An 86,590-nucleotide genomic window follows, 5' to 3' on the forward strand; every position below is an offset into this window, starting at 1 on the left:
GATAATATAGATTATGATGGTGAGTTTTTCTTTAAAAAAAAAATTATTAAGATAATAGCTAAAAACTTATGGAAGAAGAAAAAAATTTTAAAATAAAAAAAATTTTTAAAAATATGAATATAATTTTGGACATTGGTTAAATTAATACCAACAACAAGATTTTTAAAAAACTTGTTGAGACATCTTATAACTTTAAGGAGGAAATTTACTATGTCAACTAAAAAAGCCGTTCCAGAAGCTAAAGCAGCATTAAATCAAATGAAGCTAGAAATAGCTAATGAGTTAGGTTTATCTAACTATGAATCAGTAGATAAAGGAAACTTAACTGCTAGACAAAACGGATATGTAGGTGGATACATGACTAAAAAGCTAGTAGAGATGGCAGAAAGACAAATGTCTGGGAAATAAGTAGTAAATTAGACACCTAGGATTCATGAGAAGGCTACCTTACAAGGTAGCCTTTTTACATAGATAAATAAATTTTTTATATAAGTGCATATATTTAAATATTAAATTCTACTTTTATTTTTATTTGTTTTAGTTTAATATAGTAGTTATATAGAAACATTATACGGAGGATGATATTATGTTTGAAAACTCATCTGAAGAATTAGCTTACCATAAGTTATTGATCTTATATGTTTTAGAAAAAGCTAATATGGATTTAACAAATTCTCAAATAACACAAGTTATTCTTGAGACTGAAGTAATGAATTATTTCTCATTACAGCAATTTCTTTCACAACTTATGGATGCTAAATTCTTAAAAATATATGAAGATTCAAATAGAGAGTATTACACTTTAACACAAAAAGGTATTGAGACTCTAAACTACTTCTTATCTAGAATTCCTTCTCAAATTACAGAGAAGCTAGATGAGTATATAAAATTAAATAAAGAAAACTTATTAGCAGATACTCAAGTAAAGTCAAGCTTTGTAAAGCAAAGCGATAATGAATATATAGTAAATCTACGAGTTATTGAAAATCAATCAAATTTAATAGATTTAAATTTAAACGTATCTTCCGAAAAACAAGCAAAATTAATATGCGACAATTGGAAAAAGAATGCATCGTATATGTATGCTGAAATAATAGAACTACTTATTACAAACAAAAAATAGCCTACACAAAAACTATAGTGGTAGGCTCTTTTCCTACCTTAATTTCATCTATAATCTCATTTTTATCCGTCCCGTAAATTTTAACGCTATTATTAAAAGTATCAGTTAAAAACAAAAATTCACTATCATTTGATAGTTCTAACCCTTGAGGATTTCCATTTACCTTTATACATCCAATTTCTTTATGTGTTTTATAATCTAATATTTTTATAGCTTTATATCCCAAATCTGCTATATATATATATTCTTTTTTATAGTTTACACATATTTCAACTGGAATTAAAAAGTTACCTATTGTATCTATTATATTTAAATTTTTTTTATCTAAAATAATTATCTTACCATCTAGTGTAGATGTGTATATAATATCCTTGTATTTATCTATTTTTATATGCCAGGCTTTATAATCTAAATCAACTTTTCTCTCAACTACTTTCTTTTCGATATCTATGCATAAAATAGAATCTATACAAGGCACATACAGTTTATTATTTACTTTATCATATGCAAATCCATGAGGCATGTTATCAACGCTAATAACACCTATTGGTTCCAGATTATCTTTATTCAATACATAAATACTATTAGAATCTTCATTAGCTATAAAAAGTTCATTTTTACAAAGTGAAACTTGACTTAAATTTCCACCTATAGATACAGAATCTATTATTTTCTCTTTTCCAATATCTAAAACATAAAGAACTCCATCAAACGAACTTGGTATATACATTATGTTTTTATCTTTTTCTATGCAAAATGATGAGGATATATGTCTGGCCCTAAATTTATTTCTTTTTCCAATTTAAGAGTTTGATAGTCTATTATACTTAAACTTTGTGATAAGTAATTAGATGTATATAGTTTCAAAACAAAACCTCCTCGCAATAAAATGTACTATCATAGTATATTGTTTAAAATGCTCGTCTTATTACTTTTTTTATTAACTAGGAAATTATGATTATTAAAAAGTTGTTGATATTCATCTATATTATTTGATATTATTTACTTATCATGTTTTTGGAGGTATTTACAATGAAAGTATCATTTAAACCATCAGGGGTTTGTTGTAAGGAAATGGTGTTTGATATCGATGAAAATAATATAGTTACAAGTGTAGACTTCGTTGGAGGATGTCCTGGTAACTTATTAGGTCTTAAACATCTTGTAGAGGGAACTCGTGCTGATGAAGTTGCAGACAAATTAGCTGGTATAACTTGTGGAGGAAAATCTACTTCTTGCCCTGATCAATTATCAAAAGCTTTACGTGATCAATTATCAAAATAAATAAAAAAGAGTTTGTAATTTAAGTATTTTAACTCAAATTACAAACTCTTTTTTTATTTATTTACTATTATGGACCTTACATTTCCTATCATATATAAAGACCCTGCACTTATTATTACGTCATCTTTATTTGATATTTTTAATGCATAGTCAACGGCTTCTTTTATATTTGGTTTGCAAGTTACTTCTATATTATATCTTTCTATTTTTTCTTTAAGTTTATTAGCATCTATAGCTCTTGGATTATCAGGAGTAGTAGTTATAACATTATTGAATTTCGGTATTAATAAATCTAGTACAGATTCTATATCCTTGTCTTCAAGCATTCCTATAACTAGAATTTTATTTTTATTTTCAAAATATTTATCAATAGAATTTGCAAGTGATTTAGCACCTTCTTCATTATGTGCTCCATCTATTATAAACATTGGATTTTCACTTATTTTTTCTATTCTTCCTGGCCACTTAGTTTCTAATAGACCTTTTCTAATATTTTCTTCAGATATATTTGTAATTTTAATATCATTTAAATACTCAATAACATTTAAAGCTACAATAGAATTTTTTATCTGATGATCTCCTATTAATTTAATTTCTAAATCTCTTAATTCTTTTCCATTTATATTACAATTATATATTTGTGAATTAATATTTGATGATTTTATTTCTATATTTTTAAAATCACATTCTATATATTTAGATTTCTTTTCATCACATATATTTTTTATAACTTCACTTGCTTCTTCTTGCTGTGGATACACTATAGTAGGGCAATCTTCTTTTATAATTCCGCCTTTTTCAAAAGCTATTTTTCCTAATGTATCTCCAAGTATACTTGTATGATCTAAACTTATTGAAGTTATCGCACTTACTACAGGTTTATCGATAACATTAGTTGCATCGTATCTACCTCCAAGACCAACTTCTAGAGCAACAAAGTCAACTTTTTCTTGGTTGTAATAATAAAATGCCATAGCTGTAACTATTTCAAATTCAGTAGGATAAGAATATCCTTCACTAACCATCATTTCTATTTTTTCTTTTATTAAAGATACTATTTTCCCAACTTCTTCTTCACGTATATTTTCTCCATTTACTCTTATTCTTTCTGTAAATGTCTCTAAAAATGGAGAAGTATATAATCCTACTTTATATCCACTTTCTTTTAAAATAGATGATATGAAAGAACATGTCGATCCTTTACCATTAGTACCTGCAACGTGTATTATTTTTAAATTATTTTGCGGGTTCCCTAATAGTTCTAATAATTTTTTTATATTATCTAATCCTAGTCTCATACCAAACTTATGACTTTCGTGTATAAACTGTAAAGCCTCATTATAATTCATATTGTTCCTCCATTGTATACTTAAGTGTAAATTATTTCTAATGTTATTTAATTTCGGCAAAATACTCAATTAATCCTCTTGTTAATAACTTAAAAATTCTATGTAAATTTCCAGTCTGAAAATTTTCAAAAGCAAAATTACCAACTTATATTTTAACTTATATTTAGGTAAGTTATCTATATACTCTTTCATATTTCCATACATAAATTCAAAAGAGTCCATGTACAAGTTTTAGTGACATTTCAAAGCATCTTTACCGCTTTGTGGAGCAAAACTTATACATGGACTCTACTATTATATATATTGGTTTAATTATTTATATATTTTTCAAATACTTCAGTAAAATCTTTATTGCTATAATTTAATCTTAGCGATTCCATCCAATCTAAGTTAAAGTTAGTTAACTCTTTTACAACATTTACTGCATTTCCATCTAACTTACATCTTGAAATTGCATTATTTGCCATATCAAGCCCTTTTGTTCCATCTTGTATAGCAACTTGATTTTTACCTTGTTGTATTCCAACTTCAACTAAAGCTTTATATAAATCTTTTAATTGCTCTAATTGTTTTTTATCTACATCTATACTAAATGCTTCTTCTCCAAAACTAAATTTTATCTCTATATCTAAATCTACAGTTCCCGCAGTTTCTAGCGTTACTGAATGTACTCTTTCATAATAAAATTCATGTCTTTTGACAGTTCTTTTTTTACTAATTGCATTAGCTCCGTCTACATGTAAAAGTCCTCTATTTGTAAACACATACTCATCCGATTTTGATTTTATAACAAAGAATATTTTTTCTCCATCTTCATGCATTATATAATCATCACCATCTACTTTATCAAAATCTCTTGGCGATATTATTTTACCTATATCAGATAAACCTAAAGTATCAGCTGCCATTCTTCCAAATAAATTTCCTGCCATAAATACCCCTCCTTAAATTTTATTATTTACTATTATACCCTATAATCCTAATTCTTCACATAACTCTTTACCGCTTTGTGGAACAAAGTTCATCCTTACCTTCCTCTGCACAAAATAGATATCTAAATTAAGTATAAGCATAGTAAAGAGACCCTATATAAGTTTTAGCGACATTTCAAAGCAATCTTTTCCGCTTTGTGGAGCAAAATTTATATAGGGTCTCTACATCTATACTATTTATATAGCTATTTTTACTACTTCATTTTAGCTTCTATATTTTCTATTCTTTCAATAACTGATTTCATCATTTCTTCAAATTTTTCTTTTTTAGCTTTCTCTTCATTAACTAAGCTTTCTGGAGCTTTAGCCAAGAATCCTTGATTAGAAAGTTTTCCGTTTACTCTCTTTATTTCACCTTCTAATTTAGCTTTTTCCTTGTTTAATCTATCTAGTTCTTTAGTGAAGTCAACTAATTCATCAAGAGGTATAAATATTTTCACACCATCTATAACAACACTTACAGCGTCTTCTGGTATATTAGTTTCATCTTCAACTATTTCAACTGTAGATGCAGATGCTAATGTTACAAAGTAATCAAGTCCAGCTTCCATAGCTTCTTTCTTATCAGCTGTTGGAACTATTATTACTTTAGCTTTCTTTGATGGTGGTACGTTCATTTCAGCTCTTACATTTCTTATGTTTCTTATACCATCCATTGTTAAGTTCATCATTTCTTCTTCTTTAGCCATATTGTCAGCTTCATCGTAATGAGGGAACTGAGCTACAACTATACTTCCTTCTACAGTTGGAAGGTGAGTATATATTTCTTCAGTTATAAATGGCATGTATGGGTGAAGAAGTTTTAATATTTTTTCTAATACATATGTTAATGTATATAATGCTGTTTGCTTAGCTTCTTTATCATCTGAGTATAATCTCGGCTTAACTATTTCTATATACCAGTCACAGTACTCTGACCAAGCAAAGTCATATATCTTTTGAGCTGCTATTCCTAAGTCAAACTTATCCATGTTATCAGTAACTTCTTTAACAACATTATTAGCTCTTGATATTATCCATTTATCAGCTAAAGTCATATTTTTTTCTACTGATTCTCTAGTAACACCATTCATTATTTCTTCATCTATGTTCATAAATACGAATCTAGATGCATTCCATAACTTATTAGCAAAGTTTCTAGATGCTTCAACTCTTTCCATATAGAATCTCATATCATTTCCTGGAGAGTTTCCTGTAGCTAACATGAATCTTAAAGCATCAGCTCCGTACATGTCTATTACTTCTAATGGATCTATTCCATTTCCTAGAGATTTACTCATTTTTCTACCTTCTGAGTCTCTTACAAGTCCATGTATTAATACATGTTCAAATGGAGTTTCTCCCATGCAGAACATTCCTGCAAATGCCATTCTTACAACCCAGAAGAATATTATATCGTATCCAGTTACAAGTACACTTGTTGGATAGTAGTAGTTTAACTCTTCTGTTTTGTTAGGCCATCCTAATGTTGAGAAAGGCCATAATGCAGATGAGAACCATGTATCTAATACATCTTCATCTTGCTTGAAGTGAGTATGTCCACATTTACATTGTTTTGGCATTTCTTTAGCAACTACTACCTCACCACATTCTTGACAGTAGTATGCTGGTATTTGGTGTCCCCACCATAGCTGTCTTGATATACACCAGTCTCTTATATTTTCTAACCATTGTAAGTAAGTTTTATCAAATTTGTCTGGAACAAATTCTAAATCTTTTTTCTTTAATATATCTATAGCAGGTTTTGCTAATTCATCCATTTTAACGAACCATTGATCTGATAATCTTGGCTCAACTACAGTTTTACATCTGTAACAAGATCCTACATTGTGATTATGATCTTTTATAGCTATTAAGTATCCAGCTTCTTCTAAGTCAGCTATAAGTTGCTTTCTGCACTCATATCTGTCCATACCTTCGTACTTACCAGCTAATTTATTCATAGTTCCATCTTCGTTCATTACATTTATTTTTTCAAGATTATGTCTTTGCCCTACTTCAAAGTCATTAGGGTCATGCGCTGGAGTCATTTTAACTGCACCTGTACCAAAATCTAAATCAACGTAATCATCTGCAACTATAATAAGTTCTCTTCCTACTAGTGGAAGTATAGCATGCTTTCCTACTAAATGAGCGTATCTTTCATCTTCTGGGTTTACAGCTATACCACTATCTCCAAGCATTGTTTCTGGTCTAGTTGTAGCTATTTCTAAAAATTCATCACTACCTGCTATTGGGTATTTTATATGATAGAACTTTCCATCATGTTCTTCATGCTCAACTTCTGCATCAGATAATGTAGTTTTACAATCTGGACACCAGTTGATTATTCTGTTTCCTTTGTAAATTTGACCTTTTTCATATAACTTCACAAAGAATTCTGTAACTGCTTCATTACAACCTTGGTCCATTGTAAATCTTTCTCTTTCCCAATCACATGAATCTCCTAATTGTTTCATTTGGTCTACTATTTTTCTACCAAATTCATTTCTCCAGTCCATAGCTCTTTTTAAGAACTCTTCTCTTCCTATTTCGTACTTAGTCTTTCCTTCTTGTTCTTTTATTCTTTCAACAACTTTAACTTCTGTTGCTATAGATGCATGGTCTGTTCCTGGTTGCCATAAAGCTTCATAACCGTCCATTCTCTTCCATCTTATAAGTATATCTTGTAATGTATGGTCAAGAGCATGCCCCATGTGTAATTGCCCCGTTATATTTGGTGGGGGAAGCATTATAGTAAATGGCTTTTTATTTGGGTTTGGCTTAGATTTAAATAAACCTTCTTCTACCCACTTTGAATATAATCTTGATTCAAAGTCTTTTGGATTATACGTTTTTGGTAAGTTTGTATTTTCCATGTAAATTCCTCCTATTTTTTATTTTTATACATAAAAAAGAGCCCTTCATCCTATTTAAGGACGAAAAGCTCGCGTTACCACCTTAATTTTATATAAAGTTTTTAATCAAACTCTACATAACACTTAATAAATTTAACGATTCTCACCGTCTAAGCTTACTGTTATTTTCAGCTTAGAAACTCCAAAGCTACCTTCTGCAATTCATTTCTTAGAAAGTCTTTCAGCCGGTGAACTTTCCTCTCTGTAAGTTGAGTTTGCATACTCCTCTTTTTCTCAGTTTTTAAATATTCTGTTTATCTTTTAATTATATATAATCATCATTATTATTGTCAATATTTATAAATATTATATTCAGTTACGTAAATTTTGTTCCCAAAAGTTTTTTGGCATATCACTTTCTTCTATTGGCATTATTGTATATCCTTTTTCTTTTAATTGATTTATTATTCCTTGAAGAGCCTTAACACTTTGTTCCTTTTCATGCATTAAAAGTACAACTTCACTATGTTGACTTAAATATTTATTTACATTATTTACTATAGCTTGCGGAGTTGCCTTCCAATCTTCTGTGTCCAAGTTCCAATCCCAAATTTTAAACCCATCATCAACTAATGCATTGTATGATTCTTCTGGTGCATAAGGTTTACTCCCATAAGGCAGTCTTATTAAGTTTGAGTTTACTTTAGCAACTTTATTTAATGTGTCTTGGCACTTATTAAATTCATTAACAGTATTTTCAGGAGTTTTATATAGTACAGATATGTCGTGACTTACACTGTGAAATCCCATAGAGTGGCCCTCTTGAGCGATTCTTTTTAATTGCTCTGGATGTTGTTTCATATTACCTTCTATCATAAAGAACGTAGCTTTAACATTGTTGCTATCTAGTATAGATAATATTCCATCAGTATATTTAGATGGTCCATCATCAATTGTTATATAAGCAACCTTCTCAGGTTTTGGCTTCGGTCCTCTATTATTTACACTACTTGCTTTCATCATGAGGTCAGTTAATGTCATCGTATCACTTTCTAGCAATTTTATATCTATATTATTTTGTTCATTTGATGTAGCAATTATTTTATCAAACGTGACAAATAATAAAAACAAAAGTAATACAACTGCAGATACACTTAAAAAATAGGTTTTATTTTTCTTTTCATCCCCACTTCCCCTTTGTTTTTTATATTTTAATAAATACTATTAGTTATTATTGACAATTATTTCAATCAATATAGCTAAATTTTATAATTAAACACTGTACTTTAATAGATATGTTTGTACTCAATAAAATATTAGCACAAAAAAAATAAAACTACATTCATGTAGTTTTATCCTATTTCAATCATATCGCCTCTTAATGCATATATAATCTTTTCACATATATTGGTAATATGGTCTCCAATTCTTTCTAAGTATCTAGCAACAAATAGCATCGTTACTCCTTGATCTATATTTACTTCTTTTTCATGCATAACTTTAAGAGTGTGTTCATATATAACATCATATAACTTATCTACTAAGTCATCTTTTAAAGCTGTATTGTATGCAAGCTCTTCATCTCTTTGCTCTAAAGCTCTCTTTGCATCTTTTATCATATCAATACATATGTCTTTCATTTTAGGTATATCTATTAATTCTTTTATATATTCTTCTTTTCCTATTTTTATGACTTCAACTGATATATTTACAGAATAATCTCCTATACGCTCTAACTCTAAACATATACTTTCTAATGCATATATAAATCTTAAATCTTTTGCCATAGGTTGTTTTAATGCCATAAGCTCAATACTTCTATCCCTTATATAATCTCTTAAAGTATCTATTTCATCATCTTTTTCTGAAATTCCTTTTGCTTTTTTAACATCTTTTGTTATCATGCTGTTTACTGAATCTTCTAGGATTTCTTGACTTTTATCAAACATTTTTAGCGTGTAATTTATAAGGGTATTTATATTTAACTCTAAGTTATTGTTGACCATTTTAAGACTCCTTTTTATTGATTATTTTATATTTATTTTATCCAAATCTTCCTGTTATATAGTCTTCTGTACGTTTATCTCTTGGACTAGTAAATATAGTTTTTGTTTCGTCAAACTCTACAACTTCTCCTGATAGGAAAAATGCAGTTTCATCCGATACACGGGCTGCTTGTTGCATATTATGAGTTACTATCACTATAGTATATTTATCTTTTAACTCGTCTATTAATTCTTCCACTTTAGATGTTGATATGGGATCTAGAGCTGAAGTTGGCTCATCCATTAATATTACTTCTGGCTTCATAGCTATTGTTCTAGCTATACAGATACGTTGTTGCTGTCCTCCTGATAATCCTAAAGCTGATTTATTTAATCTATCCTTAACTTCATCCCAAATAGCAGCTCCTCTTAAACTCTCCTCAACAATCTTGTCTAATGTAGCTTTATCTTTTATTCCATGTATTCTAGGCCCATAAGCAACATTATCATATATACTCATTGGAAATGGATTAGGCTTTTGAAATACCATCCCTACTTTCGTACGTAGCTTTATAACATCGTCAGATTTATATATATCTTCTCCGTCTACAGATATTTCTCCTTTTATTTTAACATTTTCAATTAAGTCATTCATTCTATTTAAAGTTCTTAAAAAAGTTGATTTCCCGCATCCTGAAGGCCCTATCAATGCAGTTACTTTATTTTCTTTTATCTGCATGTCTATTCCTTTTAAAGCTTTGTTATCTCCATAAAAAAGTTCTAAGTTTTTTACATTTATTTTTATATTTTCCATCTTAATAGCTCTCCTTACTAAACTTTTTAACTATAAATTTAGCTAAAGTATTTAAACATAATACAATAATTATTAAAACTAAACCTACGCTAGCTGCTTGTTGTATATTCCCAGTTTCTTTGGCAACTAAATAAGATTGAACTGTAAGTGTTCTAGCACTGTCAAATATACTAGTTGGCATTTGTGCTACTGTCCCAGCTGTTAATAATATAGCCGCTGACTCCCCAACTACACGCCCTATCGATAGTATTATTCCTGATAAAATTCCTGGTAATGCACTTGGTACTATTACTTTGTATAGTGTTTGAAATTTTGTAGCTCCCATAGCTAAAGATGCTTCTCTATATCCTTGCGGAACTGTCTTTAATGCTTCTTCTGTTGTACGTATTATTACAGGTAAAATTATTATAGATACTGTTAATGAACCTGCAATAATTGAATATCCCATTTTAAGTGTTATAACAAAGAATATACCTCCAAATAGTCCATAAACTATAGATGGTATACCTGCTAAACTCTCTGTTGCAAATCTTACAATATTAACTATTGTTCCTTTTTTAGCATATTCTTGCAGATATACCGCTGCTAAAACACCTATTGGTGTAGCAACTATTATGGCCAAAAATACTGTATATAAAGTTGTGACGATCATTGGCAGTATTCCACCATCACCACTTGCTGAATAATCACTAGTTAAAAAGTTTAGGTTTATTCCCCCAATACCTTTTATAAATATAAACCCAACTATTACCAACAGCATTCCTATTGTAAATATAGCTGATAACCAAACTGCTGCTTTTAAAAATTTTTCTCTTAATTTTCTCATATTAATTGCCTGCCTTATTAGAAAGTTTACTTAATACTAAGTTTAGTACTAATATAAATATAAATAGTACAACTCCTGTCGCAAATAACATCTCTTGATGTGTCCCAAATGCATATCCCATTTCTAATGCAATATTAGTTGTCAATGGCCTAACACTGTCCATAAGTGAGTTAGGTAAAACCGGTGAGTTACCTGCAACTAGTATTACTGCCATAGTTTCACCTAAAGCTCTTCCAGTCCCTAATACTACAGCCGCTAAAATGCCTGATTTTGCAGCTGGTAAAACTACTTTAAATATTGTTTCAATTTTTGATGCTCCTAAAGCTAAAGAACCTTCTCTGTAAGCATTTGGTACAGCTTTTATAGCAGTTTTCGAAACAGCTATTATTGTAGGTAACATCATTATAGAAAGAACTATTATTACAGCAAATAAACTTTGTCCCTTTGGTAAATTAAATACATCTTGAATAGTCGGAACAATAACTGCTAATCCAAACAATCCATAAAGTACAGATGGTATTCCTGCTAATAAGTCAACTCCAGAACTTATTATGTTTGCTATTTTTTAGGAGCTACTTCTGCGATAAATACTGCCGTAAGAATTCCAATCGGAGCTCCTATTAAAAGCGCACCTATTGTTGATAAAATTGATGCTACTATCATAGGTAAAATTCCATATTGATCTGCGCTTGGAACCCATGAAGTACCTGTTAAAAAGTCTATAAATGAGTATCCCTTTGATATAAATGGTGTAAGTCCTTTATAAAAAACAAAACCTATGATAAGTAATAAGCTAATTACTGCAATTAAAGCACTTATCATAAATACATTTTGCTATTTTTTCTATTGTATACTTTGTGTTGTTGTTTTTAGTTTTAATCAGTTGCTCATTAGCTAACATAAATACCTCCATTTTTTATAACTATTATGATTTCTAATTTATAATTTTAGTTTGTCAACTTTACTATGCTTTGTTCTTTTTAAGTTTTTCTCTACAATTCAATAATAAAGTTTAAATGTTAAGTTTAAATTAGAGTTTTGTTAACTGAAAGTAAAGTATGTTAACTAATCGTAAAAATGACACTTTCAAAACTAAATTAAGTATTTTACAAAAAAAAGAGAATGTTTATTAACATTCTCTCTCTAATTCATTTACTAAATTTTTAAATACATTTAAAGCATTCTCTATAGATTCTTTTTTCTCCATGTCTACTCCCGCAGATTTAAGTTGGTTAAGTGGATATTCTGATCCTCCACTTTTTAAGAATTCTATATACTTTTTAACAGCTACATCGCCTTCTTTTAAGATTTTTTCACTTAAAGCACTAGCTGCTGAAAATCCTGTTGCATATTTGTATACATAGAAATTCGAATAAAAATGAGGTATTCTAGCCCACTCTAATCCTATCGGTTCATCTACTATACAAGATTTTCCATAATATTTTTTGTTTAAATCATAATATATTTCTGTAAATTCTTTAGCAGTTAAAGGTTCTTTATTTTCTACTTTTTCATGAGTTATCTTTTCAAATTCAGCAAACATAGTTTGTCTATATACCGTAGTTCTGAATTGTTCTAAATAATAATTTAAAAGATAAATTCTTTCCTCTTTTGATTTTGAATTTTCTAATAAATAATTTACAAGTAATAATTCATTTAAAGTTGATGCAACTTCTGCTACAAATATTTTATATGATGAATATAAATATTCTTGATTACTTCTTGAGTAATAACTATGCATAGAATGTCCAAGTTCATGAATCAATGTAAACAATGAGTTTAAATCATCTTTATAGCTCATTAATATGTATGGAGATGAATCATAGCTTCCCCACGAATAAGCTCCACCTTGTTTACCTTCATTTTCATAAACGTCTATCCATCTTTCATCAAAAGCTTTTTTAACAACACTTAAATACTCTTCACCTAGTGGTTTTAATGCTTTTAATATTATTTCTTGTGCTTCTTCATAAGTTACCTTCATATCAAAGTTTGATGTTATAGGAACATATAAATCATACATATGCATGTCGTCTATACCTAAATATTTTTTTCTTAAATCTACATATTTATTTAATGTATCTAAACTCTCATCAACTGCATCAATTAAGTTATTGTATACATCTACACTTATATCATCTTGGAATAATGACCCTTCTATCGCAGATTTAAAGTTTCTCATTTTTGCATAGAAAATTTCACTTTTTATTCCACCATATAAAGTTGATGCAAATGTATTTTTATATTCATCGTAAGTTGAATATACTGCATCAAATGCATCCTTTCTAACTCTTTTATCTTTACTCTTTAAAAATGCAGAGTAATTTCCATGAGTAATTTGTACAGTTTCTCCCTTTTCATCTTTTATTTCAGGGAATTTTAAATCTGCAAAAGAAAACATTTCATATACATTTTCAGCTATTCCACTTAGATCTGAAGCTGCTGCTAGTATTTCTTCTTCTTTTTCTGTAAGTGTATGAGGTTTATCTCTTAATATCTCATCTACATGTTTTTTGTAAAAACTTAATTTTTCATCACTTAAATATTCTTGTAATTTTGATTCATCCATTGCTATTATCTCCGGAACCATATATGATGTTGCCATTGATAATTCGGTAGATAACATCTCAGTTTTAGTAGCTTTAGCCTGATTTTCATTTTTTCTAGTGTCTTCATGTTGTTTCATATGAGTATATACATATAAATTTTGAAGTATTCTGGATGCTTTTTCTGAGTCAGTTAATACTTTATAAAGGTTTTCTTTACTGTCAGCAAGTTTTCCTTTATAAGTTTTAAGCTCCCCTATAATTTCATCTACTTTTTTTATATCTTGGTCTATAGCTTCTTGACTTTTATACATAGTGTCTATATCCCATTTAAACTTTTTTCTATAGAAGCTCTATCTAATCCCATAATTTCACTCCTTTGTTTATAATATTTTACAGAACAGCTATTAATATCGCTCCTTCTGATGTGTAAGTTCCCATAACAGGACCTATACTTGATATTATTATGTCCTTATGTTCATAATTTTCTTCTATATGTTTAGCTATTTTTTCAGCTTTTTCTTTACAGTTTGAATGTCCTATAACTAAAGTTTTGTTTTTTATATCATGAACATTATTTTTTACCTTCTCAAATAGCTTTTTCATGCTATTACCTTCGCCTCTTGCTTTATCTATAGGTTTAACTAATCCTTCTGATATTTCTATTATAACTTTAAAGTTAAGCGCATTTATTAATTTTCCAGCAATAGGATTTACTCTTCCACCTTTTATAGCGTTTTCAAGCGTATCTAACGCACCATAAAAAGCTATATCTCCTTTTATATCCTCTAAGTATTCAACTACTTCTTTTAAACATTTTCCCTCTTCTATTAATTTGTTAGCTTTATAAACCATTAATCCAACTCCTATAGATCCACTTAATGAATCTACAACAGCTATCCTTTTTTCACTATCAGGATTATGTTCTAAGTATATATTTTTAGCTAATACAGCACTACTATAAGTACTAGATAATTTAGAAGTAAGTGTAATAATTAATATTTCCTCTTCTTCACAGTCAAACATTTCTATGAATCTCTCAGGAGATGGACTTGATGTCTTAGGTAATTCTTTACACCCCTTCATTTTCTCATAAAACGTTTCTTCAGTAATTTCTTCTCCGCCTATATAGTTTTCCTCTCCAAATGCTATATTGATTCCTACAACTTTTACTCCCATTTCATCTAGTAGTTCTTTAGGGAAATCAGTTGACCCTTCAATTATTACTCTTATGTTTGTCTTCAATTCATACACCTCGATTTTAATTATAGCTATATCTTATTTTATATATTTTAATGTAAATAATCTACACTTATTATATTTTTTAAGTCATTTAATTCTAATATTATCTTTTCTACCATAATTCGTCTATCATAAACAATGAAAAAGTTTATTATATAATCATTTTCTCCACTAATTACATCAATATTACTAACATTTATTTGAGACTTTTCAAGTTTATTATATATTGTGGAAATAATATTTACATTATCTACCTTTATAGTTAATATGTTTTGTTTTTTTCTAAAAACTACCTTATCTATATTTTTAATATATATAGTGTAACCATTACAAATAGCCATGCTGATATTCCTAATATATATTGCCCATACCCTATAGCAATTCCTATACATGCTGTTGCCCATATTCCTGCTGCCGTAGTAAGACCTCTTATTCCGCTTGAATTTTTAAGTATAGCTCCCGTTCCTAAAAAACCTATACCTGATAATACTTGAGCTGTTAATCTTGATGGATCTAAATTTGTTTTTGAACTATATTCCATAAATAATATTACAGATGTTATAGATGTTATACATGATCCTATTGAAACCAAAATATGAGTTCTAAACCCTGCAAATTGATATGACTTTTCTCTCTCAAGTCCAGTTAGTCCTCCTATAATAAGCGCTATTAATAATCTAGTTAAAATTTCAGTAGGTGATATTTTCCTCCCCCTCCTTTATAGTTAGGTATTTTTATATTTATATTTGTAGAGGTTAGTCCATTATTACGACTATATTTTAACCTAAAATAAAAAGGACTATTTAAATAGTCCTTAATCTTAATCACACATATTTTGCTTTACTATATTTATATGAGTAGGGTAAGCTATATTTATTCCATTATTTCTAAATGTTATGAGTATCTGCAACTTTGTGTCTTTAAGTACTGTAAAGTACTTATGAGATTGAACAATTCCAGTTATAGTGTACTTAGCTCCTACAGACTTTTCCTCAATATCTGTAACTCCATATACACTAAATGACCCAGCATTTTCCTTACCCTTTTTTGTATGTAAAATTCTTTATGTCTTTCATTTAATATATCACATACCTCTTCTAAAGACTTAATAACTTCCAAAGGATCTTCTTGATATGGAACTCTAACACTTACAACTACTCGCATATTTTTTCTGCTATAATTTCTAATACTAATAATATTTCCATTTGGGATGGTTACTCTTCTTAAATCCCAATCTCTTAAGCTAGTGCTCCTAAGCCCTATTTCTTCTATAGTTCCTCTGAATTTTTCATTTATATAAACAAAGTCACCAACTTGTATTTGCTTCTCAAATATTATAAAAAAACCATTAAATATATCTTTAAGTATACTTTGAGATGCAACCCCAGCTATCAATCCCACTATACTCGCTCCTGTAACCAAAGTACCAAATTTAGTTACATCAACTATATTAAATTCTTTTAACAATAATATTATTGTCAAAATAAATATAATATAATATGACATTGAGCATAAAAGACTGTTTAAAGTATTTTCATACCTTACGTCAAATCTAGTAAATTCAAATAGTTTTTTTAAAAAGTATTGTATTAATTTTAATAAAACGTAAGCACAAACAATTATAATAACTGAGTTTATTAATTTTGCCAAAATCATGATTAATACCTTTCTTTTAACAATTTCTATATCTCAATTATTAATTATTAACTCTATATTTAAATCATATACCTAATCAAACCAGTTTATATATCAATTTTTCCACGCGCAAAAAAGCCTTCTCTTTATTTAGAAGACTCTTTGCTAAGCTGTATATACTTATTTATCGCTTGATCAATTTTATTACTCGTACTAACCAACTCGTCTTTAAATATATCCGGGTATTCTATATAAGTGTTTATTTCTTCCCTTAAAGCTTCTATTTCTTTCTTTAGTAAAACCAGTTCATTTTTAGTCATATTATCACCATAGTTACAAATTTGTATATATTCATTTATATTTTAACAAGGTTTTCCCTAGTGTGTCAATAAACGTTTTTATCAATATTAGATAACTTTCCTACTGTAAATTTCGAAGCAATTCCAACAAACAAGCCAGTTATTACAGATGCAAATAACATATATGGTAAATATCCAAATATCATACCATTTTTTATTATCATTCCAGCCACCGCTAACTGCCCTATATTATGACCAATAGCTCCTATAACACTTACCCCTATTAATGAAAATTTATTAATTTTTAAAGCTAGGTACATAAATATCAAACTTAGATATGACCCTGCTATACTAAACAGTAAGTACGATATAGGTCCTGCAAATATAGATGACATAATCACCCTTACAGATAAAATTATAAATGTATCTTTTATCCCAAATAAAACTAAAGAAGTTAATGTAACTATGTTTGCGATCCCTAACTTAGCGCCTGGAAATATAGCAATTAGCGGATTCGGCATGTAGCTTTCTATTATATACAATATTAAGCTGTATCCAACCATCAATGACATATGAGCCAATTTTTTAGTCTTCATATATTTTGCTCCCCCCTTAGTTGAAATTTTCTATTACCTATATATTACCATAGTCTTAAAGTAAGTTTTTTAATTATTTTTTTTAATCTTTTCACTATTTATTGACTTTTTGAATATTAATGGTATATTTATATTATAATTAATTGAGAATGAAACTCATTAGGAGGTGCTAATGATGACTGTTTACGATTTAAAAGTCGGCGAAAAAGGTATCATTAATAATATATATGGAAACGAAAAATTAGCTAAAAGATTATTAGCTCTTGGATGTATAAATGAAACTGAAATAGAAGTAAGAAAAATCGCTCCATTAGGAGATCCTATATTAGTTCGTTTTAGAGGGTTTGATTTAGCGATAAGAAAGAGTGACGCAAAAAACATTAGCTTAAAATAGGAGGTATCATCGTGATTAATGTTGCATTATTCGGTAATCCTAACGTTGGTAAAACTACAGTGTTTAATATTCTTACTGGATCTAAACAATATGTAGGTAACTGGCCTGGAGTTACTATAGAAAAAAAAGAAGGATTTATAAATGAAGATATTAAGGTTGTAGATCTTCCTGGTATATACGCTATGGATACATTCTCTAACGAAGAAAAAGTATCTAAAAGATTTTTAGAAAGTGGAGATGTAGACTTAATATTAAATATAGTAGATGCATCTAGCTTAGATAGAAACTTATATTTAACTACTCAGCTTATGCAATACAATAAGCCAATTATATTATTACTTAATATGATAGATGTTGCAGAAGCTAAGGGTGTACACATAGACCCAGCAAAGCTTGAAAAAGAATTAGGGGTTAAAGTAATACCTATAGTTGCTAAGAAAAAAGAAGGTCTTGAAAATATATCTAATGAAATAAAATCATGTTTAAATACAACTTTTAATTATAGAAAAGATTTTGGAAACGAAATAAATACCTATAAGGAAATCGAAAAAATATTAAGTAAATCTATGAAGTCTAATTCTAAAAAGAAGGAAAGTATTAGTAGTAAATTAGATAATATAATATTAAATCCTATATTAGCTTATCCTATATTTGTTTTAGCACTATTAACACTTTTTAAATTTACATTTGAATGGGTCGGTGGTCCTCTTCAAACATTAACAGAAACTTTAATAGATACTTATATAGCTACACCTGTAGATGCTCTATTAGCAAATTCTAGTCCTTGGTTCCATTCACTAATAGTAGATGGATTAATAGGTGGATTAGGTGGAGCTCTACCATTCTTCCCATTAATATTTGTATTATTCTTAGGAATGTCATTCTTTGAGGATAGCGGATATATGGCTAGAACAGCATTCTTAATGGATAACATAATGAAAAAAGTTGGTTTATCTGGTAAAGCATTTATACCTATGATAATGGGATTCGGTTGTGCTTCTCCAGCAATAATGGCTACTAGAACTTTAGAAAGTGAAAAAGATAGAAAAGTTACAGCACTTATTGCTCCGCTTATGACTTGTGGTGCTAAAGTACCTGTTTACGCATTATTTGTTTCTGTATTTTTCCCTAAAAATGCAGCTGTTGTAACTACATCTTTATATCTATTAGGTATCGTAATTGCAATAATAATAGCTTTAATATTAAATAAAACAGTATATAAGGCCGATATAGAACCTTTTGTTCTAGAGTTGCCAGAATACAAACTTCCAACTCTAAATGCTTTATTTAAAAATACATGGAATAAAGCTAAAGGTTTCTTAATAAAAGTTTGTACAATAATGTTTGCTATGTCTGTTGTTATATGGGCTTTATCATCGTTTAACTTCAGCGGATTTACTAGTGATATAAATAGTAGTTTCTTAGCTTTACTAGGAGGTTTAATAGCTCCTATATTTGCTCCTTTAGGGTTCGGAGATTGGAGAGCAGGAGTTTCTATATTGACAGGTATAAGTGCAAAAGAAGTTGTTATAAGTACAATGGAAATTGTGTATGGAGATTTAAAGACAGTTTTACCAACAGTGTTTACAAGTGTTTCAGCATATGGATTCTTAGTATTCTCTGCTTTATATACTCCATGTATAGCAGCTTTATCTACAATGAGAAAAGAATATGGGAATAAGATGATGATTATATCGGCAACTTATCAATTCGCTGTAGCTTGGATTGCAGCGTTCATAGTTAAAGTTATAGGTTCTTTATTAGTTGAAGGAGCTTCAATATCTTCTATAATAGAGTTCTCAGTTGGAGGTATAATATTATTAGCAGCAGTATTTATCCTTTATAAAAATATGAAAGCAAAAAGTAATGGATGTTCTGGTTGCTCTGGTTGCGGAGGTAGCAATTCTTGCCCTAGCAGCAAAAATAAAATGACAAGTTAATAAATTTAATATATAAATAAAAAAGATGGGATTTGATCCCATCTTTTTTATTTATATATTAGAACTTAACATCTATAGTTATGTTTTTTCCACCTCTATTTACTTCTACCTTAGCTTTATCTCCAACTGAGAATTTATATAATGCTTTATTTAAATCACTCATTGATGTTATTTTTGTATCTCCAACCTTTGTTATTACATCTCCTGCTTGTATTCCTGATTTTTGTGCTGGAGTATTAGCTACTACTTCTGCTATATAAACCCCTTCATCAGCAGCTAAGTCAGTTCCTGTTGTTGTTTCGAATGTTTTTACATCTATACCTTTTATACCTAATGTTACTTTTTCAAATTTCCCATCCTTGATTATTTGCTCTACTATAGGTTTTGCTGTATTTATAGGTATTGCAAATCCTAATCCTTCTGCTCCAGATGCTTTAGCTGTGTTTATACCTATAACTTCTCCTTTATCATTTAATAAAGGTCCTCCGCTGTTCCCTGGGTTTATACTTGCATCCGTTTGTATAAGCCCTGTCATATTAGATTGCTCTGTTTGTATACTTCTATCTAATCCACTTATTATTCCTTGTGTAACACTTTTTTGGAATTCTAATCCTAGTGGATTTCCTATTGCTACTGCTAAATCTCCAGTTCTTACAGAATCACTATTTCCTAAGTCTGCTACAGGAAGTCCTGTCTTATCAACTTTTACAATAGCTAAATCTATAGTTGGGTCATTCCATAAAACTTTTCCCTTTGAAGTTGATCCATCATTAAATAAAACATTTACATCAGATGCTTTTCCATCAGATACAACATGTGAATTTGTTAATATGTATCCTTTAGAATCTACAATAAATCCTGTTCCAACACCTTGTGATTGCTGTGGTATTGCAAATATATTATTAGTATCTATTGTAGTAGTTGTTATACCTACTACAGAAGGCATTGCCTTATCAGTTACCGCATGATATATATTTTCACTTTTAGTTCCTTCATTTACAACGATATTTTGTTTATTTCCATCAGATTTAGATGATAGCTTATCCCCAAGTATAAAAGCTGTTATAAAACTTCCAACCATAGCACTTATTATACTAACTATTATAATAAGAGTTATACTAGTCTTCTTTCCACTACTCATATATTTATCCCTCCTATTTAATTTTTATATTATTTTACTTTTGTATTATTATTATTTTTTAATGCTTTTATATTCTTAAATATAAAAAACACTATACAGTTAATTTCTGTATAGTGTTTATTATATAACTGTATCCTTAATTAAACCTTAATTGTTTAATCTTTTTTCTAATTCAGCTCTTTCTTTTTCAAAACCAGGCTTTCCTAATAAAGCAAACATATTTTTCTTATATGCTTCTACTCCTGGTTGATTAAATGGATTTACCCCTAATAAATATCCACTTATTGCACATGCTTTTTCAAAGAAGTAAACTAAGTATCCAAAGTTATACTCATCTAATTGAGGTATATTTACTATTAAGTTTGGAACATTTCCATCTGTATGTGCTAATAAAGTTCCTTGGAAAGCTTTTTTATTTACAAAATCAACAGTCTTGTTAGATAAGTAATTTAGGCCATCTAAATCTATTTTTTCTTCATTTATAGTTATTTCTCTTCTAGTTTTTTCAACATTTAAAACTGTTTCAAATATTATTCTTTTACCCTCTTGTATATATTGTCCCATAGAGTGTAAATCTGTTGAGAAATCTACTGAAGCTGGATATATACCTTTATTATCTTTTCCTTCACTTTCTCCGTAAAGTTGTTTCCACCACTCTCCAACATAATGTAAGCTTGGCTCATAATTTACCATTAACTCTACATCTTTACCTTTTCTATGAAGAATATTTCTAGCTACAGCATATTGATAACTGTAGTTTGATTCTAAATCAGGATTAGAAAAATCATCCATTGCATCTTTTGCACCTTGCATCATAGCATCTATATTTATATCACAAACTGCTATTGGTAATAATCCAACAGGAGTTAATACAGAGAATCTTCCACCAACATCATCAGGTATTACAAAACACTCATATCCTTCTTCATTTGCTAGGGATTTTAATGCACCTTTCTTAGAATCAGTTGTAGCATATATTCTTTTACTAGCTTCTTCTTTTCCATACTTTTTCTCTAAGAAATCTTTGAATACTCTAAATGCGATAGCTGGTTCTGTTGTAGTCCCAGATTTAGATATAATATTTATAGATACATCTTTATCTTTGATTATATCCAGTAAATCTAACATGTATGTAGAACTTATATTTTGACCTACAAAATAAACTTCTGGAGATTTTCTTTCTTCTTTAGTTAAGTTATTTCTAAATGAGTGTCCTAATGTTTCTATTGCAGCTCTTGCTCCTAAGTAAGATCCACCTATTCCTATAACTAAAAGTACATCTGAATCTTCCTTTATTTTTTGTGCAGCTTTTTTTATTCTATCAAACTCTTCTTTGTCATAATCACTAGGTAAGTTTACCCAACCTAAGAAATCGTTCCCCTCACCAGTTTTATTATGTATCATTTCATGAGCAACTTTTACATACTCACTCATACAATCGATTTCTTTTTGGTTAAAAAAACCTATTGAATTACTATAATCAAAACTTAATTTTTCATAGCCCATTACCTTCCTTATCTCGTTAAAAATTTATTATATAGAAAATTATATCAAACAATATGTATTTTTCCAAATTAATTATAATATTTATTTATAATTTAATTATAATATTTTCAATTATTCATTTATATATACAAAACTCCTGTATATTTTTTATACAGGAGTTTGTCGATAATTATATTATTGTTTTTCTAATTTATTTGCTATAACTTGTTGAGCTATATTAACCGCATGGTCTGATATTCTTTCAAGGTTAGATATTAAATCTAAGAATATAATTCCGCTGTCTATACTACATAAACTATTATTTAATCTATGTATATGATTTGCTCTACATGATTTTTCCATTATATCAACTTGTTCTTCCATCTTTATAACTTTACAAGCTAAGTCTACATCATAAGTTTTCATAGCTTGTAATGCATAATCATAAGTTGTTATAACTTTATTGTATAATTCTCTTACTTCTTCAGTTCCTTGCTTAGATAATTTTAAATCTGAATCAATTATATCTTGAGCTAACTCAGCTATATTTTCAGCATGGTCCCCTATTCTTTCTATATCATTTACTGTATTAAATAAAGAATCTACTATATCTCTAGCATCTTCATCTAAATGAGCTTTTGATAATTTAAGTAAATAGTTTAGAATTCCCTTTTGTAATTCATTTACTATTTTTTCATTTTTAAATGATTTATCTATATTCTCTTGAGATTGTTCTAAAAATCCATCTAGTGCATAATTTACACTTTCTTTAGCTTTTTTACCCATTCTTAAAGTTTCTTTAACTACACTTGCTACAGCTATTGACGGTGTCTCAACTATTCTATCATCTAGATACTTTATAGCTTTGCTTTCATCTTCTTCTCCATCTTTATCTGGAACAAGTTTTATAGCAAGATTTATGATAAACTTCGTAAATGGAAGTAATATAATAACTGATATTATATTGAATAATGTATGAGTATTAGCTATTTGTCTAGCTACATCACCAGGATTCATATTAGTTACAAAGCTTACTACTGGTTTGTTTAGTACTATTAAGAATACTCCCGTACCTAAAACATTGAATATTAAGTGCATAACCGCTGCTCTTTTAGCATTTCTAGAAGCTCCAACACTTGATATTAACGATGTAACGCATGTCCCTATATTTTGTCCGTATAATATAGGTAATGCTGCATTTAAAGGTATTAATCCTTGTGATGCTAATGCTATAAGCATTCCCATAGAAGCACTTGAACTTTGAACTATCGCTGTTATACCAAATCCTAATAATAAACCTAGTATCGGATGATCTCCAAACCCTATTAATAAGTCTGTAAATCCTTTGTATTCAGCCAATGGTTCAACTGCATTCTTCATAAAGTCCATACCAGTAAATAATATACCAAATCCAATTAATATTTCTGCTATGTTTTTAACTTTTGGCTTAGATGCAAATAAATATAAAATAATACCGATCCCTAATGCTATAGGTGCCATTCCATTTAAGTCAAACGATACAAGCTGAGCAGTTACAGTAGTTCCTATGTTAGCTCCCATTATAACACCTATTGCTTGTGTTAAGCTCATTATACCTGCATTTACAAATCCAACTACCATAACAGTTGTTGCACTACTACTTTGTATAACTGCAGTAACAAATGCACCTACAAGAACTCCCATAAATAAATTACTAGTAAGAAGTTCAACTATTCTTTTAAGTTTAGATCCTGCTGATTTTTCAAGACCTTCTGCCATTAAATTCATTCCATATAAGAATAAACCTAACCCTCCCATAAGGCTAATTACTATATCCAATTTCAGTTCCTCCTCGAAATATTATACTATTAGTCTACAAATATAGCGCCTTATACATTTTATCAAACACCTTGTTTAGTTTTGTTAAATCTATGTTAAATATTAAAAATATATTAAATATTTATTAAATTACCGTTAAATTTTCATTTCAGAATATTTAGAAATAATTTTTTCAGCACACTTTATTCCATCTACAGCTGCGGTTACTATTCCACCTGCATATCCAGCTCCTTCTCCACTAGGGTATAGATCTTTAACATTTACAGATTCCAATGTTTGCTCGTCCCTAACTATTCTTATAGGTGCAGAAGATCTAGTTTCTACCCCTGTTAGAACTGCATCGTTCATAGCAAATCCATTTAACTTTTTATCTAGTAAAAGTAATCCTTCTTTCATTGTGTCACATACAAATTCCGGTAAACAGCCTCTTAAATCTATAAATTCATATCCTGGTTTATATGACGGTCTTACAGATCCTAATTCAGTACTTACTCTATCATTTAAAAAATCTCCTACCAATTGAATTGGAGCTTTATAGTTTTTACCACCTAGTTCAAATGCTAATCTTTCATATTTTTCTTGGAAGTAAACTCCCGCTAACGGATGATCACTTTCAAAGTCCTCTGTAGTAACATTTACTAAAACTGCACTATTTGCGTTCTCTTGATCTCTAGCATGTTCACTCATCCCATTAGTAACAACTTGTCCTTCTTCAGATGCTGAGGCTATTACAGTCCCTCCTGGGCACATACAGAAAGTATATATACTTCTTCCATTTGATGTATGCTCAACTAATCTGTAATCCGCTGCACCTAATCTAGGATGATCATGAAACTCTTTATATTGAGATTTATTTATTAATGTTTGAGGATGCTCTATTCTTGCTCCTACAGCAAAAGGTTTTTGAGTTATTTTTACACCTTGTTCATATAACATCTTATACGTATCTCTAGCACTATGACCTATTGCAAGTATTACAGCCTCTGTTTCTAAAGTTTCTTTATCATTTATAATTACAGATTTTATTTCGTTATTTTCTATATCTATCTTTGTAACTTTAGAATCAAATTTAACTTCTCCGCCTAGTCTTATAATTTCTTCTCTTATATTTTTAACTACTTCTTTTAATATATCCGTTCCAACATGTGGCTTATATGAATACAATATCTCTTCTGGAGCTCCAAAGTTAACAAGTTCTTCTAGGACCTTTCTACATCTTATATCCTTTATTCTAGTAGTTAATTTCCCATCTGAAAATGTTCCTGCTCCACCTTCACCAAATTGAACATTAGATTTTGAATTAAACTTTCCATCTTCCCAAAACTTTTTAATATCTTCTGTTCTTGTATCTACATCTAGTCCTCTTTCAAGTAGTATTGGATTATATCCTCTTTGAGCTAAAACTAGTGCTGCAAATAATCCAGCTGGTCCACTGCCTATTACTACAGGTCTATTTTTTAACTTTTCAGTACCACTTTTCACATTTGCATATGATTTTTCTTTAACCTCTACAACATCTTTAATCTTCGATTTTTTCAATATGTTATTTTCATGCTTAAGTTCTACATCAACAGTGTAAACAAAATCTATTTTGCCTTTTCTTCTAGCATCTATAGATTCTTTATATATATTATAATTAAGTAATTCTTTTCACTAATTTTTAATTTTTTTAATAACATAGGTTTTATATTATCTAAGCTTTCATTTATATCTAATTTAATATTAGAAACTCTTAACATGTCCTACCTACCTTTCTTTAGTAAAAATAAAAGCTAGGCTTCGTAGGGCCTAGCTTTTATGGTAAATTCTAATTATATTGTTACTTAATCTCTTTGAGTTATTAACCCTCTTATAACTTTCATGTTGTTAAATACTTTTTCTAAGAAATTCTCTGCCTCTTCATTATCTAGTAATGCTATTTGAGTTTGCTCATCATCGTTTATACCGTTTTGTTCACAGTATTGTTTTGCTATACTTACTAATTCATTTTTATCGCTATCACATAATTCAAATTCTTTATAATCTATAATTATGTATTGCATCGCCTTTTCTAAACTGCTTTCGTTGTACCCTATTTCTATATGGTATATTACTGCATATAAATTCTCAGGAGTTTCATTTCCCTTATATACTGGTACCGCTGGATTAGATTTTATATAACTTGTTGATACAGCAATTGCTTTTCCTAAATTAAGACTCATCTATATACCTCTTTCTGTATATTTTAAATTAAGTTTTTACTACATTTTTAAGTCTTTATGTCTCTTACCTAAAGTACTTGGACTTATGTCATATTTTTTAGAGATTTGTGATTGAGTTACTGTTTGTCCATTTTCTTTCTTAATGTGATATTCTACTGCTGCTGCCCATCCATTTTCAGAACCTTTTATTTCGCTATTTTTAGCTTTATATTCGTTCCAAAACTCTAAACAGTTTTCTAGTATATCACTTTCAACTTGAGCTTTAAGTAAAGCTGAAACTGAACATTCATTTTCATCAATCATTTCTTTAACTTCTTCTTGTTTTTTAGCTTTAACGTCTTTTTGATCTTTAAGATATTCAGCTATGTTAGGATCTAGTAATTGTTGAATGTACTTGTAAAGTATATGAGTATGATATATTAAGAAAGTTTTTATATCTTTATATAAATCTTCATATTGGCTAAAGAAATGATTTATATCATTTACTATTACATCTTTAACAGCATCTGATATACTTACTGTAACGTCTAATAACAGATGAGATTCTCCTACTTCAACTATTCTAGCTATTATACAGTCACCTTGATTAAATCCATTTAATAGATTTATATCTTCAGTGTATATTTCGTCTCCTGTTATAGCATCTTTTAATAAGATTCTATCTTCTAACTTTTCTTTTATAACATACACACTTACATAAGATTCAAACAAGCTTTTTAGTATATCTACTTCTGGCTTAGTTAAACTATTTTTATTTTCTTCAAAAAAGTCTACAGTTATAACTTTTTTATTTTCCATTATATGGTCTTGTATAAAGTATGTATTAAAGAAGCTTTCAAACTTACCATTACATTTTCATCATCTAATATATAAAACATTTCTTGTGCTTTTTTATACTCTTCTTTAAACTTTGGCTGTCTTGAATATTCATATAGTTTTGAGTACAGTTGTGAATATTGTTTTTGTGAAAGTACAATTTTTCTACTAGCTCTCTCCGACACAACATCTTTATTTAAACAGCATTTTTTATATTTTTTCCCGCTTCCGCATGGGCATAACTCGTTTCTCCCTAACACTGTTACTTTCACTCCTTCATTTCTAAATTTAAATACAATTTATAATTATATCATCTTTCCCTCAATGATTCTACACTATAAAGGTATTTTATTGATTTTAGGCGATTTTTTATTGATTTTCTGTATAATTCCATCTAAAATTGCCTCATTATATTTGTTTTTCGCATCATCTATCATAATTTCATTTACTGAGTTAATTATCTTTTCTACATTTTCTTTTAAATTTAACTCCCTTATTCTTTCCTCCATACTATTTATGTAAAATTTTTTTATATTTTCAACTAATTTATTTTCATCATTAATATATATATCTTTTAACTTTATATCGTGCTGAAATTTTTTTATTTCAAGGTATTCATCATCTTCAGATTTTGATAAGAGTTCAGCAAAATCTGCTTCATTAATACCCTTATTTATATTTTTAAATTCTTTTATCAACATGTAATTGTTGTATCCCAACAAATGCCCTTTTAAATATGAATACAATATAACTTTTTTCCTATCGGTCTTTATTAAATCATAAACATCTTTAGATATTTTCTCTATGTTATCTATGTCTTTACACTTTTCATTAATTATTTGACTAAATTCATCCATTATATTTAATGTCCAAATATATATGCTTATCTTTTCTATATCTACACCATAAAACTTTTTACATATGTAAGTATACTTTGTGTTTCCATTTTTAAGAAAATCATATTCGATATCATTTATATAATCGTTTAAAAAAAGTATATTATTATCCATTGGAGTCCTCCTTAAGAATTCGTAGAATATTCTTATATATTAAGTTATTCTACATAAAACATAGGAAAACCTTTCATATCACTTTTACTTTAAATTTGCAATCTATAATATTTTCATCTATTTTTGTTATATTTATACTATCTATGGTTATTTTTTTCTTTGAATTATTTATATTTCAATACTCTGATATATTAATTTCCTATCTCCATTTATTTCTCCTTCAAGCTCTATTTCATTATCACTATTTAAATCTGTCTTGATATATTTTATAGTTGCAATGTCTTTAAATTGTTTTTGAATACTTATAACTATATCTTCTCTATATACATCTTTTAACCTTTGTTCTTTTTCATCTTGTAGCTTTTTTATAACTTTAATTTGATTATCTAACAACTTTTCTTTTTTATCCAGCTTCAAATATATAAAACTAAAATTTAAAACTAAAATAATACTAAAAAAATATTTATGTTTATTTTATTTTTCTTTGTCTTCATTTTTAACTCCTAAAAAAACTACTTATTTCAAATTCATATATATTTTCATTGTTATTTATAAAATCTATATTAGCTTCCTTTGTGTTTTCTATTTCATCAACTATATCTAAGTAATTTTTTATTTTTTCAAAATCATTGGTTTCGCCTTTAAATCTTAATTTTTTATTTTTCATTTCTACACTTTTTAATTCGCTAGCATCCATTAAATTCAGTATACTAGATAGTTTTGATGTGGTTTGTTTTATATTTGAAGTTTCTTTATTTTGTTCAATACAATTTAAAACAGATTTTCTTTCTGTCACGTTTTTCTTCTAACTTTTGAATTTTATAAAATTTATTTAAATTAATACAATTGTAATACTATAATGCTAATTAGTATTAATTTTCTTTATCTATTTCCTTATTATAAAATTTCTCATCTTCGTAAAAAAGTTTAATATTTTTTCATTTTTCATAACTATATCAATCCTATATTATTAATAAAATTATTTAATTCATCTTGTTTTGCATCTTTTAAAAAAGTTTATTTAGCTTAAATTTTGTATTTAAATTTTTTATAAGTTCACAGTTTTGAAAACCGTAGTAATATATTTTCCCATAATTATTTTCAATTTCATTATTCAAAAACTCATATACATTCATATTATTTAATGTGTATGAGTTTATAATAAGTTTATTTTTTATTAAATTTACATTGGTGTATTGTCTTCCTATATCTAAAATTAAATTATTTTCTCCTTCTATTTCAATATCTTCGTTATATATAAGTTTATTTAATATATCAAAATTAACACTTAAGCTTATAGGTTTAAATTTCAATGATTTAGCTAGTTCTCTATAATTTTTCATAAGGGATATTGGCATAAGTATAGCCTGTACATCTAGGTAATCTTCTTCTTTTTTTAATATATTGTACTTTAATATATAATCTTTAATATTTATAGGTAGATATTCACTTAACTCATATGCTATAAGCCCCTTTATATCGCCCTTGTATCCAGTGTTTATTACTTTAACATTCCTATTTATTATACTTTCATTTTGAACTGCAAAAGATATTCTTCTACATGGTATTTTGAAATTATTTAATTCATTTTTTATTATTTTACTTAACTTGTTAATATCTAAAATCAATCCATTTTGGTCTATTTGGTTAAACTCAAAAGTTTTCATATTTATAAATTTAACATAGCCAAAATACTTTTCTATAACAAGCATTTTAATTGTATTTTCTTTTACCTCTAAAGTTAATGTTTTTATTTTCATCACCTCTATACTTTATTCTTGTTCGTTTTTAGGATAAAAAGTTTGTCCATCTACTTTCACTTTTATATCTCCATTTTCTTTACATACTTCAAAGTTTTTATCTTTTTGACTTTGAACTTTAGGCTTGCCTTCTAAATAATTATTTTCAACTAAATAATCTATACTAATTTCATCTTCAGATACATCACTATTTATTGCTAATTTTGCAGCTGTAGCTATATTGTTAGCAGTAACGTAATCTGCATTTATCTTGCTATTTTTTCAACATCACCAAACTTGACTAATGCAATGCTTGATAGTACTCCAAGTATTGCAACTACAATTACAAGTTCTATTAATGTGAACCCTCTTCTTTTTTTCATAATTATCTTCTTATCTATTTTCATTTTACTTCTCCTTTTATTTATTTTTATTCAAATGAAGTTACTGCATCAAATACAGGCGTCATTATAAAAACTAGTAAAGTTCCTATAACTAATCCTAAAACTAAAACAATAATAGGCTCTATTAGTTTAATTATTTTACTAGTCAAATTATCTAAATTATTTTCATAATTTGTATTTATATTTCGTAAGCAATGTTCCATTTTACCTGTTTCTTCACCTACTTCTATCATAGATATCACTATTTTAGGAAATACTTGTGACTTATCTAATGAGAATGCTATGCTGTTACCTTTTTGAATTAAGCTTTTTGATATATTTAATTTCTGTGCCATATATTTGTTACTTATTACATCACAAGATATATCTAGGGCCTTTGTAATTTGCACTCCACTACTTATCAATATGTATATACACCTTATAAATTTATTCACTTCTATAGTTTGAATAATATTTCTAGTTAATTTAAATTCAAATAATTTCTTATCAAAATACATCCTAACTTTATATTCTTTTTTAAACATGTAAATTAGAAGCCCTATAATAGCACCTACTATTAAAAAAATTATTTTATAATGATTTCTTAAGTTCATAGAAAAATTTATTAAAATCTTAGTAGTTAGAGGCAAGTTACTTTCACTTCCAATAAATGATTGTTGAAATTTGGGGACAGTATATATTAATGTAAATAAAATTACACATATACATGTAAGAATTAATGCTATAGGATATACCATAGCCAAGATTAGTTTTCTTTTGAATTCATATTCTTTTTTATAATAATCAGATAAATTCATTAAGATTTCATCTAATTTACCACTTACTTCACCTGCTTTAACCATATTTATGAAAAACTTGGAAAACTTAGCTGAATTTTTAAATGATAATGATATAGGATTTCCTTTTTGAAGATTATAATTTATACTTTTTAGAATTGGTTTTAATTTTTTACTGCAATTTAATTGAATTGTATTTAGAGAGTGCGTAATTTCACATCCAGATGAAATCAACATCCCTAATTGATTACATAAAACAGATAGGTCTTTGTCTCTTAAATTTTTGTTATTTTTATTTTTTATCAATTTTATATTTGCTATTTTTAAATTTTTTTCTATTGCATATACTTTTAATTCTTTTTCTGAATCAAAACTTAATTTTTTCCTTGATCTGTTTCCATTCTTATCATATACTATACACTCATATAGAGACATTTGCTTCACCTCTATTTAATATAGCTCTAGCACTTATAATTTCTTCTATTGTTGTTATGTTTTCATTAATTAAATATGAGCAACTATCTAAAAATGTAATCATATTATTTAATCTAGCAGTATTATAAATATCTTCTATGTTCTCTTGACTCATTATAGCATTTCTAATATCTTTATCCACTTCTACTATTTCATACAGTGCTACTCTTCCTTTATATCCAGTATTATTGCAATCCCTACAGCCCTTAGCCTTTTTAACTTTTAGATCCTTATGTACTTTTAGATATTTAGATATATTTGTTTCTATAGTTTCTTCATAACTACAATTTTTACATACACGCCTGATTAATTTTTGAGATATTATCCCGTTTAATGTTGATGCAATTAAATACCTCGGTATACCCATATCAAGCAATCTATTTATTGACTCAATAGCATTATTAGTATGCATGGTACTTATTACCAAGTGGCCTGTAGAAGCAGCTCTAATGGCTATTTGAGCAGTTTCTTTATCTCTTATCTCTCCTACCATTATTACATCTGGATCTTGTCTTAATATCGACCTTAATCCTTTTGAAAAAGTTAATCCTATTTTTGTATTTACCTGAGTCTGATTTATACCTTCTATCTTGTATTCAACTGGATCTTCTATTGTTACTATATTTTTATCCATAAATTTAAAATCATTTAATATTGAATATAAAGTTGTTGTTTTGCCACTTCCAGTAGGCCCTGTTATAAGCAATATACCACTCATCTTATTAACTATATTTCTAATCTTATTTACAGCAATATTTGAAAATCCAATTTCTGATTTATTCTTTAGAAATTTATTTCTATTTAATATTCGAATCACCACTTTTTCCCCATGAACAGTAGGTATAGTAGATAATCTAAGGTCTAATATATTTCCATTAATTTTTTTATCTATTCTTCCATCTTGAGGCAATCTCTTTTCAGCTATATCTAATCCTGCAAGTAATTTTATAACTGTAACTAATTGCATATGCATATCTTTGGAGTAGTTATAAATCTCTTTTAAGTTCCCATCTACTCTCATTCTAATTTTTAGATTATCCTCAAATGGTTCTATATGTATGTCACTTGAGTTAAAATTTAATGCTTTACATAACATCTCATTTAATACACTTTGGTAGTAGTCATCATTATTTATATCACAATCTGAATAATATATTTTTATAGCTTCTTTTATTTTCAATTCATCTTCTAATTTAAAGACTATATTTCTTCTAGTTGCTAATCTAAAATCTTGTAATGCATAAATATTTTCTTTGTTTATAGCTACTACTAAATCATTTTCTCTTATTTCAATTGGTATCGCATTATACTTTATAGCTAAATTTTTTCTTATTGTAGATGGAGCTTTTTTATCTAATACTAAAATTTATCTCATTCTCCTTTCACTTGTTTATATTATTTTAAAGTTAGTATATAGACTATTGCATATTTCAATAGTCTATATACTAACTTTACCTACAATTATTAACATATAGTATTTATTCATACATTTAAATACTTCTATTTATATGAATAAAATTATATAAATAATTAACTTAAGTAACTAATTCTTCGAATTACTTTATATAACGTTGAATAAAAAAGAGCCTAATAAGGCTCTCTTTTTATTTTATTTATATTCTAAAATTCTATCTATTATTATGTCTTTTAATTTATTTACTTCTGAGAAATTCATATTAGGAACATAGTACTCTTCTAATAAGTCATGTTGTTGTTTTGCTTTTTTAATATTTAACAATCCATATTCAACCAAGTCATTTAAAGCTTTGTTACTATAACTTAGCTCATCTTCATACTTGTCATGTTTTTTAGTATCCATATAACTATTTAAATCGAAAGTTTCTAAGTTTTTATCTTTAAATAATTTGCTAGTTGTTATAGCTAAGTCTAAATCTTTAATTAAAATAGTTTCTATTTTTTCTGGTAATAGTGGAGCATGGAATATTTCTACCTCTAAACCATTTTCTGTAGCTTTATTTGCAACTTTATTTAGTAAAGTTGATTTCCCCGTACCTAAATCTCCTTCTAGGTAGTAAATTTTATTTACATCTTTCAGAATCGTATCTGTATATTCTACATGACCTAAAGGAGATAATGCACTTCCAAATAAATGTATTTGTTCTTTATACTCACCATTAGGAATTACATTTTCAAATATTGATTGAAGTAAATTTGAAGTTAACAAGTTTACTTTTCCAAAGTCCATACAATCTACATTTTTAGATTGTATTTCATAAGCTATAGGAGCCGCTGCCTCAAAATATTTAAATCCAACTTGGAAGAATCTACTTACCTCTTTATTGCACTCAATCGAGTCTTTTTTATTCAATTCAATAGCTTTTCTATCCCAATATCTTCCTAAATCTAAAATTTCATCTATAGCTCCTGGATTTTTAGGATCTACAATATGAGGAGCTGTTGCATCTAGCATAACAACACCTAATTTTTTTATAACTATAACATCTAATGAATCTGGATCAGAAGAACATGGGTATAAGTCTACATCGTATCCTTTAGAAATCATATCTTGTGCAACTTTTTTCATTAATGATGATTTCCCTACTCCAGGTCCTCCCTTCATACAAAAGATTCTGTTTACATCTTTGGGAATTGCATAATCAAAAAATGATTTAAATCCTTTTGATGTATTTCCACCTGGAAACATTTTTCTTACTTTACCATCCATTGTAAACTTCCCTCCAAATAAAAATTTATTGCCTTTATTAAATTATTAAACTTCTATATTATTTGTGTTTGTCCAAAAATTTATTAACATAAAAATACATTCCATTTAAATGTCTGTATGTAGCAGTCATCATGCTTAGCCAGAACTTAGTAAAATACTAAATATTAAATTTTAATAAAATAAGCAACTAAACTCAATGAGTTTAGTTGCTTTAAATTAATCAACTCTTATTTCATAGCCTTTTTGTGTATATTGCTTTATAACCTCTTCCCATAAATCTTCAACACCAGTTTTCTTAAGTGCAGATATAGGGAAGATTTTATCTTCTTTTGATAGCTCTAATTTTTTTCTAATTATATTAAAATGTTTTTGATATTGTCCTCTAGATATTTTATCTGCTTTAGTTGCAACTATTACACAATCATATCCAAAGTGTTTTATCCAATCATACATCATCTTATCTTCATTTGAAGGTTCATGTCTTATATCTACAAGTAGGCAAATAGCACATAGCTCTTCTCTTTCTTGTAAATATCTTTCCATTATAACTCCCCATTTTTCTTTTTCAGATTTAGATAGCTTTGCATATCCGTATCCTGGTAAGTCTACAAAGTAAAACTCTTCATTTATTAGGTAGAAATTTATAGTTCTAGTCTTTCCTGGTGTTTGACTTGTTCTTGCAAAATTTCTTCTATTTAATAAAGTATTTACTGTTGATGATTTTCCAACATTAGATCTTCCAACTAATGCAATTTCTGGTATACCTTCTGCTGGATATTGACTTTTGTTAACTGCGCTCATTGTAATTTCAGCACTTCTAATTTTCATTTTTTTCACCGTTCCTTAATAATGCATGTTCTAATACTTCGTCCATATGGCTTACTAAAACAAATTCCATTTCATCTTTTACCTTTTGAGGTATTTCATCTAAGTCTGCTTCACATTCTTGCGGTAATAAAACTTTAGTTATACCTGCTCTATGTGCTGCAAGAAGTTTTTCTTTAACTCCTCCAACAGCTAGGACTCTACCTCTTAAAGTTATCTCTCCTGTCATAGCAACATTATTTCTAACTGGTATGTTAGTTAATGCTGATATAACGCCTAGAGCCATAGTTATACCTGCAGACGGTCCATCCTTAGGTACCGCTCCTTCTGGTAAATGTATGTGTATATCATTTTCTTTATAGAAGTTTGGATTTATATCAAATCTGTCTGCTATAGATCTTATATAAGATATACCAGTTTGAGCAGATTCCTTCATTACATCTCCTAGTTTTCCTGTTAAAACTATTTGACCTTTTCCTTTTAACACATTTACTTCTGTTGTTAGAGTTTCTCCTCCAACAGCTGTCCATGCTAGTCCTGTAACAACTCCAACCTCTGGCTCTTTACCTGCAACTTGATGTCTTACTTTTTGTTTTCCTAAGTAGTCTTCTAAATTATCTTTGTTTACTACTATCTCTTCTATAGATTCATCTTCTACATATTTTCTAGCAGCTTTTCTACATATCGTTCCAAGAGTTCTCTCTAAACCTCTAACTCCTGCTTCTCTTGTATAGCTACTTATTATTTCAAGCATAGTTTCATCATCTATTTTTATAAACTCTTCTTTTAAAGCATGTTCTTTTATTTGTTTTGGTAATAAATATTTTTTAGCTATATTTAATTTTTCTTCTTCAATATAACCTGATATTTCTATTATTTCCATTCTATCAAGTAATGGTCTTGGTATAGTACTTAATGTATTTGCAGTTGTAACAAATAGTATTTTAGATAAATCAAAAGGAACTTCTAAGTAGTGATCCACAAAATCTTTGTTTTGCTCTGGATCTAAAACCTCTAGCATAGCTGCTGCTGGATCTCCTTTAAAGTCTGATGACATCTTGTCTATTTCATCTAATAAGAATACAGGATTTTTAGTTTTTGCTTCTTTTAATCCATTAACTATTCTTCCTGGAAGAGCTCCTACATAAGTTCTTCTATGTCCTCTTATTTCGGCTTCATCCCTAACTCCACCTAAAGAAATCCTAACAAATTTTCTATCTAGTGAATTCGCTATAGATTTAGCTATAGATGTTTTCCCAACACCTGGAGGTCCAACTAAACATAGTATAGGCCCTTTTAGACTCTTTGATAATTGTCTAATTGCTAAATATTCTATTATTCTTTCTTTTACTTTATCTAAACCATAGTGTTCTTCATTTAATATTTCTTCAGCTCTTTTTATATCTAACTTATCTTTAGTTTCTTTATTCCAAGGTAATGAGAATATAGTATCTAAGTAAGTTCTACTTACAGCTAAATCAGGAGCCATAGGAGAAATTTTAGAGAACTTATCTATTTCTTTTGATATCTTTTCTTTAGTTTCTTTAGAAGCTTTCATCTTATGAAGTTTTTTTCTATATTCATCTGTTTCAGAATCTATATCTTCATCTTCTCCTAATTCTTTTTGTATAGCTTTTAACTGTTCTCTAAGATAATATTCTTTTTGAACTTTGTTCATACTTTTCTTTACTTTTAAAGCTATTTTCTTCTCTATTTTTAATAACTCAATTTCTTCTAATAATGTTCTTAGAATTAATTCTAGTCTAGCTTGAATATCAAATTCATCTAATATTTCTTGTTTTTGATCTGGCTTTAAGAACATATTTGCAGCTATCGTATCTACGAATCTATTCTCATTATCCATTTCAGCTAGATTTATAAGAATTTCTGGTGATACTCTATTACTTATATTTATATACTCCTCAAAAGCATCAAATACATTTCTAACAGTTGCTTGTACCTCTTTGTCTTCATTTATGCTTTCAACGTCATAAACAGCCTCTTCTACAGCAACTTTTATATATGGCTCGTCTTGCACAAATTCTTTTATAATTCCTCTAGATATACCTTCAACTAGTACTCTAACCCCTTCTCCTGGTAATTTTACCAGTTGCTTTATTTTACATATAGTCCCAGTATGATAATAGTCATCTTCTGTAGGCATATCTATCGATGAGTCTTTTTGAGCTGTTAAGAATATCATTTCATCATCAGCCATTGCCTCATCTAATGCCTTTAAAGAAATTTCTCTCCCTACATCAAAGCTTAGTATCATATATGGGAATATAGCCAATCCTCTTAGGGGGATTAACGGTAATTCACGTTCTATTATAGTATAATTTTTATCCATGCTAACATCACTCCTTCCAAATGCTAGATTGCGTCACTTTATTTATTATATATTTACATAATTGAATTTTCAACAACATTAGCTATTTCTTAATCATTTCGATCCATTTATTACTATTATGTTATAATAATATTACTTATATACCAATTTTAATGCGGAGGATTTTATGTTTAAACTTTTCTTAACATTTTTAAAAATAGGTGCATTTACCTTTGGTGGTGGTTATGCTATGGTTCCTTTGATAGAAGATGAGCTTGTCACAAAGCAAAATCTATTAACTCAACAAGAGTTTATTGACTATCTATCTATCGCCCAAAGCTATCCAGGTGTACTAGGCGCAAACATCTCTATTTTATTGGGTTATAGTCTTTATAAAATTCCAGGTGTATTAGTTTGTACATTAGGTTCAATACTTCCATCATTTTGTATAGTATCAGTATTATCATATTTTTATTTCAACAACCAAAGCTCAGATATTTTAAATGGGTTCTTTTCTGGAGTAAATCCAGTCGTTATAGCTTTAATACTTTACTCATTTGTAAATATGTTTAATAAATTACCCAAATCTAAGAAAAATATATCATTTTTAATTATATCATTCTTTTGTGTAGGTGTATTTAATATAAGCCCAATATATTTAATAATATTAGGAGGTGTTTACGCTCTATGTCAAAAGTCTTAATGTTATTCCTAATATTCTTTAAAATAGGTAGTTTTAGTTTTGGTGGAGGCTATGCTATGCTTCCATTTATTCAACAAGAATTTATAGATAAATACCACTTTATTACAAACAAAGAATTTTTAGATTTATTGGCATTATCCCAATCTACTCCAGGTCCTATCGCTATAAATAGTGCTACCTTTATAGGATTTAAAGTAGGTGGTTTTTGGGGATCTTTAGCTTCAAGTATTGGTGTTGTATTATTTTCAGTAATAGGCCTTACAATAATTGCAAGCCTATTTGATAAATTTAAAGATAATGAAAAAGTTGAAAAAATTCTTTCTGTTTTACGTCCAATAACCTTAGGTTTTATATTATCGGCAGTATTCTCGTCTGCTACAGGAATAACTTGGGGTCTTTATGATATTATAGCTTTTATATCAGCATTTTACTTATTATACACAAAAAAAGTTGGCTCAATAGCCATCGTGTTTATATATGGATGCATAGGTATTTTACTATCTTTTTTTTAAAATAAAAAGGAGCTTAATTAGCTCCTTTTTTTATGCACTTTCTTCTTCATCTTTCAAAACAATAACTGGATTAGAATCTTGTTTAACAGACTCTTCTGTCAGTATTATTTTCTTTATATCATCTCTAGATGGTATTTCATACATTATATCCATCATTATATTTTCAACAATACTTCTTAGACCTCTTGCACCCGTATTTCTTTCAATAGCTTTTTTAGCTATTGCTCTAAGTGCAGCATCTTCAAATTCAAGATCAACTCCATCTAATTCAAATAGTTTTTGGAATTGTTTTACTAAAGAGTTCTTAGGCTCTTTTAGTATACTTACTAGTGCATCTTCATCTAATAATTCTAAAGTTGCAACTACAGGAATTCTACCTATAAATTCTGGTATTATACCAAATTTAAGTAAGTCTTCTGTTTGAACTTGTGCATAAATTTTTCCAAGGTCCATATCTTTTTTACTTTCTATCTTAGCTCCAAATCCTAGTGTTTTTTCGCCGCCTCTTTTTTGAATTATTCTTTCTATTCCATCAAAGGCTCCTCCTAATATAAATAGTATATTAGTAGTATCTAGCTTTAAGAACTCTTGGTGTGGATGCTTTCTTCCACCTTGTGGTGGAACATTAGCTACAGTTCCTTCTAAGATTTTTAGTAGGGCCTGTTGAACACCTTCTCCACTAACATCTCTAGTTATAGATGGATTTTCTGATTTTCTAGCTATCTTATCTATCTCATCTATATATATTATACCTCTTTCAGCTTTCTCTATATCAAAGTCTGCTGCTTGTATAAGCTTTAATAATATATTTTCAACATCTTCTCCAACATATCCAGCTTCAGTTAGTGATGTTGCATCTGCCATTGCAAATGGAACATTTAAAGTTTTAGCTAGTGTTTGAGCAAGAAGCGTTTTTCCTGATCCAGTAGGCCCTAATAAAAGTATGTTACTTTTTTGTATCTCAACATCTTTATTAGTTCCTTTGTTTTTCCATAGATTCTTTTATAATGATTGTAAACAGCTACCGATAAAGCTTTTTTAGCTTTTTCTTGTCCTATTACATAATCATTAAGAGTGTTCATCATTTCTTTTGGTTTCGGTAAATTTACAGTTTCCTCTTCTGTTGTTTCCTCAACTTCTTCTTGAATTATTTCATCACATAATTCAACACATTCATCGCATATATAAACATTTGGACCTGCAATAAGTCTTCTCACTTGTTCTTGGTTTTTACCGCAGAATGAACATTTTAATTGTCTCTTATCTTCATATTTTGACATATTAACACCTCTCTTATCTACGGTCTTTTAGTAATTACTTCATCTATTAAGCCGTATTGTTTAGCTTCTTCAGCACTCATGAAGTTATCACGTTCAGTATCCATTTTTAATTTTTCTATAGGCTGACCTGTTCTTTCAGCTAATATAGAATTTAACTTTTCTTTCATTTTTACTATTCTATTTGCGTGTATTTCTATGTCTGTAGCTTGCCCTCTTGTTCCTCCTAGTGGTTGGTGTATCATTATTTCACTATTTGGAAGTGCATATCTTTTTCCTTTTTCTCCTGCTGCTAATAAGAATGCTCCCATAGATGCAGCCATTCCTATACATATAGTTGATACATCTGGTTTTATATATTGCATAGTATCATATATTGCCATACCAGCAGTTATACTTCCTCCTGGAGAGTTTATATATAAATGTATATCTTTATCTGGGTCTTCTGCCTCTAGGAATAATAACTGAGCTACTACAAGGCCTGCTGTAGCATCATTTACTTCATCACCCAAAAATATTATTCTATCTTTTAGAAGTTTTGAATATATATCGTAAGATCTTTCTCCTCTTCCTGTTTGTTCTACTACTACAGGTACTAATGCCATGGATTATACCCCCTATCATAATTATCTATATATACAATATACAGTAGCTGTAACAGCTACTGTATGAAATATACCTATAATGATTAAACTAATTTAGCACTATCAACTAATAAATCTATTGTTTTTCTTATTTTTAATTGACCTTTTATATCTTCTAAGTCAGTTGGTCTCATTACTGATTTTATTTTTTCAACTTCCATGTTGTACATTTTAGCCATTTTTTCTACTTCAGCATCAACATCAGCTTCAGAAACTTCTACATTTTCAGCTTTAGCTATAGCTTCTAATATTAAAGATGATTTAACTAACTTTGTAGCTTCTTCTCTTTTTTCATTTCTTAAATCTTCTATTGATCTTCCTGTCATTTGTAATAATTGCTCTAATTGTAATCCTTGGTATTGTAATTGGTAGTTAAGTTCCATTAACATGTTATCTATTTGAGTTTCAACCATTGCATTTGGAACTTCTACTTCTGTACCTTCAGATATTTTTTCAACTAAAGAATTTCTCATTTCAGCATCTGCTCTATTTTTAGCTTCTTCTTCTACTTTAGATTTTAAATCACTCTTTAATTCTTCTAATGTATTGAATTCTGTTGTATCAGCTGCGAATTCATCATTTAACTCTGGTAATTCTTTGCTTTGTACATTCTTTACAACAACTTTGAAAGTAGCTGGCTTTCCTGCTAAGTTTTCAGCATGGTACTCAGCTGGGAACTCAACATTTACTTCAACTTCTTCACCTTTGTTTTTACCTATTAATTGCTCTTCGAATCCTGGTATGAATGTGTTTGATCCTATAACTAAGCTATAGTCTTCTCCTTTTCCACCTTCAAAAGCAACACCATCTACGAATCCTTCGAAGTCTATAACAGTATTATCTCCATTTTCTATAGCTCTACCTTCAACATCTACTAATCTTGAAGCTTTGTTTCTCATTTCATCTAATCTTAAAGTTACTTCATCTTCATTTACAGTATAGTCAGGTTTTGCTATTTCTATACCTTTATATGATCCAAGTTCAAACTCTGGCTTAACTTCTACATTAACAACCATTACTAATCCGTTGTCTTTGCTTATTTCTTCTATGTCTAAGTCAGGTCTATCTATTGGATCTATGTTTAACTCATCTAAAGCTGATGGATATATTTCTGGGAATAACATATCTATAGCATCGTTGTAGAATACTCCTTTTCCATATTGAGATTCTATTATTTGCTTAGGTGCTTTACCTTTTCTGAATCCTGGTATGTTAAATTTCCCTTTGTTTTTGTTGTAAGCTTTTGTTACTGCACCTTCAAATTTATCATTATCAACTGTTAGTTTAAAAGTAACTTTGTTACCTTCTTTCTTAAGTAATTCTGCTTTCATTATTATTAATCCTCCTATTGATTATGTATTCTTTTATATATAGTATAATAGATTTCGTTACTATAATTTTACTATTTTATTATAACACATTCTTTTTTTATTTACAAGTACCGCATTGATATGAACTGACTTTGAAAAGCGCCTTATTTCATCGCATTTCGACCAAAATATCCACCTCTGACGTTCTTGATTTCAGATACCGCTACAAATGCCCTAGAATCATAACTATTTATAGTATTTTGGAAATTATGAAGGTGCTTTCTATCTAAAACAACTTGTAGTATGTACTTTACGCCTTCTCTTCCTCTACCTTCTATGACAGTAACTCCAAAACCATGCTGTCTTAAGTACTCTGCAAATTGATCTACATCTTCACCAGTGAAAACTTGAGCTGTTATTAATCCTATTGCAAGCTTTTCCTCAAGTGTGATTCCAACTACGTTACCTGTTGCAAATCCAAGCGCATATGATATTACTTTTACTATATCACCCATGTCACCTAACACTTTATCCATAGCAAATAGGTATATCAATATTTCAAGAAACCCAATGCAAAACGCAAGTTTCTTTTTACCTTTTACTACAAATATAGTTCTGATTGTCGCTAATGTTACATCTGAACATTTAGCCAAAAATATGAGTAAATACCCCAAAACAAATTCCATTTACTAATCCCCCTAAATTATTTTATAACCTTATCTCCTCAATACTCACATTATCACTAGATATTTCTAATATAACAAAACTTCTATAATTTACTCCTCTTGGTAATGATATGCTACCTGGATTTATATATAGTATGTTATTTTTTCTTTTATTACTGGTGTATGCGTATGCCCAAATATAACAATATCTGCACATATATTTTTAGCTTTTTCATGTAATTGTTCAAGTCCATATTTAACGCCATACTTATCCCCATGACAAACAAATATATTTTTATTTTCTATCTCAAACTCTAATTCATCTTCTGTATTTTCAAAATCGCAGTTCCCTCTAACTGCCATCATTGAAACTCCAGTCATATTATGAATGTACTTTGAATCTACAAAATTATCTCCTGCGTGTATAATTAAGTCACATTCTTTTAAATATGGAAGAGTTTTATCTATAAATCTATTCATTCTATGAGTGTCACTTATTACCCCAATTTTCATTACTTAACTATCCTTTTATTAAATTCATCTTTCATAAGTTTTAAAGAGTTTGCTCTATGACTTATTGAATTTTTTATTGAACTAGGTAATTCTCCAAATGTCTTATTATATTGATTTACTATAAATAATGGATCATATCCAAATCCATTTTCACCTTTTTCTTCAAATGCTATAGTTCCTTCACAAGTTCCTCTTACGACAAACTCTTTTCCACTTGGGAATACTACAGCTATAGCTGATACAAATCTTCCTGTTCTTTGACTTATAGGTACATTTTTCATAGCTTTTACAAGCTTTTCTCTATTTTGCTCATCAGTTGCATTTTCTCCTGCATATCTAGCTGAGTAGACACCTGGTTTTTTACCTAAAGCATCAACTTCAAGCCCAGAATCATCTGCTACTGCTACCATATTTGTGGCTTTAGCTATAGTTCTAGCTTTTATAAGAGCATTATGCTCAAATGTATGACCATCTTCTACTATTTCTATTCCTGCTAAATCTACATCTTTAAGAGAATATATTTTGCAATCAAAGTCATTTAATATAGATGAAATTTCTTCTAATTTATGTGCATTATTCGTAGCTATAACAATCTCATCTGGAACTTCTTCTCCAAGAACTTCACTTGCTATTTTACCTAATGCTTTTCTTTGAACTTTAATAAGTTCTTTGTTTCCTTTTTCTCCTAATTCAAGTAATGAATTTAAATCTTTTCTAGTAAATGGAGATTCTTCTCCTGTTCCTTGAACCTCTACAAATTCACCTTTATCTGTCATTATAACATTCATATCAACATGCGCATTTGAATCTTCTTCATAACATAGATCTAAAACATGTTCTCCATTAACTATACCTACACTTATAGCTGATACAAAGTTTCTTATAGGTAAAGTTTTTATTTGTTTATTTTCATATAAAGAATATAAAGCATCTGCTACTGCTACAAAAGCTCCTGTTATAGATGCTGTTCTAGTTCCTCCATCAGCTTGAATCACATCACAATCTACCCATATAGTTCTCTCTCCTATTTTAGATAAATCAATAACTGATCTTATAGCCCTTCCTATTAATCTTTGTATTTCTTGAGTTCTTCCATCAACTTTACCTCTTGATGACTCTCTTATTTTTCTTTGGTGTGTAGATCTTGGTAACATAGAATACTCTGCATTTATCCATCCAGTTCCTGAATTTCTTAAGAAAGGAGGTACTTTATCTTCTATAGAAGCTGTACAGATAACTTTAGTTTCTCCCATTTCAATTAATACAGATCCCTCTGCATATCTAGTAAAGTTTCTAGTTATTTTAACTGGTCTTATTTCATCATTTTTTCTACCATCAATTCTCGTCATTTATATTACCTCTTTCAAACATTTTTTAATACCTAGGAAATTGCATTCAGCCTTGAACTATTATAAAAGTAATTTCCAACTTATAAACTTGAGCAACGGACCTGTTTTTTAAGGTCGTTGGCGACATGAAGTGATTCGCAGACGTAGTCGCTCAAGCAAAGCGAATTTTTTTATAGCAAATTCAGACTAATTAACTTACCCGAACTCTAACTCAAATATTGTATATACTATAATATATTAGCATTATTTAACTCTAAATAGTAGTTATTTATTAATATAATTTCCCCAATATTTTTACTTAATAACTTCTTGAACTTCTTCTTTTGAGCTTAAGTTTAATATATCTAAAAACTTAGCTTCATCAATAACTTTGACTCCTAATTCATTAGCCTTTGTAAGTTTTGATCCAGCCTCTTCTCCAGCTAAAACAAATGTTGTAGATTTACTTACACTAGAAGTTGCTTTGCCTCCTCTTTCCTCAATCATTTCTTTTGCATCATTTCTTTTCAAAGTAGGTAAAGTACCTGTTAATACAATCTTCATTCCTTCAAAAATATTAACTATAGACTCATCTTTATTTTTTATAGATTCTGTATTAACTCCAACCTCTTTTAATTTATTTATGACTGTTATATTTTTTTCTTCTTTGAAGAACTCAACAACACTGTTTGCCATTATATCTCCAAATTCTTCAAGATTAGTTAATTTAACTGCATCTGCATTTATTATTTCATCTAAACTATCAAAGTTTTTAGCTAAAACTTTTGCGCCTTTAACTCCTATATATTTAATACCTAGTCCATTTATTAATCTATATAGTTCATTTTGTTTAGACTTTTCTATTGCCTTAATTAAATTTTCAGCTGATTTTTCACCCATTCTTTCTAGATTTATTACATCTTCTTTCTTTATGTAATAAAGGTCAGATATATCTTTAATTATATTGTTATCAAGTAACAATCCAACTATAGATTCTCCTAACCCTTCTATGTTCATTGCATCTCTTGAAGCAAAGTGTATTATTCCTCTTCTAATTTGAGCTGGACAACTAATATTTATACACTTTACTGCAGCTTCTCCCTCTAATCTAACAGCAGGTTCTGAGCATACAGGACATTTATCAGGGAATTTAAATTCTATTTCATTTCCATCCCTATCATCTTTAACAACTTGAACTACTTGCGGTATTATATCTCCAGCTTTTTGAACTAAAACTGTATCTCCAATTTTTATGTCTTTTTCGTTTATGTAATCTTCATTGTGTAAAGTTGCACGAGAAACTGTTGTTCCAGCTAATCTAACTGGTTCAAGTATAGCTGTAGGCGTTATAGTTCCTGTTCTACCAACTTCAACTATAATATCTATAAGCTTCGTTTTCTTTTGCTCTGCGGGGAATTTATATGCAATTGCCCATCTTGGGCTTTTAGCTGTATAACCCATAATCTCTCTTTGTTGTAGATCATTAACTTTAATAACCATTCCATCTATTTCAAATGGTAGTTTCGATCTATTTTCTGTCCAATATTCAATATGTTCTATAACGCCATCTATATTTGAACAAACTTTGTAATCTGTGCTAACCTTGAATCCTAAGTTTTTAAGGTATTCTAATGATTCACTATGACTTTTTAAATTTGTATTTTCAATATACTCTAGGTTAAATATAAATATATCTAAAGGTCTTTTAGCTGTTAACTTAGAATCTAACTGTCTTAAAGTTCCTGCTGCTAAATTTCTAGGGTTAGCAAATAATTGAAGGCCTTGTTCTTCTTGTAATTCATTTATTTTTTCGAAATTTTGCTTAGATATATATACTTCCCCTCTTACTACAACTTCTTCTGTGTCATTAATTTTTAAAGGTATAGTCTTTACTGTTCTTAAGTTTTCTGTTATATCTTCTCCAACTACTCCATTGCCTCTTGTTGCTCCCTTTTCAAAAACTCCATTTTTATATGTTAATCCAACTGATAATCCATCTATTTTGAATTCAACTACGTATTCAACACTATCATCAGCTAATTCTCTTACTCTTTTATCAAAATCTTTTAAATCCTTATCTGAGTAAGCATTTGATAAACTAAGCATAGGTATTTTATGTGTTATTTGTGTAAATTTATCTAAAGGCTTACCTCCTACCCTACTACTTGGTGAATCAGCTCTTTTTATTTTAGGATTTTCTTCTTCAATTTTTATAAGTTCTTTCATTAAATTATCATATTCATAATCTGATATCTCAGGAGCATCATCATTATAATATTTATTGCTATGATAGTTTATTTGATCTATCAATTCATCCATTCTAGTTTTTATGTCCATATAAATCACCTCTTTTAAAATCTATGTAAATCGTACTAATTTCAATGCAATACTATCTTAGTATAACATAATTTTCTTTTTAAAATTACAACTAAACTATTAATATCCTTTTTGAATATTTACCACGTTTTTAAGCTCTTTATTATTGATGTAATTCTCTAAATTTTCATATATGGTATTAAATGTTCTACTTCTATTCTTATCAGATATCCATGAATTATGAGGGGTTATAGTTACATTTTCAAATTCCCAAAGTTTGTTTTCTTTATTTAACGGTTCACTTTCAAATACATCTAAACAAACACCTTTAAACTTACTTATATTATTAATTAAATCATTTTCATTTATTATGTTTCCTCTACCAACATTTATAATCACTGATCCATTTTTCATATTTTTTAACTTTTCATCATTAATCATTCCTATAGTTTCTTTTGTTGATGGTAAAGTAATAACTACTACATCACATTTTTTTAACCCTTCGTTTATATTTCCTATAGGTATACATTCATCAAATCCTACAACGTCTCTACCATCTGTATTAACTCCATAAACATATACTCCAAATGCTTTTAGCCTATCAGCAGCATTTTTTGCAATTGTACCAGTCCCTATAAACATTACTTTTTTATCAGTTAGTTCTTCTAATTTTATATCTAATTTCCACTTCTTTTGTGCTTGATTTTTATACATTTGTTTGTGTTTTTATATACATTTAAAATATACATAACTATATATTCCGCCATGGGAATACTATAATTTCCTTTGTTATTACATACCGTAATATTCTTTTTTATAATTTCATCTTTTGGTATTTGATCTATTCCAACACTACTTAATTGAATTAGTTTCAAATTTTCTAGCTTCGATATATCAAGTGTGTTAAATGGATTATAACCTACTAGCACTTCAATATCTTTATTTTCATTATTTACTTCAGCCTTGGATTCCTTCATATACACTACTTTATATCCTAAATTTACTAATTTGCTTATTTCATTATCCTCATATTTATTTGTAATTAATAATTTCATAAAACATCTCCTCCCATATCTACTAGTTAATTATATTTTATCTTAAAAATAAAAGTCCTTTAATTATTTAATAATTAAAGGACTTAATCTATTTTATATAAATACACTATATATTAGAATGCCATCACTGAGGTGTTTTGTGTATTTATTTAATAATATATTGTCCAGTTTTTAATTTTTAATTCTTAAGAAATCACAAGCTTTTAATGTATATAATTTCCAAATTATAAATTTGAATAACGGACCTATTTTTTATTTATATATTTTAGTTTATATTTTCAAATATAAGTTAATACTTTTAATATGATAATATTTTTTAAGGGGTGATTTTATGCTTAAACTTCATCATGACGATAGTTTAAGATATTATATTGAAAATTATAAAATAAATAATATGTTTGATGTAAATTTGAACTCACATATGGAACTTCATTGTTTTAATACAAACGAACTTATAGTTCTTAAAAATACAACTCCAAATTACTTATATTTTCTTGTAGAGGGAACTGCTATTAAATTAGAAAATTCTTTTGATACTAATAATATACTTAAACCTTCTATAAATAATTTAAATATTATTGGCTCATTAGAAATGTTTACACAAAATAAATTTGAATATAGTTTAAGAGCTTTAGATGAATGTATTTTCATAGGAATACCTATATCAATTATAAAGGATGTAGCATTTAAAGACCCTACTTTCCTATCATATTTTTGTAAGAGTTTTGCAAACTTTATTTACAATAATAATTTAGAAATAAGTTTTTTAAAAAGAAAAAGATGCTATATAGCATCTTATAAAGGGAATAGATAGTGTTAAAGTCTATCTATTTATTATAGAGTTGTTTTTTTGTACTAATAAAACAAAAAAAACCATGAAAGTTTTAAAACCTTCATGGCCTCTTTGAGTCATATGTACTTATACCATAATGATAGCAGAATCATTTATGCTTCGCAACTACTATAATTATTTTTTACGCTTTAAAAATTATGCTTATTAAAAATCAGTTTATATTCTATATAAATTAGTATATAAACATATTATATTTTGAGCGTAAAAAGTTTTTAAGCAACGGACGAAGTCGTTTGAGTAACGGGACGCGAACTTGCCGAGTGTCCGTTGACGACATGAAATTTGAGCGACATGAAGTGGTTCGCAGACGTGGTCGCTCAAGCAAAGCGAATTTTATAGCTTTAAATATCCACTTTTTATTTTTCTATGTATAGTAGAAGAATCTATCCCTATTTGTTTTGATGCTTGTGTAATAGAACCATACTTATCTATAGCTCTAGGTATAATTATCTGATCTACTATTTTGTATGCTTCATTTAAGTTTACAATACCATTTACAACTATCGGAGATTTCAAGTCATTTTCCTTAGATAAATCATCTAAATTTATTAGCATATTAAACTCATCTTCTCCTATCGTATTTTTAACTGATAAAACAACAAATCTTTCAATAATATTTTTCAGTTCTCTTATGTTTCCAGGCCATGAATGATTATTTAACAATTCCATAACCTTAGGAGAAATCCTTATTTCTCTATTATATTTAGTGTTGTATAAATCTAAGAAATATTCAACCAAAGGCATTATGTCTTCTTTTCTTTCCCTTAATGGAGGTATTTTTATAGGGATAACACTAAGTCTATAATATAAATCCTGTCTAAACTTCAAATTATCATGTAAATCCTCATTTGAAATATTAGTAGCACTTACATACCTTACATCAATTTTTATCGGTTTAGTCCCTCCAACTCTAGTAATCGTATTTTCTTGTATAACTCTAAGTAATTTTTTTTGCATTTGAAGTGGCAATTCGCCTATTTCATCTAAAAATATAGTACCTCCATTTGCTTGCTCAAAAAGACCTTTTTTCCCAGACTTTTTAGCTCCAGTAAAAGAACCTTCTTCATATCCGAAAAACTCTGATTCTAGGAGCTCATTAGGAATTGCACCACAGTTAATTGCTATAAATGGTTTATCCCTTCTATGACTATACTTACATATTTTCCTAGCTATAATTTCTTTTCCTACACCAGACTCTCCAGTTATAAAAATGGAAGAATCAGATGCTGCTGCTCTCTTTACTACATTTTTTATATTATCCATAACTTCACTTTTGCTTATATATTCCGAATTAGTGGATGTTGTACAATCTTTCGCATGAGGAGAATCTAAGTTTATAACTCTAGAAATATCTCTACCAGTTAACACTCCCCCTTTTACTTCTCCCTTGTTATCCCATATAGGAACTGCTGTGTATGCTATAACTTTCCCTCCAGGATAAACTATATTTTTATAAGTTTTTTTCTTAACTTCTAGCATATTTAGTATTATCGGTTCTTCTACTAATCCCATATAAACTAGTTTGTCAATTTTTCTCCCAAGAACTTCTTTTCTTTTAAATGGTAATATTTCATCACATAAGCTGTTCATCTTTTCAATAACACCATCTTTATTAAATATAACTACAACTTCATCTATATGTTCAATTATATCCTCTACAACCTTATCTGTTATCATAGATTTTTCAAATAAATAAATATACTGTAATTCATTTTTATAATCTCTAATCGAATAAACGTCTACAAACATATTTAAATCTCTAAGCTGTATTTTTTTTCTATTGTTTGAAAAATAGTCATTTTCATTAAATGTACTATCCAAAACAGATATATTTAATGGCTTGTCCACATCAACAAAATTAAAAATCTTTTTCATTTGTGCATTAAAATCTAGTATTTCCCCAGTTTCGCTGCATAAAATTGCTGGATTTTCTAAGTGATTAATAAAGCCCCTAAAATCATTATACACTCTTTTCAGCCCTTCCTTATTTAGTAAATTACACCCCTATTAAATATAAAAAACCATTTTCCTACCTAAGAACATTATATCATCTACAATCCATTAATTATAAAATTATTGTTATTTTTATATTAAATTTGTCATTTTGTCTAATTTAATATAATTTTATATTTTTTATGTAATTGGTACTAATTAAATTTAGCCCTAATTATATACTTAGACGCTAAATTAAATAATCCTTGTATATAATATTAAATCACATTATACACAAGGATTATTTTGATTAGGTTTACTATAATATATAAGTTTTTACGACTAGATTAATTTTATAAAATCTATGCATTAACTAGTTCGATTAAATCATCTACACTATCAAGTTTTTCTGTAAGTAATGGAACTATATCTTTAACATCTCCTACTATACCATAATCTGCTATATCAAGTATTGGAGCTGTTTCATTTTTATTTATAGCTATAATAAAATCAGAGTTTTGCATACCTGCTAAATGTTGTATAGCCCCAGATATACCACAAGCTATATAAAGGTTAGGTTTAACAGTAGTTCCTGTTTGCCCAACTTGATGAGAGTGGTCTATCCATCCAGCATCGACAGCTGCACGTGATGCTCCTACTACTCCACCTAATTTATCAGCTAATTGTTTTAACATTTCAAATCCTTCAGGACCTCCCATTCCAAGTCCTCCAGATACTATTATATTTGCATCTGTTAAAGATACTAAATCTTTTTTAGTTTTAACAGTTTTTATAACTTCTACTCTTATATCATCTTTACTTAAGTTAAATGATATAGGAACTATTTTTCCATCCCTAGAATCATTTTTCTCTGCTTTTTCCATAACTCCAGGTCTAACTGTAGACATTTGAGGTCTAGTGTTAGGGCATATAATTGTAGCCATTATATTACCACCAAACGCTGGACGAGTTTGTTTTAACTTTTTATCATCTGGATCTATTTCAAGTTTTGTACAATCTGCAGTAAGACCAGTACTTACTCTTGAAGCTATTCTTGGAGCTAAGTCTCTTCCTATATGAGTAGCACCATAAAGTACTATTTCTGGTTTAAATTCATTTATTGCATCAGTTATAACTTTTGTATAAGCATCAGTTGTGAATTTTTCTAACAATTCATTATCTGCAGTATAAACTGTATCTGCTCCATAAGCAACTAATTCTTTAGCCATAGAATCTACATTTTTACCTAATAATATTGCACATAGGTTAACACCTATTTCATCAGCTAATTTTCTACCTTCTCCAAGTAATTCTATTACAACTGGTGTTATTACACCCTCTCTTTGTTCTGCAAACACCCAAACATTTTTGTATGAGCTAAAATCTTTTATATTTGTATTTATATTTGTATTCATCTTAACCTCCAACTTATATAATGTGCTTTTGTTTTAGTCCTACTAGTACCGTATTCACAATATCTTCTGGATTACCTTTAAGTATTTCCCCTTTACCTCTTGGATCTGGTGTAAATGATTTAAATACTTTTGTTGGTGATGCTTTAAGTCCTACTTCTTCTCTATTTACATCTAAATCGTCTATAGTCCAAACTTTTACTTCTGTTTTAAATGCTTTTACTATTTTATCAACAGACATATGTCTTGGTTCATTAAGTTCTTTAACAGCTGTTAAAAGAACAGGTTTTTTTACTTTAATTACTTCGTATCCATCCTCTAATTGTCTTTGTACAGTCACTGTATCCCCATCTATAGAGAAATCTTGCACATATGTAACTTGAGGTATATCAAGTTTTTCAGCAATTTGTGGTCCAACTTGAGCTGTATCTCCATCTATAGCCTGTCTTCCAGCAAATACTATATCATAATCTCCTATCTTTTTGATTCCTGCTGCTATTGTATTTGAAGTTGCCCAAGTATCAGCTCCTCCAAATGCTCTATCACTAAGAAGGATTGCTTCGTCAGCACCCATAGCCAAACACTCTCTAAGCATAAAGTCTGCTTGAGGAGGTCCCATAGTTATTACTGTTACTTTTGATCCTTCATGTTCATCTTTTAATCTTAGTGCCTGCTCTAATGCATTTGCATCATCAGGGTTTAATATACTTGGAACACCATCTCTTATAAGAGTTCCTGTCTCTTTATTTATTCTAACTTCATTAGTATCTGGAACTTGTTTAACGCAAACTAATATTTTCAAAGTCTTTACCTCCATTTAACTAGTATAAAATATTTTTAAAGGTTTAATTTATTTTAAAATGCTCGAAGATATTACCATTTTTTGAACTTCTGATGTACCTTCATATATAGACATTATTCTAGCATCTCTATATATTCTTTCGATTGGATAATCTTTTATAAATCCATATCCACCATGTAATTGTAATGCTTTATAAGCAACTTCATTTGCTATTTCAGCTGCATAGTATTTAGCCATAGCAGATTCTTTAGTCATATTTACTCCTGCATCCTTCTTCTCAGCTGCATCATAAACTAACCATCTAGCTGCATTTACTTTTGTTTCCATATCAGCTAAAGTAAATTGAGTATTTTGGAATTTAGAAATCGGTTTTCCGAATTGAACTCTTTCTTTTGTATATTTTATAGCTTCATCAAGTGCCCCTTGAGCAACACCTAATGCTTGAGCTGCAACACCTATTCTACCCGCATCAAGAGTTTGCATAGCTATCTTAAATCCTATACCTTCTTTTCCTAATAAATTTTCCTTCGGTACTTTAACATTTTCAAATATTAAGTCTGAAGTTTGAGTTCCTCTAATACCCATTTTATCTTCATGAGCTCCAACAGAGAATCCTTCCCATTTACTTTCTACTATAAATGCAGATGTACCTTTTAAACCTTTTGATCTATCTGTAACTGCTATTACTATAGCAAAGTCACATATAGGTCCATTAGTTATAAAAGTTTTTCTTCCATTTAATATATAATGATCTCCATCAAGTTCTGCTGTTGTTTGTTGTGCCGAAGCATCAGATCCTGCTCCTGGTTCTGTAAGACCAAATGCCCCTATCATTTCACCTGATGCTAGACCTCTTAAATATTTTTGTTTTTGTTCTTCTGTTCCATTACTAAGTATTGGAAGTGATGCTAAAGATGCTGATGCAGTTGCATAAGTACCAGTAGATGCACATCTTCTACTAAGCTCTTCCATTATTATCGCATATGATACATAATCAGCACCTGCTCCCCCATATTGTTCAGGTATTGCGACACTTGTATATTTTGCCTTAGCCATTTTGTCTAATAATTCTCTTGGCATTTCCCCAGTTTTATCAATTTCTTCTGGTAAAGTTGCCAATTCTCTACTTACGAAGTCTCTTACTGCTTTTCTTAAAAGTTCTTTCTCTTTATTAAATAACATATTCTCCTCCATTTTATATTCTAAAATTTTTGATATGAGATATTATTAAAAACAAAATCTTTAGAAATAATTCCTATAATCAATGCATCTGTTTAGTTTATTAGATATAAAGATTTCGCTTGTTACAAATATAATTTAGGCGAAGCTAAGCATCTCAGAGAAGGCTTGCACACGAGTTCTTACTTGCTCATTATTTGATGTCTGTTGATCAACTTCAATATATAATGTAGGAATATTACTTGATTCTATATCCTTTTTAACTACAGGATAATCATATTCCTCTGGATCACAGAATTTCATCATACAGAATACTACACCATCTGCTCCATTAGCTTTTACTTCATCTACTATCATAGATCCACGTTTTTTATCTGGATCATAAGCTAATGAACATCCTTCTACATTTGACCATTGTCTTGCTAATCTTTCTAAAGCATCTTTTCCATCTGGAACTAAAGTTCTAAATTGTCTAGATTCTTGAGCTAAATCATCTGCAATAACTGTTATATTATTTTCTTCTAATATCTCTAAGATATCTTTTGAGTCCAGTGATATACCAGTAAGTACAACTTTCCTTCCTGTACATTCTTCAACTTGCATTTTATTTAGTTTAGATATAAGGTTTTTAACTAAATCAGTATGTTCCTCTTTTCTCATAAAGAATCCACTTTTTATAACTAAATTTCTTACTGAAGGTTTTATTGTTTTTGAATATTTAGGAGCTAATGCTACAAACTCTTGCATTACTCTTCTATGTTCATTGTAAACTTCTATACTTTCATGTAATTTTTCTTCTGTTATTTCATGCCCACATATTTTTCTAATTCTTTTTTACATGTTTAAATTCATTAACTAAGTATGTTACCCCTGAGTCTAGCTTTCTATTTTGCGGATAAACTAAAGCTATATAAGGTACTTGTGGAACTGCTACCTTCCAGTTTTGACCTAGGCAAATTAATGTATCACACATTCCAGGTATTATAACAGCTGAAAGTTCATTGTAAGCTCCTTTAAGCCCATATTCTAGAGATGATTGCATTATTGAACATGCAAATGCTGGAAAATACTGTTTTGCTAGATCTAATTCAGTATGTCCGCCCCATATACCTACAGGAAACATTCCTGCTGCATGGATTATTTCTTCTGGACAGTAAACTGGGAAACATCCTATAGCCTTATTTCCAGTATCTTTCTTAAATTTTTTGATAACCTCATTTGGATTATCAATTACTTCTTGCATTCTTGCTAAAATAGCTTCCATTATATTTCACCTCTGTTAAGATTTTTTCTCTCATCCATAACTTCAACTAGACCTTGTATTCTAGTTTCAAATTGAGCCTTAGTAAATCCTCTAGGATCTGCTTGGTCTCCATCAAAACCAGCTGATGGTATTCCTGTAATTTCTTCAGTTTTTCTTTGCATTTCATACTGAATTAAACTCATAAGCTTACAGCTTCTATTCATATGATAGAAAGCTCCATCACATTTACCATCTCTTAATGAGTTAACTCTAAACTCTGTCATTTGATCTAAGTTAACATTATTGAACATTCCACTGTAAGCTCTTGCCATTCCATCTAAATCATTAACTTCATATTGAAGAGCCCATGCATGTGGGTAAACACTACCTGTCATATTAACTCCATATTTAGCTAGTGTTTTCATTTTATATCCTATATAAGGCCAACAAGGAATTCCTTCCATCATTATTCTATATTTTTCTTCTCCTCTAAATGTAGAGACTTTATTTTTCTTATTTTCTTCTAATTCATCTATTAAAAGTTTAAATGCTTCTGTAGTTTCCTTTTTACCTCTTGCACAAACTATTACTGCCATATAAGTGAATAAATCAAATCCATTCATTGGAGATGGATCTGAACCTTCAGGTAAACTCATTGAGTATTTCCAAAGTCTACCATTTCAGCAGATGTCTTCATTACATCTTCAAACTTTTTAGGATCAAATTTTTTGCCTGATATTTTTTCAAGTTGTGTTATAGCTTCTTGGAATTGAGCTTTTATATATTCAACCCTTTCATCTGTAACATGATCTTCATCATTGAAAGGTAAATCTATCATTATCATAGGTATATTTAATTCTTTTGATATATTTTCATACCATTTTATTACTTGGTTACATATATTGTTGCAACATAGTAAAAAGTCTGGCTTTGGCATATCTAAAGTATCACTTTTTCCTTTTTCTAAAAACCCAAAATTTGTTCTAGCGTAAGCACATAAATCTATAGAATATCCTTGAGCTTCTGATCTTTCGCATAAATCTAATGACTCTTTCTTTGCAGCTACTCCTGCTGCTTGGTTTTCTGGGTAACATAAATTCAAATCAAATACCTCTGCTAATTCTTGAGGAAATACTGAAGTTGACCAACCAACAGGTCTACCTTCTTCTTTAGCTTTAAAAGCATTTGCATACTGTTGAGCTAAGAGCTCATTTATCACTGTTCTAGCATCTTTTTTCAGACATTTTCATCCCTCTTTACTATTATTTTTTGTTTCATTGTAGGCATATATAGCTGCTCCTAAGGCCCCTGTAAGTTGAGGTATCTCAGGAACTATTATATTAGTCCCTAACTCTCTTTCCATAGCTTTAACGACGCCTGAATTTTTAGCAACTCCACCAACCATAACTACATCCTCTTTGACTCCAAGTCGCTTTACCAAACTGGCAACCCTTTTAGCAACTGAAGTATGTATTCCTGCAACTATGTCCTCTATAGCTATATCATTTGATAAATGTGATATAACTTCTGATTCTGCAAAAACTGTGCATGTATTACTTATGGATACTTCATTTTGAGATCTCATTGATATATCTCCAAGATCAGATACATCCACTTCAACGATTTTTGCCATAACATCTAAAAATCTACCAGTACCTGCTGCACATTTATCGTTCATTAGGAAGTTTAACATAACCCCATTATTATCTAACTTAAGTGCTTTAGCATCTTGACCTCCGATATCTATTACTGTTCTAGCTGTAGGTACTAAAAATTTTACACCCTTAGTATGACAACTTAATTCACTTATTTGTTTATGAGTTTCAGCGTATTTCATACGCCCATAACCAGTTACTACAGTATTTTGAATATCAGAACCTTTTATATTAAGCTTTTTGTACAAATCTTCAAGAACTCTAGCAGGCCCGCTAGTTCCAGTTCCTGAAGATATTGTAGAGTAAGCTACTATTTCTTTTCCATCTTTTAAAATAAGTCCTTTAGATGCAGTTGACCCTATATCTAATCCCATTGTGTACATTTTGAGCGCCCCTTTTTATCTCTAAACTAGCTCTTTTGAATCATCTAACTTAACAGCTTGAGAGTTAACCATATTTAATATTTCTTCTTCTGTATAACCTAACTCTTTAAGAATTTCTTCTGTATGTTCTCCTACTCTTGGAGCTGGTGTATATTCTTTTATTCCCATAGTTTTAAACTTAACTGGTCCGTTTACTAACACACCTTCATTTCCATTTGCATATTTAGTTTTAAATAGAAAATCGTTTGCCCAAGCTTGCTCATCTTTAAGTATATCTTCACAACTTTGAACTTTTTCAAATGGAAGGTCTGCTTCTTCTAATAATGCTGACCATTCATCTAATGTTTTTTCAAGCATTGCTTCTGCAACTATTTCAACCATTTCATCAACATGTAATGGCATTACTTTTATATCATTGAATCTTTCATCTTCCATTATTTCTGGTCTATTTATAACGTTACAGAATTTTGGAAGCCATTTATTATATTGAATTAATGCAAGTTGTATCCATTTACCATCTTTACATTTATAAGTGGTCATAAGTGGACTATTTGGCTTAGCTCTTGATATAGGCATTGTATTTCCATATTGAGCTGTAGTAATCATCATTCCCATTCCATAAAGTGCTGTATGGTATAAACTTACTGTTACTCTATCCCCTTCACCTGTCATTTGTTTTTTATAAAGAGCTGCTAATATACCTGCTGTTAATGAAACTCCTGCATAGTGATCTCCAAATGCTGCTGCTGTATTACATGGAGAAGTTCCTTTCTCCATAAGAGATTGACTCACTCCACCTCTTGCAAAATATGCTGTATAGTCAAATCCCGGTTTATCTTTTAATGGTCCATTTTCTCCATATCCAAGTATATGAGCATGTATAAGAGCAGGGAATTCATCTTTTAATTGCTCATAAGTAAGACCTATTTTTGAAAGAGCTTGTTCTCTAACATTAGTAATAAATATATCAGCTTTAGCTAAAAGCTTATGAATTATTTCTACTCCCTCTTTTGTTTTTACATTTACGCTTATACCTTTTTTATTTCCATTTTCTAATTCAAACATTGGATTTTCTTCATCTGTACATGGAGATTTGAAAGTTCCACCCATAACTCTTATTCCATCTCCACCAAGTGGCTCTATCTTAATTACTTCTGCGCCCCAATCTCCAAGTAGTTTGGCGCAGCAAGGAGCTGCTACGAAACTTGATAATTCAACAACCCTAACACCTTTTAGTAATGCTTTATTATCCATAACTCAACCTCCTATAATTATAAACATCATATAATATTTAATTTAATTTGATAATTAATAATTCTAAAATAAGTTTTAAAAACTTTGAGATAAAATTTTATTTTGCTATTTATTTTGTTAAGCATTTATCGTGCCAAGATTTGTATTTTTAATGAAATAGTTAATTTTTACACATTTTCTTATGTTTTATATTTTTATAATTTAATTAATAAATTTAATTTCTATTGCAAAACACCTCTATATCGTTGCAAAATGCAAGACTTTTTATTTTCATCATTTTTCAAATATATATTTCATTTAAATTTAATTGAAAATTTATCCATTTACATTGTTGTAAAATTAACTAACTGTATGTTATGATTTAATCATAATAGCATATTGTTAGTTAATTATTTAATTTTCATATGCTATTTATAGTTATGTGCTTTTTTATATTTTGACTATAATTTGTCATTATATAAATAATTATTATAATAGACGAGCTACTCATATAAATATATTGTTATAATGTTTATTTATATTACTTTTTTAATTGTATAATAGCTTGTCTATTTAAAAATAAGGGGGCTTTAATATGAAAATATTAATGTTTAGTACACGTGAACATGAATTACCTGCAATAGCAAAATGGATTGAGGAGAATGGGAACAATGTTCAAGTCGATACAATTGAAGAAGGCTTATCATCAGTGACTGTTGACAAAGCTAAAGGGTATGACGGAATTTCTATTCAACAAACTAATCCAATCGATGATGCTATAATTTATGAAAAATTAAAAGAATTTGGAATAAAACAAATAGCTTCTAGAGCAGCTGGTTTTGATATGATTGATTTAGACCAAGCTACTAAAAATGATTTAGTTATAACTAATGTACCTGCTTATTCACCAAACTCAGTAGCAGAACTTGCGGTAACTCAGACAATGAATCTCCTGAGAAACATGCACCTTATTAATAGAAATGTTAATACTGGAGACTTTAGATGGTCAGCTAATTTAATTGCAAGAGAAATTAGATCTACTACAGTGGGAGTAGTCGGTACAGGTAAGATAGGTTCAACTGCAGCTAAGTTATTCAAAGGACTAGGTGCAAATGTTATAGCCTATGATGCTTATCCTAACGAAGATCTAAAAGAAATTTTAACTTACAAAGATTCTTTAGATGATCTTATGAAAGAAGCTGACGTTGTGTCTTTACACACACCTCTTAATGAAAATACAAAACACATGATAAATAAAGATAACCTAAAATTAATGAAAAAAGATGCTTTTTTAGTTAATACTGGTAGAGGTGGAGTTGTTTGTACAGACGATTTAATTGAGGCTTTAGAAAACAAAGATCTATGTGCTGCTGCTTTAGACACATTTGAAACTGAAGGTACTTTCTTAAACAAAGTAATACCTCATCACGACCTTACTGATCCTCAAGTAAAGAAATTATTAAATATGGAAAATGTCCTGTTTACTCATCATATAGGATATTTTACTACTACCGCAGTTGATAATTTAGTAAGTACTGCATTAAATTGCGTAAAAGAAGTGTTAGCTACTGGTGATAGCGTTAATAATGTATTAAAACTTGTAAATGCTTAATAGCTTCTAGCTATATTTAAATAAATTTATAAATTTAAAAGGCTATGTTAAATCACATAAAGTGACTTAACATAGCCTTTTATTATATATATCTCAATTTTTATTAATTCAAATTTCTAATCACGGTATAATAATGCTACAGATTCAACGTGCATAGTATGTGGGAACATATCTACCGGTTGAATTTCTTTGCATTTATACCCTCTTTCGTCTAAATATGCTAAATCTCTGGCTAGAGTTGATGGGTTGCACGATACATATACAACTTTATCTGGTTCCATAGATACTATAGTATCTAATACCGATTCTTCACATCCCTTTCTAGGTGGGTCTACAACTACTACATTAGCTGTTTTTCCTTCTTTGTATAATTTAGGAACTACTTCCTCTGCCTTACCTACGAAGAATTCTGTATTCTCTAGTTTATTTAGTTTAGCATTTATTTTAGCATCTTTTATAGCATCTCCAACGATTTCAACACCATAAACCTTTTTTGCTTTTTGAGCTAAAAATAAAGATATTGTTCCTATACCACAGTAAATATCAAATACTGTATCATTTTCTTTTAGATCAGCATATTCTAATGCCTTATTATATAAAACTTCCGTCTGTGATGGATTAACTTGGAAAATGATAATGGAGATATTTCAAAAACTAGATCTCCTATATAATCATTTATCTTCCCATCACCATATATAACTTTATTTTCTTTTCCTAAAATTACATTAGTTTTTTCTCTGTTTGTATTTAAAACAAGAGTCTTAAATCCTGGTACATTCTCTTTTAGTACTGAGGCTAATTCATTTAAATATGGAAGTTTCTTTCCGTTCGCTACTAAAACAACCATTACCTCTTTAGTCTTAAATCCAACTTTAGTTACTAAATGTCTTAATACTCCTGTATGAGTCTTTTCATCGTATATACTAACATTATAAGCTTTTATATAAGTTTTTATTATTTTAATTATTTTATCATTTACGTCATGTTGAATTATACACTTATCTGTAGGAATTACATCATGACTTTTCTTTTTATAAAAACCTATAACTGTTTTACCATTATTTTTTGTATTGGAAATTGAGCTTTATTTCTATATCTAAATGGATTTTCCATTCCTAATGTTGGGTGAACTAGTGTATCATGTAATTTACCGATTCTATTAATAGTCTGCTTTACTTCATTAGTCTTTATATCTAATTGCTTTTGGTAATCTAACTCTTGTATTTGACAACCTCCACAATTAGATAATTTATCTGAGCATACTCTATCAACTCTAAATGGAGATTTTTCTACTATCCCTACTATTTCTCCAACTGCATAGTTTTTTTTAGATTTAGTTATTTTTACTTTTAGCTTGTCACTTATCAATCCGCCATCTACAAAAACCGTAAACCCGTCATGCTTACCAATTCCAACGCCACCTTGACCTATATCAACAACGTCAACTTCATACTCTCTGTCTTTTAATAGCATAGACTTTTCCTCCGAACATAATAATTAAACTACAAAAACTAATTTTACCAAAAAAATAGGAGCTTATAAAGCCCCTATATTAAATATAGCACAAATTTTTTGAATTTATAGTTTTATAATACTCTACTTGCACCTCTATATATAACACCTCTAGCAGTATCAACTGTTATTACTTCACCATCATTTACTAAGTCTATTATATTTTTAGCTGAAACAACGACTGCTTTATCTAAGCTTATACCTACTATAGCAGCATGAGATGTCATTCCACCATCTTCAGTTATTATAGCTCCACATTTTTCTATATATGGATTCATATGTGCATCTGTCATATGAGTTACTATTATATCTCCTTCTTCAAAATCTAAAACTTCATTTTTATTATCAAATATTCTTACTCTACCTTCTACAGTTTTAGTTCCTACACCTATACCATTAGTTATTTCTTCACTTACTACATGAACTTTTATTAAGTTAGTAGTTCCACTAACTCCAACTGGAACTCCTGCAGTTATAACAACTAATTCTCCATTTTGTAAGTAAGAAGCTTCTTTAGCTGCATTTATAGAATTTTCTATAACTTCATCTGTATTTGTAGCTTCACTTGCCATTATAGGATATACACCCCAAGTTAAAGCTAATCTTCTCATAACTTTTTCATCGTTTGTAGCAGCTATTATAGGGCATTCTGGTCTGAACTTAGATACCATTCTAGCTGTGTGACCTGAAGATGTTGAAGTTATTATAGCTGAAGCCTTTAAATCTACTGACGTTGTACAAGTTGCATGACTTATAGCATCAGTAACATTTACTCCGTTAAGTTTCTTATTTTTTAATAATTCATTATAATTTAATGTTTCTTCTGTTCTCTTAGCTATAGTAGCCATTGTTTTTACAGCTTCTACAGGATATTTACCAGCTGCAGTCTCTCCTGATAACATTATTGCATCTGTTCCATCATATATAGCGTTTGCAACGTCTGTCACTTCTGCTCTTGTAGGTCTAGGATTTCTTATCATAGAATCTAACATTTGTGTTGCAGTTATTACTGGTTTACCTAATTCATTACATTTTCTTATCATCATTTTTTGAGCTATAGGTATTTCTTCTGTAGGTATTTCAACACCTAAGTCTCCTCTAGCAACCATTATACCATCAGAAACTTTTAATATTTCCTCTATATTATCTACACCTTCTTGGTTCTCTATTTTAGATATTATTTGTATATCTGTAGCATTATTATTTTCTAATACTTCTCTTATAGCTAAAACATCTGATGCCTTTCTTACGAAAGATGCAGCTATGTAATCTATACCTTGTTGTATACCAAACTCTATATCACTTATGTCTTTTTCTGTTATAGCAGGTAAATTTATTTTTACTCTTGGTACGTTAACACCCTTATGATTTTTAACTATCCCTGAGTTTTCAACTACACAGTGTATTTCTTCCCCTTTTACTTCCTCTACTCTAAGACCAACTAGTCCGTCATCTATAAGTATAGTATCACCAGTAGTAACATCTTCTGCAAGACCTTTGTAACTTACTGTACACATCTCTTTAGTTCCAACAACATCTTTCATTGTTATTGTGAACTTTTGCCCTTCTTCTAATAAAACCTCTGGATCTTGGAAGTTTCCTGTTCTTATTTCTGGACCTTTAGTATCTAATAATATAGCTACTGGTTTATTTAATTTTTTCTAACCTTCTTAGCCATATCGAATCTTTCTTTGTGCTCTTCATGAGAACCATGAGAGAAGTTGAATCTGCATACGTTTAATCCATTTTCTACAAGTTGAGTTAAAATTTCCTCGCTTTGTGATGCTGGTCCTAGTGTACAAACTATTTTAGTCTTTTTTATCCCTTTTAACATTTTAGATCCTCCTAATTTATATAGATAATATTTTTACCATTTCATAAGTTTCATCATCAAATTTTCTTTCCATAGCTAAAGCTTCATATATATCTAAATCTATAATCTTATTATCTTTTATACCAACTACTCTAGCTGATTTGCCATCTAATAATAATTCTACAGCACGTACACCCATTCTACTTGCAAGTATCCTGTCAAATGCACTTGGACTTCCACCTCTTTGAACATGTCCTAACACTGTTATCCTTAAATCAGCGCCTGTTCTAGCAACTATTTCTTTTCCTAGCTCACTTGCGTTTCCAACCCCTTCAGCTAGAACAATTATACTATGTCTCTTTCCTCTTTTTTGAGTAGTTTTTAACCTTTTACAAACATCATCAATTTTGAAATCTATTTCTGGAACTATAACTGTTTCCGCTCCACCAGCAAGGCCTGCATATAAAGCTAAATCTCCACAATGTCTCCCCATTACCTCAACAATATTAACCCTTTCATGAGATGATGATGTATCTCTTATTTTTCCTATTGCATCTATTATAGTGTTCATTGTTGTATCAAAACCTATAGTATAATCTGTATATGGTAAATCGTTATCTATAGTTCCTGGTATTCCTATTGCTGGGAATCCTAAATCACTTAGTTTTTGAGCTCCATTAAATGATCCATCTCCACCTATAACAACAAGACAATCTACTTTATATTTTTTAAGTATCTTTACTGCTACAGCTCTTCCTTCTTCTGTTTTAAATTCTTCACATCTAGATGATTTTAATATAGTTCCACCTCTATGTATTATATCTCCAACTGAAGATAAATTCATTTCTTGTATGTCTTCTTCTATTAATCCTTTGTACCCTCTATTTATTCCATAAACCTTACACCCATAGTATATAGCAGATCTAACAACAGCCCTTATAGCTGCATTCATACCTGGCGCATCTCCTCCACTAGTTAATATACCTATAGTTTTCATTAACATTACCTCCTAGTTGATTAATATATTTCATTTTTTAAGGGACATTTTTAGTCCCTATATTATATTTTCATCCCAGTGTAATTAAAAAATTCAGATAGTAGCGAAACTATCTATTTTTTGTCTATTATATCATAATTTCGCTACTTTTTTATATAATAAAATTTTAAATACCCTTAAAATTTTACTTTTATATTTGTTTTTGGCAATATATGTTCCAATTCATTAATTAAATTTTCGTTTATATTAACCTTTATATGGTTCCATTTATATACCTGTTTTATATTTTCTGCGTATATATATATATCATTTTCTCCCGGGTATTTAGTTACTACCGATATTAAATCATTTACTAACTCTTTATTTTCTATAGAATTAATTTTCAAGTATAAAGTAGGCTTATCTTTATTCCCACTATCATTCATATCTCTTATTTCTCTAGCTATAAGTTTTGCATTTTCGTCTTCTTTTATACTCAATCTTCCATCTATATAAATAATTTTATCTTCTTGGATAACTGTATTATATTTTTGAAGAACTTGAGGAAAAACTATAACTTCTATAACTCCAAATAAGTCTTCTAATTCAATTATGGCCATTAAATCATTTCGTTTTGTTGTTCTTATAGTTTTATTTATTACTATACCACCCATCGTCACTTCTCTTTCATTTAAATTTAGATAAGTAATATAGTCGTCTTTTATTTCATTTAGTTCAGCATTGTTTATTGTAGTATTTCTTTTTATTTCATCTTTATATTGAGATAATGGATGCCCACTTACATACATTCCTAACACTTCTTTTTCTAAATAAAGTCTTTCTTTTTCTTCTAACTCTTTTACATGTGGTAATGTATACATACTTTGTATATCATTATTTATAGATTCATCCATCTCAAATCCATCAAATAATGAAACTTGTCCTGCTAAATTTTTCTTTCTATCCATAGATATACTTTCAAGAAGTTTTTCATATCCAAGAAGCAAACTAGCTCTATTGTCTCCCATTTCATCAAAAGCGCCACATTTTATAAGACTTTCAATTATACGTTTATTTAAATCTTTTGAATCTAATCTTTTGCAAAACTCATTAAAATCTTTAAATTCTCCGCTACTTTCTCTTTCTTTTATTATATTATTTAATACATTTACACCTACATTTTTTACTGCTGCAAGCCCAAATCTTATACTTTTGTCTTCAACTGAAAATTTAGTAAAACTTTTATTTATATCTGGTTTTAAAACATCTATTTTTAGGCTATTACACTCTCTTATATATTCAACAACTTTATCTGTATTACCCATGACACTAGTTATTAAGGCTGCCATAAATTCTACAGGATAATGAGCTTTTAAATATGCTGTTTCATATGCTAATACTCCATATGCAGCGGCATGACTTTTATTGAATGCATACTTTGCAAAGTCAATCATATCATCGAAAATTTTGTTACCTATATCTTCAGGTACTCCATTTCTAACACATCCAGCTATTTCAAGTTCTCCATTTTCATCTGTCTTACCATGGATGAAATATTCTCTTTCTTTTTCCATTACATCCATTTTCTTTTTACCCATAGCTCTTCTAACCAAGTCACTACGTCCGTAACTATATCCACCCAAGTCTCTGACAACTTGCATTACCTGCTCTTGATAAACTAAACACCCATATGTAACTTCCATTATAGGTTTTAGTTTTTTATGAAGATATTCTACGTTTTCAGGGTTATTTTTATTATTTATATAAACTGGAATAGAATCCATAGGTCCTGGTCTGTATAAAGATATTCCGGCTACTATATCCTCAAAATTATCCGGTTTAAGCTGTTTCATAAAGCTTCTCATACCAGCACTCTCTAACTGGAATACCCCTAGAGTGTTTCCAGATGAAAGTAATTCATAAACTTTAGGATCATCATATTCCATTTTAGAAAAGTTTATTTTTAAATTATGATTTTTTTCTATTAAATCAAGTGCATCTCTTATTACTGTTAAAGTTCTTAGTCCTAAGAAGTCCATTTTTAATAGGCCTAATTCCTCTAAAGTTGTCATTGTAAACTGAGTAGTTATAGCATCTTGATGCTTATATAAAGGGACATACTCATCTATTGGCTTTTTAGATATAACAACTCCTGCAGCATGTGTTGATGCATGTCTTAACATTCCTTCTATTTTTCTTGAAACATCTATTATTTCTTTTGTCTCTGAATCTTCTTCATATAATTTTTTAAGATTAGGATTTGTATCTAATGCTTTGTCTATTGTCATTCCTAGTGCAAAAGGAATTTCTTTTGCTATATTATCAACTTTGTTATAACTAACGTCTAATACCCTCCCAACGTCTCTTATGGCAGCTTTTGCTCCCATTGTTCCAAATGTTATGATCTGAGCAACATGATCTTCACCATATTTCCTTTTTACATAATCTATAACTTCTTCTCTACGCTCATAACAAAAATCTATATCTATATCGGGCATAGATACACGTTCTGGATTTAAGAATCTCTCAAATAATAGAGAGTATTTTATAGGGTCTATATCAGTAATGTATAAAGTGTATGAAACTATAGATCCAGCAGCACTACCTCTACCTGGACCTACCATAATATTATTTTCTCTTGCAAAATTTATAAAGTCCCAAGTTATCAAGAAGTACTCTACGTAACCCATCTTCTCAATTACACCTAATTCATACTCTAATCTATCTAAAATCTCTTGTGAGGGCTTTTTATATCTTTCTTTAAGTCCCTTAAAGCATAACATCCTTAAATACTCTTGAGGTGTATATCCACCAGGAACATCGTATTGAGGTAAATGTATAGTATTGAAATCAAATTCAACATTACACATTTGTGCAATTTTAGAAGTGTTATCTAAAGCTTCTTGAACTTCAGGAAAAATTTCTTCCATTTCTTCTCTAGATTTAAGATAGAATTCATCACTCCCAAATCTCATTCTAGCTGGGTCATTTACAGTTTTACCCATTTGTATACACATTAATATATCATGTATCTTTGAATCTTCTTTTCTTACATAATGGACGTCATTAGTTGCTACTAATCCAACTCCAATTTCTTTAGAAAGTCTTATTAACTCTCTGTTAACTTCTTTTTGCTCAGGTAAATTATGATCTTGAATTTCTAAATAATAATTTTCTTCGCCAAAAATTTCTTTATACTTCAAAGCTATATTTTTAGCTTTATCATAATTTCTATTCATCAATGCTTGTGATACATCTCCTGCTAAACAAGCAGAAAGTGCAATGATACCTTCACTATGTTTTTTTATTTCATCTATATCAACTCTTGGTTTATAATAAAATCCTTGTACATATGCTGCTGATACTAACTTAATTAGATTTTGATATCCTGTAGTATCTTTAGCTAGAAGTATTAAATGTCCCTGAGATTTATCAAAATTAGGGTCTTTATCTTTCATTCCTCTAGGTGCTGTATAAACCTCACATCCTATAATAGGCTTTATTCCTTCTTTTTTTGCTACTTTAAAAAAGTCTATGGCCCCAAACATACATCCATGGTCAGTTATTGCAACTGCACTCATATTTAATTCTTTAGCCCTGTTTACTAAATTTTTTATTCTTGAAAAACCATCTAGCAAACTATATTCTGTATGAACATGTAAATGTACAAAATCTTTGCTCAAAGACCTCACCTCCTGCTTGTAAAAAAACCTTCTATTTTAATTTTCAATGATTACTTTTTTGAAATACATATACGAAAATTATATTAACTCATAATTATAAAAGGAGTATAATTTCCTATGTATTATAAAAGTAATTTTACCACAATATATACCTCTTAATCAAAAAAAGAGGCATAATGCCTCTTATTCTAATTTCAATCTTAAATTATCTGCTATTTGTTCTATTTTCCTTAACCTATGGTTAACTGCTGATTTACTTAATTGAGGACTAGCCATTTCTCCAAGTTCTTTTAATGTTAAATCTTCATACTCTATTCTTAAAACTGCTATTTCTCTTAAATTTGGCGGAATGTGATCTAATCCTACTTTTTGTTGTATATATTTTATATTTTCTATTTGCCTTACAGCTGCATTAACAGTTTTTGATAAATTAGCTGTTTCACAATTAACAATTCTATTTACGTTGTTTCTCATTTCTTTTACTATCTTTGTACTTTCAAGACTTAATAAAGCTTGGTGAGCTCCTATTATGTTTAATAAATCTGATATTTGTTCACTTTCCTTTAAATATACTACGTAGTTATTTTTCCTAGATACAGTTTTTGAATTAAATCCTAAGGAATTTATAAGATCCTTTAATGATTCTGCAAATTCTTCATTATTTGTTACAAATTCTAAGTGGTAATTTTTTTCTGGGTCGCTAATAGAACCTCCTCCTAAAAAAGCACCTCTTATAAAAGCTCTAATACAGTCATTATCTTTAATAAGACCTTCAGGAACTTTATTCATCGTAAAGAAATAATCTTCTTGAGATAAAATACCTAATTTTCTTAATAAATTTTCCGCACCCATTTCACTAGTAACCATAAGTACATAACTACTATTCCGTTTTAACATTTGATTTTTATTCACCGATATCTCTGTGTTAATTCCAAAATTAGATTTTAATAATTTAAAGATCTTCCTAGCAGTTGAGTTTAACTCTGTACTTATTTTTAAGTTTAACTTTTTATATCCAGCGATTTGTATACTTCCTGCCAATCTGACTATTGCAGAAAGCTCACTTATATTACAGCATTCATTATCCGAAAAAATTCTAGCTAGTTCATTTTTTGTTTCTGCTGAAAAAGACATCTTTCATCACCTATAGTTAATTCTTTTTAATCTTTTTTAATCTCGTCTAAAGCAACTTTTATAATTTCTTTTTCATCGTCATATCTAGCTAAATCTACTACTCTATCTAAGTGAACAAACTTAGCATCGATGAAACCTTCCTCTTTTTGAGGAATCGTATCCATATTTCTTGCTTGCATTAAATACCAATACACAGTCTTATGAACTGCTTTGTTCTCATCCCAATTTTCCTTGAAAGTATAGTGTATTTCACCTAAATACTTTAGTATATCAGCCTTTACACCTGTTTCTTCTAGAACTTCTCTAAGTGCTGCATCTTCCTTATTCTCTCCAATTTCAACTTTTCCTTTAGGCAATACCCAGTCTCCATTAAATTTTCTAAGTAAGAGCACTGCATTACCAAACAATACTACGCCCCCGGCACTAACCTCTTCTCTCATTGGTGTTCACTCCTTAAAATAACATAATAATAAGGATTTCTACATAAATTTTTAAAATCCTTTTTTACTTCTCATTATCATAAATATGACTTAGTGCCAAATTAACAACTACATTAGATATGTAATCTGCATCGTGTCTTATATAGTTACTTTTTATTTCTACTAAATTACATTCTACCACTTTTATTCCCATATCTTCCAGTGTTTGTTTTTGTTTTTTATCTAATAATACTTGGCTTGCGCCATCTTTATTGTAAATTTCAAATACAGGCTTTGGTAAAACTTCATTATTTGTTATTACTATATCAATTATATCTTTTCCACAATGTTTATTTATAGCATTTATATGGTCTACAACATTAAAATTATCGGTCTCTCCAGGTTGAGTCATTATATTTGATATATACACTTTAGGAGCTTTAGATTCTTTTATTGCATCAATAACTCCATCTACTAATAAATTAGGCATTATGCTTGTATATAAGCTTCCTGGCCCTATAACAATAATATCTGTATTTTTTATAGACTTAATAACCTCATCTAGTGGTTTAGCATTTTTAGGTTCTAGCTCTATACTCTTAATTTTCGTATTTTGAGACCTAACCTGATTGGGTATATTAGATTCACCTTTTACAATATTTCCATTATCAAGATTTGCTATTAAGTTTATATCCTCTAACGTTACAGGTAAAACCCTGCCTGTTATAGCAAAGACTTCACTCATTTTATAAACAGCCGTTTCAAAGTTGCCGTAAACTCCATTCATAGCGGCTAAAAATAAATTTCCAAAGCTCTGACCTTTTAAAGCCCCCTCCGTAAATCTATATTTCATAACAGCGTCCATAGTAGGCTCCATATTCGCTAATGAAAGTAAACAGTTTCTTATATCCCCAGGAGGCAACATACCCAAATCTTCCCTTAATACTCCTGATCCTCCACCATCATCAGCAACAGTTACTACAGCCGTTATATTAGGAGTGTAATGCTTTAGTCCTCTTAAAAAAACTGATTGACCTGTTCCTCCTCCTATTACAACTACTCTAGGTTTTTCTTCTTTTATATTATTTTTCATAGTCTTGTTAGAGTTTTCTTTTTTTTCTTTAAGATATAGAAAAACTACACTTATTGAAAAAATCCACCCTACTAATCCTATAAAAATTATTACTGATGTCATAATTCCCTCCAAATTTTATCTAAGAGTGTAATCTCTATGTTTTTTTACAACTCTATAGCCCTTTTTGATCAAATCATCATAAAGCAAATTAGAAATTGTTACAGATCTATGTCTTCCACCTGTACACCCAATAGCTATAACTAAATGACTCTTCCCTTCTTCAATATAGTGAGGTATTAAGAAATCTACCATATCTTCTAACTTAGCGAAAAATTCTATACTTACATCAGAATCCATTACATAATCTCTTACAACTTGATCTTCTCCTGTTTTAGGTCTTAAATCTTCTACATAATATGGATTGGGTAAAAATCTAACATCAAATACTAAATCTGAATCTATAGGTATTCCATGCTTAAACCCAAATGAAACTACAGATATTGTAAGTTTAGGAGTTTTTTCTCCTTCTATATATAACTTGCTTATTTCATCTTTTAAATCTCTCGGCTTCATATTGCTAGTATCTATAATACTATCAGCCTTATCTCTTAAAGTCTGAAGAATTTCTCTTTCTTCTTTTATTCCTTCTGTTATTTGCGTAGATTTAGCCAATGGATGGTTTCTCCTAGTCATTTTATATCTTTTTACTAAAATATCATCTGCGCAATCTAAAAATAAAACTTCATATTTATAATTTTCTTTTTCTAAGTAACTTAAACTTTCATGTAATGTCTCAAAGAACTCTCTTCCTCTTATATCTATCCCTAAAGCTACTTTATCTATGTTAGAATTTCCTTGATAACATAACTCTGCAAATTTAGTTATAAGAGTTGGAGGTAAATTGTCTACGCAATAAAACCCAATATCTTCTAAAGATTTCATAGCTTCACTTTTCCCAGATCCAGATAATCCTGTTACTATTATAAATCTCATACTATCTCCCCCTCTTAAAATTTAATATTTTTTATAAGGCTTAAATCTAAGTTTGCTTCTTTTGCAATTTCTATAGCTTTTTCAAAATTACCAACGTTATTTGGAGTATGTGCATCTGATCCTATAACAAACTCTACACCTGTATTTTTAATCTTTTTTATTTGTTCAACACTCAAGTTTCCATGATGCGAATTTATTTCTAGTAAAGTGTTTTGTTTAGCTGCTGCCTTTGCTACTTCATCAATATATACATCCCCTTTATCTCCAGGATGAGTAACTATAAATAAATCATTGTTTTCAATAGCATTTATTACAGCTCTTGTGTTGTAATCTTTACACGCCCCTTTAATTTTCAAATAATTAAATGTATGGTTAAGAGCACTTTTTATAGATGTAGGCATTGATCCAAAATGATACCCAGCCATAGTATAGTCTAACATTTTAGATATTTTATAATCTACATCTATATTTCCTTTATCATCTAATATATTACATTCCATTCCTAAAAGTATTTCTATTTCAGTATACTTTTCATTAAGTCTATCTATTTCTTCTCTCATTTTCGCTATATTATCATATTTAACTCCATATGCAATATGCTTATACCCATGATCTGATATACCTATCTTATCGATATTTTTTTCAATAGCCACTTTTACATTATCTTCAATGCTTCCTTTTCCATGACTGTATACAGTGTGAGTATGATAATCAGCTATTATTTTCATATTATTATTCATCTCCTAGTATTTTAACTTCCTCTTCTAGCATAATACCAAATTTAGAGTTTACTATATTTTTAACTACATATATTAAATCTAGTATATCTTTAGCTGTTGCATTTCCTAAGTTAACTACGAATCCAGAGTGTTTTTCTGAAACTTGAGCACCTCTTAAAGTTAATCCCTTTAATCCACTATCTTCTATTAGTTTTGCTGCAAAATATCCTTCTGGTCTTTTGAATGTACTTCCTGCACTTGGTAAGTTTAAAGGTTGTTTTGTTACTCTACTTTTCGTTAATTCTCTCATAGATTCTCTTATTTCTTCAAAGTTACCTTCTTTTAACTCTATAATTGCAGATAATACAATATATTCCTTTTTACTTATTATACTCTTTCTGTAAGAAAACTGCATTTCTTCATTAGTTAATTCAAAAATATTTCCTTCAAAATCCATAAGTTTAACACTTTTTACTATATTTTTCATTTCTCCACCATATGCGCCTGCATTCATAGCTATGGCTCCACCTAAAGTTCCCGGTATACCTGCTGCAAATTCAAATCCTGTAAGACTTTCATTTAATATAGCTTTTCCCATAAAAGAAAGTAATGCTCCTGATTGTGCATAAACAGTATTTCCTTCTATACTAAACTCATTGAAGTTATCAGCTATTTTTATAACTACACCTCTTATACCTCCGTCTCTAACTAAAAGGTTAGATCCATTACCTATAACTAAATATGATATTTTTTCCTTCTTTAATAAAGATACTAAATCTTTTAGTTGCTCTTCATTTCTTGGCTTTACTAAAAAATCTGCCGGACCTCCTACTTTAAACGATATATGATTTTTCATTGGCTCGTCTAAAAGTATGTCTTCCTTGTTTAATATATTTAATAAATGTTTATATATAAATTCCTTATTCATTATATTTCCTCCTAATTGGTGTTCTTTATTCATTTAATTTCTTCTTTACATTAAAATTATCCATATACTATAATAATGTATTAAAAACAAAATAACAATATACAAAACCTTGAATTGAGACTAAAAACGTTGATATAACTATCAACGTTTTTTATTTGCTATTAAAGTTTAATCAATCTTCTTTTAAATAACAATTATAATATATATATGGAACTATAATAGCCCCTCCAACTATATTCCCAAGTGTAACTGCTATTAAATTAAAGATTAATTGTAAAATCGATACATCAGCTCCTAGTACCATTCCCATAGGAATAAAAAACATATTAGCTATACTATGTTCAAATCCACATAAAACAAATAACATAATAGGAAACCAACACGCAAAAATTTTAGAAACTATATCTTTTCCTGCGGTTGCAAACCATACAGCTAAAACAACAATAATATTGCACATTACTCCTTTTAAGAAAGCACTTGTAAATCCTAATATTGCTTTACTTTGTGCTATATTCATAGACTTTATAGCTGCATCTTTAACTAAAGTATCACTAAAATAAATAAATGCTACAAGTATAATTGCTCCTATAAAATTTGCTATATATACCAATACCCAATTTCTAATCATTTCCTTTATTGTTATTTTTTTATCCATAACTGCCATTGACATAAGGTTATTTCCTGTAAATAACTCAGCTCCACAAACCACAACTAGCATAAGTCCTATTGGAAATATACTTGCTCCTGCAAATTTTGCTAATCCTGGATCTTTTATAGTCTGACTAATTAAAATATTACCTAATGCCCCTAATCCAATAAATAAGCCTGCTAAAATTCCTAATAATAAACTTTTTTTTGTAGATAATTTTGATTTTTTTATCCCAGATTCTACAGTTGCATTCGCTATTTGTATTGGAGTCAAAAAACTTTTATCCATAAAAATTCCCCCTAAAATTTATATATTTAATTATATGAAGCTTGTTGTAATTAATTTCACAAATAATTAGAAACATTACTATAATTTAAAATTCATTTTTAAATTTATCAAAATCTAGCCGAACCAATATTTTGACTAAACTTTCTCAATGTTTTAACTTTAATTAAATAAAATAATTTTTTATTTCCTAATTTTGTATTTTCTTGTATGTCGTTTTTTGTATACAAATAATTATTTTGTTGTATAATTGTTAAAGTTGTGTATTTATAAAATTTTTTAATTATTTATAATATTTTTTATATTAGGAGGAATTTTAAATGAGCGATAAAAAAATGCTTACACCTGCTGAAGTTGCTGAATACACTTTACATGCAGGAATAAAAAAAGCGACTACTCCAACTAAAAAAGTTTTAGTTTCTGCATTTTTAGCTGGAATGTATATAGCTTTAGGAGCTTTAGGTTCTATTGCTGCATCATATAACTTACTAGCTAACCCAGCTACTTACGGATTAGGTAAAATGGTCGCTGGACTTATGTTCCCTGCAGGTCTAGTACTTATATTAATAGCAGGTGGAGACTTATTTACAAGTAATATTCTTATAACATTAGCAGCTTTAAAGAAAAAAGTAACTTGGGGCCAAACTATTAAAAACTGGTCTTTAGTTTGGATCGGAAACTTAATAGGTGCTGCTTTTGCTGCTGCTTTAGTTGCTAAGTCTGGTGTATTTGATTGGAGCAATGGGTTGTACGGTGGAGTTGTTATAAAAACTGCTGTTGGTAAATCAAATATAGAATTTTTTGCAGCTATAGCTTCAGGGGTAGTATGTAACTTATTAGTTTGCGCTACTGTTTGGGCTTCTTATGCAGCTAAGTCTGTTTCAGGAAAAGTAATGATGGGTTGGTTAGGAATATTCGTATTCGTATGTATAGGGGTAGAACACGTTGTTGCTAACATGGGATATTTATTAGCTGGTTTAATAGTTAAATTAAACCCAACATATTTAGAAGCAGCTCATAAAACTTTAGCTGATGTTGCAAACTTTAATTTTGGCAATGTTTTATTACATAACTTCCTACCTGTTACTATAGGTAACATAATAGGTGGTATGGTAATCGCAGGATCTTACTACTTCTTATTCATGAGTAAAAGCGAAAATTAATATTATATATTTCAGACCCTCTTATTTATGTAAGAGGGTTTTTATATGGTTAAATATTTGCCTTTTTGTTATAATTAATATAATTATCCAATTGCGTAAAATGCATTTCAAGGAGGGGATTATCATTTTATCCGTAATTTTTTCATATGAATTTTTAGTAATAGCTCTATATGTGATTAACTTTTTAGTCATTCTTAATATGATATTTAGAGAAAGAAGAAGTATAGAATCTTCAGTTGCTTGGATTTTAATTTTAACAATAGTTCCTCCAGCAGGTTTTGTTTTATATACAGTGTTTGGTCGAAAAATGAATAAAGTTAACATGTTCAAATTAAAAAAAGAGGAAGATAAAAAATTAAAAAGTAGGATGATTGAATCTACAGATTTCTTACAATACTCTGAGCGATTTGAACCTAGTATAGCGGAACATAGAGATATGATTTACTCTTTAGCTACCTTAAATAGTGCCCCCTATACTACAAATAATAAAGTTTCAATCTATACTGATGGTTACGAATTCTTTGATGAACTAAAAGATCAGTTAAAAAAAGCAAAAAAATATATTCATATTGAATTCTATATTTTTAAAGACGACGGAATAGGAAATGAAATTTTAGATATTCTTATTGAAAAACTTTCTGAAGGTGTAGAGGTTAGACTTTTGTATGATACAGTTGGGAGTAGACTTTTATCTGAAAAAGGAATTCAAAAACTAAGAAAATCTGGAGGTAAGATCGGAGCTTTCTTCCCTTCATTCTTAAAGATAATAAACTTCAACTTAAACTTTAGAAATCACCGTAAAATAGTTGTAATCGACGGCGAAGTAGGATTTGTTGGTGGATTTAATGTCGGGGATGAGTACTTAGGAAAAGATCCTAAGTTTGGTTACTGGAGAGATACTCATACTAAAATAGTAGGATCTGCAGTAAATGATTTAAATCTTAGATTTATGATGGACTGGAGATATACTACACATGAAGATATTAGTTTTACTAAGTATTTAAATGATGATATTAATCCGTATAACGGCAATGTAGGAATACAAATAGTTAATAGTGGTCCTGATTTATCAGAAATAGACGAAATTAAATATGGATACTTAAAAATGATTCAAAAAGCTAAAAAATATTTATATATCCAATCTCCATATCTTATATTAAATAGTTCTTTGCTTGATGCTCTAAAAATAGCATGTTTATCTGGTGTAGATGTAAGAATAATGATTCCTTCTAAACCAGATCATCCATTTGTATATTGGGCAAGCTATTCTTATGCTGGAGAACTTTTAAAATTTGGAGCTAAAATTTATACTTATGATAAAAATGCTTTTCTTCATTCAAAAACAGTGGTTATAGATGACTCAATTTGTTCTATAGGTACTGCAAATATGGATATTCGTAGTTTTGAACTTAATTTTGAAGTCAATGCATTTATGTATTGCTCTGATGTTGCAATTAAACAAAAAGAGATATTTGAAGAAGATATAGAAAAATGTGTACAAGTAACTCAAGAAATGTATGATAACAGATCTAGAGTTATTCAGTTTAAAGAATCTATATCAAGACTTCTATCTCCTGTTTTATAAAACAAAAACACCTAAAATAAATATATTATTTTGGGTGTTTTATTTATTTGTTATTTATTTTTGAAAATTTAGAAATTTGCTAAAAACTTTATAGTAAATACGCTATAATATGTATATCACGACAAATATATTAATATATTATAAAATAAAGTTTTAGTTTAATATCAAGGAGGTTCTGTATGTGTAGATGTTCTCAATGTAACAATGATGTATTTGAAGAATTAGATGAATTTATAGATTCTTTACCTACTAAAAAAGGGGCTCTAATCCAAGTTTTGCACCATGCACAAGGTCTATTTGGTTATTTACCAAAAGAAGTGCAGCTTCATATTGCAAAAAAATTGGATGTATCTCCAGCTAAAGTTTATGGTGTTGTAAGTTTTTACTCTTACTTTACCACTGAACAAAAAGGTGAATATAAAATAAGCGTCTGTCTAGGTACGGTTTGTTTTGTAAAAGGTGCAGACAAAATACTTGCTGAATTTGAAAAACAATTGGGGATTAAATCTGGGGAAACTACATCTGACCTTATGTTCTCTCTTGAAGGTCTTAGATGTGTTGGAGCTTGCGGCCTAGCTCCTGTAGTTGTTGTAAATGGAAAAGTTTATGGTCAAGTTAAGGTTGATCAAGTAAAAGATATAATAGCTGAATATAAACAAATAGAAGCTACTTGTTAATTAAGGGGGAAGGGAATAGATGAGTAAAATAAAGTCATTTAATGAGTTAAGAGATCTAATCGATGAGTTAAAACCAAATTTATCTTTAAGAAATAATACAATCCATGAAAATAGTAAAAAGGAATTACTAGTTTGTGGAGATACAGGCTGTAGAGCTGCAAATAGTATGCCTATAATCGATAGTTTGAAATCCGAAATAAAAAATGCAGGCTTAGAAGATACTGTTAGTGTATCTTTAACAGGCTGTTTTGGTTTTTGTGCTCAAGGTCCAATTGTTAAGGTTCATCCTGATAACGTTTTCTATGTAAAGGTTAGTGCCGATGATGCTAAAGAAATTGTTCAAGAACATTTAGTAAAAGGAAATGTAGTAGATAGATTGTTGTATTTGGAAGCTTCAGAAAATAAAAAGGTACATGCTTCTGAGGATATTTCTTTTTATAAACAACAAATGCGTATAGCTCTACATAATTGTGGATACATAAATCCTGAAAAAGTTGAAGATTATATAGCAAACGCTGGTTATTTAACGCTTGGTAAATGTATAACTGAGTTAACACCTGAACAAGTTATAGAAGAAGTAAAGGTTTCAGGACTTAGAGGTAGAGGCGGTGCAGGGTTCCCAACAGGAATAAAATGGGAAGCTACTAGAAAATCTATCTCTGATCAAAAGTATGTTGTTTGTAATGCAGATGAAGGTGATCCTGGTGCATTTATGGATAGATCTATATTAGAAGGAGACCCGCATAAAGTTCTAGAGGCTATGGCTATTTGTGGTTATGCAGTAGGTTCAGATACTGGTTATATTTATATAAGAGCTGAATATCCGCTTGCTATAGAAAGACTTCAACTAGCTATATCTCAAGCTAAAAATTTAGGACTTCTTGGTGATAATATATTAGGAACTGATTTTAACTTTAATATAGAACTTAAATACGGAGCTGGTGCATTCGTCTGTGGTGAAGGTACAGCGTTAATGAGATCAATAGAAGGTAATCGTGGAGAGCCTAGAATGAAAACTTATAGCTCAACTAAAAAAGGTCTTTGGGATGTTCCAACTTGTGCAAATAACGTTGAGACTTTTGCCAATATACCTCCTATTTTGAGCAATGGCGGTAATTGGTATAAAAATATAGGAACTGAGAAATCTTCTGGAACTAAAGTTTTTGCTCTTGGAGGAAAGATACATAATGTAGGACTTGTTGAAATACCAATGGGTACAACTCTAAGAGATGTAATATATAATATAGGCGGTGGTATACCGGATGGTCGAGAGTTTAAAGCAGTACTTACAGGTGGTCCATCTGGAGGTTGTATTCCTTCTGATTACTTAGATACTCCTATAGATTTTGATAATTTAAGTAATCTAGGTTCTATGATGGGTTCAGGAGGTATGCTTATTTTAGATGATACTGACTGTATGGTCGATATCGCCAAGTTCTTCTTAGGATTCACAGTCGAAGAATCTTGCGGTAAATGTACACCTTGTCGTATAGGTAATAAGAGACTACTTGAAATATTAACAAAAATAACAGATGGAAAAGGTACGGAACAAGATTTAATAGATTTAGAAAATTTATCTAAAACTATAGTAAGTACATCTTTATGTGGATTAGGAAAATCTGCTCCTAACCCAGTTCTAAGTACTCTTAACTATTTCTATGATGAATATAAATCTCATGTTATTGATAAAAAATGTCCTTCTGGCAAATGCCAAGCACTATTAAACTTTGTTATAACTGATTCATGTATAGGGTGTACAAAATGTTCTAAAGTTTGCCCTGCTGGATGTATATCTGGTTCAGTTAAAGAAAAGCATGAAATAGATGTATCAAAATGTTTGAAATGTGGAGCTTGCATGGACAACTGTAAATTTAATGCAATAATTAAGAGATAAGGGGGATAATCGATGAGTCTAGTTAATTTAACTATAAATGGTAAAAATATATCTGTTGAGAACGAAACTACAATACTTGATGCAGCTAAAAAATTAAATATAAAAATTCCAACATTATGTCATCTTCATATGGATGAAATAAATATGCATAATAAATGCGCTTCTTGCCGTGTATGTATGGTTGATACTAAAAGAGGTTTAGTACCTGCTTGTGCTACTAATGTTAAGGAAGGTATGGAAGTTCAAACTAATACTCCTCGTGCTTTAAATGCAAGAAGAACTGTAGTTGAACTTTTATTGTCAGACCATCCTCAAGATTGTTTGGTTTGTGATAAAAATGGAAATTGCGAACTTCAAACTATCGCTCATGACTTAGGGATAAGAAATATAACTTATCAAGGTGAAAAAACTAATTTAGGAATTGATAATTCTAGTAAGTCTATAGTTAAAAACCATGATAAATGTATACTTTGCAGAAGATGCGAAACTATGTGTAGTGAAATACAAAAGGTAGGAGTTTTATCAGGAGTTAATCGTGGATTTGAAACTATGGTATCTACATTCTTTAACGAAGATATGGCTAAAACTAACTGTTCTTTCTGCGGGCAATGCATTGCTGTCTGTCCTACAGGAGCATTATCTGAAGTTAATAATATAGATTTAGTTTGGAATGAAATTAATAACCCTAAAAAGACAACAGTGGTTCAAGTTGCTCCAGCTGTAAGAGTTGCTTTAGGTGAAGAATTTGGGCTTGCTCCAGGTACTATAACTACCGGAAAGATGGTTTCTGCTCTTAAGTTATTAGGTTTTAAATATGTATTTGATACAAATTTTGCAGCTGATATAACTATACTTGAAGAGGCTTCTGAATTTATAAATAGATTAAATGAAAATAAAAATTTACCAATTTTAACAAGTTGCTGCCCTGCTTGGATAAACTACTTAGAACACCACTATCCCGAATGTTTAAATTTAGCTTCTAGCTGTAAGTCTCCTCAAAACATGTTTGGAGCTATAGCTAAAAACTACTTTACTTCTAAAATAAATATATCTCCTAAAGATATAACTGTAGTTTCTGTTATGCCTTGTATCGCAAAAAAATATGAAGTTTCTAGAACTGAACTAGGAAATGATGGTATTTTAGACGTTGACGTATCTATCACTACTAGAGAACTTGCTAAAATGATAAAAGAATCTGGAATAGATTTTTTAAATTTAGATGATGAAAATTTCGATAATCCAATGGGCGAATCTACAGGTGCAGCTGATATATTCGGTACTACAGGAGGCGTATTAGAAGCTGCTCTTCGTACATCTTACGAATGGGTTACTGGCCAAGAACTAGAAAGTTTAGATTTTAAATCTGTTAGAGGTCTTGATGGAATAAAAGAAGCTAGTATTACTATTGGAGACTCAATAATAAATGTTTGCGCTGCTAGTAGTTTAGGAAATGCAAAGAAAATAATGGATGATGTTAAAGCTGGTAATTCTAAGTATCACATAATAGAAATAATGGCTTGTCCTGGAGGATGTATATCAGGAGCAGGTCAACCGTATCACCGTGGAGATTATTCTATAGTTAAATCAAGATCTGAAGGGTTATACAATATAGATTCTAATAAAGAAATCCGTAAATCGCATAAAAACCCTGCAGTAAATACACTATATGATGAGTTTTTAGGCAATCCATGTGGCGATTTAGCTCATAAATATCTTCATACTTACTACTTCGATAAAAGCAAATTTTTCGAATGTGATGAAGAATTAGTTAAAGCTACTGAATAGTAAATTTGCTTATATTAAACATAAAAATAAGGTGTGACAAATCGTCACACCTTATTTATTTTTATCTATTAAAGTCGCTAACTTCTTTGTAAACTCTTTTGCTGCATCATATCCCATACGCTTTTGTCTAAAGTTCATAGCTGCAACTTCCAAAATCATAGCTGTATTTCTTCCTGGTTTTACTGGAACTATTAGTTTTTCTACATCTATTCCTAATATTTCCTCATACTCTTTATCTAATCCTAATCTATCATAATAAGTCTTATCATTCCAAGATTCTAATCGTATAACTAAATCTATAACCTTAGAATCTTTGACAGCACCTATTCCATACATGCTTCTTACATCTATTATACCTATGCCTCTTATTTCCATAAAGTGTCTTAATACTTCTGGAGCTTGTCCCATAAGTATATTCTCATCAACTTTAGTTATTTCTACTGCATCATCTGCTATTAATCTATGTCCTCTTTGAACTAGTTCTAAAGCTGTTTCTGATTTACCAACACTACTTTCCCCTCTTATTAACACTCCAACGCCAAATACATCCACTAAAACCCCATGTATAGTAGTTGTAGGAGATAATTTTGAGTCTAGGTAATTAGATAATTTATTTATTAATCTTGTAGTATTACGTTTTGTTGCTAAAACTACTCTATTATGTTTTTTAGCCATTTCTATAACATCATCTTTTACTGTTAAACCTCTAGAAACTATTAAAGCTGGCACTTCATAACTAAAAAATTTATCTAGAACTGACCTTCTTACATTCTTGTCCATATGACTAAAGTAAGTATACTCTGTTCTTCCTACTATTTGGATTCTATCATAAGTAAAGTGTTCAAAATAACCTGCAAACTGTAGTCCTGGTCTGTGTATATCTTGATAGTGAACATAATATTCTACATCATCAGGTAAGTTTACTACTTCTAAATCTAAATCTTTTATTAATTGCCTAATTGAAACTGACTTTTCACTTCTCTCATTATCTATTTCCATTGTGTGATTTACTCCTTTATAAAAGTTATTTGTTGTTAAAAAATTTAAATACACTTTCTGCTGAAGACTTATTCATTCCCTCTACTTCTAATAAATCTTCGAAACTAGCAACTTTTATTTCTTCTATGCTTTTAAAGTGACTCAATAATGCTTTTTTCTTTTTTCTCCTATTCCTTGTATATCATCTAACACTGATTTTGTCAAAGATTTATTCCTTAAACTTCTATGATATGAAATAGCATAGTTGTGAACCTCTTCTTGTATGCTTGCTACAAATCTATACAAATTAGATGTTTTATCGAGTTCTATTTCTTTTTCCTGGGAAATTAATCCTTTTGTTCTATGTTTATCGTCTTTATACATTCCCCATAGAGGAATATTGACACCATATCTGTCTAAAACCTTTTTGACTGCGCTTACTTGACCTTTTCCCCCATCTAACAGTATTAAATCTGGAAAGTTTTCATACTTTATTCTTCTTTCCACTATCTCTGCCATAGAGTCATAATCATTTGGACCTTCAACTGTTTTTATCTTATATCTTCTATACTCTTTTTTATCCTTTTTACCATCTGTAAATACAACCATTGATCCAATAGAATCTACACCTTGTATATTTGATATATCAAATGATTCTATTCTTTTTGGTGTATCTTTTAATCCCAAAATATTCTTAAGTTCTTCAAGAGCACCTATACTCTTTTGATACTTTAATTTATTTAGGTTTGAGAACTTTTCTAGATATTCAATAGCATTTTTTCTAACCATTTCTATCAAGTTCTTCTTGTCCCCCTTCTGAGGAACCTTTATATTTACCTTTTGACCTTTTTTATCTGTTAACCATTCTTCTAAAACAAAACTATCCTCTATCTCATCTTCTATTATAATTTCTTTAGGTATATAATCTTGAGATATATAAAACTGTTTAACAAAAGATGATAAAATAGATTTATGAGAACTATCCATAACACCTTCTAAAATAAAGTGTTCTCTGCCTACTATTTTTCCATTTCTTATAAAAAACACTTGTACACAAGCTTCGTCATGCGCTCTCGCCATAGCTATTATATCTTGATTTAAATCTGAAGTTCCTGAGTCTATTTTTTGTTTTTGAACCATATCTTCTAAACTTCTAATTTTATCTCTATAAATTGCTGCATCTTCAAAGTTAAAATCCATTGCACATTTATTCATCTTTTCTTTTAAAATTTCTATTAATCTTTCTTCTTTACCAGATAAAAATAAAATTACTTCCTCTATCATTTTATTGTATTCTTCTTTACTTACTTCACCTGTACATGGTCCTATACACTTTTTAATATGTTTATTTAAACATGGACGAACTTTATTTGCTATTGCTTTTTCTATATCTATATTACATGTTCTTATAGGATAAGTATTTCTTATTATCTCAAGAGTATCATTTACAGCAGTTATATTTGTATATGGCCCAAAATATTTAGCCTTATCCTTTAAAACCTTTCTTACTTTTAAAATCCTTGGATAATCTTCATTTACTGTTACTTTTATATATGGGTATGTCTTATCATCCCTGAGAAGCACATTGTACTTAGGTCTGTATTGCTTTATTAAGTTACATTCTAAAATCAACGCTTCTAATTCTGAATCAGTTATTATATATTCAAATTTGGCAATGTTCTTTACCATTGATTTTACTTTCGATGTATGATTTTTAGAAGATTGGAAGTATTGCCTTACTCTATTTTTAAGAGATATAGCTTTTCCAACATATATAATCTTATCATTTTCATTTTTCATTAAATAAACCCCAGGTTCTGCTGGAAGCTTTTTTAACTGTTCTTGTATATCAAACATTATTTCACCTCGGCTTTAATTTATAATAAAATTATACCCTAAATCACATTCAAATAATAAGATATTTAAAGTAAGTCTTAAAATAATTAAAGAAGGATAAATACAAGTTTTTATAACTTTAAAAGCCTTTTTTAGCTTAAAGTCCATCTTATATTTATCCTTCTAATTTAAATTATTTTATATTCAATTTTTTTATTTCTTTGCTTTTCCTCCATTAACTTGTAAGAAATATGTTCCTGCATCTTCTCTTGTTTTAAACTCTGGAGAATCTTTGTATTTGTCAACATTTTCAGAAGTTAATCCTACTATATCTATAGATCCTGTTTCATATAAATTAAGAGCTGCATTAGGATCTTTAACTATCTTAGTATTTACTTTATCTATCTTAACTGAGCTTGCATCCCAATAATCTGGATTTTTACTCATTGTAAATACATCTTCTATTTTCCAAGTACTTAATGTAAATGGTCCATTATAGTATATCTTATCTGCTGCAGTTCCGTATTCACTTCCAAATTCTTTTACAGCTTTTTCATTTTGTGGTAAGAATGATTTGAAGAACATTAAACTATCGAAGTAGTGAACTGGTCTTACTAAATCTACTTTTAATGTATAATCATCTACTGCTTTTATTCCTACACCATCTGCATTATCTGTTTTTCCTAGATTAAAATCTTTAGCTCCTACTATATCATACATAATGAATCCATAAGTTGATGCTGTAGCTGGGTCTAAAGTTCTCTTCCAAGAATATTCAAAGTCTTTAGCTGTTACTGGGTCTCCATTTGACCATTTAGCATCTTTTCTTAAATGGAAAGTCCATGATTTACCATCTTCTGATTTTTCCCATTTCTCCGCAGTTCCTGGAATTAGCTTACCGTCTTTGTCTTGTTTAACTAATCCTTCCATAGTATTCATCAATACTTCTGATGAAACTGTATCTGTAGCTTTACTTATATCCAATGTAGGAATATCTGATGCAAGAGATAAGTTAAGTTCTTTTTTACCTTCTCCTAATTCTACCCAATTATATATTGCCTGAACGCCAAATGACGGAGTAAGTCTTCCACTTACATATGGTTTTTGAAGATAAGATGCTCCTTTTTGGTAAAGAGGAGATAAAAATCCATCTTCTAACATAAGTTTTTCAGCCTTTGCATATTTTTCCCAACTTTCTTTTTGACTTCCAGCTGTTTTACCTTCCTCTATAAGCTTATCGTATTCTGGATTACTATATCCTGTATTTTTAGCATATTGTAATCCACTTTGCATAGTCTCTAAGAATGTTAATGGGTCTGGGTAATCTGGTGACCATCCTGAATGTGTAAGTTGAAATTCTCCTTTTTCTTCTAATGCAAGTTTTTGTTTAAATGGCTGTACTTTTATCTCTACTTTTAATCCTGGCAATGCATTTTGAAGTTCTGCTTGCATAAATTCAACTTCTTTTTTAGCACTTTCTGACTCGAATGATAATAATTCTAGAGTTACAGTATCAAATCCAACTTCTTCTTTAGCTTTTTCCCATAGTTTAGTAGCTTCTTCCTTATTGTATTTATAGCCCATCTCTCCAGCTACTTCTCTATAATCTTTACCATCTTCATTAAAAGCTAATTTTTCAGCAACTATATAATCAGCTGCTGTACATCCATTATTTATTATTGTTTCACATAGAGTTTCTTTATCTATAGCCATAGATATCGCTGCTCTTGCATTTTTGTTAGCAAGAACTTCATATGGATCTCCTGCTTCTCCACTTCCTGATGAGGAACCACCACTGTTACTACATCCAACCATACTCATTACAGTTATTGCTGCAGTAGCACTCATTAAGGCCATTTTCTTTTTAAAAACCATTGAATTACCTCCCCAAATAAGTTAATTTTTAAGTACTTTTGTGATAATGCATATATATGTTTTTATATTATATGTGCCTAAATTTGTCCTTAATTCCTAAATTTGTATTTTTATAAAAACCTGATTTGCTTGATCTCCTCTTCATGCCTTAACATAATAAGTCTATTGTTAAAATTTTTTACACGCTTTACTATAATATCTCTCCCCCTTATTGGTTTCTGTTACCATATTATTTATTAATTTACATTATAGGATAATTTTTTTAAAATGTCATTATTTTTTGAATATTTATTTTTAGACAAAAACTTTTTTTGTTCATGCAAATAATATTTTTTATGTTTTATTATTAATTTATATTTAATAATTAGTTAAAACTTTTATTCAGCAAAATCCTTTAATTTAAAATTTTTTAAACTTA

The 86,590-nt window shown here is 29.2% G+C and carries 70 protein-coding genes, 8 pseudogenes and 1 other annotated feature; of the genes and pseudogenes, 14 read left to right on the plus strand and 64 right to left on the minus strand.

Features of this window, described 5'->3' with window-relative positions; genetic code table 11:
- Positions 1–210: 210 nt before the first annotated feature.
- Both LEQ07_RS07235 and LEQ07_RS07240 read left to right on the plus strand, forming a co-directional pair.
- A complete protein-coding gene (locus tag LEQ07_RS07235; protein WP_021430292.1) occupies positions 211–408 on the plus strand; it encodes an alpha/beta-type small acid-soluble spore protein in 198 nt (65 codons plus the stop codon).
- Between the two features lie 178 nt (positions 409–586).
- The gene (locus tag LEQ07_RS07240) at positions 587–1,123 is read left to right on the plus strand and encodes a DUF4364 family protein (protein WP_046823525.1); all 537 of its coding nucleotides are present in this window, start codon (positions 587–589) and stop codon (positions 1,121–1,123) included.
- A 1-nt stretch (position 1,124) separates the two neighbouring features.
- On the opposite strand, the gene LEQ07_RS07245 is transcribed toward LEQ07_RS07240, so the two are convergent.
- Complete coding sequence (locus tag LEQ07_RS07245; protein WP_263330091.1) at positions 1,125–1,853, minus strand: YncE family protein; 729 nt, start codon at positions 1,851–1,853, stop codon at positions 1,125–1,127.
- A 302-nt stretch (positions 1,854–2,155) separates the two neighbouring features.
- Between LEQ07_RS07245 and LEQ07_RS07250 the strand changes: the two genes are divergently transcribed.
- Entirely contained in the window at positions 2,156–2,407 is a 252-nt protein-coding gene (locus tag LEQ07_RS07250) for a TIGR03905 family TSCPD domain-containing protein (RefSeq protein WP_046823527.1), read from the plus strand.
- Between the two features lie 53 nt (positions 2,408–2,460).
- Here the strand turns inward: LEQ07_RS07250 and LEQ07_RS07255 are convergent, their stop codons facing one another.
- From LEQ07_RS07255 to LEQ07_RS07325, 15 genes and pseudogenes are all read right to left on the minus strand, one after another.
- Entirely contained in the window at positions 2,461–3,756 is a 1,296-nt protein-coding gene (locus LEQ07_RS07255) for a bifunctional folylpolyglutamate synthase/dihydrofolate synthase (protein WP_263330092.1), read from the minus strand.
- Positions 3,757–4,064: 308 nt separating this feature from the next.
- Positions 4,065–4,688, minus strand: a complete 624-nt coding sequence (locus LEQ07_RS07260; protein WP_021430242.1) for a PH domain-containing protein — start codon at positions 4,686–4,688, stop codon at positions 4,065–4,067.
- A gap of 254 nt (positions 4,689–4,942) precedes the next feature.
- Positions 4,943–7,606, minus strand: coding sequence for a valine--tRNA ligase (locus LEQ07_RS07265; protein WP_263330093.1), 2,664 nt, complete (start codon positions 7,604–7,606; stop codon positions 4,943–4,945).
- A gap of 53 nt (positions 7,607–7,659) precedes the next feature.
- Positions 7,660–7,890 (minus strand) — a binding site (T-box leader).
- Between the two features lie 67 nt (positions 7,891–7,957).
- Positions 7,958–8,716 (minus strand): polysaccharide deacetylase family protein, encoded by a 759-nt coding sequence (locus tag LEQ07_RS07270; RefSeq protein WP_263330094.1) that lies wholly within the window; start codon positions 8,714–8,716, stop codon positions 7,958–7,960.
- 221 nt (positions 8,717–8,937) lie between these two features.
- Positions 8,938–9,591, minus strand: a complete 654-nt coding sequence (gene phoU, locus LEQ07_RS07275; protein WP_046823531.1) for a phosphate signaling complex protein PhoU — start codon at positions 9,589–9,591, stop codon at positions 8,938–8,940.
- Between the two features lie 37 nt (positions 9,592–9,628).
- Positions 9,629–10,384, minus strand: coding sequence for a phosphate ABC transporter ATP-binding protein PstB (gene pstB, locus LEQ07_RS07280; RefSeq protein ID WP_046823532.1), 756 nt, complete (start codon positions 10,382–10,384; stop codon positions 9,629–9,631).
- Between the two features lies 1 nt (position 10,385).
- Positions 10,386–11,210 (minus strand): phosphate ABC transporter permease PstA, encoded by an 825-nt coding sequence (pstA, locus tag LEQ07_RS07285; RefSeq protein WP_046823533.1) that lies wholly within the window; start codon positions 11,208–11,210, stop codon positions 10,386–10,388.
- A 1-nt stretch (position 11,211) separates the two neighbouring features.
- Positions 11,212–12,123, minus strand: a pseudogene (gene pstC, locus LEQ07_RS22430) (phosphate ABC transporter permease subunit PstC).
- 216 nt (positions 12,124–12,339) lie between these two features.
- A complete protein-coding gene (pepF, locus tag LEQ07_RS07295) occupies positions 12,340–14,070 on the minus strand; it encodes an oligoendopeptidase F (protein ID WP_263330095.1) in 1,731 nt (576 codons plus the stop codon).
- A 79-nt stretch (positions 14,071–14,149) separates the two neighbouring features.
- On the minus strand, positions 14,150–15,001 hold the full coding sequence (locus LEQ07_RS07300; protein WP_226896705.1) for a DegV family protein: 852 nt from the start codon (positions 14,999–15,001) through the stop codon (positions 14,150–14,152).
- Positions 15,002–15,048: 47 nt separating this feature from the next.
- Positions 15,049–15,339, minus strand: a complete 291-nt coding sequence (locus LEQ07_RS07305) for a hypothetical protein (protein WP_263330096.1) — start codon at positions 15,337–15,339, stop codon at positions 15,049–15,051.
- Entirely contained in the window at positions 15,297–15,701 is a 405-nt protein-coding gene (locus LEQ07_RS07310; protein ID WP_317852041.1) for an MgtC/SapB family protein, read from the minus strand. The genes LEQ07_RS07305 and LEQ07_RS07310 overlap by 43 nt, the downstream gene beginning before the upstream one ends.
- 275 nt (positions 15,702–15,976) lie before the next feature.
- Entirely contained in the window at positions 15,977–16,654 is a 678-nt protein-coding gene (locus LEQ07_RS07315) for a mechanosensitive ion channel family protein (RefSeq protein WP_263330097.1), read from the minus strand.
- A gap of 125 nt (positions 16,655–16,779) precedes the next feature.
- A complete protein-coding gene (locus LEQ07_RS07320) occupies positions 16,780–16,953 on the minus strand; it encodes an aspartyl-phosphate phosphatase Spo0E family protein (protein ID WP_084822123.1) in 174 nt (57 codons plus the stop codon).
- A gap of 65 nt (positions 16,954–17,018) precedes the next feature.
- Positions 17,019–17,528: a Gx transporter family protein gene (locus tag LEQ07_RS07325; RefSeq protein WP_046823538.1), complete on the minus strand. Its 510-nt coding sequence runs from the start codon at positions 17,526–17,528 to the stop codon at positions 17,019–17,021.
- A gap of 175 nt (positions 17,529–17,703) precedes the next feature.
- On the opposite strand from LEQ07_RS07325, the gene LEQ07_RS07330 reads away from it, so the two are divergent.
- On the plus strand, positions 17,704–17,922 hold the full coding sequence (locus LEQ07_RS07330) for a FeoA family protein (protein ID WP_025162334.1): 219 nt from the start codon (positions 17,704–17,706) through the stop codon (positions 17,920–17,922).
- A gap of 11 nt (positions 17,923–17,933) precedes the next feature.
- Positions 17,934–19,862, plus strand: coding sequence for a ferrous iron transport protein B (gene feoB / locus LEQ07_RS07335; protein WP_046823539.1), 1,929 nt, complete (start codon positions 17,934–17,936; stop codon positions 19,860–19,862).
- A 58-nt stretch (positions 19,863–19,920) separates the two neighbouring features.
- On the opposite strand, the gene htrA is transcribed toward feoB, so the two are convergent.
- The 17 genes and pseudogenes from htrA to lon all read right to left on the minus strand — a co-directional run bounded on the left by htrA (position 19,921) and on the right by lon (position 37,587).
- Positions 19,921–21,003 carry a serine protease HtrA gene (gene htrA, locus LEQ07_RS07340; RefSeq protein ID WP_046823540.1) on the minus strand — a complete coding sequence of 361 codons (1,083 nt, stop codon included), beginning with the start codon at positions 21,001–21,003 and terminating at the stop codon, positions 19,921–19,923.
- Between the two features lie 147 nt (positions 21,004–21,150).
- Complete coding sequence (locus tag LEQ07_RS07345) at positions 21,151–22,509, minus strand: glucose-6-phosphate isomerase (RefSeq protein WP_263330098.1); 1,359 nt, start codon at positions 22,507–22,509, stop codon at positions 21,151–21,153.
- 174 nt (positions 22,510–22,683) lie between these two features.
- Positions 22,684–24,306, minus strand: coding sequence for a Na/Pi cotransporter family protein (locus LEQ07_RS07350; protein ID WP_046824203.1), 1,623 nt, complete (start codon positions 24,304–24,306; stop codon positions 22,684–22,686).
- A 135-nt stretch (positions 24,307–24,441) separates the two neighbouring features.
- Positions 24,442–26,045 (minus strand): annotated as a pseudogene (locus LEQ07_RS07355) (NAD(P)/FAD-dependent oxidoreductase).
- Positions 26,046–26,129: 84 nt separating this feature from the next.
- Complete coding sequence (locus tag LEQ07_RS07360) at positions 26,130–26,507, minus strand: hypothetical protein (RefSeq protein ID WP_046824205.1); 378 nt, start codon at positions 26,505–26,507, stop codon at positions 26,130–26,132.
- A gap of 39 nt (positions 26,508–26,546) precedes the next feature.
- Positions 26,547–27,305, minus strand: coding sequence for a helix-turn-helix domain-containing protein (locus LEQ07_RS07365; RefSeq protein WP_263330099.1), 759 nt, complete (start codon positions 27,303–27,305; stop codon positions 26,547–26,549).
- Positions 27,305–27,595: an SEC-C metal-binding domain-containing protein gene (locus LEQ07_RS07370; RefSeq protein ID WP_263330100.1), complete on the minus strand. Its 291-nt coding sequence runs from the start codon at positions 27,593–27,595 to the stop codon at positions 27,305–27,307. The genes LEQ07_RS07365 and LEQ07_RS07370 overlap by 1 nt, the downstream gene beginning before the upstream one ends.
- 63 nt (positions 27,596–27,658) lie before the next feature.
- On the minus strand, positions 27,659–28,333 hold the full coding sequence (locus tag LEQ07_RS07375; protein WP_263330101.1) for a hypothetical protein: 675 nt from the start codon (positions 28,331–28,333) through the stop codon (positions 27,659–27,661).
- A 168-nt stretch (positions 28,334–28,501) separates the two neighbouring features.
- Positions 28,502–28,750: a hypothetical protein gene (locus LEQ07_RS07380; RefSeq protein ID WP_263330102.1), complete on the minus strand. Its 249-nt coding sequence runs from the start codon at positions 28,748–28,750 to the stop codon at positions 28,502–28,504.
- Between the two features lie 79 nt (positions 28,751–28,829).
- Complete coding sequence (locus LEQ07_RS07385; protein WP_263330103.1) at positions 28,830–29,129, minus strand: hypothetical protein; 300 nt, start codon at positions 29,127–29,129, stop codon at positions 28,830–28,832.
- 211 nt (positions 29,130–29,340) lie between these two features.
- Entirely contained in the window at positions 29,341–30,093 is a 753-nt protein-coding gene (locus tag LEQ07_RS07390) for a hypothetical protein (RefSeq protein WP_263330104.1), read from the minus strand.
- 245 nt (positions 30,094–30,338) lie between these two features.
- Positions 30,339–30,479 (minus strand): type IV pilin protein, encoded by a 141-nt coding sequence (locus LEQ07_RS07395; protein WP_263330105.1) that lies wholly within the window; start codon positions 30,477–30,479, stop codon positions 30,339–30,341.
- Positions 30,480–30,502: 23 nt separating this feature from the next.
- A complete protein-coding gene (locus LEQ07_RS07400) occupies positions 30,503–31,687 on the minus strand; it encodes a type II secretion system F family protein (protein WP_263330106.1) in 1,185 nt (394 codons plus the stop codon).
- Positions 31,674–32,906, minus strand: a complete 1,233-nt coding sequence (locus LEQ07_RS07405; protein WP_263330107.1) for a GspE/PulE family protein — start codon at positions 32,904–32,906, stop codon at positions 31,674–31,676. The genes LEQ07_RS07400 and LEQ07_RS07405 overlap by 14 nt, the downstream gene beginning before the upstream one ends.
- Before the next feature lie 429 nt (positions 32,907–33,335).
- Entirely contained in the window at positions 33,336–34,412 is a 1,077-nt protein-coding gene (locus tag LEQ07_RS07410; RefSeq protein ID WP_263330108.1) for an ATP-binding protein, read from the minus strand.
- Between the two features lie 216 nt (positions 34,413–34,628).
- Positions 34,629–35,240, minus strand: a complete 612-nt coding sequence (gene yihA / locus LEQ07_RS07415) for a ribosome biogenesis GTP-binding protein YihA/YsxC (protein ID WP_046822205.1) — start codon at positions 35,238–35,240, stop codon at positions 34,629–34,631.
- Positions 35,230–37,587, minus strand: a complete 2,358-nt coding sequence (lon, locus tag LEQ07_RS07420) for an endopeptidase La (protein ID WP_263330109.1) — start codon at positions 37,585–37,587, stop codon at positions 35,230–35,232. The genes yihA and lon overlap by 11 nt, the downstream gene beginning before the upstream one ends.
- A gap of 166 nt (positions 37,588–37,753) precedes the next feature.
- On the opposite strand from lon, the gene LEQ07_RS07425 reads away from it, so the two are divergent.
- Both LEQ07_RS07425 and LEQ07_RS07430 read left to right on the plus strand, forming a co-directional pair.
- Complete coding sequence (locus tag LEQ07_RS07425; RefSeq protein ID WP_046822207.1) at positions 37,754–38,269, plus strand: chromate transporter; 516 nt, start codon at positions 37,754–37,756, stop codon at positions 38,267–38,269.
- Positions 38,254–38,781: a chromate transporter gene (locus LEQ07_RS07430; protein ID WP_046822208.1), complete on the plus strand. Its 528-nt coding sequence runs from the start codon at positions 38,254–38,256 to the stop codon at positions 38,779–38,781. Before LEQ07_RS07425 ends, LEQ07_RS07430 begins: the two co-directional genes overlap by 16 nt.
- A gap of 30 nt (positions 38,782–38,811) precedes the next feature.
- Here the strand turns inward: LEQ07_RS07430 and clpX are convergent.
- From clpX to LEQ07_RS20980, 9 genes and pseudogenes are all read right to left on the minus strand, one after another.
- Positions 38,812–40,061 (minus strand): annotated as a pseudogene (gene clpX / locus LEQ07_RS07435) (ATP-dependent Clp protease ATP-binding subunit ClpX).
- 17 nt (positions 40,062–40,078) lie between these two features.
- On the minus strand, positions 40,079–40,663 hold the full coding sequence (gene clpP / locus LEQ07_RS07440; RefSeq protein WP_046822210.1) for an ATP-dependent Clp endopeptidase proteolytic subunit ClpP: 585 nt from the start codon (positions 40,661–40,663) through the stop codon (positions 40,079–40,081).
- 83 nt (positions 40,664–40,746) lie between these two features.
- Complete coding sequence (gene tig, locus LEQ07_RS07445) at positions 40,747–42,033, minus strand: trigger factor (protein ID WP_046822211.1); 1,287 nt, start codon at positions 42,031–42,033, stop codon at positions 40,747–40,749.
- A gap of 143 nt (positions 42,034–42,176) precedes the next feature.
- Positions 42,177–42,698 carry a DUF2179 domain-containing protein gene (locus tag LEQ07_RS07450; RefSeq protein WP_046822212.1) on the minus strand — a complete coding sequence of 174 codons (522 nt, stop codon included), beginning with the start codon at positions 42,696–42,698 and terminating at the stop codon, positions 42,177–42,179.
- 123 nt (positions 42,699–42,821) lie between these two features.
- Positions 42,822–43,190, minus strand: a complete 369-nt coding sequence (locus LEQ07_RS07455; RefSeq protein ID WP_263330110.1) for a YfcE family phosphodiesterase — start codon at positions 43,188–43,190, stop codon at positions 42,822–42,824.
- Positions 43,190–44,539 carry a ribonuclease PH gene (gene rph, locus LEQ07_RS07460; RefSeq protein WP_263330111.1) on the minus strand — a complete coding sequence of 450 codons (1,350 nt, stop codon included), beginning with the start codon at positions 44,537–44,539 and terminating at the stop codon, positions 43,190–43,192. The genes LEQ07_RS07455 and rph overlap by 1 nt, the downstream gene beginning before the upstream one ends.
- 294 nt (positions 44,540–44,833) lie before the next feature.
- A complete protein-coding gene (gene ligA / locus LEQ07_RS07465; RefSeq protein ID WP_263330112.1) occupies positions 44,834–46,855 on the minus strand; it encodes an NAD-dependent DNA ligase LigA in 2,022 nt (673 codons plus the stop codon).
- 99 nt (positions 46,856–46,954) lie between these two features.
- Entirely contained in the window at positions 46,955–47,548 is a 594-nt protein-coding gene (locus tag LEQ07_RS20975) for an NAD(P)-dependent oxidoreductase (RefSeq protein ID WP_332842991.1), read from the minus strand.
- Positions 47,512–47,889 carry a hypothetical protein gene (locus LEQ07_RS20980; RefSeq protein ID WP_332842992.1) on the minus strand — a complete coding sequence of 126 codons (378 nt, stop codon included), beginning with the start codon at positions 47,887–47,889 and terminating at the stop codon, positions 47,512–47,514. The genes LEQ07_RS20975 and LEQ07_RS20980 overlap by 37 nt, the downstream gene beginning before the upstream one ends.
- A gap of 331 nt (positions 47,890–48,220) precedes the next feature.
- On the opposite strand from LEQ07_RS20980, the gene LEQ07_RS07475 reads away from it, so the two are divergent.
- Positions 48,221–48,703, plus strand: coding sequence for a cyclic nucleotide-binding domain-containing protein (locus LEQ07_RS07475; protein WP_263330113.1), 483 nt, complete (start codon positions 48,221–48,223; stop codon positions 48,701–48,703).
- A 372-nt stretch (positions 48,704–49,075) separates the two neighbouring features.
- On the opposite strand, the gene LEQ07_RS07480 is transcribed toward LEQ07_RS07475, so the two are convergent.
- From LEQ07_RS07480 to LEQ07_RS07515, 8 genes and pseudogenes are all read right to left on the minus strand, one after another.
- Positions 49,076–50,710 (minus strand): sigma-54 interaction domain-containing protein, encoded by a 1,635-nt coding sequence (locus LEQ07_RS07480; protein WP_263330114.1) that lies wholly within the window; start codon positions 50,708–50,710, stop codon positions 49,076–49,078.
- 326 nt (positions 50,711–51,036) lie between these two features.
- Positions 51,037–52,089 carry an electron transfer flavoprotein subunit alpha/FixB family protein gene (locus LEQ07_RS07485; protein ID WP_046822236.1) on the minus strand — a complete coding sequence of 351 codons (1,053 nt, stop codon included), beginning with the start codon at positions 52,087–52,089 and terminating at the stop codon, positions 51,037–51,039.
- Between the two features lie 13 nt (positions 52,090–52,102).
- Positions 52,103–52,888, minus strand: a complete 786-nt coding sequence (gene etfB, locus LEQ07_RS07490) for an electron transfer flavoprotein subunit beta (RefSeq protein WP_035117166.1) — start codon at positions 52,886–52,888, stop codon at positions 52,103–52,105.
- Positions 52,889–52,936: 48 nt separating this feature from the next.
- Complete coding sequence (gene acdB / locus LEQ07_RS07495; RefSeq protein ID WP_046822235.1) at positions 52,937–54,070, minus strand: putative isocaproyl-CoA dehydrogenase AcdB; 1,134 nt, start codon at positions 54,068–54,070, stop codon at positions 52,937–52,939.
- Positions 54,071–54,205: 135 nt separating this feature from the next.
- A pseudogene (locus LEQ07_RS07500) lies at positions 54,206–55,331 on the minus strand (2-hydroxyacyl-CoA dehydratase subunit D).
- Positions 55,331–56,550 (minus strand): annotated as a pseudogene (hadB, locus tag LEQ07_RS07505) ((R)-2-hydroxyisocaproyl-CoA dehydratase subunit HadB). Before hadB ends, LEQ07_RS07500 begins: the two co-directional pseudogenes overlap by 1 nt.
- Positions 56,551–56,556: 6 nt before the next feature.
- Positions 56,557–57,348, minus strand: coding sequence for an acyl-CoA dehydratase activase (locus tag LEQ07_RS07510; protein ID WP_263330117.1), 792 nt, complete (start codon positions 57,346–57,348; stop codon positions 56,557–56,559).
- A gap of 21 nt (positions 57,349–57,369) precedes the next feature.
- Positions 57,370–58,602: a CaiB/BaiF CoA transferase family protein gene (locus LEQ07_RS07515; protein ID WP_263330118.1), complete on the minus strand. Its 1,233-nt coding sequence runs from the start codon at positions 58,600–58,602 to the stop codon at positions 57,370–57,372.
- A gap of 574 nt (positions 58,603–59,176) precedes the next feature.
- Here LEQ07_RS07515 and LEQ07_RS07520 point away from each other — a divergent pair.
- On the plus strand, positions 59,177–60,193 hold the full coding sequence (locus tag LEQ07_RS07520; RefSeq protein WP_046822832.1) for a D-2-hydroxyacid dehydrogenase: 1,017 nt from the start codon (positions 59,177–59,179) through the stop codon (positions 60,191–60,193).
- Positions 60,194–60,309: 116 nt separating this feature from the next.
- Here LEQ07_RS07520 and rlmD read toward each other — a convergent pair.
- The 11 genes and pseudogenes from rlmD to LEQ07_RS07575 form a co-directional block, all read right to left on the minus strand.
- Positions 60,310–61,666: pseudogene (gene rlmD / locus LEQ07_RS22435) on the minus strand (23S rRNA (uracil(1939)-C(5))-methyltransferase RlmD).
- Between the two features lie 113 nt (positions 61,667–61,779).
- Positions 61,780–63,539 (minus strand): annotated as a pseudogene (gene pyk / locus LEQ07_RS07530) (pyruvate kinase).
- Positions 63,540–63,555: 16 nt separating this feature from the next.
- Positions 63,556–64,515, minus strand: coding sequence for a 6-phosphofructokinase (pfkA, locus tag LEQ07_RS07535; RefSeq protein ID WP_046822829.1), 960 nt, complete (start codon positions 64,513–64,515; stop codon positions 63,556–63,558).
- A 176-nt stretch (positions 64,516–64,691) separates the two neighbouring features.
- Positions 64,692–68,177 (minus strand): DNA polymerase III subunit alpha, encoded by a 3,486-nt coding sequence (locus LEQ07_RS07540; protein ID WP_046822828.1) that lies wholly within the window; start codon positions 68,175–68,177, stop codon positions 64,692–64,694.
- 183 nt (positions 68,178–68,360) lie between these two features.
- Positions 68,361–69,311 carry a DNA-binding protein WhiA gene (gene whiA, locus LEQ07_RS07545; RefSeq protein WP_263330119.1) on the minus strand — a complete coding sequence of 317 codons (951 nt, stop codon included), beginning with the start codon at positions 69,309–69,311 and terminating at the stop codon, positions 68,361–68,363.
- 26 nt (positions 69,312–69,337) lie between these two features.
- Positions 69,338–69,751 (minus strand): NUDIX hydrolase, encoded by a 414-nt coding sequence (locus tag LEQ07_RS07550; RefSeq protein ID WP_263330120.1) that lies wholly within the window; start codon positions 69,749–69,751, stop codon positions 69,338–69,340.
- Positions 69,752–69,815: 64 nt separating this feature from the next.
- Complete coding sequence (locus LEQ07_RS07555) at positions 69,816–70,925, minus strand: gluconeogenesis factor YvcK family protein (RefSeq protein WP_046822826.1); 1,110 nt, start codon at positions 70,923–70,925, stop codon at positions 69,816–69,818.
- A 15-nt stretch (positions 70,926–70,940) separates the two neighbouring features.
- Positions 70,941–71,798, minus strand: a complete 858-nt coding sequence (rapZ, locus tag LEQ07_RS07560) for an RNase adapter RapZ (protein WP_046822825.1) — start codon at positions 71,796–71,798, stop codon at positions 70,941–70,943.
- 14 nt (positions 71,799–71,812) lie between these two features.
- Positions 71,813–72,526, minus strand: coding sequence for a PHP domain-containing protein (locus tag LEQ07_RS07565; protein WP_046822833.1), 714 nt, complete (start codon positions 72,524–72,526; stop codon positions 71,813–71,815).
- Between the two features lie 4 nt (positions 72,527–72,530).
- The gene (murB, locus tag LEQ07_RS07570) at positions 72,531–73,445 is read right to left on the minus strand and encodes a UDP-N-acetylmuramate dehydrogenase (protein WP_263330124.1); all 915 of its coding nucleotides are present in this window, start codon (positions 73,443–73,445) and stop codon (positions 72,531–72,533) included.
- 172 nt (positions 73,446–73,617) lie between these two features.
- Positions 73,618–74,382, minus strand: a complete 765-nt coding sequence (locus LEQ07_RS07575) for a formate/nitrite transporter family protein (protein WP_263330126.1) — start codon at positions 74,380–74,382, stop codon at positions 73,618–73,620.
- 317 nt (positions 74,383–74,699) lie between these two features.
- On the opposite strand from LEQ07_RS07575, the gene LEQ07_RS07580 reads away from it, so the two are divergent.
- The 5 genes from LEQ07_RS07580 (at position 74,700) to LEQ07_RS07600 (ending at position 81,483) form a co-directional block, all read left to right on the plus strand.
- On the plus strand, positions 74,700–75,542 hold the full coding sequence (locus LEQ07_RS07580) for a formate/nitrite transporter family protein (RefSeq protein ID WP_046824120.1): 843 nt from the start codon (positions 74,700–74,702) through the stop codon (positions 75,540–75,542).
- 100 nt (positions 75,543–75,642) lie between these two features.
- Positions 75,643–77,127, plus strand: coding sequence for a cardiolipin synthase (gene cls / locus LEQ07_RS07585; RefSeq protein ID WP_084822233.1), 1,485 nt, complete (start codon positions 75,643–75,645; stop codon positions 77,125–77,127).
- A gap of 179 nt (positions 77,128–77,306) precedes the next feature.
- Positions 77,307–77,804, plus strand: a complete 498-nt coding sequence (locus tag LEQ07_RS07590) for an NADH-quinone oxidoreductase subunit NuoE family protein (protein WP_021430327.1) — start codon at positions 77,307–77,309, stop codon at positions 77,802–77,804.
- Positions 77,805–77,823: 19 nt separating this feature from the next.
- Positions 77,824–79,698: an NADH-quinone oxidoreductase subunit NuoF gene (locus tag LEQ07_RS07595; RefSeq protein ID WP_263330128.1), complete on the plus strand. Its 1,875-nt coding sequence runs from the start codon at positions 77,824–77,826 to the stop codon at positions 79,696–79,698.
- A 12-nt stretch (positions 79,699–79,710) separates the two neighbouring features.
- Positions 79,711–81,483, plus strand: a complete 1,773-nt coding sequence (locus tag LEQ07_RS07600) for an NADH-dependent [FeFe] hydrogenase, group A6 (protein ID WP_263330130.1) — start codon at positions 79,711–79,713, stop codon at positions 81,481–81,483.
- Between the two features lie 51 nt (positions 81,484–81,534).
- Here LEQ07_RS07600 and hprK read toward each other — a convergent pair whose 3' ends face one another.
- From hprK to LEQ07_RS07615, 3 genes and pseudogenes are all read right to left on the minus strand, one after another.
- Entirely contained in the window at positions 81,535–82,482 is a 948-nt protein-coding gene (gene hprK / locus LEQ07_RS07605; protein ID WP_021430144.1) for an HPr(Ser) kinase/phosphatase, read from the minus strand.
- 25 nt (positions 82,483–82,507) lie between these two features.
- Positions 82,508–84,318: pseudogene (uvrC, locus tag LEQ07_RS07610) on the minus strand (excinuclease ABC subunit UvrC).
- 192 nt (positions 84,319–84,510) lie between these two features.
- Complete coding sequence (locus LEQ07_RS07615; RefSeq protein ID WP_263330132.1) at positions 84,511–86,172, minus strand: ABC transporter substrate-binding protein; 1,662 nt, start codon at positions 86,170–86,172, stop codon at positions 84,511–84,513.
- Positions 86,173–86,590 lie beyond the last annotated feature (418 nt).

The organism is Paraclostridium sp. AKS73 (genome assembly GCF_025671395.1).
GTDB classification, from domain to species: domain Bacteria; phylum Bacillota; class Clostridia; order Peptostreptococcales; family Peptostreptococcaceae; genus Paraclostridium; species Paraclostridium benzoelyticum.

Coding starts and splice junctions, on each gene's coding strand:
- LEQ07_RS07600 (WP_263330130.1), top strand. CDS start 79,711: ATGAGTCTAGTTAATTTAACTATAAATGGTAAAAATATATCTGTTGAG.
- pepF (WP_263330095.1), bottom strand. CDS start 14,070: ATGTATAAAAGTCAAGAAGCTATAGACCAAGATATAAAAAAAGTAGAT.
- LEQ07_RS07475 (WP_263330113.1), top strand. CDS start 48,221: ATGCTTAAACTTCATCATGACGATAGTTTAAGATATTATATTGAAAAT.
- LEQ07_RS07330 (WP_025162334.1), top strand. CDS start 17,704: ATGACTGTTTACGATTTAAAAGTCGGCGAAAAAGGTATCATTAATAAT.
- LEQ07_RS07235 (WP_021430292.1), top strand. CDS start 211: ATGTCAACTAAAAAAGCCGTTCCAGAAGCTAAAGCAGCATTAAATCAA.
- LEQ07_RS07325 (WP_046823538.1), bottom strand. CDS start 17,528: ATGAAGACTAAAAAATTGGCTCATATGTCATTGATGGTTGGATACAGC.
- lon (WP_263330109.1), bottom strand. CDS start 37,587: ATGGATAAAAATTATACTATAATAGAACGTGAATTACCGTTAATCCCC.
- LEQ07_RS07250 (WP_046823527.1), top strand. CDS start 2,156: ATGAAAGTATCATTTAAACCATCAGGGGTTTGTTGTAAGGAAATGGTG.
- phoU (WP_046823531.1), bottom strand. CDS start 9,591: ATGGTCAACAATAACTTAGAGTTAAATATAAATACCCTTATAAATTAC.
- LEQ07_RS07590 (WP_021430327.1), top strand. CDS start 77,307: ATGTGTAGATGTTCTCAATGTAACAATGATGTATTTGAAGAATTAGAT.
- LEQ07_RS07575 (WP_263330126.1), bottom strand. CDS start 74,382: ATGGATAAAAGTTTTTTGACTCCAATACAAATAGCGAATGCAACTGTA.
- LEQ07_RS07375 (WP_263330101.1), bottom strand. CDS start 28,333: ATGGATAATAATATACTTTTTTTAAACGATTATATAAATGATATCGAA.
- LEQ07_RS07240 (WP_046823525.1), top strand. CDS start 587: ATGTTTGAAAACTCATCTGAAGAATTAGCTTACCATAAGTTATTGATC.
- pstB (WP_046823532.1), bottom strand. CDS start 10,384: ATGGAAAATATAAAAATAAATGTAAAAAACTTAGAACTTTTTTATGGA.
- whiA (WP_263330119.1), bottom strand. CDS start 69,311: ATGTCTTTTTCAGCAGAAACAAAAAATGAACTAGCTAGAATTTTTTCG.
- LEQ07_RS07430 (WP_046822208.1), top strand. CDS start 38,254: ATGTCAAAAGTCTTAATGTTATTCCTAATATTCTTTAAAATAGGTAGT.
- rph (WP_263330111.1), bottom strand. CDS start 44,539: ATGACGAGAATTGATGGTAGAAAAAATGATGAAATAAGACCAGTTAAA.
- LEQ07_RS07510 (WP_263330117.1), bottom strand. CDS start 57,348: ATGTACACAATGGGATTAGATATAGGGTCAACTGCATCTAAAGGACTT.
- LEQ07_RS07320 (WP_084822123.1), bottom strand. CDS start 16,953: ATGACTAAAAATGAACTGGTTTTACTAAAGAAAGAAATAGAAGCTTTA.
- tig (WP_046822211.1), bottom strand. CDS start 42,033: ATGAAAGCAGAATTACTTAAGAAAGAAGGTAACAAAGTTACTTTTAAA.
- LEQ07_RS07595 (WP_263330128.1), top strand. CDS start 77,824: ATGAGTAAAATAAAGTCATTTAATGAGTTAAGAGATCTAATCGATGAG.
- LEQ07_RS07450 (WP_046822212.1), bottom strand. CDS start 42,698: ATGGAATTTGTTTTGGGGTATTTACTCATATTTTTGGCTAAATGTTCA.
- LEQ07_RS20980 (WP_332842992.1), bottom strand. CDS start 47,889: ATGAAATTATTAATTACAAATAAATATGAGGATAATGAAATAAGCAAA.
- LEQ07_RS07520 (WP_046822832.1), top strand. CDS start 59,177: ATGAAAATATTAATGTTTAGTACACGTGAACATGAATTACCTGCAATA.
- LEQ07_RS07580 (WP_046824120.1), top strand. CDS start 74,700: ATGAGCGATAAAAAAATGCTTACACCTGCTGAAGTTGCTGAATACACT.
- LEQ07_RS07555 (WP_046822826.1), bottom strand. CDS start 70,925: ATGACATCAGTAATAATTTTTATAGGATTAGTAGGGTGGATTTTTTCA.
- LEQ07_RS07410 (WP_263330108.1), bottom strand. CDS start 34,412: ATGGATGGTAAAGTAAGAAAAATGTTTCCAGGTGGAAATACATCAAAA.
- LEQ07_RS07365 (WP_263330099.1), bottom strand. CDS start 27,305: ATGGAAAATAAAAAAGTTATAACTGTAGACTTTTTTGAAGAAAATAAA.
- pfkA (WP_046822829.1), bottom strand. CDS start 64,515: ATGAAAACTATAGGTATATTAACTAGTGGAGGAGATGCGCCAGGTATG.
- hprK (WP_021430144.1), bottom strand. CDS start 82,482: ATGGAAATAGATAATGAGAGAAGTGAAAAGTCAGTTTCAATTAGGCAA.
- LEQ07_RS07565 (WP_046822833.1), bottom strand. CDS start 72,526: ATGAAAATAATAGCTGATTATCATACTCACACTGTATACAGTCATGGA.
- acdB (WP_046822235.1), bottom strand. CDS start 54,070: ATGTTATTTAATAAAGAGAAAGAACTTTTAAGAAAAGCAGTAAGAGAC.
- rapZ (WP_046822825.1), bottom strand. CDS start 71,798: ATGAGATTTATAATAGTAACAGGATTATCTGGATCTGGGAAAAGTGAA.
- LEQ07_RS07345 (WP_263330098.1), bottom strand. CDS start 22,509: ATGGGCTATGAAAAATTAAGTTTTGATTATAGTAATTCAATAGGTTTT.
- LEQ07_RS07260 (WP_021430242.1), bottom strand. CDS start 4,688: ATGGCAGGAAATTTATTTGGAAGAATGGCAGCTGATACTTTAGGTTTA.
- LEQ07_RS20975 (WP_332842991.1), bottom strand. CDS start 47,548: ATGTATAAAAATCAAGCACAAAAGAAGTGGAAATTAGATATAAAATTA.
- LEQ07_RS07615 (WP_263330132.1), bottom strand. CDS start 86,172: ATGGTTTTTAAAAAGAAAATGGCCTTAATGAGTGCTACTGCAGCAATA.
- pstA (WP_046823533.1), bottom strand. CDS start 11,210: ATGAGAAAATTAAGAGAAAAATTTTTAAAAGCAGCAGTTTGGTTATCA.
- LEQ07_RS07395 (WP_263330105.1), bottom strand. CDS start 30,479: ATGAAAATAGATAAGAAGATAATTATGAAAAAAAGAAGAGGGTTCACA.
- cls (WP_084822233.1), top strand. CDS start 75,643: ATGCATTTCAAGGAGGGGATTATCATTTTATCCGTAATTTTTTCATAT.
- LEQ07_RS07515 (WP_263330118.1), bottom strand. CDS start 58,602: ATGGATAATAAAGCATTACTAAAAGGTGTTAGGGTTGTTGAATTATCA.
- yihA (WP_046822205.1), bottom strand. CDS start 35,240: ATGAAAATTAGAAGTGCTGAAATTACAATGAGCGCAGTTAACAAAAGT.
- ligA (WP_263330112.1), bottom strand. CDS start 46,855: ATGGACATAAAAACTAGAATGGATGAATTGATAGATCAAATAAACTAT.
- LEQ07_RS07455 (WP_263330110.1), bottom strand. CDS start 43,190: ATGAAAATTGGGGTAATAAGTGACACTCATAGAATGAATAGATTTATA.
- LEQ07_RS07400 (WP_263330106.1), bottom strand. CDS start 31,687: ATGTCTCTATATGAGTGTATAGTATATGATAAGAATGGAAACAGATCA.
- LEQ07_RS07425 (WP_046822207.1), top strand. CDS start 37,754: ATGTTTAAACTTTTCTTAACATTTTTAAAAATAGGTGCATTTACCTTT.
- LEQ07_RS07265 (WP_263330093.1), bottom strand. CDS start 7,606: ATGGAAAATACAAACTTACCAAAAACGTATAATCCAAAAGACTTTGAA.
- LEQ07_RS07360 (WP_046824205.1), bottom strand. CDS start 26,507: ATGAGTCTTAATTTAGGAAAAGCAATTGCTGTATCAACAAGTTATATA.
- LEQ07_RS07305 (WP_263330096.1), bottom strand. CDS start 15,339: ATGGCTATTTGTAATGGTTACACTATATATATTAAAAATATAGATAAG.
- LEQ07_RS07255 (WP_263330092.1), bottom strand. CDS start 3,756: ATGAATTATAATGAGGCTTTACAGTTTATACACGAAAGTCATAAGTTT.
- LEQ07_RS07550 (WP_263330120.1), bottom strand. CDS start 69,751: ATGAGAGAAGAGGTTAGTGCCGGGGGCGTAGTATTGTTTGGTAATGCA.
- LEQ07_RS07485 (WP_046822236.1), bottom strand. CDS start 52,089: ATGAATACAAATATAAATACAAATATAAAAGATTTTAGCTCATACAAA.
- htrA (WP_046823540.1), bottom strand. CDS start 21,003: ATGAGTAGTGGAAAGAAGACTAGTATAACTCTTATTATAATAGTTAGT.
- LEQ07_RS07245 (WP_263330091.1), bottom strand. CDS start 1,853: ATGTATATACCAAGTTCGTTTGATGGAGTTCTTTATGTTTTAGATATT.
- LEQ07_RS07390 (WP_263330104.1), bottom strand. CDS start 30,093: ATGAAAATAAAAACATTAACTTTAGAGGTAAAAGAAAATACAATTAAA.
- murB (WP_263330124.1), bottom strand. CDS start 73,445: ATGAATAAGGAATTTATATATAAACATTTATTAAATATATTAAACAAG.
- LEQ07_RS07315 (WP_263330097.1), bottom strand. CDS start 16,654: ATGATTTTGGCAAAATTAATAAACTCAGTTATTATAATTGTTTGTGCT.
- clpP (WP_046822210.1), bottom strand. CDS start 40,663: ATGGCATTAGTACCTGTAGTAGTAGAACAAACAGGAAGAGGAGAAAGA.